Genomic DNA, 82,064 nt, shown 5'->3' with positions numbered 1-82,064 from the left:
CTGCGGCGGGGCGAGGGCGCGCCCGTGCGCGCCCGCGACCTCGCGCCCGGGGACATGGAGGCCCCCGTCGTCGTCTCCGAGAAGGTCGTGCGCCGGATCATGCGCGAGGAGGGGCTCGTCCCGGTCCAGGTCAAGGAGCGCCGGCGCCACAGCTCCTACGCGGGCGAGACCGACGAGCGCCCCGCGAACCTGCCGCTTCGAGAGGACGGGACGCACGGCTTCCGCGCCGACGCGCCGGGCAGGCTCGTCGTGACCGACGTGACCGAGTTCGACCTCGGCGGCCTCAAGGTCTACCTCTCCCCGATCATAGACTGCTTCGACGGCTGCCCGGTGGCGTGGCGGACGTCGACGCGCCCGGACGACGAGCTGACGGCGGGCTCGCTGGAGGACGCGCTCGGGCGCCTGGAGGAGGGCTGCGCCGTCCACACCGACGGCGGCGGCAACTACCGCTCCGCCAGATGGAAGGGCGTCTGCGAGGCCAACGGCCTCGTCAGGTCGATGTCGCGCAAGGCCAAGAGCCCCGACAACGCGAGGGCGGAGGGCTTCTTCGGGACGCTCAAGCAGGAGTTCTTCTACGCGAGGGACTGGAAGGGGACGACGAAGGGGAGCTTCGTGCGGGCCCTCGACGAGTACATCGTGTGGTATCGTGACGAGAAGATCAAGAGATCGCTCGGATGGAAGACGATAGCGGCCCATAGGGCGGCGCTCGCCGCAGCCGCGTAGGAGTCCAGAAAAACGTCCGTGCCCCCTGGGAACCGTTTTTCGCCCAACTTCCACGCCGGACGACGATGTTTCCGCGGCTTGTCGGGGCTTGTGGATGTTCTCTGACGGGATGATGGCGGGGGAGGGGCGGCGCGTATAGTGGGAACATGAAGAAATCCGAAGCGCTCAACATCCTGGGGCTCTCAGACGGCGCGACCGACGATGCGGTCAAACAGGCCCACCGCAAGCTGGTGATCGAGCACCATCCTGACAAGTTCGCGCTAGGATCGAAGGAGCGCGAGGAGGCGGAAGAGTTCACGAAGCGCATCAACGAAGCGCGTGACGTGCTGCTCAACCGTTCATGGACGCCCGAGTTCGATCCGCGCCGCGATCCTCGCCCCTACGCGAACAACCCGTACGCCCACCCCACGCAGAACCCTTACGGCGGCGCGGGTCAGGGTGGCGATCCTTTCGCGGGCTGGCCGTTCGGCCAGGCCCCTGGCCAAGGCCAGGGGCAGACCACCTACGTATGGACGTCGTGGGACGCGCCGCGCTCCGGCGGCTCCGGCGTGGGCAGCCAGCCGTTCGACCCTTTCGACCCGTTCGCGCCCTTCCGCGCAACGGCCGAGCCGCGCAAGACCCCGCAGGAAGCTCTCGACGAAGTCAAGCGCGACCTCGGGCGCGAAGGGCTCGTCATTGCGGGCAAGGTGGCGCTGTTGGCGGTGGCGGCGCTCGCGGGCACCGCGGCCACCGGGCTGTTCCTGTACGTGATGATCTCCATCGTATACGGCCTGTGGAAGCGCTTCGGCTCGTGCCTCATCGGTCTCATCGTGCCGCTCATGCTGCTGGGCGCGCCCTTTGTGTTCATCATCGCGCCCCGGCAGGGGGCCGTCACCGCAGGGCTGGCCGTGGCGTTCTTGTTCGCGGTGCTGTTCGACGTGGTGAACGTGCGCAACCTCCTGCGCGCCCTGCGCGTCGCGCGCCGGGCGACGTCCTAGCGGAGCCTCTGTGGCGGGACCGCCGCGTCCCGCTTGCAGCGCGCACCCTCATGCTATACTGAATCATTCCGTCATGGTTCGTCGAAAGGGGACGCTGGTTGAAGAAAGCGCTGCTGCTCGTCATCGGCATCGTCGCAGTGTGCTTTCTCATCGCGAACGCCGATTACCTGGCGAGCTTCCTCGCGACGCTCAAGACCGGCGCGCTCGTGCCGCTGGTCGTGGCTTGCGTGCTCATGCTGGCGCGCCACCTCGTGCAGGCGGCGTCCTACGACGCGGCCTTCGAGGCGGTCGGCCATAAGACGGGCTTCTGGCACAACGTCGTGCTCATCTTCTCGCTGGTGTTCATCAACACGTTCTGCCTGTTCTCGGGGGCGACGGGCGTGGCGTTCATCATCGACGACGCGCACCGCACGGGCGCGGACGCGGGCACGTCCACCAGCGGCGCTATCCTCTCGCAGATCGGCTACTTCGCCGCCATCCTCGTGATCTCCGTCATCGGCTTTCTCACCATGCTGCTGTCCGGCAGCATGAACACGCTGTTCCTCGTCGGGGGGCTGGCGTTGGCTGCGGTGCTGGCGGCGCTGTCCAGCATGTTCGTGGTGGGCTACCGCAAACCGCGCGTGCTGTTCCGCCTGTTCATCGGCATCGAGTCGCTCATCAACAAGGCGCTGGGGCTGCTGAAGAAGCATCTCAAGCCGGCCTGGGGGCGCAAGATGGCCAGCTCCTTCATCTCGTCGGCGGGCATCCTCGCGAAGAACCCGCAGGGCACCATGGTCACCGTGTCCTACGCGTCGTTCTCGGCCATCCTCAACATGGCGTGCCTCGTGGCCATCGGCTACGCGTTCGGCTTCGAGAACGTAGCCGCGCTCGTGGCGGCGTTCGCGGTGGCGGCCATCTCGGTCATCCTGAGCCCCACGCCTCAGGGCGTGGGCGTGGTGGAGGCGGCCATCGCCGCCATCCTCACGGCGCACGGATGCTCGCTGGCCACAGCCACGGCCATCGCGCTGGTGTACCGCGGTATCATGTTCTGGATCCCTTTCTGCATCGGCGCGCTGCTGCTGTCGCAGTCGGGGTTCTTCGCCGACAAGAAGAGCCCTACCGAGGAGAAGCGCGCGAAGGACACGGCTTGGGTTTCGGGCACCATCGTGCTCATCGTGGGACTCGTGAACATCGGCATGGCGTTGATTCCGCAGACGTTCAGGCCGTTCACCGCGCTCACGGATTGGATCAACATGGGCGGCCTGCTCATCGGTCCGTTCCTTATCGTGGGGAGCATCGTGCTCGTGGTGCTGGCCGTGGGACTCATCCTGCGCTTCCGTACGGCGTGGGCGCTCACGTTGGGCGTGCTCGTGCTGGTGGCTGGCGCGGAGTTCCTCTACGTGAACACCGTGCAGGTTGCCGTGGCGGCTCTGCTGCTGGTGATGTGGCTGTTCTGGAAGCGCGACGCGTTCGACCGTCCTATCGCTCCGCAAGACGACGCGCCGCGCCTCGTGCGCGAGTTCCGCGAGAACGTCGAGCGGTTCCGCGCTTGGCGCGCCAGGCGGGCTGCGGCGAAGGCAGCGGGTGAGCAGCCGCTCGCCGGCATCGGCAGCGCCATAGCCTCGCGCCGAGAAGAGGGCGGCGCGCGCTCACCTGCGAAAAGGAAAACGGGTTGGGAACAACGTGCCGAAAAAGGCGCGGAGATCATCCGCGAGGCTGGACATGAGGGTATACTGCCCTTTGGCGATGATGCCGAGCCAGCGCCCGCGGGGGCGGCAACGGCAGGCGTCGCCGATTCTGCAGCAATGAAGGAGGAGTCAAACCATGATCGTGCTCGATGAGCCCTACGTGTCCGAACCTCTGATCGCCTGGCTCGAGGAGTCCCAGCATCCCGTGCTGGACAACGCTTTCGCGCGTTCGATCGCCGACGGACGCGCTCTGAACCTCGTATCGTCCGACGAGGCGGTTCGCCGTATCGACGCAGGGGAGCGCGTGTACACGAACTCCGAGAACGCCCTGGCCTGGATCGTCGAGAGCGCCCACAACGAAAGCCTATCGCGCGCCATCGGCCTGTTCAAGGACAAGGCCGCCATGCGAGCTGCGCTGGCCGGCCTCGACCCCGACCTGTTCTTCAAATCCTGTTCGGTGGACGAGTTGTTCAAGCTCGATTTCTCCCAGCTTCCGGCACCTTTCGTGCTGAAGCCGTCGGTGGGTTTCTGCAGCATGGGCGTCTACGCCATCCAGAACCGCGAGGACTGGGAGCGCGCTCTGGCCGACATCCAGCAGAACGCCTCGTCGTGGCACGACATGTACCCCGAAAGCGTCATCGGCGCCGGGTCGTTCATTCTCGAAGGCTATCTTGAGGGCACCGAGTACGCGCTGGACGCGTACTTCGACGAGACGGGTCGCGCGCACATCCTCAATGTGCTGCGCCACGACTTCACCTCGCCTGAAGATACCTCCGATCGCATGTACGTGACCAGCGCCTCCATCGTGCGCGACACCTCCACGATGTTCGCCTCTTGGCTCGACCGCGTGAACGCGCTCATCGGCGCGCGGAACTTCCCCGTGCACGTGGAGGTGCGCGTGTCGGACGGGCATGTGAGCCCCATCGAGTTCAATCCGCTGCGGTTTGCGGGCCTTGGCGGCACCGACGTCAGCTGGTACGGCTACGGCTACCGCACCTACCAGGCGTTCCTCGAAGACGACGAGCCCGACTTCGATGCGGCGTTCGACGGCAAGACCGACAAGGTGTACTCCATGTCGCTGCTGAACGCGCCGGCCGATGCCTCGGGCGACGAAGACTTCGACTACGACGCGTTCCTCGGTCGATTCTCCCACGTGTTGGAGATGCGCCCCTTCGACGTGAAGCGCGTGGGCAACTACGGCTTCCTGTTCTTGGAGACGGATCCGTCCACGTCCGACGAGCTGGATTTCCTCATGCGCTCCGATCTTAAGGAGTTCCTCCGCTAAGGCGGAGGAGCGCACGGCGCACGGGCTGATCGGTGAAGAAACTCAACATTCGAAACCTGCTCATCGGACTGGTCATCGTCATCGTGCTGGCCGTGGTGCTGCTGCGCGGCGACCAGCTGGTCGAGCTCGTCGAGACCATCAAAAAAGGTGCCGTCATTCCGCTTATCGCGGCGGTGTGCACCCAGTTGGGCAAGTACTTCGCGCAAAGCTTCTCGTACTCGTACGCCTTCGAGGCCGTCGACGAGCACATGAATCCGCGCGAGACGCTGCCGCTCGTGTTCGGTACGTTCTTCGTGAACACTATCGCGCCCTCTCTCAACCTGGCAGGCACCACGCTCGTGGTGGACGATGCGCGCCGTCGCGGCATCGCGCCCGGCAAGGCTACGAGCGCTGCGTTGCTCATGCAGATCACCGTGGACTCGGGCTTCGCCACCATCATGCTCATCGCGTTCGGCATCTTGGCGGCCACGGTGGGTTTGTCGCCCTTGTGGTTTCTGTTGGGGCTGCTGGTTATAGCGCTGGTCAGCGCGATGGTGCTTATCCTCGTGCTGGGACGCAAGCGTCCGGCTCTCGTCCTGCGCGCCCTGCGTCCCATCGAACGGCTTGTCGACCGCGTCCTCGTGCGCTTCAAGAAAAAGCCCCTCGACCCCTGGGTCGAGCGCATCGTGGGCTCGTTTTCCGACGCTGCCGGCCTTATCGCGCATAACCCCAAGACAACGGCGAAGGCGTTCGGCTGCTCCATTGCGGCCAGCGCTTGCGAGCTGGCCTGTTTCAGCTTGGTGGGCGTGGCGTTCGGCGTGCATCAGCCCGAACCTCTCATCTGCGGCTACGTAGTCGCCACGTTGTTCGCCATGATCTCTATCACGCCGCAGGGCGTAGGCGTGGTGGAGGCTGCCGTGGTGGTGGCGTTCACGTCGTTCGGCGTGTCGGGCGCGGCGGGCCTGTCTATCGCGCTCGTGTACCGCGGCATCGTGTTCTGGATGCCGTTCCTCATCGGCGCCATCCTCATTCAAACCACCAAGACGTTCAAGCACGATGCGAAGCGGGCCGTGCGCGACCAGAAAGGCAAGGGCTTGCGCCGTTAAGCCCGAAGCCCGTCATCCGTTCGGCGCATTCAGCCTTCCTCCGCGGCCTCAATGGTAAATTGACGACGTTTCGGTGTGCTCCATGTTCTAGAATGGCAGGATGCATGCAGCGCGGCTCCGGCTGCCGTACGGAACGAGGGGACTATGAAAAAGAATGTCATAGGGCGCGCGGGCACGGCTTTCGCGCTTGTCGGCGCTTTGGCGCTTGCGGGTTGCTCGGGTTCTTCGGCGCCCTCGGAGGATGCGGTTTCGTCCGTGCTCGACCCGTCCGATCCGGTGCAGGTGGAGCTGTGGACCTATTACAACGGCACGCAGCAGCAGGCTTTCGAAGACCTCGTCAAGGACTTCAATGCGACGAAAGGCAAGGATCTCGGCATCGTGGTGACCAGCTCCAGCCAAGGCGGCGTCAACGACCTGGCCTCCGCCGTCACCGATTCCGCGCAGGAGCTTGTGGGTTCGGAGGCGATGCCCGACGCGTTCCTGTCGTATTCCGATACGGCGTCGGTCATAGACGGGTTCGGCATGGTGGCCGATCTGTCGGGCTACCTTACTGAAGAGGAGAAGGCCGGATTCGTGGAGGGCTTTCTGGAAGAGGGCGATCTGAACGGCAACGGCAGCCTCAAAGTGTTCCCGGTGGGCAAGTCCACCGAGACGCTGCAGATCAACATGACCGATTTCCAGACGTTCGCCGATGCCACCGGCACTTCGCTCGACGAGATGAGCACCATTGAGGGCATCGTGAGAGTCGCGGAGCGCTACTACGAGTGGACCGACGCGCAGACGCCGGGCGTCATGGGTGACGGCCGTCCGTTCTTCGGACGCGATGCTATGGCGAACTACCTGATCACAGGTTCAAAACAGCTGGGTCACGAGATTTTTGAAATTGAGAACGGCGTGTGCGCGCTGAACTTCGACCGCGCTACGATGAAGACGCTCTGGGACAACTACTACGTGCCCATGGTGCAGGGCTGGTTCTCGGCGGAGGGCAAGTTCCGTTCGGATGCGGTGAAGACGGGCGATCTCATCTGCTATGTGGGCTCATCGTCCTCGGTGGTGTACTTCCCGCAAACAGTGACGGTGGACGATGCCACGAGCTATCCTATCCAGTTGGACGCGTTGCCCAACCCGTCTTTCGAGCACGGCAAGCCGTGCTCGCCGCAGCAGGGCGCCGGGTTCGTGGTGACGAAGTCCGACGAGAAAAAGGAAACTGCGTGCGTCGAGTTCCTCAAGTGGTTCACCGCTAAAGAGCAGAACACCGACTTCTCGGTGAGCGCCGGCTACGTGCCGGTCACCAAGGATGCGCTGACGCTTGAGAACCTCCAGGCGGCGGCCGAGTCGATCGACGGCGCTTCGGGCAACTATCTGGTGAACCTGCCTGCCACGCTGGATACCATCGAGGCCGGTGTGTACGCGAACCCGCCGTTCAAAGGCGGCGTTGAGGCGCGCGCCGTCCTTGACCGCGCGCTGTCGGACAGGGCGGTGGCCGATCGTGCGGCGGTGGTCGAAGCAATGGCGGCGGGAGCATCGTCCGAAGAGGCTGTGGCTTCGTATCTCGACGACGCAGGGTTCGACGCTTGGCTCGCCGACCTGGAGACCCAGCTCAGGGAAGCGATCGCTTAATATTGAGGATGCGTTCCGGACAGAAGCGCACGGCTAGACGGCGAGGAGTGACGTTTCGAGCTCTCGTCGTTTTGCCGTTCTGCGTCGCGTTGGGAATCCAGGGCGTCGTCTGCGCTACCGTGCTCGCGCGCAGCGAGATACTCAAACAGATGGAGATCGACGCGTACGATCTGTTCTCGGAGCGCGTGGCGAGCCGTGCGGGTTATCTGGAAAACGATATGATATTCCGCTGGTCGGACTTCGATCCCGTGGTGGAAAGCGCGACCGCCAGCATTGACAAGGCGCTGGCCGCGGCTCAGGCAACGTCGGCGGATATCGAAACCGGGTCCGATCTGGCCATCTCCATAATCGAGGCGACTTCCCAAGACCTTCTGGCCTATTCTCATCGCGCCGAAGTCGACGGCGTGTTCCTCGTGCTGGCTGACGGCGCAGAAGGACAATCGGACAATCGGACGGCGCTGTACATCCGCGACTCGAACCCCAAGGTGGAGGTTGCCAACGGTTCCGATCTCATGTTGGCCGCCTGCCCCATCAGCATCGGGCGACAGCTGGGCGTCACCCTCGACAGCATGTGGTCCGCCACGTTCCCCTTGGCAGCCGAGGGTGAAAGCCGGAGCGCATTCTATTACGAGCCCGTGCGCGCTGCCGAGCGCTACCCTGAGGCCAGCACGAACGATCTGGGTTACTGGGGCCGTCCGGTCGACTTCGGATGGGCGGGAACCCCTTCCATTACGTACAGCAAGCCTATCAGGGATGCGCAGGGGGGCATCGTGGGCGTCATAGGCGTGGAAGTGCGCCTCGACCGCGTTGCATCCTTCTTCCCGTATCGCGATCTCGCCAGCAGCGGCAACGGTTCGTACGTGCTGGCCATCACGAACGAGGACGGCGGCTTCGTCCGAGACGGCGGCGTGGCGCCGCTGCCGGACAAGGAGCGGGTGTACGAGGCGCTTACCACCACCGGCGCATCGCAGAGCCTGTACCTGAAGGAGTCTGCGTTCTCCGCGTCGATCGACGGCGCCGGACGCATGGTGGTAGATCCGGCGGACGACGCTTCCTCCGACGCGCGAGCCGTCGCCAGTGCAGCCGAGATCCAGCTCTACGACAGCACGTCCCCGTTCGCGTACGAGCATTGGGCGCTCGTCGGGCTTGAGCGCGAAGGCGAGATGTTCTCCGCATCGAAGACGCTGTCCGACAACCTCACCGCCGTGTTCGCCGCATCGCTCGTGGTGGGCTTGCTGATTGCCGTCGTCGCTGCGTGGCTGTCGTCCTCACGTTTGCGGCATCTCATGTCCGAGGTGCGCGCGGCGCAGCCCGAGCAGCCTATTGCGTTCACTCCCACGGGCATCGTGGAGGTCGACGAGCTGTCCGAGGCCATCGAGTCGATGGGCGAGGAAGTGGCCATGACCGCATCGCGCCTATCGCGCATCCTGCGCCTGTCCGACCGCGGCATCGGCGCCTTCGAGTACAGCTACGAAACAGATGTCATCACCTTTACCGACGGGTTCTTCGCCACGTTGTCGACGCTGGAACCTCCTGATCCCTCGTACTTCGATCCGCAGCGCATTGCGACGGGGTCGTTGAGCGCGAGCGAGTTCGAGAGCCTTATGAAATGGTACGTTCCCTACATCGAGGTGGAGGAAGAGGGCCGCTACCTCTTCACGGGCCCGCATCGAACCTCGTGGGTTCGTCTCGTGGTGGTGGAAAGCGGCGAGCACAACCGCGTGCTCGGCCTCGTGGAGGACGTGACGCATGAGATCGAGACGCGTCGCCGCATCGAGCATGAGCGCGACCATGACATCCTCACCGGGCTGTTCAACCGCCGCGCATTCGAGCAGGAGGTTACCGACCTGCTCGCGCAACGCCCGCCTGCGCTGGGAGCGATGCTGATGCTCGACCTCGACAACCTCAAGTTCATCAACGATATCTACGGGCACGATTGGGGCGATCAGTACATCAAGGCGGCGGGTTGCGTGGTGGACGAGGCGTTCAGGGACAAGGGATTCTACTCGCGCATCTCCGGTGACGAGTTCCTCGTGTTCGTCGACGTATGCCCCGATCGCGCATCGGTGGAAGACCTTTTCGCCACGTTCCGCGCCATGCTCGATGCCAGCTCCATCGTGGCGCCCGACGGAAAGACGCTCAAGGTGCGCGCGTCCATGGGCGCAGCGTTCTATCCCGAGGATGCGACGGACTTCGCTCACCTGCGCGAATACGCCGACTTCGCCATGTACCTGGCGAAGAGCAGCCGCAAGGGGGATCTGTTCTCGTTCGATCGGCAAAGCTACGAGGAGAAGTCGTTCATCGTCAACAACAAGGAGGACTTGAACCGCTTGCTGGAGGAGGGTCTCGTCGAGTATCACTTCCAACCCATCGTCGACCTGCGTGCGGGCGAGCCGGTGGCGTACGAAGCGCTCATGCGCTCGCAGTTGGACACCATTCCGACGCCCGACCAGGTTCTGGCGCTGGCGCGCTCGCAGTCGAAGCTCTACCGTGTGGAACACCTCACGTTCTTCGGCGCGCTCGAGGCGTTCTCCCGTTATCCCGAGGCGCATGGAGCCACTCTGTTCGTGAACAGCATCGCTACGCAGCGCTTGTCCTCCGACGACGAGCTCGTACTGAACGAGCGCTATCCGGACCTGCTCAAGCGCCTCGTCATCGAGATCACCGAGAGCGACTACAGCCGCGAGATGGCGTTGTACAAAGAGGCGCTGGCGCGGCGCTTCGGCGCGCGTCTCGCCATCGACGACTTCGGCAGCGGCAACAACGGCGAGACGTCGCTTTTGGACTACCACGTGGACTTCGTGAAGATCGACATGGAGATCGTTCGCGACATCGACGTGGCGAAAGATCACCAAGACATCGCCCGCAACCTGATCGGGTACGCGCATGATCGCGGCATCCGCGTGATCGCGGAAGGAGTGGAGACCGAGGCCGAGCTGCGAGCGTTGCGCGAATTGGGCGCCGATTACGTGCAGGGCTACCTCACCGGGCGGCCTGCTCCTGAGCCGCGCGATGTCGACGACGAGGTCAAGCGCCTCATCCGCAGCCTGAACGACGCGCGGTAGGGGAGGGACGGCAGCGCGGGTCTGTCCGGTGCCGCGATGGCGCGCTGCGGGTATACTTGACGAAAAACCGCACGGAGGCCGCGACGATGCGGCCTCGTTAACGAAGGAGGCTTCCATGGCGTTGACCGATACGCTGCACATCGAGACCGTTTCCGCCGACAAGCGCCACGTCGAGGCGACGATGCCCATCGTGCCCGAGGTTTTCCAGCCGCACGGCTACCTGCACGGCGGCGCCACCATCGCGCTGCTGGAAACGGTGGCAAGCATCGGCACCGAGCAGAACACGGATTTCGACAAGGAGCGTCCCTTCGGAATCGACGTGCAGGTTCGCCATCGTAAAAGCGGCAAGGAGGGCACGCTGCGCGGCGTGGCCGACCTCGACCGCGAGGAGGTGTCGGAGCGCACGGGGGCCGTCAAGCAGTACTGGAACGTGGCGGCGTACGACGATGCGGGCGACGTGGTGTCGGACGGCGTGATCATGACGAAGATCGTATCGCTCGCCCGCCTCGCCCAGAAGGAGCAGGAGCGGACGTCTTAGAGCGAATCGACTCTTTTAGACGCGTTTGCGGGCAGCGTGACGACGACGACCGTGCCGCGCGGTTCGTTGGGTTCGAGGGCGATGGAGCCGCCGTGCGCTTCCACGATGTGTTGCGCGAGCGAGAGCCCCAGCCCGTAGCCGCCCGTCTCGCGCGAGCGGGCCTTGTCGGCGCGATAGAACCGCTCGAATACGTGCGCGCGGTCTTCGGGGTCTATGCCGCAGCCCGTGTCGGCCACCTCGACGACGCACTGTTTCGGTCCCGATGCGCGCGTGCGCACGGTTATCTCGTCGCCGGGCGCGGTGTACTTGAGCGCGTTGTCCAGCACGATGCCCAGCAGCTGCCGCAACTTGTCGGCATCGGCCTCTATCGTTTCGCGCGAGCCCGTTTCCACTTCGAGGCGCTTATCTTGGAGCGTGGCGAAGTCTTCGTAAGCTGCGCACGCTTCGCGTACGAGCGCGTCGAGGTTCACCGCGCTCGCATCGAGCGACGAGCGCCCGGCATCACCCAGCGACAGCTCCATGAGGTCGTCCACCAGCCGCGCGAGACGCTTCGTCTCCGAGGTGATGGCGTTCACGTCCTCGAAGCGGTCGACGATGCGGCTATTGGGGCTGTCCAGCAGCAGCTCGCCGGTGGTCTGGATCACGGCGAGCGGCGTGCGCAGCTCGTGCGAGGCGTTCTGCACGAATTCCGTCTGCGCGCGCATGTTCGCCACGATGGGCTTGAGCGTGCGCCGCGAAAGCAAGTAGCTTGCGCCCGCTGCCACGACGACGGCTGCCGCCAAGTAGACAATCAACGTGCGCGTGAAGCCGTCTAGAATGGCGATCTCCGAGTCGACGTTCACCAGCGTCTGAAGATACGTGGTCTCGCCTTCGTCGTTTGCCGCATACGTGATGCCGCGGTACTCGTGACCCCCCGCGGCAATCTGGTAGACGCGTTCGAGGTCGTTCTTGTCGAAGGGGATATGGCGCAGGAAGGAAGGATAGGAGGCGTACAGCCCCACGGTCTCGAGAAGGTCGCCCTGCTCGTTTCGTATGAGCGTGATGAACTGCGGATCGGCGTCCACGATGCTCTGCTGAAGCGTGAGGGAGAGGTCGTCGATCGCCGTGGCGTCGGAGGGGGCGGCGCCGTCGGGCTCTTCTACCACGACGTCGTCGACGATCGCGGATCCGCTGCCGGCGGCATCGAGGGTTATGTAATCCGATTCCATGCCAATGGCCTGCAGGTTTTCGTCGGCGTTTCGGTAGATATTCGAGCTCACCATGGAGTAGACGCCTGCGCCCAGCAGCGCGAACAGCAAAGCGAACACGAAGAACAGCAGCGCCGTCTGCCGAACCAGCTCTCGACGGATCAGCGCGCGCTCAGTCATGATCGTCCTCCGTGAACAGGTAGCCTGCTCCGCGGATGGTCTTGATGTAGCGATCGTAGCCGGTCGGAGCCAGCGCTTTGCGCAGCGCGCTCACGTACACCTCCACGACGTTCGAGGACGTGTCCGACATGAATCCCCATATCTTGTCGAACAACCGCTCTTTCGAGATGAGACTGCCCTGGTGGCTGACCAGGTATTCGAGAATGTCGTACTGCTTGCCTTTCAGAGCAAGGGGCTCGTCTGCGATGAAGGCCTGCTGGGTTCGCGTGTGCAGCGCAAGCTCCTTGAACGCAACGATGCCCACGTCGCGCCGGCCCGTCGTGCGGCGCAGGATGGCCTCGATGCGGGCGAGCAGCTCGTCCCGGTCGAAGGGCTTTGCGAGATAGTCGTCGGCTCCCGAGCGCAGGCCGCGAAGCTTGTCGGCGGTCGCGCTCCGAGCCGTCAGCATGAGCACGGGCGTGTCCACGCCTTGTGCGCGCAAGGCTTCCAGCACCGAGAAGCCGTCGCGTTCGGGCAGCATCACGTCGAGCACGACGAGGTCGTACACGTCCTGAGCGGCGTAGAACAGGCCTTCTTCGCCGTCGAACGCCTGGTCGACGGCGTAAGCGTCCCGCAGGCTGCGGGCTAGGGCGTTTGAGAGGAGTCGGTCGTCCTCCACGATCAGCAGTTTCATGCGGTCATTCTAGCACGCGCAACCTGAAACGATCCTGAAACCGACCCCCTCGGCAAGCTTCGGCGGGGAGACGCGAAAAACATCGCCGCGGTTCAGGAAGTTTTAAGGCGGCTTTCGTTAGACTGGCCGCCGGAAGATATCGAGACGACGCGCAGAAGTGCGCAGTGAGGAGTCGACGATGGGGTCGAAAGGGTTCAAGGTGCTCGTCGGAGTGCTGGTTGCGGTTATCGTCGTGCTGGGAGGTTTGCTGGTTGCCAAGAACCTGCTTCCCGAAGCGGGAGGAACCGATGCGCCGGAGACTGCGAAAACCCGAAACGAAGCCACGGCTCAGGACGTCATAGCGGAGCCGACGCCCTCGGTCGAGGGCGAGACGTACGTTCCCTGATCGACATCGGCAATCTTGGCATCGTGAACTATAGAAAGGAACGCAATTGTGAAAAGCATAGTAGGCAAGTCCGTGACCGTCGTGCTTCTGCTGGCCGTTGCGGGCGGGCTGGCCGCTTGGCTCGTGTTCGGCGACAAGATATCGGCGGCGCTTTCCGGTGAGCCTCAGACCGTTTCGCCGCTGACCGCTCCCGTGGAGCGAGGATCCGTGCAGCAGACCGTCACCGGCGTTGGCGAGGTGAAGCCGCTGGAAACCGTGAAGCTCAGGCCTGCGGACAGCTGGCATTGGCTGCAATCGTTCGACGCGCCGCTTAACAAGCGCGTTGCTGCAGGCGAGACGCTGGTGACCTACGCCAACGGCGAGAAGTGGGCGGCTCCGTACGACCTCGTGGTCACCTCGCGCGAGCTTCCGGAGAAAAACAAAGGCGCCGTGACGAAGGACGACCACTACATCGAGGTGCAGCGCATCGACACGGTGTCGGTCACCATGGAGGTTTCCGAGAAGGATCTGGGGCTTTTGTCCGAAGGGCAAAGCGTGAAGGTGAAGCTGGGATCCGATAACGGCCGCGAGTGCGACGGAACCATCTCCAACATCAACGAGGTGGGTACGTACGGCGCGACGGGCTCCAAGTTCACGGTCACGGTCAAAGTGCCCAACGACGGCAGCATCAAGCTGGGGATGTCGGCCAACCTGTCCATCACCGTTGCGGAAGCCTCCGACGTGCTCACGGTGCCGGTGAGCGCCGTGATCGGCGCGGGCGACGACAAGTTCGTCCAGGTGTACGATCTCGCATCCGGCGAGCAGCGTGCGGAGCCGGTGACCACGGGCATATCCAACGGCACCATGGTCGAGGTGTCGGGCGAGGGTCTGAAGGAAGGCGATCTCGTGGTTCTCAACGAGGCAGAGCCTGCGGGCGGCGGCTTCTCGGAAGGCGATGCCGAAGAGGGGCCTATAACCGTGACTCCGGTGTTAGAGTAGGCGGTCGGCGATGATCCTCTTGGAGAGCGTTTCCAAAACCTACGAGATGGGCGAAGGGGTCGTTCGCGCCCTCGATCATGTGGATCTTCAAGTCGACCAAGGCGATTTCCTCGCTATCGTGGGGCCGTCCGGATCTGGCAAGTCGACGCTGATGAACATCCTCGGGCTGCTCGACGTGCCCGACGAGGGTCGCTACCTGCTCGACGGCATGGATGTCGGGGCTTTGTCCGACAATCGGCTAGCCTCCATCCGCAACGAAAAGATAGGGTTCGTGTTCCAAAGCTTTAATCTGTTGGGCAAGCTCACGGCGCTCGAGAACGTGAAGCTGCCGCTGAGCTATGCCGGGGTACGCCTGAAAGAAGCCGACGCCCGTGCCCGCAAGCAGCTCTCGCTCGTGGGTCTCGAAGGGCGCGAGCACCACCTGCCGAACCAGCTGTCCGGAGGCCAGCAGCAGCGCGTGGCCATCGCCCGTGCGTTGGTGTGCGAGCCGGAGATCATCCTGGCCGACGAGCCCACCGGCGCGCTCGATTCGCGCACCGGCGTGGAGATCATGGAGCTGTTCAAGAGCCTGCACGCCGAGGGCCAGACGGTTATCCTCATCACGCACAACCAGGAGCTCGCCGACGAGGCGCAGCGTGTCGTGCGTATTGCTGACGGCTTGATACAGGAAATGGAAAGGGGTTCGCATGCGGTATAGTCAATTGGCGCGAACTGCCGTTCAGGCTGTGTTCGGCAACGGGTTGCGCTCGGCTCTGACCATGCTGGGTCTCGTCATCGGCATTTCGTCGGTCATCATCCTCGTGGGCATCGGCGACGGGACGAACCGGCAGGTGAGCGAAAAGATGAAAGCTCTCGGCGGAGACGCGCTGTCGGCTTACCTGTTCGACGGCGACATGGGCTACAACGACCTTTCGGGCATGAACGACCTCGGTGCCGTGGATGGCGTGGCGCCCTCGAAGTCCCTGATGAAGAAGCTTTCGGTGGGCACGACGGTTGCTAACAAGGCGTTCGTGGAGGCCACCGACGAGCACTACCTGCACGTGCGCAACCTCAAATTGCAAGAAGGCCGCAACTTGAGCGCTGTCGACCGGGAGAATCGTAGCAAGGTCATCGTGCTGGGCTCCGATGTGGCGAAGACGCTGCTTGGCTCGGCCGACGGCGCGGTCGGCCGCACCGTCAAGCTCGACGGCGATGAGTTCACCGTGGTCGGCGTGCTGCAGAACCAGGGCCAGTCGATGGGCCTCAACACGGGCAACGTGGCGCTCGTTCCCTTCTCCACTGCCGTGAGCATGGGGGAGAGCGGCACGATCACCTCTTTCTACGCGAAAGCGCGCGGCGAGGACGCCATCGAGGCGGCGAAAGGGGAGATAGGCTCGTACCTCACGGGCACGGTGCATATTCCCCCCGGACGTTTCGACATCATCTCCCAGGACGAGATGCTGCGGGCCGGCAACGAGATCGACGGCACCATGACTTTGCTGTTGGCGGGCATCGCGGGCATATCGCTTGTGGTTGCGGGCATCGGCGTGATGAACGTGATGCTGGTGTCGGTGACCGAGCGCACCCGCGAAATCGGCATCAAGAAAGCTCTGGGCGCGCGCCGCTTCGACATCCTCGTGCAGTTTCTGCTCGAAGCCCTCGTGCTCAGCATTATCGGAGGCGTTCTGGGCATCGCGGCGGGCATCGCGCTGGGACTGCTCATGGGCACCGTGGGGCTGGCGTTCGTGGTGTCGTGGGGCGTGGTGGCGGTTGCCGTTGCAGCAGCTACGGCCATCGGCCTGGTGTTCGGCATCTTCCCCGCCTACCGGGCGTCCCGCGAGAACCCCATCGAGGCTTTGCGCACCGAATAAGCTGCGCCGCCCGATCGCTTACAAGTCGCCGCGCCTCGCAAGAACGGTCAGTTTCCCAATGCATGCAAATACTTCCTACAGCACCGGTGAAGAAGGCGTGGAAAAAGAAATATTGTCGCAATTTCTTTTACCTTCGATTACATTGTGCTATCATATCCGTCGCTGCTTGAAGCAGTACATCGGGTTGTGGCTCAGCTTGGTAGAGCGCTGCGTTCGGGACGCAGAGGCCGCAGGTTCAAATCCTGTCAACCCGACCAGAAATTGCAGGTCAGCCGTTCGCGGCTGACCTTTTTCTTTTCCCGTGAGGGTTCAATCGGAACATAAACGGCTCCGGGCAGAAAACCCTCACTTCGCATCGCGCGGTCAGCACGCCTTCGGCGCTTCGCTTGAGCTCTTCTGACCAGCGTTGTCTTTGGCTCCCGTCGATACCCAAACATACAGGTTTTGTTCTCGGCTCGTGTTATTCTTAGGGTCGATCATTCATCCGATCGGGTTTTTCGGGTCTCCAGAAGTTGCCCTGATGCCTGCGATCAAAGGATTGACTATGAAACGAGTTTCGGTACCCTTTCTAATCGGCGCGATGCTCTTCACGGTGATCGGCTTGTATGGTTGCGCTTCGGATGGCGAGCGGGTTGCGCCCGTCGACGCCTCTATCGGCATCATCGAAACGCGAGGGACGGATGAAACGAGCAGGATCGTCTTCTACGATGGGGAGTTGAACGAGGTGGCGCAGCTTCCGCTGCGCTATGCGAACTTGGGTGACGTTTTTCACAATCCCCTGGTTTACCAGGGCAGTCTTTTTGTTATTCCCCAAGGAAGGTCTAAGGTTAGAGACGGCGAGGCCGTCCTTCAGGTCGATGTAGCTTCCCTTGCATCCAAAACACACGCTATCGGTCGATCGGGCATGAATGATGTGGCCGTGAACGATGAGTACGTCTTCACCTGCGATTCGTCTTATATAAACCGCTGCCGAATCGACAACGGGGACGTGTCGAAGATAGCTATCGAGGGGGTTTGTGTATCGAAAATCGTTTGGTGCGAAGACAGTCTGTATGCTTTCGCATTGTCTCTCGATGACGACTCTTCGATGATTTATTGCTACGACGAAGACTTGGCCCTCAAAGAATCAATCGATTGCAGCACCTATGATTCGAACGCCTATAGGGTTGCGGACGCCTACCGGGCGGTTGTGCATGAAGGCAAAATCTATTTCTGCAGCGTTGGCCTTGTGGAAAGACAGATTGGCGTACTCGACACCGAAGGCAACACGTTGAGCTTCATTCCATTGAGCAAGGGCGGTCCTTCAAGCGTGGCTATCGCGGACGGCAAGCTTTACATTGCCCACTACAATGTCGTTCAAGGTCAAGACGATAGCGCGCTGAGCATCGTGGATCTAGAGACGGGGGCTATCGAAGAGCATGCTTTCGAGCACGAAGCGATGCAAATGGTTGTGACTGAAGGGTCGATATACGTGCTCGGAGATTGGGCGATATACCAATACAATGCCGAAAGCGTAGAGCTCATCGGAAGCAAGCCGATTGATAAAATGCCCGGTAGTTATAGCTATCTTTCGGGGCTGTTCTCTGCGAAGTAGGGCCTCGATACTCAAGATTTCTGCATAGGGTCGGTGGTCTCCGACCGAATAGCGGTTTCAAAACGGGGTTCAAAATGGATTCAATTGGTTGATGACCGCGTCTCGTCCGGTTGGCTGTGCTCTACGGCAAAGGCTTCTCGCCATGGCGAAGGCGGGGCGGGGCATATCAGTGGAGAAGGCGTGGAAAGGGGATTATCGCTGCATTTTCTTTTACCTTCTGTAACATTGTGCTATCATAACCGTCGCTGCGAAAGCAGTTATTTGGTTGCTAAAGGGGATGGGGAACATCCCTTTTTTGCATAGGCATGTGACCCTGGCTGCGTCAGGGGGAGCGAGGTCGCAGAAGCGCTTCGCACGAGCAATTTGGAGGAACGTATGAAAATCCTGGGAATGGGAATGCCTGAGCTTCTCATCATTCTCGCGGTAATCCTGCTCATCTTCGGGCCGAAGAACCTCCCGAAGCTCGGCGGCGCCATCGGCAAGACCGTCAAGAACCTGCGCGAAGGCATGGGCGGCGGCGATAAGAACATCGTCGAGGCCGATGACGAGGAAGAAGTGATCGAAGAGGTCGAGGAGCCCGTCAAGAAGACGACCGCGGCCAAGAAGACCACCACCGCGGCTAAGAAGAAAGCCGAGTAGTTTTACATTCGTCTGGTTCGCGGTATGTGCAGTCGCTCGGCGCTCTGCACATACCGCTTTTTTCATATCAGGTACCGGTAGCACGCTTGCGGACGAGCGTGCATGTTTTTGTAAATGGACAGGTGAGCATTCATGGCAGACGGCAATTTCATTCTCACGCAAGAAGGCAAGGACAAGCTCGAGGAAGAACTCCACTTCCTGGAAACCGAGAAACGCGCCGAGATCGGCGAGCGCATCAAGGTGGCGCGCGAGTTCGGCGACATCTCGGAGAACTCCGAGTACGACGACGCCAAGAACGAGCAGGGCATGATGGAGGCGCGTATTGCCGAGATCAGCCGCATCCTTTCCGAGGCGACGGTGGTCAACACCCCGAAGCGCTCGAACAGCGTGCACATCGGCTCGACGGTGACGGTCGACATGGGTGGGCGCGAGCGCGTGTTCACTATCGTGGGCGGCGCCGAGAGCGATGCCGCCGCCGGCAAGATCTCCAACGAGTCCCCGGTGGGTTCGGTGCTGCTGGGCCACAAGAAGGGCGACGTGGTGGAGACCACGGGTCCCACCGGCCGCAAGATCACCATGACCATTCTCAAGCTGGAACACTAGTGAGTTGCGCCGTTCTGCGAACGGCGCAACTTGCCGACGCTGCGAGACGCCCTTGCACCCGATCTCGCGGCGAGGCCGAGGGACTCGCGTACCGAAGTACGCTTCGCCCTCGCCCTCCCCACGATCTCGGGCACCAGGGCGCCTCTCGCTGACTTACTACGCCAACCCGTGATTTCGAGGACAATCAATGAGCGATACCATCGACACCACCGAGCAGATCATCGAAGACGACCCCATCGCCGTGCGCCGCGCTAAGCGCGAGGCGCTGATGGCAGCGGGCAAGGACCCGTACGGCCATGCGTTCGCGTACTCGCACCACCTGGCCGACCTGGCCGAACAGTACGCCGACCTCGAGGACGGCGCGTCCACCGAGGACGAGGTGAAGGTCGCCGGCCGCGTCATGGCGAAGCGCGATCAGGGCAAGCTGGCTTTCCTCGAGCTGCGCGACTCCACGGGCGACATGCAGCTGTTCTGCCGCATCAACGCGCTGGGCGAGGACGCGTTCGCCGAGCTCAAGGACCTGGACGTGGGCGACTGGATCGGCGTCGAGGGCACGATGATGCGCACGAAGCGCGGGCAGCTGTCCGTGTCCGTGGCATCGTTCGAGCTGCTCAGCAAGTCGCTGCGCCCCCTGCCGGAGAAGTTCCACGGCTTGGCCGACAAGGAGACGCGCTATCGCCAGCGCTATGTCGACCTCGTCATGAACCGCGAGGTGCGCGACACGTTCGAGAAGCGCTTCAAGGTGGTTTCCGCCATCCGCCGCTACATGGAGGATCACGGCTACTACGAGGTGGAGACGCCCATCCTGCACCCCATCCTCGGCGGCGCGAACGCGCGTCCCTTCGTCACGCACCACAACGCGCTGGACAAGGACTTCTACCTGCGCATCGCCACCGAGCTGCATCTCAAGCGCTTGCTGGTGGGCGGCTTCGAGAAGGTCTTCGAGATCGGGCGCCAGTTCCGCAACGAGGGCATGGATCCGTATCATAACCCCGAGTTCACCACCATGGAGTTCTACCAGGCGTTCAGCGACCTCGAAGGCATGATGGAGCTCACGCAGGGCGTCATCCAGGCGGCGGCGCTTGCCTCGTGCGGCACGCTGCAGGTGGAGTATCAGGGCCATCAGGTGGATCTCAGCGGATCGTGGCGCCGCGCCACCATGATCGAGCTGGCCAGCGAAGGAGCCGGCGAGGATGTCAGCTTCCAGCGCACGCGCGACGAGCTGGTGGATATCCTCGAGCGCAACGGCGGCCACGCCGAAGCCGCATGGGGCAAGGGCAAGCTCATCGCCGAGATCTTCGAGGCGGTGGCCGAGGAGAAGCTCATCCAGCCCACCTTCGTCACCGAGCATCCCATCGAGGTGTCGCCGCTTGCCAAGAAGCTGGCGGGCGATCCGAACCTGACCGAGCGCTTCGAGCTGTTCATCTGCGGCCACGAGTACGCCAACGCCTTCGGCGAGCTGAACGATCCGGTCGACCAGGCCGAGCGCTTCCGCGCGCAGGTGGAGGCGAAGGACCTCGGCGACGACGAGGCCATGGGCTACGACGACGACTACGTGCGCGCCCTCGAGTACGGCATGCCCCCGGCGGGCGGCTGCGGCATCGGCATCGACCGTCTGGTCATGCTGCTCACCGACGCCCCGTCCATCCGCGACGTGCTGCTGTTCCCCCACATGAGGGACGAGGCTCCGGCCGGCGGGCGTCCGCGCGCTGCCGCGCCTGCCGCTGCGGCTCCCGCAGTTGCCGAGGCGCCCATCGACTTCTCGAAGGTGGTCGTCGAGCCCCTGTTCCAGGACGAGGTCGACTTCGACACGTTCAGCAAGTCCGATTTTCGTGCCGTGAAGGTGAAGGAGTGCGTTGCCGTTCCCAAGAGCAAGAAGCTGCTGCAGTTCACGCTCGACGACGGCACGGGCTCCGATCGCGTCATCCTGTCCGGCATCCACGCCTATTACGAGCCGGAAGAGCTGGTGGGCCGCACGCTCATCGCCATCACGAACCTGCCGCCGCGCAAGATGATGGGCGTGGAATCGTGCGGCATGCTGCTGTCGGCCATCCATGAGGAGGAGGGCGAAGAGCGCCTGAACCTCCTGATGGTTGACGACCACATCCCCGCCGGCGCCAAGCTGTACTAAAGCGCCGCCGCATAATCGCTTCCGAAAGGCCGCTTGCGCATATGCCGCGCAAGCGGCCTTTCCGCGGTTCGGAGGCCTGCGCTGCGCCGCACGTCGTCGCGCTTGCACGCGTCTCCGAGCTTTCAATCGCCCACGCACGTTTCGGGTCTTTGTCAGAAGCGAGCACGTTTGGAGGCATAGTGGGGCAGGGGCTCATGCGGGCGGCGGACATGGTAGGATGGATAGCGGGCCGTCCGTCGGCGCTTGTGGAGCAGCCGTGTGCGGTCATATGCGGTATTGGCACTCTCAATACAAGAGTGCTAAGATGGCACGGAACCATACGATAGACTCTGCGAGAATAGAGGCTAGCATGTCATTCGAGAAATTCACCGACAAAGCGCGCAAGGTGCTCGTCCTGGCTCAGGACGAGGCTCGCTCGCTTCATCAGCCCTACGTGGGCACCGAGCACATCCTGCTCGGCCTCATACAGGAGAAGGACGGTCTGGCCGCCCAGGCCCTCGATCGTCTCAACGTGAAGTACGATGCCGTCGTGCAGGCCATCCGCCAGGTGGTGGCCATCGACGAGGACACCGACGTGTCGGGGCATCTGTCCTTCACGCCCCGCGTCAAGCGCGTGCTGGAGAACAGCCTGCGCGAGGCCATGCAGATGGGGCAATCGTACATCTCCACCGAGCATCTGCTGCTGGGCATCGTCCGCGAGGGCGACGGCACCGCGCTCGAAGTGCTCACGCGTCTCGGCGTGTCGGGCGACGACGTGCGCAGCGCGCTGAACGACCTGGTGGGGCAGAGCCCCGTCTACGCCGGGCGCAACCCGTTCGATCCGAACGGCAACACGTCCGACAGCGTGCTGAAGGAGTTCGGCACCGACCTCACGCAGAAGGCGCGCGACGGCAAGCTGGACCCGGTTATCGGCCGCGCCGGCGAGATCGAGCGCGTCATGCAGGTGCTCAGCCGACGCCAGAAGAACAACCCGCTGCTCATCGGCGAGCCGGGCGTGGGCAAGACCGCCGTGGCCGAGGGCCTGGCGCAGCTCATCGTGTCGAACCAGGTGCCCGACATCCTGCGCGGCAAGCGCCTGTTCACGCTCGACGTGAGCGCGCTCGTGGCCGGGTCGAAGTACCGCGGCGAGTTCGAGGAGCGCCTGAAGAAGTGCATCAAGGAGGTGATGGACGCGGGCGATATCATCCTGTTCATCGACGAGATGCACACGCTCATCGGCGCGGGTTCGGCCGAGGGTTCCATTGACGCCGCCGCCATCTTGAAGCCTCCGCTGTCCCGCGGCGAGATCCAGGTGATCGGCGCCACCACCATCGACGAGTACCGCAAGCATCTCGAGAAAGATTCCGCGCTCGAGCGGCGCTTCCAGCCCATCACCGTGGGCGAGCCGAACGAGGAGCAGGCCATGCGCATCATGGAGGGTCTGCGCGACCGCTACGAGGCGCATCATCAGGTGCACTTCACCGACGAGGCGCTGCAGGCGGCCGTGAACCTATCGAACCGCTACATCCAGGATCGCTTTCTGCCCGACAAGGCCATCGACGTGCTGGACGAGGCGGGAGCGCGCATGCGCATCCGCAACATGACGCTGCCGAAGGAGCTGCGCGAGCTCGACGACGAGCTGCGCACTATTCGCGGCGAAAAGGATTCGGCCATCGCTTCCCAAGATTTCGAGCGCGCCGCTCAGCTGCGCGACCAGGAGTCCGAGCTCAAGGCCAAGCGCATCGAAGCCGAGAAGAAGTGGGAAGAGGACGCCCAGAAGTCCGTGCATCAGGTGACGGTGGAGGACATCGCCGACGTGGTGTCCATGACCACGGGCGTGCCCGTTTCGAACCTCACCGAGGCCGAGACCGAGAAGCTGCTGCGCATGGAAGCCGTGCTGCACGAGCGCGTCGTCGGTCAGGAAGAGGCCGTCACGGCGCTGTCGAAGGCCATCCGCCGCTCGCGCAGCGGCCTGAAAGACCCGAAGCGTCCCGCCGGCTCGTTCATCTTCCTGGGCCCCTCGGGCGTGGGCAAGACCGAGCTTTCGAAGGCGCTTGCCGAGTTCCTGTTCAACTCCGAGGACGCGCTTCTGTCCTTCGACATGTCTGAGTACATGGAGAAGCACAGCGTGAGCCGTCTCGTGGGCTCGCCTCCGGGCTACGTGGGCTTCGACGAGGGCGGCCAGCTGACGAAGGCCGTGCGCCAGCGCCCCTACTCGGTGGTGCTGTTCGATGAGATCGAGAAGGCGCACCCCGACGTGTTCAACATCCTGCTCCAGATCTTGGAGGAGGGCCGCTTGACCGACGCGCAGGGCCGCACCGTGGACTTCCGCAACGCCGTCATCATCATGACGTCGAACGTGGGTGCCCGCGAGATCGCGCAGCCCACCACGCTGGGCTTCTCCACCGAGGAGCACGCGGGGCTGTCCGACAAGGAGATCAAGAGCCGCGTCATGGCCGAGATGAAGAAGCTGTTCAGGCCCGAGTTCCTGAACCGCATCGACGAGATCATCGTGTTCAAGTCCCTGAACGACGAGCAGATCTCCGAGATCGTCAAGCTCATGGTGGCCGATTTGCGCGAGCGCATGATCGAGCAGAACATGTCCATCAACCTCACCGAGGCGGCGTGCAAGCTCATCGCCAAGGAAGGCACCGACGCCACGTTCGGCGCGCGTCCGCTGCGCCGCGCCATCCAGCGCTTGCTGGAGGATCCGCTGTCCGAGCAGATCCTCGAAGGCACGTGGACGAGCGGCTCGGTCATCGACGTGGACGCGGTGGACGGCGAGCTGGTGTTCACCGCCGGATCGGGCTCCATCCCGGCGCCCCGCAAGCGCGACAGCATCGCGCGGGAAGCGGAGCTGTTGCTGACGAACTACGATCTGGGCCATGCCGGCGTCAGTTCCGGCGGCTCGTTCTCGGGCGGCGCGGCCGACTAAGCTTCGCCTCTTAAGCGCCCCTGCTCCTCGGCTTGAAATTCGAAGCCCGAGGAGCAGGGGTTTCTTGTGTTCTGCGCTTGCATTTGTCGTATACTAGGCACGTCGCAAGCCGACCGCGGAGCGGCCGCTTTCACGTGCAAGGCGGCCGAGGTGCACTGCGGGAAGTGCAGCGGATCAACTCGATTCCAGGAGGTTCCATGTTCGGAGACAACCTCGATCGCATCGTGAAAAGCATCGAGAAGAACTACGAGGCCGACGAGATATTCTTCACGAAGCCCGGCCGGCGGTTTCCCAGCCGCCTGGCCGTGAAAAGCGTGATCAAGGACTTGCGTCGGGTGCTGTTCCCGGGCTATTTCGGCGACGAGATGCTGACGCCGTTCACCAGTCCGGAGTACTTCATCGGCGAGACGCTCATACAGATCGAACGCGTGCTGCGCGAGCAGATCGTGCTCGCCATGACGTACACCTCGGACGATCGCGATGCTGCGGAGGTCGACCCGGCGCGCTACCTGTGCGGCGGCACCACGCCCGAGCATATCTGCGAGCGCGCCTCGGAAGTGTGCACGGTGTTCTTCGACGAGCTTCCCAGCATACAGCGGGTGCTGCTCACCGACGTGCAGGCGCTGTATGACGGCGATCCGGCGGCCGGGTCGAAGGAGGAGGTCATCTTCTCGTATCCGGGTCTGTACGCGATCTACGTGTACCGCATCGCGCACGTGCTGTACGAGCAGAACGTGCCCATCATCCCGCGCATCATGACCGAGCTGGCGCACAGCGGCACGGGCATCGACATCGGCGCCGGCGCCCAGATCGGCGAGTACTTCTTCATCGACCACGGCACGGGCGTGGTCATCGGCGAGACCACCGTCATCGGCGACCATGTGAAGCTGTACCAGGGCGTCACGCTGGGCGCGCTGTCCACGCGCGGCGGGCAGCGGCTTGCCGGGGTGAAGCGCCATCCCACGATCGAGGACAACGTGACGATCTATTCCAACGCTTCGGTTCTGGGCGGGGAAACCGTGGTGGGCGCCGGTTCGGTCGTCGCAGGATCCACGTTCGTCACCTCTTCGGTTCCCCCCAATTCCCGCGTGTCGCTGAAGGCGCAGGAGATCACCGTGCGCCAGCCGGGCGAGCGTGACTAGGCTCTTCGATCGGCAAGCGAGGGAAATGGAGCGGTGGCAAGAACGATGCAAGGCGGAGAGGAAAACCTTATGACGCAGACAATCGACCCGGTGTTCTCGTCCGCGGTGCTCAGCGCCCCTGAGCTCGCGCTGAACGACCTCGACTTCGACGCGCTGTCGCAGGCGATGGGAGGGCTCAAGGGCGAGGTCGACAAGAACCCGCAGACGGCCGCCATCATCCTGGCGGGCGGCACGGGGGAGCGGTTCGGCAAGGAAGGCGGCAAGCAGCTCGTGGAGATCGCGGGCAAGCCCATCCTCACCTGGTCGGCCGAGGCGTTCGACGCCGTGGGCGACATCGGGCTCATCGTCATCGTGTGCCCCGAGGACCGCTGCAGCGAGTATCTCAAGCGCGCCATCGACCCGTTCCCGTTCGTCACGCCCATCGTGGTGGCGCCTTCGGGCCCCAGCCGTCAGGAATCGGCGTTCTCGGGGCTGGAGTTCGTGCCGGACGACTACGAGTACGTCATCCTGCACGACGGCGCCCGCCCGCTCATCAGCCCCGACCTCATCGCGCATACCATCGCCACGTTGAAGGGCAACATCGACTGCGACGGCGCCGTGGTGGCGCATCCGGCCGTCGACACCCTGAAAGTGGTGGAGAACGGCGTGATCGTGGGCACGCCCGACCGCCGCGTGTTCTGGAACGCGCAGACGCCCCAGGTGTTCCGCGCCGGCATCTACCGCCGCGCGCACGCCTCGGCGCTGTCGGACGGCTTCATGGGCACCGACGATTCGTCGCTCATCGAGAGGTTGGGCGGGCGCGTGCTGGTAGTGGAAGGGAAGCGCGACAACATCAAGCTGACCGTCCCCGAAGACTACCTCATGCTGGCCGCTGCGGTGCGTACCATGTACATGAAAGGGGCGGAAGAATGATCATCCGCGGAGGCCTTGGCGACAGTGCCCAGTCGCTCAGACAGTCCTGCTCGCGCGAAACGCCCGCTGGGCGTTTCGGCTCGTGCGGAACTCGCTTGGTGGGCACCGTCGCCAAGGCCGCGCATGTCGTTATCGGAGGAACCGAATGATGCAACCTGTTGTTTTCGATCCTGCCGGGTTGCGCGTGGGGCAGGGATACGATGTGCATGCGTTCGCCGAGGGGCGCAAGCTTATCCTGGGCGGGGTGGACGTTCCTCATGTGCGCGGCCTCTTGGGGCATTCCGATGCCGACGTGTTGGCGCATGCTATCTCCGATGCGCTGCTGGGAGGCATTCGCGGCGGGGATATCGGCAAGCTGTTCCCCGACACCGACCCAGCCTTCAAGGACGCCGACTCGCTGAAGCTGCTGGCCGCCGTGGCCGACAAGGTGCGCGCGGAGGGCTACGTCATCCTCGACGTCGACTCCGTCATCGCCGCGCAGGCGCCGAAGCTGTCGCCGTACCGCGAGGCCATGCGCGAGAACCTGGCCGCCGCCATGGGCATCGCGGTGGAGAATGTGGGCGTGAAGGCCACCACCACTGAGCACCTGGGATTCGAAGGCCGCGAGGAGGGCATCTCCGCGACCGCCGTCTGCCTGCTGTGCCGCCGTCCTGACGAGCAACGGGACTAGCCGACGCTGCGGGCTTCCGTAGCGCCTCGGCTTGGCGCTCCAAGCCCTCCTCACGTGCATGAGCACGCTTCGTCGGTCTTTCACGCCAATCCGAAGCACTGCGAAAGCCCTCGCTGACTTTGGTGGACAGGCGGGCTCCGTAACCTTCCTGTGCTACAATCTACGGTCGAAACGCACCGTCGCGGGAGCGCGGCGCCAGGGCTATGCAGGATGCGAGGACGCCATGATCAGACTCTACAATACGAAGACCCGCACGAAGGTCGACTTCGAGACGCTCGAGCGCGGCAAGGTGGGCATGTACGTGTGCGGACCTACCGTGTACAACTACATTCACATCGGCAACGCCCGCACGTTCATCAGCTTCGACGTGATCCGCCGTTACCTTATGTGGCGCGGCTTCGACGTGACGTTCGTGCAGAACGTCACCGACGTGGACGACAAGATCATCGGCAAGTCGCTTGAGGAAGGCCGCAGCGCTGCCGAGGTGGCCGCCGAGTACACCGAGGCGTTTATCGAGGACATGCGCGCGGCCGGCGTGCTGGATCCCGATATCCGTCCGAAGGCCACCGAGGAGATCCCCGCAATGATAGAGCTCATCCAAGAGCTCATCGACGGAGGCCACGCTTACGATGCCGACGGCGACGTGTACTTCAACGTGCGTTCGTTCCCGGCTTACGGCGAGCTGTCGGGCCGCAACGTAGACGAGATGGAGAGCGGCCACCGCGAGCTGCGCGCCGACGGCAAGGGCGTGGAGGATCGCAAGCGCGACCCGCTGGACTTCGCGCTGTGGAAGGCCGCCAAGCCCGGCGAGCCGGCGTGGGAGTCGCCCTGGGGCATGGGCCGTCCCGGCTGGCACATCGAGTGCTCGGCCATGTCGCGCAAGTACCTGGGGCTTCCCTTCGACATCCACGGCGGCGGCGCCGACCTCGTGTTCCCGCACCACGAGAACGAGCGCGCGCAGAGCGAGGCCGCGTGCGGCTGCACGTTCGCGAACTACTGGATGCACGGCGGCATGCTGCAGATCAACTCCGAGAAGATGAGCAAGTCGCTGGGCAACTTCAAGCTGCTGCGCGACGTGCTGAAGGTCACCGATCCGAAGGTGCTGCGCTTCCTTATGCTGCAGACGCACTACCGCAGCCCGCTCGACTTCTCCGACGAGCGCCTGGCCGAGGCGGGCGCGGCGCTGTGCCGTATCGAGAACGCGGTGAAGAACCTCGATTGGCAGCTGCAGAACGCCCAGGACATCCCCTCGCCGCTGGACACGCGCGAGCTGATGAAGCGTACGAAGGAGGCGAAGCTGGCGTTCATCCTGGCCATGGACGACGACTTCAACACCTGCAAGGCGCTGGGCGAGGTGTTCGACTTCGTGGCCGCGGTGAACGCGCAGACGGCCGACAGGACTATCTCGCTGTCCGACGTGCCGCCCGTGCGCGATGCCCGCGGCGTCATCGTGGAGCTCATGGGCGTGTTCGGCATCGACGTGGAGGCCGCATCCGCCTCGTGCGCCGCAGGAGGGTACCCGCCCGAGGTCGTGGGGTTGGCGGCCGATATCGCGGGCTACGAAGGCGCGGATGCCGCCGAGGCCGTGGACGCCCTGCTGGCGGCCCGTGCCGACGCCCGCGCCGCGAAGGATTGGAGCCGTGCCGACGCCGTCCGCGACGGCCTGTGCGGTTTGGGCTTCGTGATCGAGGACACCCCGCAGGGTGCGCGCGTGACCTACGAGGGGTAAGGCGAGCGTTATCCCGAGTGGAACATTCTCGAAGGGCGGCCGCGTTGGCCGCCCTTCGTCGTCGTGCACGGATTCTCTTCCTTATGTGCGGCAAAATCGAGTTTTTGGCAGGAGAAGCGTCTTTCTCCGAATCGTTTCGAGGTGAAACCCCAGATCGCGTTTTTTCGGCATTTGCAAATCAACAGTGCGAAGCGGGCTCGCACTGCCAAAAGCCCGATTCTGCCGCACATAGCGCCTGCGGAACGTGCAATCGCTCGCCGTCGGGGTTCCCTTGCGCGCTCGTGTCCAGGATGGGAATGCGATAGGGTGCGAAAGACCCGGGAATGTGCCGCAGGGCTCGGAGATGCGGAGGATTGCCGGGTAGGGGGCGTTGTCCCGCCCGAAGCGAGGGGTTTCGGTGGTCGCCGGCTCGCGGGTTCGTCGATGCGCTACAATACGGCGCATGCGAACTCAATCGACAAGGACTCCCGAGCTCCTCGCGCCCGCGGGCGGGCTTGCGCAGCTGGAGGCCGCGCTGCGCTTCGGTGCGGACGCCGTGTACCTGGCCGCCGATCGTTTCGGGCTGCGGCAGCGCGCGGCGAACTTCGCGCTGGACGACGTTCCCGCTGCGGCAGCTCGCGCGCACGATGCGGGCGCGAAGGCGTACGCGACGCTGAACGCCCTCATGGACGCCGACGACCTCAAGGCGCTTCCCGCGTACCTCGAAGCGCTGGCCGCGGCCGGCGTCGACGCGTTCATCGTGAGCGACCTGGGCGCGCTGCGCCTGGCACAGCGGCACGCGCCGAACGTCGAGCTGCACGTGAGCACCCAGGCCTCGGTATGCAACGCCGAGGCGGCGCGCGTATGGCACGAGCTGGGCGCGAGCCGCGTGGTGTGCGCGCGAGAGATGAGCGTGGAGGACATCGCGCGACTGCGCGCCGGCGCCCCGCGCGAGCTGGAGCTGGAGGCGTTCGTGCACGGCGCCATGTGCATGGCCGTGTCGGGCCGCTGCCTGATCAGCGCCGCGCTCACCGGCCGCTCCGGCAACAAGGGCCATTGCACCCAGCCGTGCCGGTGGAGCTACGCGCTGGTGGAGGAGCAGCGTCCCGGCGAGTTCTTTCCCGTGGAGGAGGACGTGCGCGGAACCTATGTCATGAACGCGCAGGACCTCAACATGCTGGCGCACCTCGACGACTTGGCCGCGGCCGGCATCGACTCGTTCAAGATCGAAGGCCGCAACAAGAAGGCGTTCTACGTGGCTTCGGTGGTGCGCGCTTACCGGCTGGCCCTGGACGGCGTTCCCTCCTCCGAGCTGGCCGACGAGCTGCTGGCCGTGTCGCATCGCCCGTACGGCACGGGCTTCTACTACGGCGACGCCAGGCAATCGCCCGACGTGGACGGCTACACCGCCGAATGCCGGCATGCCGCCACGGTGGAAGCGTGCGAACCGGCCGGCGAAGGCGCGTTCCGCGTGATCGCGCGGTGCTACAACCGCTTCTGCGAAGGCGACGAGCTGGAGGCGCTGTCGCCGGGTCCGCACGTCCCTCGCGTGCGCGTGCGTAACCTCGCCTGGCTCCCCGAGCCCGACGGGGACGACGCGCAGCCAAAGCGGGTGCCGGTTGCCGTGGCGAACCGCTCGGCCGAGCGCTATGCGTTCGAAACGGGGGAGGAGCTGGCTCCCGGCGACTTTCTGCGCATGCGTATCAACGTTGAGCGATAGGCTTCTGATCTGCGCTAAAGCGATAAAGTACTGCTAAGTAGCCGTCAAGGCGCGTGCATGCGCCGGCGCTACACTGGGTTGCACCCTGACGAAAAGGAACGGAATCATCCTTCTTTCAGAAAGCGAGGTGCATCATGCCCAATCATGCGTATCGCGCCGCATCGGCGCCCAGCGTCGTGCAGCGTGCCCGCAACACGCGCACCGGCCGCAAGCTCGAGCGCGGCGGTTACCTGACCGTCGAGACCGTCACCATGTGGATCGTGTACGCTCTGACCCTCATCGGCAATGCCGTCATCGAAGGAGGCCGGGTGGGAGGCACCACGTCGGCGGATATCGCGTACGGCGTGTTCACGTGGTTCACGCCTGCCGGCTACGTGTTCGCCATCTGGTCGCTCATCTACGTGGCGATGGTCGTGTGGCTCGTCGCGTACACGCGCACGGCGCCTGTCCGCGCCGACCGCTTCACCATGACGTCCATCCTGTTCATCGCAAGCTGCGCCCTCAACGTGCTGTGGCTTGCCCTGTGGCACTTCGAGCTGGTGGCCGTGTCGTTCATCGTCATCCTGGCCGAGTGGCTGGTGCTGGCGGCGCTGTACCTGAACGTGCGCCGCACGATGAAGACCGCCTCGGGACGGGTGCCCGTGTCCATCTACACCGCGTGGGTCACGGTGGCCACGCTGGCCAACATGGCCATCCTCGTCACGCGCGCGCTGGACGGCGGCATCCCGTTCTTCAACGGGTTGTTCACCATCCTCTTGACGGCGGGCGTGCTGGCGTTCGGCTACGTGATGCGCAAGGCCTACGACGACATGGCGTTCCAGCTCGTGTTCCTGTGGGCGCTCATCGGCGTGGGCGTGAACGTGTCGGGCGCGTCGGCGTTCACGGCGGCTGTCGTGTTCTTGCTGTGCGTGGTCGGAGCTATCTTGACGTTCGCCCCCATCGGCTCGATGCGGAAGCTCGTGCGGCAGAACTAGCGATCCTGCAGCATGCTCGTGGTGAAAAGGTGCGGCTTGGCGGGGCGGTGCGTCCGCAGAAGGCTTCTTCTCCGGCAAAACCGGCTGACCGATTCTTCCATTTCCGATGAAACCGCTGACAGTTCTTGCTATGATAGCGCCAAGGTGTTTTTCGGACGAAAGGGGCCGTTATGGGAACGAAAGCAGCGGAGGCGCTCGACGTATCCTTCGACGAGCTGCCGAACTACCTGCACGCGAAGCACTCCGTGTACATGGAGTTCGGCAGCGAGACGTACTACCTGACCGACGTCAACGATCGATACTGGCGCGCGCAGGACACCGCGAAGCTCAACGAAAAGGGACATTACGTCGACGCGAGCGAGCTGGTGCCGACGGTGAGCGAGTTCTTGACGCTCCCCTTCATCGACGGCAAGTCGGTGACCGACGTGTTCGACCAAGCGGTATTCTACGCATCTGAAAAAGCGTAACGACGACGGGGGCGGCCGCGTGAACGGCCGCCCCCGTTTCTCGTTCCGGCAACCGCGTGGCCGCTACGGGCGTTCGTTCGGCTCGATGAAGCCGACGGCGAACTGCGCGTCCGAGACGTCCCGAGGGACGGGGCGCGAGTAGAGGAACCCCTGCGCGATGATGCGATCGTCCATGCGCACGAGCATGGACGCCTGATCGCGCGTTTCCACGCCTTCCACCACCACGTTCACGGCCAGCTTGTCGGCGATGGACACCACGCCGTCCAGGATGGCCTTGCAGCGCTCGCCGCTCTCGCTGCTCATGAGGAAGCTGCGGTCGAGCTTCAGCACGTCGATCGGCAGGTTCTGCAGCGTGCCCAGCGACGAGTACCCGCTGCCGAAGTCGTCAATGGCGATGCGGAAGCCCAGATCCTTTAAACGGCGGCACAGTCGTTCGGCGCGTTCGAGGTCTTCCATGACGATGTTCTCGGTCAGTTCGAGCTCCAGCAGCTCGATGGGCACGCCGAATCCGTCGACGATGCTCTTCACCGTTTCAGGGAACGCGTCGTTTCGCATGTGCAAGCGCGAGAAGTTGCAGGCGATGACGAGCGGGTGTTCTCCCGCGTCCAGCTGCTCCCGGATACGGGCGCAGACGAGGCGAAATACCTGCAAGTCCAAGTCGACGACCAGGCCGGTGCGCTCGAACAGGGGAATGAACTCGTCGGGCGGCACGAGGCCGCGTTCAGGCGATTCCCAACGAACGAGCGCTTCGAAGCCCACGAGGCGGTTCGTCGCTATTTCCACCTTCGGCTGGTAATAGGCCGTGAACTCCCCGCGCTCGAGCGCGTCGTGCGCGGCGGCCACCAGCGCGCGTTCGGCGATGTCGCGATCCTTCATGCTCGCCGAGTACAATGCTGCGGTGCTGCGCGAGGCCTCCCCGATGCTGTCCCGGGCGTAGCGTGCGGCGTCCACGAACTCGATGATGGTTTGCACGTCGATGCGCGGCGTTTCGGCGCTGCGCTCGATGATGCAGACGCCGGCCTGCAGCATGAGCCGGTGCGATAGCTCGGTAAGCGTTTCGGTGCTGTTGAAGCGACGATCCAGTTCATCGAAGCGCTCCAGCAGCGCGTCCCAGCCTCTCCAGCGAACCAACAGCACGAATTCGTCTGCGATGACGTGCGCGTATCGTTCGTCGGGTGCTTTCATGCCGGCCAGCGTGCCGTTGAGGTCGAGCAGCACGCGATCGCCCGTGGCGTAGCCGAATGCTGCGTTGAAGCCTTTGAAGCTTTTTACGTCGAGGTACACGATGGCGTAAGCGCCATCGCGGGCGTTCGCCATCTGAGCGCCCACCTCGGAGCGGAAGCGGGCGAGACTCCAGCCTTCGGTCAGCGGATCGGTGAACGAGAAGTCCTCCACTCGCCGCGCCGCGCGAAGCTTCACATGGCTGACGTACAGGGCAACGCCGAGCACGGAGCCGAGCAGTGCGACGATGCCGGCCATGAATTGCACCGGATACTGGCGCAAGAAGTCGAAAGGGCTGATGGGATGTACGGCGAGGCTGCTTTGCGAAAGCCAGGTGGTCATCTTGCTTTCGGCGGTGTACTGCACGCAGCGGTCGAGGATGCTCACCAGTCGTCGGTCGGCGTTGCGGCTCACGCCGATGCTCATGCTGTTGAAGAAGGAGGTGATGGTGGTGACGCTCAGGCTCTCGTATTGGGGTTCCGCCAGCAAGTAGTTCGCCACGTGGGTATCGGCAAAGGCGATATCGGCTTTGCCTTCAAGCACTGCATCGAAGCAATCTTTCGGGGTGTCGCAGTACACGATGTCGTATTCGGCGTACGAAGAGTACGCCGTGCTCGCGGCGAGCGAGAAGCCGCTTGGCAGCGCGACGCGCGAACCGGAAGGATTCGGTCCTGCGACAAGGGCCATGGGGTCGCGCAGATAGGGGCCGGTGGTGTCGAGGCTTTTGATCGCCTGGGGGTCGGATTCTCGATCGACGTCGTACACGATGTCGGCGTCGCCGCGTTCGACGAGGCGGACGGCCTCGTCGTGGCAGTCCGCAGCCACGAATTCGAACTTCAGCCCGGTGATCTGCGCGATGTCTTCGAACAGCAATGCGACCGCGCCGGCGAACGCGCCGGTTTCGGGGTCGGTGTAGGAAAGCGGCGCGCGATACGAATCGTAGGCCACGCGCAGGGTGGGAGCCGACGCCAGATAGGCGTACTCGTCTTCGGTGAAGACGGGATCCTGGTCGGTGTTGATGCCGAAGTAGCGGTCGTACAGCAACGTGGCGAAGTCGGGGTCGCGCAGTTTGAGGCGGCTCATCGCGCTGTCGAGCTCATCGGCTATGTCGGTGCGTTCGGGCGAGAGGGCGATGTACAAAGGCTCGGGGGCGAACTGAGCTACGGTTCGGAAGCGCGAATTCGTCCCGAGATATGTGATGGCAATGGCATCCACCGCTCCTTCGTCGAGCGCTCTCAGCAGGTCTCCGGTAGCGCTGTAGGCCACGATATCCGCCGAAAAGCCGTTCTTCTCGCTGTATTGTGCGAACGCTTCGGCGTCCTGGCTGTTCGCGATTACCCCCACGCGCATGCCGGAAAACGTTTTGAAGTCTTCGTAGGCGTAACGCGTGTCGTCGAGCCTCACGTTGAGCGTGGTGGAAATCTCGCAGAGCGATGATGCCGAGAAGATCATCCGCCTCTCTCGGTCTTCGGTGTAGTACACCATGGGAAGCAGATCCACCTTGCTCGCTTCAAGCGCGGCACAGGCCTCTTCCCAACTAGGGTACTTGACGTATTCATATGTCCAGTCGGCGTAGCGTGCGATTTCGTTGAGATACTCGATGTTGTACCCAACGTAGCGCCCCTCTTCGTCGGTGGACATATAGTCGCCGTCTTCGAAGTAGGTGACGGTCACGACGCGCTTGCCGAACGTGGCGAACTCGTCGGCGAAAGCCCGCGAGGATCCGGGATACGTGGTCGTTGCGACCGTACAGGTGAACGCGATGACGAACGCCCAGGCAAACATCATCGGTTGAAGCCGCGAAGGGATGAATGTTCTTGCCGGTGCTATGCTTCGCTCCGATCGATGTGACGGTGTCTAAGAATGGTTGATACCAACTTACCTTACCATATGCATGGCCTTCTCAGAAAGACTTGTCGGGGGATGTGCGCGCCTTTTTTTGCGTATGACGTGGTGCGATAAGGTCAAGGTTCAGCGCGGCTCCCATCGATCGATTTTCCTCTTTGAGCGGTTGCATAATTTTTTTCGAAAAAAGTGCTTGACCGGATTTCCTCTTCCGGTATACTAGGCTTCGCACTTTTACGGGGCCTTAGCTCAGCTGGGAGAGCGCATGGCTGGCAGCCATGAGGTCAGGGGTTCGATCCCCCTAGGCTCCACCATATTTGCTACGACGGATGCGATGCATCCGTCGTTTTTTTATTGTGCACGCATTGCGTCCGATGACGGCAAGCGGGGTGAAGGATATGGTCGAGGCGGCAGATAGCCGTGCGGAACCTCAGTCGGTGGGCGAAAACGGCGCTCCTATGACGATTTGGCAGGTGTGGCTTCGACGTCTCTGCCTGTTCGTGATCGTGTGGGCTATCGCGGAAGTGCTGTTGGGCGCTGCGTTGTGGGGTGCTTACCTGTTCGCGCGCATGGTGCTTGACGTCGAGCCCTCGGTGCTGGCCGAGCCCGTTGTGGGCGCGATGGCGATGGCGGGAGCGTGCCTCAACCTGGCCATCGGATTTCTCGGCCTTCGCGGAGCGCGGAATCCGCGCAAGATCACCCTGTTCTTCTGGATCACGTTCGTCGATGCGATGTTGACGGCGTGGGCGCTGGCCAGCAGCGTGTCCGCGGGCACGTGCGACCTCACCTCGCTTGTGAGCGGCCTGTTCGTCATCGCGCTAGCCGTGTGCGCTTGGCAAGTGCGCGGTCAGACGGGTTACTTCGACGCGCATCCGTAAGGCCTCCCGGCGTGAAAAAGCCTCTCCGGGGTTCCGGAGAGGCTTTCAACTGCGGGCGGTTTGCTTGACGGCTGCACCCGATGCGGCGCTAGTCCTGCTTCGCGGCCTCGATTTGCGCGATGATGGGGTCAAGCGCGCCGGCTACGTCGTAGTCCTCCACCTTTCCGGCGTCGCACAGGCGCGCGAAGCTGGGGTCGATGGGCAGCGTGGCGTAGGCGGGGATGTCGTAGCGCTCGGCCACGGCCGCACCTTGCGGATCGCCGAAGATGTGATGGCGCTTGCCGCAGTCGGGGCACTCGAAGTAGGCCATGTTCTCCACGAGGCCCAGCAGCTCGACGTTCATGTCGTGCGCGAGGTTCACGGCCTTGCCCACGATCATAGCCACCAGCTCCTGCGGAGCGGATACCGTGACAATGCCGTCAACCGGCAGCGACTGGAACACGGTGAGCAGCACGTCGGAGGTTCCCGGAGGCATGTCGACGAACAGGTAGTCGATCTCGCCCCAGTTCGTCTCGCTGTAGAACTGACGGATGGCGTTCGAGACGACCGGGCCGCGCCAGGCCACCGGGATGTCGTCTTTCGGCAGCATGAGGTTGGTGGACATCACCTTGATGCCGCTTTGCGTCTGGCCGGGCAGGATGCCGTCGGCGTCGGCGGTCAGCGGGTTCGTGATGCCGAAGGTCTTCGGGATGGACGGTCCGGTGACGTCGGCGTCCAGGATGCCCACGTTCTTCCCGCGCTTCTGCATTTCGCTGGCAAGTAGGCTGGTGACCAGCGACTTGCCCACGCCGCCCTTGCCGGACACGACGCCGATGACGTGTTTGATGTTGGAGCGGGAGTTCGTCTCGATGGTGCTGGGGCCCTGGGCGGTGCGGTCGCTGCATCCGGACTCGCCGCAGCTGCTGCACTCGTGCGTGCATTCTTCTGCCATGATTCCTTCTTTCTGGGTTTTCAGCGCCCCCGTGCGGCGGGAGCGCCACTCGTCTCACCTGGATGATAGCATAAGCTTTATACTTAGGTGGAAGGAATCGACCCGCGCGCCGGGCGCGCGCGGAGACGGAGGAGCGCGCATGCTGTTCGCTGATATCGACCTGTTGGATGAGAACCTTGATTTCCGCTCCCATTGCTGGGTGGGCGTGCGCGACGGGCGCGTCGCCTACGTGGGGGATGCGGCTCCGGCGGGCGAGGAAGCGGCGAGGTACGGAGAGGTGTACGACGGACGTGGCAAGCTCTTGTGTCCTGCGTTCTACAACGCCCACGCGCACGCGCCCATGACGCTGTTGCGCGGCTACGCCGAGAACCTGCCTTTGCAGGCGTGGCTGAACGACATGGTGTTTCCGTTCGAGGCGAAGATCACGCCCGAAGACTGCTACTGGGGCACGCTTCTGTCCTGCGCCGAGATGGCGCGGTACGGCTGCGTGAGCTTCTCGGACATGTACTATCACATGGAGGAGGGCGCCCGCGCAGCGCTCGACGCCGGCATCAAGATGAACCTGTCCGACTCGCTTCTTGCCTTCAACGGCGAAGGGTTGGACGACCTGCCGGTGAAGGGGAACCTCGACCGTCTCATCCGCGACCTCCAGGGCGCAGGCGATGGCCGCATCGTGGTGGACTGCAACATCCATGCCGAGTACACGTCGAACCCGCGCGCCGTGGCCGATTTGGCGGCGTACGCGAAGGAGCACGGGCTTCGGTTGCAGGTGCACGTCTCCGAGACGCGCCTCGAGCACGAGGAGTGCAAGCAGCGCCACGACGGTTTGACGCCGGTGCGCTACTTCGAGAGCCTGGGCGTGCTCGACGTGCCCGTGACGGCGGCGCACTGCGTGTGGGTGGACGACGGCGACATCGACGTGCTGGCGGAGCGCGGGGTGTTCGTGGCGGCGAACCCGGCGTCGAACATGAAGCTGGGCAGCGGTTTCGCCCCTGTGGCAAAGATGCTCGCGCGCGGCGTGAACGTGTGCCTGGGCACCGACGGCATGGCGTCGAACAACAACCACGACATGATGCAGGATATGCACCTGCTGGCGCTGACGGCGAAGGGATCGACGAACGATCCGGCCGTGGTCACGCCGAAGCAGGCGCTTACGGCCGCTACGCGCGTGGGCGCGCTTTCGCAGGGGCGCGACGACTGCGGGTACGTGGCCGTGGGGGCGAAGGCTGACTTGTGCGTGCTGGACACGTCGGGGCCGTCGTGGGCGCCGATGACGAACCCGCTGGTGAACGTCGTGTACGCGGGGCATGGCGCCGACGTGTGCCTGACGATGTGCGACGGGGTCGTGGTGTATCGCGAGGGCGAGTGGCCCACGCTGGACATCGAGCGAGCGAAGGCCGAGGTCGAGGCCCGCACGAAGCGCATCATCGGCGAGCTGTAGGGCGAGTGCTGCCGGGTGGGCGGCTTGCTTGACGGAGGGCCTTTGCGTATACTGGCAGGCGAGCCGCAGGGAGCGGGTACTCCCCACGGCTCTCGGACTCGCTTCGGCGGTTCGGATGTTTATTTTGGTCCCGGTTCGTCCTTTTGGGACGACCGGGGCGTATCTTTCAGCCGCGCTTGAAGTGCGAGCGAGGCTACCCCGACCGTCAGGCTGCCGAAGGCAGCGATGAGGCCGAGAACCTGCAAGATCACCCCGATAAGATCCAGCAATATGCCATCCATAGAGGACACCCCCTTCCGTTTATCTAGAATTCGGAAATGGATGTAAAGAGGGTGCTATCCTCCTCGCCTGGCGAGTTCGTGCCTCCTATTATAGCGAGCTCGTCTTACGTGCAGATGGCGTGCATCTAGCGCAGATCTTTCTCGATCTGCTGCGAATCTCACGCATTTCCCACGTGGGTTCCATGCCGTTTGCCCCTGTTTCCAACGTCGTTTCCACACGCCTTGCCGCCGTTTCCGACATGGTTCGCACGTTCTCGGCGCTTCGGTGCGCATGTTTCACGTGAAACATCGGTTCGTTTTGTTTCGGGTGAAAGCATTTTCGCGCGGTGTTGTGCGCAAAGTGCGGCTAGGCATGGCGGGCGCGTTGGTCTATTCTGAAATGGATACAATCGTGAAGAGGGAAGGGACGGCATGCTGAGGATTTCCGATACGCGCATCGACGGGTTCATCGCGGAGGACGTGCCGTACGTCGATCTGACGTGCGCGGTGCTGGGCATCGGCGACGAGCCGGGCGAGATGGAGTACTTCACGCGCGAAGACTGCGTGCTGGCCGGCGCGAACGTGGTCGCGCGTATCATGGGGAAGCTGGGCTGCGACGTGGTGGAGGCGCGTCGCGACGGCGAGCGCGCGACTGCGGGCGAGGCGTTCTTCCGCGTGCGCGGCACCGCGGGCGACCTGCATGCGGCGTGGAAGGTGTGCCTCAACGTGTTCGACCATATGTCGGCCGTGGCCACGAAAACCCGCGCGATGGTGGACGCGGCCCACGCGGAGAACCCGCGCTGCGAGGTGCTGACCACGCGCAAGAGCATGCCGGGCGCGAAAGACCTGCTGACCGAGGCCGTCATGGCGGGAGGGGCGTTCCCGCACCGGCTGGGGCTGTCCGAGACGGTGCTGGTGTTCGACCATCACCTCACGTTCTTCGGCGGCTTCGAGGCGTTCGTGGAGCAGCTGCCGGATATCAAGGGCCGCTGCGTTGAGAAGAAGCTGTTTGTGGAGGCTGATGCCGAGCGTGCCCGCGTGCTGGCGCGCGCTGGCGTTGACGGCATCCAGGTGGACAAGGTCCCCGTTGACGAGCTGGAGCCGCTTGTGCGCGAGCTGCGCGCCATCGACCCGCACGTCACGCTCATCGCGGCCGGCGGCGTGAACCCGCAGAACGCGGGCGCGTACGCGGCAACCGGCGTGGACGGCCTGGCCACTACGGCGCCCTTCTCCGCCAAGCCCCTCGACATGAGCGTGCGCATGCGCCCGCTGTAGCGGCTTGCGCCGTGGATGTGCGGTCTTTGGGCTCGGCGGATGCGCTGTCACCCCAAAGCCGCGGTTTCGGGCAATATTCCGAGGCTTTGGGGCGACAACGCATCCGCCGCTGCCGGTCTTCTTCGCATGGTCGTGGGCATCGGGCGAATTTTCTTGAACCGGGTGTTACCTTTTCGCGTCGGGGCGCGTCTAATAGGTAACCGACCTTGAAAGGGGCACCCGCGTGGACGATCTGATACAGCGAGCGCGAAACGGCGACGGCGAGGCGTTCGCCACGCTGTTCGAGCACAGCAAGCAGCCGTTGTGGCGCGCTGCGATGGCGGTGCTCGGCAACGTGGACGATGCGTCCGATGCGCTGCAGGAGACGGCGGTCAAAGCGTGGCGCGCCATGCCGCGTTTCGGCGGCCGCAGCGCAGTGAACACGTGGTTCATGCGCATCCTGCTGCGCGTCTGCTACGACATGCGTCGTCAGCGCAACCGCGAGACGCCGTGCGCCATGGGGCTGTTCGCCGCGGACGTGGACGGCTCGGGCGTATGGTGGGAGCCGTCGGCGGGCCAGATGCTGGCGGGCGCGGGTGTGCGGCGCGATCCCGACCGCGACGAGGCGCTCGATGTGCGCGACGCCATCGCCTCGCTGTCGGCCGACGATCGGCTGGTGCTGGTGCTGTTCTACGTGAACGATTTTCCTGTGCGACAGATCTCCCAGATCATGAACGTGTCGGAAGGTGCCGTGCGCACCCGTCTGTCGAGGGCGCGGGACCGCTTCAAGGTTGCCTATTCGCAAGGCTCGAACGAGGAAGTTGAGGTGGCGCGATGAGCCATGAGAGGTTCGACAACGAAGACGAGCTGCGCCGGGCGGTGATCCGGGATTTGGACGCGGGCCCGATTCCCCCGCAGGTGCAGGTCAAGCTCGACGGCGTGTACGCGTCGCTGGGCTCCATTCCTCAGGATCGTCCCACGCCGTCGGGCGCGGGCGCTCCGCAGCGTCGGCAGCCGGTCAAGCGGCGGTCTGCCGAGCCTGCGCATGGCAAGCGCAAGGGCGCCAGCGTGGCGCGCCGCGGTGCGATGGTGGCGGTTGCGGCCGTGCTCGTCGTGCTGTTGAGCGGTGTCGCCTTCGCCGCGTCGCGCCTGGTGCAGATGCAGCCGGGCGATGTCGGATTTTTCGGGGGCGGTAACAACCTGCCCATATACAACAGCTTGCAGCCCGGGGTTTCCAGCCTGAACGCCGAGGTGGGCGATACCGTTGAAGTCGACGGCGTGCAGGTGACGCTCGATTCGGTGTCGTGCGATCGCAACATCGTCAACCTGTTCTTCACGTTGGAGAAGGAGGGCGGCTTCGACCTGACCGAGCAGTCGAACTACGAGGGCTCCCAGGAAAACGAATGGGCGCGCTTGCAGCGGCTTGCTCCGCGCTTCTCGTACAGTCTTTCGAGCAACGGCGAGGCGATCGGCAAAGATTCCGTCTACGTGCTCGATGCGTACCAAGAAGACGGCAAGGTGAAGATCATGGAGCGCATCGTGCCGGAAGCGACGCTTCCCGACCAGGTGGACATCGCGCTGGAAGGCTATGCGATGTGGAAGCAGTTCGAAGAAGGAGACGAGCCCTTCACGTTCGATGTCGGCCTCGACCTGAGCACGGTGGCCAGTCCGCGCGAGCTGGGCGCGCACGACCTCGTGTTCAACACGAGCGACGGCGACAAGACGATGGGCATCCAGCGTTTCACGGCATCCGAGCTGGGCACCGTGATGGTCGTGCGCAACGACAACGAGTGGACGGGAGAGCAAGGCGAATACGGTTCTTCCTACGGCCCGCCCGAGAACGTGCTGAGTCCTCATTTGCTTAAGGTAACCGATGACCAGGGCAACGTTTTGACTCCGGTCGAAGCTGGCGATGGTTCGGGCGTCAATCCGGAGGGTTCGCAGATTATCGAGTTCTCCAATCTCTCGCCCGAAGCGCATAGCGTCACGTTCACGCCGATGTTGAACGCGCTCGACTGGGACTCGATGACGGTCGAGGAGCGTAAAGCGAGGAATGAGGAAAACGTACAACATGTGGACGTCTCTCGAATCGGCACCACATTGGAGACGAGCGAGTTCGGCGGCTACGAGCTGACCGGCTGGGACGTGACCGATGGAACGGTGAGCATATCGCTCAAGCCCTACGGATGGCAGGCTATGGGACCGTACATGGAGCTCATTTCCGAAGACGATGTGACGCTCTTGGAGAGCACATGGACGGATCCCGAGACGGGCGAGACGGGAACCGGCTACCATTCGGGCATCATGTATCGCAAGCACGACTATATGACCGGCGAGTTCGTCCAGATGGTGTCGTACTACGCCGCAGACGATGATGAGCTGCGCGGGCTCACGAACTACAGTTACCGCTCTGCGTTCGGTGAGTATCGGGAAGAGCCAGACGCGGCGCAGACGCTCTCGTTCTAAGCTGTTCCGAAATGAAGAAGCGGGCCCATCGCGATGATGGGCCCGCTTCGTTTCTGCTGCGGCCGGTTTACTTCCCCAGCACCTTCTTGATGCCGTTGCCCGCTATGACGGCGCCGCCGCCGATGGCCAGCAAGCCGGGACCGGGCAGGATGAGCATGGGCACGCCTACCAGCATGATGGCGCCGCCGATGGCCGTCTGCACGGCGCCGCCGATGCGGTTGGGCTTCTTCTTCGAGACGCGCCCTTCGTCGATGATAGTGGCGTTAACGGCGGCCTGCGCGGCGTCCTTCCCGTACGATGGCGCGCGGAACGTGTCGCTGCCCGACGGGCTTGCGCTTTTCGCGGCGTCGCTGGTGCTTGCGACGGGGTTGACGTCGATGATGGGGCTTGGGTCGCTCATGGTCTCCTCGCTTACGGTGGGGTGCGGTTTCGTGCCGCGTGTCTGCTTCGATTATACGGGCTGCGCGAACCGCATGTCGTGCGGCGCGCCCGCGGCTACGAGTTCGTCACCGTTCGGTAACGTGTTGCTCGCGGCTTCTTCAAAGATGGATGCGAGGGGCATCGGGAGCGTGATCCGAGCCCGCCTAATTCCGTCGTTGTGGACGCCGAAAGCGGCTGTTTTGCGATACACTATGGGTCAAGGTTTCAAGATCGCGTTTGAAGTTCGTAGGTTAGGCTCGACTGTGGTTCGCGCCTTGGCAGAAACGACAACGGCGTGGGCCACGCAACAGGAAAGTTGGTGGTCAACATGGCAGCTCCTGCTACCGAACACGTGCGAAACATTGTGCTGGTGGGCCAAGACGGCGCCGGCAAGACATCGCTCGCCGAAGCGATGCTGCACGTCTCCGGCCGTACGCCCCGCATGGGCACGACGCACGACGGGAAATCCTACCTCGACTACGACGATGAGGAGATCCGGCGCAAATTCACCATCGGCACCTCCATTGCCCCCATTCCGTACAAGGACTACAAGATCAACCTGCTTGATACGTCCGGACACCCCGACTTCATCGGCGACACGCTGGCCACCATGCAAGCGGCCGAGATGGCACTGTTCGTGGTGGACGCCGTGGCAGGCCCGCAGGTCATGACCACCAAGCTGTGGCGCGAGGCGGAGGACATGCGTCTGTCGCGCGCCGTGTTCATCAACCATATCGACCGCGAGAACGCCGACTTCGACACGGCCATGGCGCTGCTGCATGCGCGCTTCGGTTCGCGTCTGGGGCCGGTGACCATTCCTATCGGCGTCGACAAGGACTTCGAGGGCGTCATCGACATCATCCGCATGAAGGCGCGCTATTTCGATGCCGGCAGCGAGAAGGAGCGCATCGAGGAGATTCCGCCCGAGTACGCCGATGCCGCCCAAGCCGCGCGCGACAAGCTGTGCGACCTCGTGGTCGAGGCCGACGACGATCTCATGATGAAGTACCTGGACGGCGAGGAGCAGCTCACCCAAGACGAGCTCGAGCAGCTGTTGGACAAGGCCATCGCGCAGGAGCTGTTCATTCCCGTGTTCGTGGGCTCCACGATCATCGAGCAGGGCATCCAGGGCGTCATGGAGGACATCGCCACCTACTTCCCGCATCCTCGCCATCACGGGCGCTTCCGTCTGGCCAACGGCGAGGAGACGTTCGTCGACGAGACGGGCGAGCCCGCCGCGTTCATCTTCAAGACGGTGTCCGACCCGTTCGTAGGCCGCTTGAGCTTCCTCAAGGTCATCTCGGGCGTGCTGGAACCGGGCATGGAGCTGATCAACGCGCGCACAGGCAAGAAGGACCGGCTGGGCCACCTCTACGTGATGATGGGCAAGGAGGCCACCGACGTGAAGAGCGCGAAGGCCGGCGACATCATCGTGGTGCCGAAGCTCACCGATACGCGTGCCGGCGACACGATGTCGAAGTCGGGCGACGTGGCCATCGACCCCTTGCCGCTGCCCGTCCCCCAGTACCCGGTGGCCATCGAGGCGGCGAACAAGAAGGACGAGGACAAGCTGGGAACGTTTCTGGCTCGCGCGGCCGAGAACGACCCCACGCTGATCATCAACCGTAGCGAAGAGACGCACCAGACGGTGATCACGGCCATGGGCGAGGCGCAGATCGAGACGCTGATCGCCCGACTCAAGGAGCAGACGGGCGTGGAGGCGAAGCTCATCCCCGTGCGCATTCCGTATCGCGAGACCATCCGCAAGACGGCCGAGGCGCAGGGTCGTCACAAGAAGCAGACGGGCGGCGCGGGGCAGTTCGGCGATTGCTGGCTGCGCATCGAGCCGAATCCGGGAGCGGGCTACGAGTTCGTCGACGAGATAGTGGGCGGCAAGATTCCCCGCGGCTACCTGCCGGCCATCGACAAGGGCGTGCAGGATGCCATGCGCGAGGGTTTCTTGGCCGGATATCCTATGGAAGACATCAAGTGTGCGGTGTACGACGGCTCGTACCACTCCGTCGACTCCAACGAGATGGCGTTCAAGACAGCCGCGCGCATCGGCTTCCGTGCCGCGTGCGAGAAGGCCGACCCCATTTTGCTGGAGCCCATGGCGAACCTCGACGTGACGGTGGGCGAGGAGTACGCCGGCGCGGTGATGGGCGACATCTCCACGCGCCGCGGCCGCATCGTGGGCACCGACTCGAACGACGCGGGCGAGACGGTCATCATGGTGCGCGTGCCTTACGCCGAGGTGGTCACGTACACGAAGGACCTGCGGGCCATCACGCGCGGCTCGGGGTCGTACTCCATCGAGCTGGAAGGCTACGAGCCGGCACCGGCCGACGTGACGAAGAAGCTGGTGGAAGCCTACCAGGCTGCGCGCGCTGCGGGGAACTAGCGCGCTTGCGACATGATCCGTCGAGGGTTTGAGAGTGGAGGAGGGAGCCGCGGTGCGGCTCCCTCCTCGGTTTCGGGGGTGGGGTGCGAGGGACGGGCCGGCTAGGCTTCGAGCGCCTGCGGCCGGTCTTCCGCGCTGGCGGCGGGCTTGCGCTTCGGACGGCCTGCGCGAGGGCGCTCGCGCAGGCGGGCCTCCACGCTGTAGCCCGTCACCCAGGTGTTGTGCCCGTACTTGAACGACTCGAGGAGGCCGTCGCGGATCATGTGGCTGACGCGCGAGGGGGACACGCCCAAGGCGCGCGCGGCTTCGGCAGCCGTCATGCGGGGGATGGTTTCCAGGCCGGCGTCGATGGCGACGGTGATGATCCGTCCGCCGTAGCGCGGCTCGTTGTCGAAGGTGGGCTCGGGAGTTGCCTCGTCGTGCATCGCGTAATCCTCAACGACGGTTTTCAGCCAATCGACCGCCATCTCGCACGCTTCGCGAAACGTGGCGCCCGACGTGCCGCCGCACTCGAAATCGAAGGGCCAGACGGTGTAGCGGCCCTCATCGAGGAACACTTCAAACTCGTACACGTGCTTCATGTTCGTCTCCTTCGGAGGGGGTGGGCTATTTGAGTCCGGCCTGTTTTTTCATGACTTCAAATTGCTGGTTTGAAATCTCGCTATGTCGCTCGATAACGGTTCTTCTGCCGTCGGGATGCCTGAACTTGTCGTGATTCGTGCCGCCTTCGTTCTTGAAGCCGTTGTGCTGGAAAAATCTGACGACCTCTCTTCGCTTGACCATCCTATCCCCGATCCCTTTTATTGTCAATACTATTTATATTTTAGCAAGCTCGTGCGGTGCGTAAGGGTTTCATGCGACGGGCGGCCGAGTTGGATGCTTTCCGCCCGTCGCGTTTCGTACGGTTTGCAGCGGCGCCGAACCATGGCCGTTCCCTGTCTCGCCGATGGCGGCGCCGCTGCAATTTACCGTGCTTCCATGATAACGACCTGGTCTTACGTTTTGATGGCGTGCGTCCAGCGCGGAGCATCTTCGAATCCAGCGCAACTGCCACGCGTTTCCAGCGCGGTTTCCACGTTTCGTGCAACCGTTTCCAACGCGGTTTACCCGTGCGTTGCCGAATATTCCAACGCGTTTCAAAAGTGCGGGCGGCACCCGCCTTGCGCGGATGCCGCCCGTTGTCATGAGGATTGTGGGGAATGGGGAGGCTGGATGCCTCGATGTTGCGAGAAGGGTGCGGGAGGCTACTCCGCGCGATCTGCTGGGAGGATTTCCAGCCAGCAGCCGTCGGGATCCTCGATGAAGTAGATGCCCATGCGCTCGTTCACGAAGCACACGCAGCCCATCTCCTCGTGTAAGGCGCGCGCGGCGTCCATGTCGTCCACCTCGAAGGCCAGGTGCGTGTCGCGTCCGCCGTTGTCGTAGGGCTCGGTGCGGCCGCGGTTCCACGTGAGCTCCACCTGGAAATCGGTCTTTTCGTTGCCGAGGAACACGTTTTCCCACGATCCGTCGTCGGGTCCCATGCGCCTCTGAACGGCCAGGCCCAGCGCGCGTTCGTAGAACGCGAGCGACGCGTCCAGGTCGAGGACGTGGATGCAGCGATGGATCATCTTCGCTTTCATGGCAGCTCCGTTTCTGCGCGAAATTGCGCGCATCCGCGCGCGGTTCGTTCGCTGGAAGTATACCCGAGATAACGGTTGCGGATCGACTTCGCGACGAAACCCCGGAGGGGGGCGGCGCTGCCCGGATGTTTCACGTGAAACATTTGTACGCATGGTTTGCGTCGAAGCGTTGACTCGTTGGGGACGGGGAATAGGGATGGGGATGGGGGTGAAGTGGAGATGGAGCCGAGCCGTTTTCGCGCGCGCTCGGGAAAAGCGGCGTCGTCGCGCTCCGGTCGCCACGACAGGTCGGTTCGTGTCGCGCTCCGGTCGTCGCAGCGGACCGGTCGTAGTCGCATGCCGGTTGTTATCGCGCGCCGGCTGTCGCGGCGGGTTGTCGGGGGGGGGGCAATGAAGGTCCCGGGATGTTTCACGTGAAACATTTGTTCTTGTATAAGTAGGGCCGTCGATCGGTCGTGCGTCGTTCGCGTTTCCGCACACGCTGGGTCGCGGCGGCGGCAGCCGCGACCGTGCGGGACGCGTGGACTGCCGACGAGGCGCGGCAAGGGTGCGTGCCTCGATAAGAAGCGCGCTAGAAATGCGTTTCTCGCGAAACGCTTGCGCCTTCCGGCGCAGGTGCTATACTTTGATACAAAACTGACTAGTCAGTCAAAAAATGAAGGCTGACGAACGACGCGAAGGACGTGATGGGCATGCAGGAGAAGCCGGCTACCATCGAGCCGTGGGTGGATGGAGCGAAGCCGCCGTCGAAGGGGGCGGACGCGCTTCAGATGCGTCCGGAATCGGGCACGTTCGTGCGCGAGGGCGCCACATTCGCCGGCGCACCGTACATCAGCGCACGCGGGTTGGGGTTGAAGACGTACGCAGGATACGCGTACCGCGAAGTGGACGTTGACGTGCACAAAGGGGAGCTGGTTGCCGTGCGCGGGCGCAACGGCAGCGGAAAGACGGCGCTTCTGCTCACGCTGGCGGGCCGCATGAAGCAGACGGAGGGAACGTTGAACGTGGGCGAATTCGAGCTGCCGCGCCAGCGCTCGAAGGCGGAGCGGCACGTGGGCCTGGGGTTGTTCAGCGGGTTGAACGACCTCCAGGACAGCTTGACGGCGGCATATGCGTTGGGAGCCGAGTTCGAGCTGTACGGTCGTAAGCCGCGCCGCGAGGCGGTTACGGATTACCTGCGGCAGTGGCAGCTGGGCGACGTGGCGAACGTGCGCGTGAAAGATCTCACATCGCAGAAGCTCGCACAGCTGGGTATCGCGCTTGCGTTTGTGGGCGAACCCGATGCCGTGGTGGTGGACGACGTGGAGAGCCAGCTGACCATGTCGCAGTCGGAGGCTCTCGTCGATCTGCTGCTGGATGCGGCGCGCACGCGCAACGTCGCCGTCGTCGTGGGAGTGGTGGAGCGCGATCTGGCCGCCATGGCCGACGCGACGGTGTATCTGTCGAAGGATGGTGAGTAGCTCATGGCGTTCAAGGGACTCAGGTTCGCCGGCCTCGAATGGAAGAACATCACGGCATCGAAGATCATGTGGGTGGTCATCGCCGCCATAGCCATCATGCCGCTTCTGTACGGCGCGCTGTATCTGGCGGCGTTTCAGGATCCGTACGCGCGCCTGAACACGGTGCCCGTGGCCGTGGTGAACGAGGACAGGGGCGCGGTGATCGCCGCCGAGCAGCGCAACCTCGGTGACGATGTGGTGCAGCAGCTCAAGGATACCGACGACGGCCTGGGCTGGCACTTCGTGTCGGCCGACGAGGCGCGGAAAGGCCTCGAGGACGGCGAGTACTTCATGACGTGTACGATTCCGGTCGACTTCTCTGAGAGCATCGCCTCGGTCGACGGCTCCGCACCCGAGAAGGCCCAGTTGAAGATCGACTACAACCAGAGCGAGAACATGTTGGCGTCCCAGATCGGCGAGACGGTGTGGAAGGAAGTGCGCACGCGGGTGAGCGACACGGTGGCCGCCGAGTACTGGACGACCGTGCTCGGGCGCGTGGCCGATTCGGGCAAGGACATCCAGAAGGCCGCCGACGGTGCGGACGATTTGAAGAACGGCCTGATCACCGCACATGACGGAAGCGTTGCCATCATGTCGAATCTCGGCACGCTCAAGGACGGCGCGCTGACGCTGGACACCGGCCTGGGCAGCCTCGTCTCCGGCGCATCGTCGCTCGACGGCGGCTTGGGCACCTTGTCCGGCGGCACGTTCGCGCTGAAAGACGGAACGCAATCCCTCGTAGCGGGTGCGAACCAGCTGAAGGACGGTGCCGGCCAGGTCGCCTCCGGCGCGAGCGGCGTCGCAGACGGCGCCGGCAGGCTGCAGTCCGACGGCACCAGCAAGGTCGCCGCCGGCGCAAGCGAGCTGGCAAACGAGACTGCAGGACTCGATGTCCAGGCGGGGAAGCTGAACGACGGCGTGCAATCCTTAGTGGGCAGCATGGGCGATCTGGTTTCTTCGCTCGGGTCGGAAAGCGACTCCAAAACGCTCGTAGGGGGGTCGACCGCCCTCGTCGGCGGGCTGGAAAGCTTGGCGAACGAGCAGACGGGCGCGCCCGCATTGGCGGCTGGCATAGAAACACTGTCGGGCTCCCTCGGCAACTTGCAGGCGGGAGCTTCCGCGGCAAGCTCGTCTCTGGCGGGCGTGGATAAAGCAGCGATCATGGCAAGCGATATGAGCCCCGCCGATAAGGAAGCGCTTCTCAAAGCTATCGGGACGGCGCAGGCGTACCTGGACGGAGCTGGGGGGCAAACGGGCGTCGTCGAAGGACTGGGGCAGGCGAAGTACTCGACCGACACCCTGCTTGCGCCCGGCGCTCAGAAGATCGCCGACAACGCGCCGACGCTTCTGGCGGGAGCGCAGGCCGTCAACGGCGGTCTCGTGCAGATGCGCGATTCCCTCGTGTCGAAATCCTCCGACCTCCAGGATCTTTCCGCCGGCGCGAGCCAGCTCGCCCAGGCGGCTCCCGAGCTCGTCGCCGGCATCGGTCGCATCGACGCCGGCGCCAACGAGGTGAACGCCAACATGTCCTCGCTTGTAGCCGGCTCCTCGAAGGTGGCGTCCGGCGCCTCGCAGGTGAACGACGGCGCGTCCTCGGCGGTGTCGGGTGCGAACCAGCTCGACGACGGAGCGGCGCAGCTTGTCGATGGCGTCCAAGCAGCCAAGAACGGTGCGGGTCAGCTGGTTGCCGGCACGCAAAGCGCCAAGGACGGTTCTGCGCAGATCGCTTCCGGCGCCGTGCAGTTGGAGGAGGGCAGCGGTACGCTCGCTTCGGGTCTGACCGACGCAGTGGACGGCTCCGGCGAGTTGTCCACCGCCCTCGCAGACGGCGCGAAGACCGCCGCCGAGCAGACGACGAACATCGACGGCAAGTCCGAGGTGATGAGCGATCCCGTCGAGCTTGCGAACGAGTACTACACCACCGTGAAGAACTACGGAACCGGATTCGCCCCGTACTTCATGGCGTTGGGTCTGTGGGTAGGCGGTCTTGTGGCAGGGTTCGTGTTCAAGCCGCTCAACAGCCGCCTCATCATGTCGGGCGCGAATCCGGTCACGGTGGCGTTCTCGAACTACCTGCCGGTGGCGTTCTTCTCGCTCATCCAGGCCACGCTGCTCATGGTGGTGCTTCAATTCGGCCTGCAGCTGCAAATCGACAACGTTCCCGCGTTCTACGCTATGGGCTACCTCACGGCTCTCGTGTTCGCGGCCATCATGCAGATGCTTATGGCGGCGTTCGGGTTCCCCGGTAAGTTCGTCGCCATCATCCTGCTTATGCTGCAGCTGACGGCTTGCGCGGGCACGTTCCCCATCCAGACGACGCCCGACTTCTTCCAGGTTATCAACCCGTACATGCCCATGACGTACGTGGTGCAGGGCATGCGCCAGATCATGACGGGATTGGATTACGGCATCGTGGGCTTCGACTGCTTCGTGTTGTTCGCAATCGGGGCTGCGTGCTTCGCGCTGACGTGTCTTGTGGCGTATCGCAAGCGCACGGTGCGTATGGAGGACTTGCATCCGGTGCTGCAGCTCGGCTAGTTTCCGACCTGCTACACTGGGGAATGACAGACGAACGGCCCGGCGACGGACGCCGGGCCGCGGGGGTGATGCGATGATGGGAACGAAGCGAACCGAGAAAGCGTGCGCGACGCGCAAGCAGCTGCTCGAAGCGGCGTTGGCGGTGATCGGCGAGAAGGGGTACTCGGCGGCCACGGTCAACGAGATAGTCGATGCGGCCGGCGTATCGAAGGGCGTGGCGTATTATCACTTCAAAAGCAAGGCCGTCATGGCCGAGAGCATCCTGGAAGAGGGGATCGGCGGGCTCATCGAGGGCTTCGAGCGCATCGCTGCGGAGGCTCCCACCGCGCCCGAGGCGCTTACCGGCATGGTGGAGCTGTTCGCCACGAGCATTTTCGAGAACAAGGCGTTCGGGCGCTTCTTCGTGTCCGAGCTGTGGCGCGAGGGTCGCGTGTGGTCAAGGTCCATGCGCGACTACGAGGGGCGCTTGTTGGACGTGTTGGAGGGTCAGCTGGCGCGCGGTCAGAGGGAGGGCTTCATCCGGTCCGAGATCGATCCAGCGTTCGAGGCAGTGGCGCTGATCGGCATGGTGCTGACCACCACGCTGTACTACATCGGCGACGAGAGCCCGCTGCTGGGCGCGCCGTCTCACCAGCGCGCAGGGGCACAGGCGATCGGAGGCAAAAACGGTTTCATCGCGCGTATCGTCGATTTCGTCCGACACGCCAACGCCTCCCCGGGGGTGTTGGGGTAGGCGTGGCGAGAGCGTAAGCGGTTCGGAATTCGGCATCGTTCGCGATGTCGAATTTTTTGTTGCCCTGTACTTCGTGTCGATTCATATCGTAGAATGTGAACATGGATCAGAATAGTCAACATTTGAAAGGAGAAATGAATATGTTGTTCTACAGCGAAGGGTCTACGTTGGGTACTTGCGCGCTGATCGGCTTTGGCAGTCTCTGCTTCAATCTTGGATTTAGCTCCATGCCTCAGGAAAAACCAAACCTGGCTGCAGTTTAAGCAGTGTGGAAGGTGCAGCGTAGGCGGTACTTCGATAGTGGGTTGACTACTTATTCGGCAATTATTAGAGATCGGCAAGTAGCGTGACGAAAAGCATTCGGAAGATAGAGAAAGCTCTCGCTAAGCTCGAAGTGCTTGGTTCAAGGCTTAGTTGCTTGTTCTTGGTTGCTTTTGTCTTCGTTTGCGTTTTCGTAGCGCTGTTTTTAGTGGCCAAGGTAAGTGATTTCGCAGGTTCGGGCGAAGCTCTCGATGTGTCTTACCTCATGCAGCTGACGTTGAGCCTTCTCGATTTTGCGATCTACGGAGTGATTCTTTTGGTCATGAGAAGCATCGCGAAAGATGTAGCACAAGGTCGTTCGCCCTTCACCATTGCCCATGCTAATCAAATTAGAATCATCGCTTGGCTGTTTTTGACGGGATTTGTTCTCGGCATTTTGATATCGTCCGGTTTTGTGTCAGTTGCGAATGCTGGTGGGTTTCATATAGGACTTGCTTCGGATGAATCGGCCAACTATTCGGTTATTTCCATCGACGTCAAATCCGTCGTTGGGGCTGTCGTTTGCTTCTCGCTCTCTTCCGTTTGGAAGTACGGGGCTTTGCTGCAGGCCGATTCGGATGATTACCTGTAGGGGCTTGAATATGGCGAAGCACCTGATAGTCGAATTGGAAGCGGTGCTGCTCGAGAAGGGCAAAAGCAGCAAGGACCTCGTGCGCGCCACCGGGCACACGACCGTGAACGTGTCCAGGATACGCCAGGCGAAGATGCGCGGCATCAGGATGGACACCCTCATGGAAATCTGTCTCGAGCTGGATTGCCAGCCGGGCGATATCCTGAAGATCGTCACCGATGAGGAGTTCGATCGTCTCGTCGAAGAGCGTCGTAAAACGGGGGAGGCCCGCGTCAAGGCAGGCTTGAGGCGGACCGCCCCCGAGCGCGTGTACGAGATTGATTTGGATCTCGGGGGAGAGTAAGGGTTCCGTTCGCCGGAAGTGCCGGCTTCTTATCATCAAACGATAAAAATACTGATACCATTCCAGGCTGTCATTCTTGAATGAAGGAGGAATCACGGCTCGTCTCTCACTGTTTTTTCGCATGGTCGACGAAGGGGTCGTGTCCTTCTCGGTGGCGGCGAGCTTCTTGGCCGCCGTGCCCCTGTGCGCCATCCAGGGAAGCTGGCTTGCCGAGTGGTCTTTCGACCTGTTCTTCGCTACATGGATCTTGGCGTTCCTGGCGGCTTACCCTTTCGTTTGCGCACTGCTGAACGCTTACTTCCTGGCGGCTCTGCCTGTCGATCGCGAGCGGATGGCGGCCAGCGGGCGCATGGAGACGGCAACGATCGTCGCTGGGGCGTTCGGGCTGCTGTGCGCGGCGTGTCTGACGGATTCGTCTCGCATGGAAACGGTGTCGACGGCTGGGCGCACGTTCGTGGGCGCCGGCATGCTCGCGTGCCTGTTCTGGTATGCGACGGCTCGCTTCCGATCGAAATCGGCCGCGTCGCCGGGTTCGGAGGCTATGGCGGCGCTTTCGGCTTTGATCGTATCGTCGACGACGTTCGGGCTGGTCTGCACGGTTGGGACCGGGCTTGTTTGGAAGGTCCTCGTTCTGATGTATCCGCTCAATCTCCTGCTCGTCCTTGCGAAACTGGCCAAGGGGTCGAAGGACGCGGAGGCCGGCTTGTCGAACATGCGCCGCCGATTCCGTCGTTGACGAGAAAGATGCGTTTATTGAGCGGATGCGCGACTTCGGCCGACATGCGTTCGCGCATGCGGAATCGGTGCGCTACACTATCGGCGAACCCGAGCACAAAGGAGCTAATCATGTGCGGAATCGTCGGATACACCGGAACGCGCCCCGTCAAGGACATCCTGATCGAAGGTCTGTCGCGACTCGAATACCGCGGCTATGACTCTGCCGGCATCGCCGTCGAGCAGGACGGCAAGCTGGAAGTCGTGCACTGCAAGGGGAAGGTGAGCGGCCTCGCGCAGCTCGTCGAGCCCCTCGAGCTGACCGGCACCTGCGGCATCGGCCACACGCGCTGGGCCACGCATGGCCGCCCCAGCGAGGCGAACGCGCATCCGCATACCTCCTGCGACGGCAGCGTAGCCGTCGTGCATAACGGCATCATCGAGAACTTCGCCGAGCTGCGCGAAGAGCTGGAAGGCCGCGGCCATACGTTCACGAGCCAGACCGACACCGAGGTCATCGCGCACCTCGTGGAGGAGAACCTGCGCGAAAGCAACGACCTCTTGCAGGCCGTGCGCGAGGCTGCCGACCGCCTGATCGGCGCCTATGCCATTGCGGCTATCAGCGACCAGGAGCCCGGCACCCTCGTGGCCGCGCGCAAGGACTCGCCGCTCGTGGTGGGGCTGGCCGAGGACGGCGCGCACGTGGCCTCCGATATCATCGCCATGATCGACGACACGCGCGACGTGGTGGTGCTCGCCGACGGCGATATGGCGAAGCTCACGCCGAATGCCGTCACGTTCTACAACGTGCGCGGCGAGGCGTACGAGCCCGAGGTGACGCACGTCGACTGGGATCTCGACGTGGCCGAGAAGGGCGGCTACCCCGACTTCATGTTGAAGGAGATCCACGAGCAGCCGCGCGTGATCCGCGACACGCTGGCGGGGCGCCTGGTGAACGGCGCGCTGTCCATCGACGAGCTGGACCTCACGCTGGAGGAGCTCAACCTTATCGACCGCGTGTACGTCATCGCCTGCGGCACGTCGTATCATGCGGGCCTCATCGCGAAGAACCTCATCGAGGGTTGGGCGCGCATCCCCACGGAAGTGGAGGTGGCCAGCGAATTCCGCTACCGCAACCCCATCATCACGCCGTCCACCCTGGTGGTGGCCGTGTCTCAGTCGGGCGAGACGGCCGACACGCTGGCCGCCATCCGCGACGCGCGCGTGAAGGGCGCGAAGGTGTTCGGCATCACGAACGTGGTGGGCTCGCCCGTGGCGCGCGAGAGCGACGGCGTCATCTACACGAAGGCCAACAAGGAGATCGCGGTGGCCTCCACCAAGTCGTTCCTGGGCCAGGTGGTGTCGCTCACGCTGCTCGCCATGCTGCTTGCCCAGGTGAAGGGCAAGCTCAAGACGAACCAGGTGCGCCTGCTGTTCCACGAGCTGGCCGACACGGCCGAGCAGGTGGAGCGCATCCTGGCCGATTCCTCGTCCATCGATGAGGCGGCGCGCGCGTGCAAGGACGCGTCGAGCGCGCTGTTCGTGGGCCGCGGCATGGGCGCCGCCATCAGCTACGAGGGCGCGCTCAAGCTCAAGGAGATCAGCTACCTGCACGCCGAGGCTTATCCGGCCGGCGAGATGAAGCACGGCCCCATCGCGCTCATCGACGAGGGCTTCCCGGTCATCGCGGTGGCCACGAAGAGCCCCGTGTACGACAAGCTGGTGTCGAACCTGCAGGAGGCGAAGGCGCGCGGCGCCATGGTGGTGGCCATCGCCACCGAGGGGGATGAAGACATTCGACACCATGCCGACCATGTCATCTACATCCCGAAGGTGCGCGACGCGTTCAGCGCCATTACGGCCAGCGTGCCGCTGCAGCTGTTCGCGCGCGCCATCGCCGTCGAGCGCGGCTGCGACGTGGACCAGCCCCGCAACCTGGCGAAATCGGTGACGGTGGAGTAACGGGGGGACCTGTGGGACCGCGAATCCGCACGGCGACGTCCAGTCGCTCGGACAGTCCTCGCTGCGCTGCGGAACTCGCTTGGTGGACGCCGCCGTGCGGATTCGCTCCGCAGGGGCCGGTACTCTGTCGGTGAATCGCCAGGTTGGATGCTGAGTCTTTAAACCGGTTTTTGGAATATGGGTGATTGGGGATTGTTGTGAGTGAGAGCGAGAAGAGCGTGACGGAGGCGGCTTCGGCGGCGTTCGAGGGCGTCGAGGGCGCGGTGGGGCTTGGCGTGGACATCGTGGAGATTGCCCGCATGCGCCGCATCTTGGAGCGCACGCCCAGCTTTCGCGAGAAGGTGTTCTCCGAGGAGGAACGCTCCTACTGCGAGTCCACGGCGAACCCCGAGGTGCATTACGCTACGCGCTTCGCCGCGAAGGAGGCCGTGCTGAAGGCGCTGGGCACCGGGTTCTCGCGCGGCATCGCCAACCACGACGTGGAAGTGCGCCGCAACGCGAAGGGTCGCCCCTTCGTGGTGCTGCATGGGCGCGCTAAGGAGGTAGCCGACGAGCAGGGCGTGCGCGAGCTGCCGCTGTCGCTTTCGTACACGCACACCGACGCCGTGGCCTGCGCGCTCGCCATCACGGAGGAGTCGGTCCGCGCCCAAGAGGAGCGCGTGAACCCTATGGAGGAGCTGGCGAAGCAGTTCAAGGAAGCTCGTAGCCTGCTGGACGAGATGGACGCGCCGAAGAAGGCCTCCGAGGATCCAGCAAACTGATCGTCCCGCGCGAGGCGCGCCGTTTCGAGAGTTCGCACGGCGCGCCTGCATTCGCGGGTCGCACGGGCGAGCCCTCCTCGTCGAGGTGCCTCGTCCTTCCCCTGCATGGAAGAGATTCAATGCTATGCACGATTTTTCGCCAGCGCCATGTACTTCGACCTGGGCTTTCCCTTTTTGTCTCTGACAACAAGCTTCTAGAATCGTGCATAGCGCGCGATCTCTGCCATCCCGCCTCGCGTTCGCTGCTAGAGCATACGGACAAGCTTGTCCAGCCGCACGGCGGCCGACGCTAGGTGAAAAAGCGCACATGTCGCTCTCGGTCTCGTCTCGCCGCTCCCTTCGTCGAGCGTCTGAACCGATTCTTTATTTTGTTGAGTGAAAGGATTGAATTCCATCGGCGAACCTTCTAGTTTGGTTCGAACGAGCCATTGGCAAGCGAGGAGGCGCACGTTGACGCCAGAACACGAAACGCGCGGCAAGCATGAAGCGCAGCAACCGGCGCCGCAGCCAGCGCCGCGCCCGGCACCGCAGCGAACGCGGCGCATCGACTCGATCGACCCTCCCTTCGCCGACGGCGCGCCGGAAAGCTACGCGTCGTTCGTGCCCGCGTCGCGGGGCGGCCGACCGGGGCCGGTTCACGGCGGGCGCCCGGAGTCGCCGGGCGGCGGCCGACAAGGGTCGTCGAACCGGAAGCCTCCGTTCGCGAAGAAGACCGGGCTCATTGCGGGCGGCGCGCTCGTCGCCGTGATCGCGATCGTCTACCTGGCGGGCGCGCTCGTGTTCATGGACCGCTTCATGCCCAACACCACGATCATGGGCAAGGACGTGTCGTTGAAAACCACCGCCGAGGTTCAGGATCTGTTGACCGACGTGGCGAAAAGCTACCAGCTGAGCGTGTCGGGCGAGGGATTCTCGCTGACGCTCACCTCTTCTGACATGGGCACGGCTGTCAACAGCAGCAGCGTGACGGATGCCATGCACGCCGATGCCAGCCCGTGGGCCTGGCCGGTCGAGGTATTCGCCGTGCACGACGAAACCGACAAGCTGGTCACTTCGAACGGCAAGCTGGACGAAGCCGTGCGGAAAGCCGTCGAGACGTTCAACGAGCAGGCCGAAGCGCCGCGCAACGCAGGGCTCGACTACGATAACGGCGGTTCGCAGTTCGTCGTGCGCGCCGAGACCGCCGGCACTGCGCTCGATGCCGACAAGGTGGTCGAGACGGTGAACGCGGCCGTCGCTGCGATGGAGTCGAGCGCGACGCTGTCCGAGGATGCGTTGCAGCAGCCCACGCTGCTGTCCGACGATAAGCGTCTGGCGAAGGCGGCCGATGAGGCGAACTCCCTGTTGAAAGCCGATTTCTCGCTGAAGTTGGGCGATACGCCCGTGGCGCAGGTGAATGCCGATGCCATCGCCGGTTGGGTGCGCTTGCACGACGACGTGACGGTGGGCGTCGATGAGGGGCTGGTGGCAGCCTGGGTGCAGGATCTGGCTTCGGCGTGCAACACCTACCAGGCGCGTCGCACGTTCACGCGCGCCGACGGCAAGGAGGTGACCGTGTCGGGCGGCGTATACGGTTGGATCATCGACAAGGACAAGTTGCAAGAAGCGTTGATGAACGGCGTGGATTCCGCGCAGACCGGCGACATGGCCATCCCTTGCGAACAGGAGGCGGGTGCTTACGACGGGCTGCACGGACGCGACTGGGGCAAGCGCTACGTCGACGTCGATCTGACGGAGCAGCACGCGCGCTTCTACGACGACGAAGGCTCGCTCGCGTGGGAGTCCGACGTGGTCACCGGCACGCCGGACGGAGAGCACGACACTCCTGAGGGCGTCTACGTAATCAACGGCAAGGAGAGCCCGTCGAAGTTGATCGGCCAGATGAAGCCCGAGACGGGCGAGCCGGAATACCAGACCGAAGTGAAGGCCTGGATGCCGTTCGTAGACAACTACATCGGGTTTCATGACGCCGATTGGCAGCCCGCGTTCGGCGACTCGCGGTACAAGTCGGGCTACGGCAGCCACGGCTGCGTGAACCTGCCGCCGGAGAAGGCGGTGGAGCTGTACGACCTTATCAAAGTGGGCGACGTCGTGGTCAGCCACTGGTAGGATCGGCCGCCGCGGGTCTCGCCGTCCTGACCGTGTCAAAGGGACGGGTGGTTCGACACGTTTTGAACCCTCGCTCGCTCAGGACGATGCGCCCACGAGCTCGGCGATGGCGTCGGGGATGCAGGCGACGACGTCTTCCGCCGTCGCGGCGATGGTCGACCAGCGCGCCGCGGCGGCCAGCCCGGCGCGGGCGTGCAGCTCGGCGCCCAGCACGGACGCCTCGAAGGGGTCGAGCCCCTGCGCCAGCAGCGCGGCCGTCATGCCGGCCAGCACATCTCCCGTGCCCGCCTTCGCCAACGCCGGCGTGCCGTGCGCCATGCGCACCGTCTGCTCGCCGTCGGAGAGGTACGTGACGGGCCCTTTCACCACGGCGATCGCGCCGTAGGCGAGCGACAGCGTCTCGGCGAGCGCGCAGGGATCGTCGACAGGCAGGTCGAAGGGGCGTGCGAGGCGCGCCGCCTCTCCGGCGTGCGGCGTGACCACGGTGGGGTTCCCGTTGAGGAAGCGCCGCCTCAGCAAGCGCCGCCCTTTTGCGGAGACGAGTGCGTCCAGGCCGGTGCCATCCACCAGCACGGGCGCGTCGGCGTGCTTCAACACGAAGTGAACGAGCTTCTCGGCTTCGACGTCTTCTGCGTCGAAGCCGCAGCCGACGAGGTAGGCGCGCGGTTTGCCGGGCTTCGCTGCCGGAAGGTTCGCCTTGAGAGCCGCGTGCGGGCGCACCACGAGCGAGGGCCGAAAGCCTTGCACGAGCGGGACGGCCGACGGGCTGGTGAACACCTCGGTGTAGCCGGCGCCCATGCGCTGGCCGGCGTAGGCCGCCAGGCACGCCGCGCCCGGATAGCGCTCGCTGCCCACGATGGCGGCCAGCGTGCCGCGCGAGTACTTGTTCGCGTCGTCGGCCGGCAGCGGCACGAGGGCCACCAGCTCGTCGTTGCTGTATTCTCGAACGTTCTGCATGGTCGCACCGCCTTGTCTTCCGAGGAACCGCGTGCTCGCATTCTACCGCGTATCGCGCCTGAGCGCGACTGCGGGCCGAATCGGCGACAACGCGTCGAATTCGCCCGTAACCGTACGTAAACGGTTGCGCGAACTGGGGGTTCGGACGTGCCGCTGCGCTAGAATGGCGGTAAACAACCAAGGCGCCGCACCGGTTTTCGGACGCGTTGCGCGGCGCGGTCGCTGCGACCAAGGAGCAATCTCATGGATACGACCAACAAGCACGACTGGGGCCTCGTCATCGCGGGCGTCCTGCTCGTCATCTGCAGCATGTTCTTCCTTTTCGCGCCGGGCTTGGCGCTGGTCACCATCACGGTGATCGCCGGCGCGGCGTTTCTGGTGTCGGGCATCTTCGACATCGTCAACTACTTCCGCTTCCGCCGGGCCATGGACCTGTCGGGGTGGGCGCTGGCCTACGGCGCGCTCGACATCGTGCTGGGCATCCTGTTTTTGGTGAACCCGCTGGTGTCGGCCGGCGCGCTGGCGTGGTTCATCGGTGCGTTCTTCATCGTGTTCGGCGTGTTCGAGGTCGTCGGCGCGTTCAAAGTGCGCAACATGGGCGCGTCGATGTGGGGCTGGATGCTGTTCTCGGGCATCGTCGGGGCGCTGTGCGGCCTGACGTTCTTCATCGCTCCGGCCATGCTGGGCGTGTTCCTGTCGGTGTTCATCCTGATGCGCGGCGCGTCGCTCATCTTCTACGGCTGGAACGCCGGCAAAGCCATGGTGGCGTAGCGCAAGCGCGCTACCGTGGAGCGTTTGCTGAAACCCCGAGGCGAGCGCGCAGCGTTTCGCGGCTCGTGGTAGAATTCCGAAGAAAACAGGCGAAGGCCCCGATCGTTTCGGGGCCTTCTTCCCGATTGCACGAAACGGTGGCGAATATGGCAGACGAACAGCAGACTTTGCTCGACGAGCAGGCGCTTGCGGAAGCGACCAGCGATCCGGCGGCGCGCATCGACGCGCTTCGGCGCGAGATCGAGCATCACAGCTACCTGTACTACGCCAACGACGCGCCCGAGATATCCGATGCCGCGTTCGACTCGCTCATGCGCGAGCTGCGCGAGCTGGAGGCCGCGCATCCCGAGCTGATCGACCCATCCAGCCCCACGCAGCGCGTGGGCGGCTACGTGGGCGAGCAGTTCGCTCCCGTGCGCCATGCCCGGCGCATGTACTCGCTGGACAACGCCATGGACTTGGACGAGCTGGACGCGTGGATCGAGCGCGTGACGGAGGCGTTCGGGCGCATGGTGCCCGTGGTGTGCGAGCTCAAGATCGACGGCTCGTCCATCGCGCTGACGTACGAGGGCGGCCGCCTGATGCGCGCCGCCACGCGCGGCGACGGCACCACGGGCGAGGACGTCACCGCAAACATGCGCACGGTGAAGGACGTGCCGCTGCGCCTGCGCGAGGGCGCGCTGGGCGGATTGCGCGACGCGGACGCGCCGGTGGAGCTGCGCGGCGAGGTGTACATGCCGAAGTCCAGCTTCGACGCGCTGAACGCCGCAGCCGTCGAGAACGGCAAGCAGGCGTTCGCGAACCCGCGCAACGCCGCCGCCGGCAGTCTGCGCCAGAAGGACCCGTCTATCACGGCGAACCGCGACCTGTCCACCTTCATCTACGCGGTGGCCGACGAGCGCGCCCTGAACGCAGAGGGCCAGTGGGAGCTTTTGGCGTGGCTGCGCGAGGCTGGCTTCCACGTGAACCCCGACGTCGAGCTGTGCCAGACTCGCGAGGAGGTGCACGCGTTCTGCGAGCGCGCCGTGGCGCGGCGCGAGGACCTGCCCTACGAGATCGACGGCGTGGTGGTGAAGGTGAACTCGTTCGCTCAGCAGGAGTCGATGGGCTACACGGCCCGGGCGCCGCGCTGGGCCGTCGCGTTCAAGTTCCCGCCCGAGGAGAAGACCACGCTGTTGCGCGATATCACCGTGCAGGTGGGACGCACCGGCAAGCTGACGCCCGTGGCCGAGCTCGATCCCGTGGTGGTCGCCGGCTCCACCGTGGCGCGCGCGACGCTGCACAACGAGGACGAGGTGCAGCGCAAGGACGTGCGCGTGGGCGACACCGTCATCGTGCGCAAGGCCGGCGACGTGATCCCCGAGGTGCTGGGGCCGGTGCTGGCGCTGCGCCCCGCCGACGCCGAGGCGTGGCAGATGCCGCGCACGTGCCCGTCGTGCGGCTCGCCCGTCATCCGCGAGGAGGGCGAGGTGGACTTCCGCTGCATCTCCATCGACTGCCCGGCGCAAGCGCTGGAGCGTTTGCTGCATTGGGCCAGCCGCGGCGCCATGGACATCGACGGCATGGGCGAGGAGATCGTGTCGCGTCTGGTGGAGAGCGGCCGTTTGAGCGACGTGGCCGACTACTACACGTTGGACGAGGTGGAGCTGTCGCTTCTGGACATGGGCCGCGTGAACAAGGACGGCGAGCCCATCCGCCTGGGTTCCACCGTGGCGAAGAAGCTGGTGGCCGCCATCGACGAGAGCCGCACGCGTCCGTTTGCCCGCGCGCTGTTCGGGCTGGGCATCCGCCACGTGGGCAAGACCATCGCCGAGCTGCTGGCGGCGGCGTACCCGTCCATCGAGGCGCTGATGGAGGCCTCGGAGGAGGACCTGGCCGCCATCGACGGCGTGGGCCCGAAGATCGCGCGCAGCGCGTATTTGTTCCTGCGCACGCCCGACAACGCCGCCGTCATCGAGCGCTTACGCTCGCACGGCGTGGCGCTTGCGGACAAGGCCGCAGACGAGGGCGAGCAGCTGCCGCAGACGCTGGCGGGGCTTACGTTCGTGCTGACGGGCTCGCTTGTGGAAAGCGGGATGACCCGCGACGAGGCGGGCGCTGCGCTCAAGGCGCGCGGCGCGAAGGTCAGCGGCAGCGTGTCGAAGAAGACGAGCTTCGTCGTGGCCGGCGAGGCCGCCGGAAGCAAATACGACAAGGCCGTCGCCCTCGGCGTCCCCGTGCTGGACGAAGCCGCCCTGCTGCGCATCCTCGAAACCGGCGAGGCTCCGGAGTAGGATGCCCGGGCTCCGTCGCGTCCCGATGTTTCACGGGGAGCATTGCTCGGATGCTCCGCTTGATACATGAGGCTCGACGAGGATCCGTCTCCGACGGATCCGATGTCCTGCGGATGACCCCCATGCATCCTTTTGCTTTCGAAAAGGCAAAAAGTCATCGAATTCGGAAGAAAGAGCGCTTACCGCAAGGTCTCGGATCGTTCTGGCAGGAGGAGGCGTTGTTGCGATCGGGCATTATGCGGAAAAGCGTTCCACGTCGCGATAGCGGGCTGCGCCCCGTCTTCCGAATTCGATGCTTTCTTGCCATTGGCTCCCTTGTCGGATGTCGGCAGAAGGAATCCGTCGATGTTTCACGTGAAGCATTCGTACGTTTGGCTTGCGTTCGCCCTTCTTCGTCTGCCGTTCGCCCGGGGGAGTTACGGAAATGAAATTCGTAACATTCGAAAGGAGCCCTCTCTGGTATAGTGTGTTACGCAATTCGAATACGTAACACCTATGGCGGATTCAAGGCGCCGAGGCGTTGAGGGAAGGGAACGGAAGCATGGCAACACTCACGCGACGCGATTTCGCGAAACTGACGGGTGCGACGGCGGCGACGCTGTCGTTGGGCGGGCTGCTGGCAAGCTGCGCGAGCGGCGAGGCCGAGAAGCCGGCCGAAGGCGCGACGGAAGGTGCGGCCGACAAGGCCTCTTCGCAGGTTATCGTCTCGATGACCACCGGATCCGAGCCGGCCGCCGGCTTCGACCCGATGGTGTCGTGGGGCTGCGGCGAGCACGTTCACGAGCCGTTGATCCAGTCAACGCTGATCACTACCGATGCGGACCTCAACTTCAAGAACGACCTCGCCACGTCCTACGAAGCGTCCGAAGACGGCATGACCTGGACGTTCGCCGTCCGCGACGACGTGAAGTTCACCGACGGCACCCCGCTCACGGCGCGCGACGTGGCCTTCACCATCAACGGCATCTTGAACTCGGAAGCATCCGAGTGCGACATGTCCATGGTGAAAGAGGCCGTGGCCACCGACGACGCCACCGTCGTCGTGCACATGGAGAAGCCGTTCAACGCGCTGCTGTACACGCTGGCCGTGGTGGGCATCGTGCCCGAGCACGCCTACGGCGACACGTACGGCGACAACCCCATCGGCTCGGGGCGCTACATGCTGGAGCAGTGGGACAAAGGCCAGCAGGTCATCCTCAAGGCGAACCCCGACTACTACGGCGAGGCGCCGAACATCCAGCGCGTCGTGGTGGTGTTCATGGAAGAGGACGCCTCGCTTGCGGCGGCGAAGTCCGGACAGGTCGACGTCGCATACACCTCGGCGACGTTCGCGGCTCAGCAGCCGAGCGGCTACGACTTGCTGAACTGCGCGTCGGTCGACTCTCGCGGCATCTCGCTGCCGGTGATTCCGGCGGGCGCTACGAAAACCGACGAGAAGGGCGAAGCGGCGGCCGGCAACAACGTCACGTGCGACCTGGCCATTCGTCAAGCCATCAACTACGGCGTCGACCGCGACAAGATGATCGACAACGTGCTGAACGGCTACGGCACCGTGGCCTACAGCGTGGGCGACGGCATGCCGTGGTCCTCGCCTGATATGAAGTGCTCCACCGATGTCGAGAAGGCGAAGAAGCTGCTCGACGACGGCGGCTGGACGGCCGGTGCGGACGGCATCCGCGAGAAGGACGGCACGCGCGCTTCGTTCAACCTGTACTATTCGGCCGGCGACACCGTGCGCCAAGGCATCGCCGAGGAGTTCACCAACCAGATGAAAGAGCTGGGCATCGAAGTATCCATCAAGGGCGCCAGCTGGGACGATCTGTACCCGCATCAGTTCACCGATCCGGTGGTGTGGGGCTGGGGCACGAACGCGCCCACCGAGATTTACAACCTGTTCTACTCCAAGGGCACGGGCAACTACGCCTGCTACACGAGCGAAACCACCGACAAGTACCTCGACGAGGCGCTGGCCCAGCCTACCGTGGAAGAGTCGTTCGATCTGTGGAAGAAGGCCCAGTGGGACGGCCAGTCCGGCATCGCGCCGCAGGGGGACGCGCCGTGGGTGTGGTTCGCGAACATCGACCACTTGTACTTTGCGAAGGACAACCTCAAGATCGCGAAGCAGAAGCCTCATCCGCACGGACACGGCTGGTCGCTGGTGAATAACGTCGACCAGTGGTCTTGGGCGTAAGGCTTCTGTGCTCGACGCGCGAGGGGCGGGCAACATCCAGTCGCTCGGCAGTCCTGCTCGCGCGAAACGCCCACTGGGCGTTTCGGCTCGATGGGTGCGGCGCCGCGGAGCGAAGCGGAGCAAGTCCCCGAAGGGGAAACTCGCTTGGTGGGCACCGCGGCGCCCCTCCCGCTGACCGTAACGAGCTTGCGCGTTGGGGGACTGGGCGCCGTTTGCGCTTGTTGAGGGGATTGTTGTGAGGTTTTTTTACTAGTGAGGGTATAGTAGGCGCATGCCGCGATTTGTTGTTCGGAATATCTTGAAATTTCTGCTGCTCATGCTTGCGGTGAGTTTGGTTACGTTTGTGCTGGTCAGCGTTTCTCCTATCGATCCGGTGCAGGCGAACGTGGGGCAGACGGCCTATATCAACATGAGCGAGGCGAAGCGGGCGCAACTGGCCGAATATTGGGGTGTGAACACGCCTTTGTGGGAGCGCTACGCCAACTGGTTCGTCGACCTTCTGCACGGCGATCTGGGGACATCGCTGCGCTTCAATGCGCCGGTGATCGACGTCATCGCCACGCGGGCGGTGAACTCGCTGGCGCTCATGGCCACGGCTTGGGCGGTCAGCGGCGTGCTGGGCTTCGCGTTGGGCATCCTCGCGGGCGCGAACCGCGGCCGTCTGATCGACCGCATCGTGAAGGGGTACTGCTTCCTGTTGGCTTCGGTGCCCACGTTCTGGCTGGGGCTGCTGTTTCTCATCGTGTTCTCGGTGCAGCTGGGGTGGTTCCCGTTCGGCTTCTCGGTGCCCATCGGGGTGTCGGCGGCCGATGTGACCTTTGCCGACGCGCTGCATCATCTGGCGCTGCCAGCGCTCACGCTGTCGGTGATCGGCGTGGCGAACATCGCGCTGCACACGCGCGAGAAGACTATCGACGTGCTGGAAAGCGATTACGTGCGGTTCGCCCGTGCGCGCGGGTTGAGCACCTGGGGCGCCCTGCGCCACCACGGCCTGCGCAACCTCGCGCTGCCCGCGCTCACGTTGCAATTCGCGTCCATATCCGAGATATTCGGCGGATCGGTGCTGGTGGAGCAGGTATTCTCGTATCCGGGTCTGGGGCAGGCGGCCGTCACGGCCGGCCTCGGCGGCGACGCGGCGCTGTTGGTGGGCATCGCGCTATTCTCCGCCGCCTTCGTGTTCACCGGCAACCTGATAGCCAGCACGCTGTACGGCGTGGTGGATCCCCGCATGCGCAAGGGGGCTGCTCATGGCTGACGAGCGCGTTGAAACCTGCTTAACCTGCGAGTCCGCCGTCGGGTTCGGCAGTTCCCAGTCGCTCGGCAGTCCTGGCTCGCACGAAACGCCCACAGGGCGTTTCGGCTCGATGGGTGCGGCGCCGCGGAGCGAAGCGCAGCAAGTCCCCGAAGGGGAAACTCGCTTGGTGGGAACTGCCGAGCCCAACGGCTCCAAGGATGCCGCGCCGCCCCTTCTGCATGCTCCTCGCGCGGCTCGGGTGGGGAATAGGAGGTTGACGCTGGCGGCGTTTTTGGGTGCTTTGGCGGCGCTGGCGGCTGTGGTGGTCGCGGGGCTCGTCGTCGCGGATGCGGCTACGGCAACCGACTTCTCGATGAAGAACCTCGCTCCCAGCTTCGCCCATCCTTTCGGCACCGACTGGATGGGGCGCGACATGCTGCTGCGCACGCTGGCGGGGCTGTCCACCAGCGTGCTGGTGGGTCTTCTGGCCGCGGGCGTGTCGTCCATCATCGCGCTGGTCATGGGCGCGGTGGCGGCGCTGGGCGGGAAGAAGGCCGATGCCGCGGTCACCTGGCTCATCGACCTCATGCTGGGCATCCCCCATATCGTGCTGCTCATCCTCATCTCGTTCGCGTTGGGGAAGGGCTTCTGGGGCGTCACCATCGGCGTGGCCGTGACGCACTGGCCCAGCCTCGCGCGCGTCGTGCGCGCCGAGATCCTGCAGTGCAAGCAGTCGACGTTCGTGGCTGCGGCGCGGCGGCTGGGGCAGACTCCTCTGCGCATCGCGGCGAAGCACATGGTTCCTTACGTGCTGCCCCAGTTCATCGTGGGGTTGATTCTGCTGTTCCCGCACGCCATCCTGCACGAGGCCGCCGTGACGTTCCTCGGCTTCGGTCTGCCGCCCGAGCAACCCGCCATCGGCGTGATCCTCAGCGAGTCGATGGCGTACCTGTCGGCCGGCATGTGGTGGCTCGCCGTGTTCCCGGGTCTCGCGCTCATCGCGACCGTGCTGCTGTTCGACCTGGCGGGATCCAGCCTGCGCAAGCTCGTCGACCCGCACAGCGCGCAGGAATAGGAGGCCGTCATGGACGAAGCGAACCGCAAGAACCCGCTTGAAACGGACGGCAGGAACCCGCTGCCGGAGCATCTGGCCGCTCGCGAGCGGGCGCTGTACGAGGCCGCTGCCGAGCTGGAGCGCCTGACCGACCAGCTGTTCGGTGCGGAAGGCGCCGGCCGCGACTGCGCGATAGCGTCCGAGGATCCGATCGACGGCCTCGCGCCCGACGTCGTGCCGCACGAGGCTCTTTCGCACAAAGACGCGCAGGTGCACCACCATCATACGCACGCGCCCGTTTCCCGCCACGAGCACGGCCACCACCTGCTGCAGGTGGAGGACCTCAGCGTGGGGTTCCGCATGTACGACGAGGACGCCCCCTTCTTTCGCGCGAAGCAGCGCGAGGTCGAGGTCATCCATTCTTTAAGCATCTCCGTGCATGCAGGCGAGATCGTGGCCGTGGTAGGCGCGTCGGGTTCCGGCAAGACGCTTTTGGCCGATGCCGTGTTGGGGCTGTTCGAGCCGAACGCCACGGTGCGCGGCCGCGTCTGGTTCGACGGCGCGCAGCAGGATGCGGCGTCGCTTTCCGCGCTGCGCGGCCACGGCATCTCGCTGGTGCCGCAGAGCGTGAACAACCTCGACCCGCTCATGAAGGTGGGCCGCCAGGTGGAGGGCTTCGCGCACGCGCACGAGTCGCGCGCCGAGCGTCGTCGTCGGCGCGCGCAACTGTTCGAGCGCTACGGACTGCCCGAGGACACGGCGGGGAAGTATCCGCACGAGCTGTCGGGCGGCATGGCGCGCCGCGTTCTTTTGTGCTGCGCGCTCATGGACGACCCGCGCGTCATCGTGGCCGACGAGCCCACGCCCGGCCTCGACCTGGATCTGGCCGTGCGCGCGCTCGACGACTTCCGCGCTTTCGCCGACGCGGGCGGCGGCGTGATGCTCATCACGCACGACATCGAGCTGGCCCTGCGCGTGGCCGATCGCGTGGCGGTGTTCCGCGACGGCACGGTGGTGGAGGAGACGGCGGTTGCGAACTTCGCGTCTCCCGACCTGCTGCAGCACCCGTTCAGCCGCGAGTTGTGGCATGCGCTTCCCGAGCACGGCTTCGAGGCGCCGGGCGGGTCGACGGAAGGGGGCTCCCATGCTTGAGGCGCGCGGCGTAACCTATGCGTACCCCGGCGCGCGCACGCCGCTGTACCGCGACTTCGACTTGGCCGTCGGCCCTGACGAGCGCGTCGCCATCAGCGCGCCGTCCGGCTTCGGCAAGACCACGCTGTGCCGTATGCTGGCCGGATACGATCGTCCGCAGAAAGGCGAGATCCTCGTGGACGGCGCCCCGCTGCCGAAGCGCGGCATGTGTCCCGTGCAGCTGATCCTGCAGCATCCCGAAACCGCCGTCGACCCGCGCATGCGCATGAGCCAGACGCTGGCCGAAGCAGGAGAGGTGCCTCAGCGCTTGCTGGACGACCTGGGCATCCAGAAACGGTGGCTCGCGCGTTTCCCGCACGAGCTGTCGGGCGGCGAGCTGCAGCGCTTCTGCATCGCCCGCGCGCTGGCGGCGAACCCGCGCTACCTTGTGGCTGACGAGGTGTCCACCATGCTGGACGCTGTCACTCAGGCGCAGATCTGGCGTTTTCTCGTGGCGGAAACGCAGGCTCGCGGCATCGGCCTCGTGTTCGTGTCCCATTCGCACGCGCTCACCGAGCGCATCGCCACCCGCGTGGTGGATTTGGTGGCTCGCTAACGTTCTGTTCGGATAAAAGGTTATTTCTATCCGAAAACATGCTTGCCGAGATATATTCGAGTTTGACTATAATCGTTGAAAAGAATAGTATGGGTGCAGTTCGGATACGAGGGGGCTGTGCGTCTCGTCATGGGTTCGAACGTCGAAGATCGAGAGAACGAGGGAAGGTACTCAATGAAGAAGCACATTCGCATCATGCTCGCGTCCGTGTGCGCGTTTGCCATGGTAGGGGCGTTCGCCCTGATCGGCTGCTCGTCGAATACCGAGCAACAAGCCGGCGAGACGCAGAAGCCCGCCGAAGAGCAGGCCAAGTCGGAGAGCCATGAGGCCGTGGAGCTGCAGCTGTTCGCCGCGAACTCGCTGTCGAAGGCCATGGACGCTGTACAGGAGCTGTACACGCAGGATCATACCTGGGTGACGTTCAAGGACACGCAGTATCTGTCTTCGGGCGAGCTGAACGAGCAGCTTGCCGGCGGCGCGTACGCCGACGTGCTGATCTCCGCCTCCAAGGGCAAGATGGACGATGCCGTGGAGAAGGGCTATGTCGACGAGGCGACTCGCTTCGACATGTTCAAGAACGACCTCGTGATGGTTGCCGGTGAGGATTCCGAGCTTGCCGCCAAGTACGCTGATCAGAGCTTCACGCTGGACGACCTTGCCACCGGCGATTACACAGTGGCTGTGGGCGATGCCTCTGTGCCGGCCGGCAACTACACCAATCAGGCGCTTTCCACCGTCGGTTGCTTCATCGACGCCGACGGCAAGACCGGCAAGGACAGCGCCGGCACCGACGGCTCCTACGATGGAACGCCGCTCGAGGGCAAGGTGAACTTGCAGAGTTCCGTGGGCAACGTGTGCAAGCAGGCGCAGTCCGGAGCCGTGGACGTGGCGTTCGTGTACAGCTCCGACGTGTACCGCTTCGGCGGCGTGAAGGTTATCGGCGTCGTCCCGGACGACACGCACAAGAACATCATCTACCCGGCTGCCATCTGCAAGGACTCCACGCAGGCCGAGGCTGCAAACGAGTTCATCGAGTGGGCTACCACCAACGCCGATGCCAAGAAGCTTTGGCAGGAGTGGGGCTTCGAGCTGGTTTCCTAGACTAGGCGCACATACGGTATAGTGACAAGGAAAGGATGGGATCGTACACGCCCATCCTTTCCGTGCGACAAGGACGATCTTATGGACAACACTCTAATCGACCGCATCGTTGGCGTCTTCTCTCGCGCTGCGATGCCGATCGTCTCATGCGCTTTGGCAATGGCGATCGCTTTCATCCCCGGCACCGCCCTTGCTGGCGCCGATGACGAAGGCGATCTCGACGCGCCGAATGCGGCAGCGGGTGGCACATCGGCGCAATCGGCGCAGGAGGACACGGCGATCGACGATGCCGTGAACATCGCCGCCGATGGGAAATCGGCTTCGGTCGAAGGCAGCCCCTTCGCGCTCGAGGATTTCTCGCGTTCCCAGGTGGGCAGCAACAGCGACGTGAACGGCGTCTATGCAGGTTACCGCTATTTCGTCTCGGACGAGTCGGGTAGTCTCGCGGTTGTCGCCACCGACGAGCTCACCGTGGTCCACGTGCCGTCCGAGACTGCGCAGGCCGTGGGATTCGACGCCGAATCGTCCGAGAGCCGAGGTTTCCTCAAGCAGTTGCTCGTGGCTCTCGACGCGCAGAATTCGAAGGGCGGCGCGACGCTGTCCGCCGAGGGAGAGTGGGCGTTCACCGGAGAGCCTGAGTTCGAGCGGGACGGCGTGGTCTACAAGTTCGACCAGGAGCTCAAGCCCGGCGAGTTCTACGTCTGCGTCGTCGGTGCAGACGGCTCCGACGTGACGCAAGCGTCGAATCCCTCCTATGTGCGGCTCACCCATGCCGACTTCGCCACGCTCGCGTCTGCCGACCAGGTGAGCGTGGTCGGGGCTCCCGAGGGCTTCGAGGCGTTGGCGTCGTTCTTGAAGGGCATCGACTACAGTCCGTTGTGGGTGACGCTGAAGACGACGCTCACGGCTATCGTGTTCATCTTCGTCCTGGGGCTTTTGGCCGCGTACTTCAGTCTGCGCATCCCCGCGCGGGCGCAGGATATCGCCGATTCCATCTTCACCATCCCCATGGTACTGCCGCCCACGGTGTGCGGCTTTCTGCTGCTGCTGGCGTTCGGCAAGAACACCGCGGTGGGGCAGTGGTTCATCGACATCGGCTTCCCGCTGATATTCAGCTGGCAGGCCACCGTGCTGGCGGCCGTGGTGGTGGCGTTCCCGCTGATGTACCGCAGCGCGCGCGGCGCGTTCGAGAACCTCGATCCGAATATGCTGGACGCGGCCCGCACGTTGGGCTGGAGCAACGCGAAGATATTCTTCAAGCTGATGCTGCCGCTGTCGTGGTCGTCCATCGCGGCGGGCACCGTGTTGTCGTTCGCGCGCGCCCTCGGCGAGTTCGGTGCGACGCTGTTTCTAGCCGGCAACTACCTGGGAATCACGCGTACCATCCCCATCGCCATCTACTTCGAGTGGATGAACGGCAACACCGACGTGGCCATTTTCTGGACGGTTGTCATCATGGCGTTCAGCTTCGTGGTCATCCTGTTCATCAATCTGTGGAGCAGGCGCACCACGAGCTATCGCAGGGGGATGGAAGCGTAATGGGCCCTGTCATCCTGAGCGCAGCGCGCAGCGCGAACCCCCTTGTCATCCTGAGCGCAGCGCGCAGCGCGGAGTCGAAGGATCCCGCGCTGCGCAAGCCGAGTGTCTTTGGGAAGGAATTGCCGAAATGAGTCTCGAAGTCAACATACGCAAGTCGTTCTCGTCGTTCACGTTGGACGTGGCGTTCGAGGCAGGGGACGAGACGCTGGGGTTTTTGGGCGCATCGGGATGCGGGAAGAGCCTTACCATGCGATGCATCGCCGGCATCGAGACGCCTGACGAGGGACGCATCGTGGTGAACGATCGGGTGTTCTTCGATTCCGAGCGGAAGATCAACCTCACGCCGCAGCAGCGCAAGACGGCGCTGCTGTTCCAGAGCTACATGCTGTTCCCGAATCTGACGGTGGCCGAGAACGTGGCCGCGGGCATCGGGCGCGAGGCGTCGAAGGCCGATCGCGACGCGCTGGTGGCCGCCGAGCTCAAGCGGTTCGGCCTGGAAGGGTTCGACCGGCGCTATCCGGCTCAGTTGTCGGGCGGCCAGCAGCAGCGCGTGGCGCTGGCCCGCATGCTGGCGGCGCGTCCGGGCATTCTCATGCTGGACGAGCCGTTCTCGGCGCTCGACGCGCACTTGAAGAGCGTGCTGGAGCAGAACCTCGTCAGCCTGTTCGACGCGTTCCACGGCACGGTGCTGTACGTCAGCCACGACATCGACGAGGCGCTGCGCTTCTGCGACCGCATCGCGGTGGTGGAGACCGGGCGCATCACCGAGATGGGCACGGGCGACGACCTGGTGAACCGTCCGCAGTCGCTGGCGGGCGTGAAGCTGTCGGGCTGCAAGAACGCCACGGCGGCTGTTCGCGTGGACGAGCGTAGCGTGCGTTTGCCGAAGTGGGGCATCGAGGCCGCGACGAGCGCGGCGGTGCCCGAGGACGTGAAGGCGCTCGGCGTGCGCGCGTTCTTCCTGCAACGCGTCGACGGCCCCGGCGAGAACTGCTACCGCGTGCGCGTGGACCGCGTCAGCGACTCGCGCTTCGAGCGCACGGTGCTGCTGGGCTTTCTCGACCGCGACGAGAGCGAGGCTCCCACGGTGTCGCGCACGGACGACGAGATGAAGTATCTGCACCAGCACCTGTTCTGGCGCGTCGACAAGTTGGCCGTGCCCGCCGACGAGCTGCCGCACGAGGGCGAGGAGCTGTGGATCCGCATTCCTCCCAACAAGGTGTACCTGGTATCGCGCTAGAGACGCCCTCGCGCGCAGGTAACGGTGGCGAGGAGCGGCTCGGTGACCCACGCTCTAACGCGCTTCGCCCGTGTATTCAGCGCGCGCCGATCCTTTCGCGATATTGCGCCATGCGGTGATCCGAGGATGCCCTATACTGTATCCTCAGACGAGAAGGGAGTGCGTCCTGTGAAAGACAGCCATGGTCGTACCATCGACTATTTACGCATATCGCTCACCGACCGCTGCAATTTCCGCTGCATCTACTGCATGCCCGAGGAAGGCGTGCAATCGCTCGCGCACGAGGATATCCTGCGCATCGAGGAGATCGAGGAGGCGGTGCGCGTGGCGGCGGGCATGGGCATCCGCAGCATCCGCCTGACGGGCGGCGAGCCTCTCGTGCGCCTCGGCGTGGTGGATCTCGTGCGCGCTATCGCGCATACGCCCGGCATCGAGAACGTGTCGATGACCACGAACGGCGTGCTGTTGCCGAAGATGGCGGCCGACCTCAAGGAAGCGGGCTTGTCGCGCGTGAACATCTCGCTCGACACGCTCGATCCCGCGCAGTTCAGGCAGATCACGCGCCGCGGCGAGCTGCAGCAGACGCTCGACGGCATCGATGCGGCGCTTGCGGCCGGGTTCAACCCCGTGAAGATCAACGCGGTGGCCGTGCGCAGCCTCGACCAGGACTACCTCGCGTTCGCGAAGCTGTCCATCGATCGCCCGCTGCACGTGCGGTTCATCGAGTACATGCCCGTGGGCGAGAGCTCCGGCAGCCATGGCTGCGGCTGGGGCAAGGACGACGTCGTGCCCAGCGAGGAGCTGTTCGAGATCATCAACGAGCGCGCCCGCGCCGCAGGGATGGACGAGCTGGTGCCGGCCGGCAACGACCGCCCGCTCGGGTGGGGGCCCGCGCGCTACTTCGAGTTCCCGAACGCGCAGGGCACGGTGGGCTTCATCAGCCCGCTGTCGCGTCACTTCTGCAGCGAATGCAACCGCCTGCGGCTGACGGCCGACGGCAAGCTGCGCCCGTGCCTGTTCTCGGACGACGAGTACGACGTGCGCACTGCGTTGCGCGCCGGAGACGACCAGGCGGTGCGCGCCGTGTTCGCCGAGGCTTTGGGTGCGAAGCCCGACGAGCACCACGACAAAGTAGGCACCGAGCGCAGCATGTCGCAAATCGGCGGCTAAGAGGTTCCGCTTGCCTACGGCAAGCGGAACCTGCCGACGCTGCGCCGAGGAGCAAGTCCCCGAAGGGGGCGAAGGGACGAGGCGTGCCGCCTTCGCGCGATCCCAAGGGCTCGCGTACCGAAGTACGCTTCGCCCTTGCGGTCCCCCGAATTCGACGCACCTCGACCCTTCTCGCCGACTCACTGCGCCAACCTGCGATCTTTCAACCTGCGAGATACCGAACCAAGGAGATACCCATGACCGAGCAACAGCTGACCCATATCGACGAGCAGGGCGACGTGCGCATGGTGGACGTGTCGCAGAAAGCCGACACCGAGCGCGTCGCCGTGGCCGAGGGCTTCATCGCCATGCATCCCGAGACGCTCGCGCTTATCGTGGAGGGCAAGGCGGCGAAAGGCGACGTGCTGGCGTGCGCACGCGTTGCCGGTGTCATGGCCGCCAAGCAGACGAGCACGCTCATTCCCATGTGCCACCCGCTCAACATCACGAAGGCGAAGGTGGAGTGCGCGCCCGTGGCGGAAGGCGAGCGCACGGACGGCCGCGTCGGCATCCATGTAACTTGCACCTGCGGCGTCACCGGCAAGACCGGCATCGAGATGGAGGCCCTCACCGCCGCCAGCGTGGCGTGCCTCACCGTCTACGACATGTGCAAGGCCGTCGACCGCGGCATGGAGATCATGGACGTGCGCCTGCTCAAGAAAGAAGGCGGCAAGTCCGGCCTCTGGGAACGCGCTTTCTGATTCTCTCTGGCGTTGCGTGCCCAGCATCGGCTGGGACGGTGCGGTTTCCCTCTCTCGCCCGTGACGACGAAAGCCGGTACCCGTGGCAGAAACGGGGCGGTTTGGTAAACATGATTCATGTGAACAAGTTTGCAGGTTTTCGCCGACCAGGCGTTTTCGGGTCGTTTTTACCTGTGAAGGGCGAACCATGGCTCCGACCGGGCGGGATCGGAGCCTATGGGATTACCAAACCGCTTCGTTTCTGCCATGCGGGGCGGTTTTCTGCGTCGCGGGCTCGTGTGTACTCCCTACCTCGTGGAACGCTGCGCGTTTGACGAGTCGACTCGCGGGGCCGGACGAAGCGCAAGCCGGACTCGCGTCGAATCGCAAAACGCGCTGCATATGATCGGTGCGGCGAGAGACGCACGAGCCTGCGATGTCTGCGTGCCTGCGAGCCCGTGCGCTGTCGCCGCACCATGGGGGAGGCTACTCCTCCCCGGTCAGTTCGCCTTTGATGAGGCTGCGGGCCACGCAGATGGCGGCTCCGGCGGTGGCGGCGACGCCGACGACGATGCCACCGATGGCGACGGGGTCGCCCGTCCGGGCCAGCTTCTTCGCTTGCGGCGTTGGCGTAGACGTGACGACTTCGGGCGCGAAGGCGTCGGGAGCGGGGGAGGGCTCCGGCGCAGGATCGGGCGTCGGCTCGGGTTCGGGATCGGGTTCCGGCTCCGGGTCGGGCGTCGGCTCCGGGTCGGGCGAGGGATCGGGTTCCGGGTCGGGATCGGGCTTCGCGACGGCGGCGGCCACGGCCAGCTCGAACGCGGGCCGCTGCGCGTAGCCGGCGGCGTACGTCACCGTGTGCGCGCCTTCGACGACGGGCGTGAAGCGGTAGGCGGCGACCCCCTCGGCCTCCGTCCTGACGACGTCCACCGCCGACCCGTCGGGACCGACGACCGACGGGATGCCCTGCAGCTCCCGTCCGTTCGCGTCGGCGAACGGCAGCGGGGGGATGGCGTAGACCTCGCCTGCGGTCGCCGTCCCGATGGCGTCGGCGCTCGGGGGCGCGACCGCCGCCGCAACGGGCGCAGCCGCCACGTAGAGTTCGGCTGCCTGCGCTGCCGTCGCCACGCCGGGCGTCAGCTTCGCGAACGCCACCTTGCCCGTCATGGGCTTCTCCATCTCGCCGTTCGAATTGACGTCGGCTCCTACGAACCAACGGGTCGCCGAAGCGGTGGGCGCAGGGATCGATCCCGGATTGTCCAGCGTCGATACGAGCTCCCCGTTCAGGTAGTAGCTCATGGTGACGCCGTCGTAGGTGGCTAGCACGTGCGTCCAGGCGTTCAGCGGCACAGTGGCTTCGGTGCAGCGGTAGCCCGATCCCGTGTTGACGTAGTGCTGCAGCTGGGGCGCATAGTAGCTGAGGTCCTGGCCGGCGCCTTGCGCGCTGGAGAACAAGTCGAAGTAGCCGCTCGTCGGGTTCGCCGTGAATTGGAACAGCACTTCGATCGTTTCGGCTTGCGCGATGGCCGCGTAATCGTCGGCGGTGAAATCGTATCCTACGGCAGATGAGCCGTCGAACACGGCTACGGGCACGCCGAACGAATCGCTCTCGTAGGTCAGCGTGCCGGTGGGCACGGCGTTGTGCGGCGCCAACGCGGCATCTGCGTGGCTTCCTGTGGAGAAGTCCACGGACAGCAGCGGGTTGCCCAGAGCCGGCGTTACCCGGGCCGCCGTGCGGAACGCCGCCTCCCCGACGAGCGTTTCCTTCCCGAACGGGTTCGCGGCGAACACGCGCAGCACGTGCGACGTGTCCTCGGCAAGCCCCGCGCCGAACAGCGGACGCTCGAACACCTCGGCGCGGTTCACCTCGGCCTTGTAGTAGTCGGACATGAAGCGCGCATCGTACACCGCCGCGTCAGGCGCTTCGGCCAAGGCGACTACCGCGCGATACGAAATGACGATGTCGTCTTCGAGCCCGCTTGCGTCGGGCGCCACCCGGGCGGCCTTTACGCTGAACGAGGCACCGTTCGCCGTGACGGACTCCTCGATCACCGCTACTTCGGCGCCGTCCAGCACGAGGGGCGGCTTGCTGCGCGCGGCCATGCCTGCGTGCGTGTAGCGAAAGGCGGTCGTTCCCTTCGACGGCTCGATGACCCACGGTGCGCCGAGGGCGCATCCGCTGCGGAAGTCGAGTCGGTATACGGACACGGAGTTGGTCGCCGGGTCGATTTCCACGAGTTCGCATTGATTCGCGTCCCAGCCGGCGTTCGGGTGGCCGCCTGCGCTGCCGGTTTCGTCGTGCCCGTCGTTTTCCATCCAGAAGTTATTGGCGAACGTGGCGGTTTGGATGAGCGTGAACCCGTCGTCCTGATAAATGGAGCGCGGGTCCGCCATAGGGATGTGGGTGTGGCCGGAGAAGTGGATGATCTGCGGATACTTCTCGCACAGCTCCTGGTAGAACGCGCCGGACTGCGCCGTGTTGGCATTCTCGTCGAACTGGCCGTTCCAGCTGTTCGAACCCGAGTACCATACGGTGTTCGGGAAAGGGTGATGCGTGAGCAGGAATATGGGCTTGGCCGGATCCTCCGCCGCCGCGGCCGCGCAGCGTTCGAGGATCCAATCGCGCTTCGCTCCGTACCAGCTGTTGTCGTAGCCGCCCGGTTCGGGCGCGACCGCCAGCACGTGGTAGCCTCCTACGGCGAAGTCGGCATCCACCTGGCCTTCGTTCGCACCGCCTGGCATTTGGAACGAACCGGGCACGTTCAGCTCCGAGGCGAGGAACGTCTTGAACGCGTCCTGGGCGTTCTGCTTGCTGCCGCTCCAGTTGTAGTACTCGTGGTTGCCCATGACGATGCCGACCGGCTTGCGCGCGTTAGCGTTCAGCAGTTGCGCGAGCTCGACGTACTGGTCCGGGTGGCCAGTGTCGGCCGAGTCGCCCACGAAGAAATGCGCGTCCACGTCGGGTGCCATGGCGTAGATGGCCGAGAACGCTTCAGGGATCTTGTCGCGGTAGTTGTTGTTCGGGCTTGCGCCGACATGGGTGTCGCTGTGCACGGTGAAGCGGATCTTGTCGCCGGACAAAGGCGGCCAGTTCGGGGCTGCGGGCTGCGTGAACGCGGCTGCGGCCTGCTGCTCCGGAAAGACGAGCATCCCTGCGGCGGCTGACACGCCGGCGACGGCGGCCAACTTGAGGAACGCGCGTCGCGACACGCCGAATGTGCCGCGGTCGTAGGCTGACGCGAGCTGTTGGGGATCCATGGTTTCCTTTCGATCGACGGTATGACGCGCTCAATCGTAGGCGAGCCACGTAAGACCCGCGCAAGAAGCACGTCGTGCGAGGGAAAGGATCTGGTAAGAATTTCGCGAAGCCTTCGAGGCGCGGCGAACCGCGCGAACCACGCGCCCCGCCGCGCTGAAAAAGGTCTACCCGTTCACCACGGTGCCGCCGTTCACGTGGATCACCTGGCCGGAGACGTAGCTGGAATCGTCGCTGGCCAGAAAGACGTAGGCGGGCGCCAGCTCGTAGGGCTGGCCGGGGCGCCCCATGGGCGTCGACTCGCCGAAGTGCTTCACCTTGTCGCTGTCGAGCCCGTACGAGGCGGGGTTCAGCGGCGTCCAGATAGGCCCGGGCGCCACGCCGTTCACGCGGATGCGGCGGCTCACGAGGTCTTCGTTCTCGGAGAGCGAGCGGGTGAACGCGGTGATGGCCCCCTTCGTGGCCGAGTAGTCCAGCAGGTTCGGCGAGCCCTGATAGGCGGTCACCGACGTGGTGTTCACGATGGCGCCTCCCTCGGGCAGGTGGGGGAGTGCGGCTTTCACCAGGTAGAACATGCTGAAGATGTTGGTCTGGAACGTGCGGACCAGCTGCTCTTGGGTCAAGTCGAGGATGCTCTCGGCCGGTGTCTGCTCTCCGGCGTTGTTCACGAGCACGTCGAGGCGACCCCATTCGGCCGCGATCCCCTCGACCATATCGCGGCAGAACGCCTCGTCGCCTACGTCGCCCTTGAACACGAGCGCGCGCCGTCCCAGTTCGCGGATGCGCTCGGCCACCGCCTGCGCGTCGTCGTCGGACGAGTAGTAGGCGATCGCCACGTCGGCGCCCTCTTTGGCGAACGCGATGGCCACGGCCGCGCCGATGCCGCTGTCGCCGCCGGTGACGAGGGCCGCCTTGCCGTCCAGCTTGCCTGCTGCCCGGTAGAGGTCGCTTTCCAACTGCGGCTTGGGATCGACGTTCGCGCGCGTGTCATCCATGGCATAGCCCGCTTTCGGGGCTTGGGTTTCCAATGCTACGAGTTCCGACATCGAAGTGCTCCTTTCGGATCGGTTGCTTCGACCGCATCGTAGCCGCAGCGGCCTCGTTCGCCTCCGGGCGGTCGTCAGGCGTTGCCGGAGGTTTTTCAGCCGGTTTCCTTCGCCTATAATAGACGCGTCGCGAAGCGCCCGGCGCGCTTCGTCGCTTCAACGACGAAAGGGCGCCCATGCTGTCATCCGAGGGATCCATCCTGCTCATCGCGAACCCTGCCGCTCAGAACGGCAACGGGGCGGCTGCGGCGCAGCGCGCCGTCGGGTTGCTGCGTGCCCAGCTGGGGGAGGACGCGGTCGTGCTCGCTCGCACGGCGGGGCCGCGGCACGCCTCCGAGATCGCCGAGCGCGCCGAAGGCTGCTCGACGGTGATCGCGCTGGGCGGCGACGGCGTCATCCACGAGGTGGCGGGCGGGCTCATGAGGCGCCCGGCTGCGCGGCGGCCGGCGCTCGGCGTGATACCCGTAGGATCGGGCAACGACTACGCGCGCACGCTCGGCGTTTCGACCAAAGTGGACGAAGCGTGCGCCCAGCTGTTGGGGGCCGAGGCGCGTCTTGCGGACGTAGGGCGCGTGAACGGCCATTGGTTCGTGGAGACGCTCTCGTTCGGTCTGGACGCCGCCATCGCGCTCGACACGATGGAGCGGCGCGTGCGCACGGGCCGCACGGGAACCGTGCTGTACATGGAGAGCGGCATCGATCAGCTGCTGCATCATCTCGACTTGCGGCGCTACCGTGTGTCGTTCGACGGGGGCGAGACGGTGGAGGCGGAATCCGTCACGTTCGCCGTGCAGATCGGGCCCTATTACGGCGGTGGGTTCAAGATCTGCCCCGACGCGCGCATCGACGACGGCCTCTTGGACGTGTGCGTCGCCCATCCGCCCGTCGGCGCAGCGCGCGCCCTCTACATCTTCCTGCGTGCCAAAGGCGGCAAGCACGTTCGTTTCAAGCAGATCGAGCTGCGCCGATGCCGTACGCTGCACCTCGAGTTCGACGAGGCCCCTCCCGCCCAGATGGACGGCGAGCTCATCGAGGGCACCTCGTTCGACATCGCCGTGGAGCCCGCCGCGCTGAACGTGCTCGTGCCCTTCTGAGAAAACGTGCGCTCCACGATAGGGCTTCGCGCAATATGATACGAGGGCATCGCTATGAACCGCCTCCCGTTTCTTGGACAAGGAAGCAAAGTTCGAGAGGCGGGAGGCTCCTTTACGTCGCCGGAGCATGACGGGAAGATGCGCGGATCCGCGGTCGAGCTGTTCGCGAGGGGCGCAAAGGGGGCTGGCCTCCTTGAAGATGGTTTGCCTAGGAGGCAATCTGCTGCTTGTATCTTTCAAGCGATGCGTTCCATCGGTCAAAGGCGCTGTCCGAACGATGGTCGGGAAGTCCGTACTTTTCCGATAAGAGCTTTCCCATATAAGCCGAAACTTTGGTTGCTCCGTCGAAGTTCAGATGGTCTCCTTTGTCGTGCGTATCGGTGCTCCAGTCGATCGGAACCTTGTCGGGCCCCTCGTTCAGGTCGTAATAGTCGACGCCGAGTTCCCGGGCCAGCTCGCTCATGCCGTTGTGTTTGGCCGTGTTCCAATTGACCGTGCTCGGCGTGCTGACGAACACGGGAGTAGCGCCGTTCGCTCTGCAAGCTTCGACCATGGCGGTTATGTACTGGCGGTTCGCAACGTCTACCGGCAGCGCCTCGCTGCTCGGCGTCATGTGATTGACGGCGTCGGCCGGATTCACCCCGCGGTTGACGACGAACCCCTTCAGCGGGTCGCTCCATGTGGCCGAAGGCTTCCCTAAGAAGTCTTGCGCATCCAGGCTCTTCCATCGATCGTGGTATTCGAAGACGGGCAGCTTGTTCTGGAAAAGGCTCAGAACTGCGTCATCCGGCTTGATCGGCGAGTAGATGGAGTTCGTTTCGAATACGACGACCTTGGGCTTTTGGGAACGAAGCGCTTTTTCCAGCAATCGGTACCCGTACGTCAATCGCTGACCCGACGTAGCGCTCACGTACGAGGTGAAGCCATGCTCTTCCCACATCTGCAACGGGGAGAACGAGCTGTACGCCTCGCTGTCGCCGATGAATATCGCATCGAGGGAGCGGCCCGGCTCGCCGAAGATCCCGTTGGCGGCTTCTGAAACCTGGCCGAATTCCTTCTGGTTGTTTTTCGGCTGGACGACGCTCGATACCGCCCAAAGAAGGCCGAGCGTTGCAGCCGCCACGAAAACCGCGGTCGCAAGCACCTTGAAGGCGCTGCGTAGTTTCACTGCTCTCATGCATGCTCCTAAAACTGCGCGTACATCGGGTCGACCGGCGTGTAGCCAAGGCCGTAAGCTCCGAACGTCACGGTTCCCACGAACAGAAGAATCACGAGGCTCCATCTCAGGAGCGCGCTTTGCGCAGTCGCCCACTCCCACAAATTGCAGCCCCGCTCCTTCGCTACGCCTACTGCGAGAACCAGCATCATGAACAAGGTTACGATGAGGCCGTCGCCAACGCCGAATCCGATTTGCAACGCCGATCCCGTCGTAAAGGCTTCGATAGTGAAATCGCCCGCAATCCGTCCCATCATGGCAAGCCCCGCCTCAAGCGAGTTGGAGCGAAAGAACAGCTCGCCGACGAAGATGATCGCCAGCGTCCGGACGGTCTGGAACGTTCGATAAGGCCAGCTATTGCGGTCGATGCCGAAGTGCTGCGCCGCACGCGCGCATGGAGGCTCGATCAAGCCGCCCGCCATGATCAGGACGAAGTAGTACAAACCGAAGAAGAGGTACTGGCTGCCGGCGCCATGCCACAAGCCGTTGCCGATCCACACGCAGAACAGCGCAACGGAGCTTGCCAGAAGCGGACCGTATCTGTTTCCGAAACGCTTGCGCGCCTTGGTCGTCAGCATCTTGCATGGCTTGGACAACGAGATAGGGTAGTACACGTAGTCTTTGAACCACAGGCCCAGCGTGATATGCCAACGTTGCCAGAATTCGGAGGCGGTGCGGGAGAAGAACGGCTGCCTGAAGTTTTCGGGCAGCGTTACGTTGAACACGCGGCCCATGCCCAGGGCGACGTCCATCGTTCCTGAGAAATCGCAGTACAGCTGAATGGTGTACAGGATCGCAGCTAAGGCTATGACGCCTCCGTCGTACGAACCGTAATTGTCGAACACCGGCTTCACGAACGCGTTCAGCCGGTCCGCGACGATGATCTTCTTCGCCATGCCCCACATAATGCGCAAGGTTCCTGCGTACAGGTTCTTTCGATTAAGCGGTTCGCCCGCGATAAGGCTGGGCGCAACGTCGTTGTATCTGCTGAGCGGTCCTTCCATGATTCCTGGGAAAAACGCCAGGAACAGCGCCACGTGCCCAAGGTTCTTGTCGGCCTTCGTGCGTTCGCGATACACATCCACAACGTATGAAACGGCCATCAACGTGTAAAACGATATCCCGATGGGCAATGCGAAGCTGGGGATGGAAAGGTCGATCGAAATGCCGAACGCCGCCAGCGTGGAAGCCAGCGACAGCCCGAAGAACCCCGAGTATTTCAGGACGGCCAGAATGCCGATATTGGCGACGACGGCCGCGAAGACGATACGGCGGTTCTTCCGCTTGCAGGCCTCGCGTATCTCGCGTTTGCCCGAGCTGGCTGTCGCCAGTTGCCGGTTCTTCTCTGCAAGGTTGGCGCCCATCATGCGGGCGCACGCGTACACGACTGCCGTCGACAGGGCGACGAACGCGATAAGCGCGCCGCTGAGCGCGAAGAAGAAGCCGTAGCTGGCCAGCAGGAGCACCGCCCACCTAAAG

General features: G+C 64.1%; 66 protein-coding genes and 2 tRNA genes (1 of these 68 cut by a window edge). 54 read left to right on the top strand and 14 right to left on the bottom strand.

Going from position 1 to position 82,064, the window contains the following annotated elements; genetic code table 11:
- The 8 genes from HMPREF1023_RS11215 to HMPREF1023_RS11180 form a co-directional block, all read left to right on the top strand.
- Nucleotides 1-723 (top strand): IS3 family transposase (locus HMPREF1023_RS11215; RefSeq protein WP_035578963.1); only part of this gene is annotated, 723 nt, incomplete at its 5' end.
- Between the two features lie 146 nt (nt 724-869).
- The gene (locus HMPREF1023_RS11210) at nt 870-1,700 is read left to right on the top strand and encodes a J domain-containing protein (RefSeq protein WP_009306436.1); all 831 of its coding nucleotides are present in this window, start codon (nt 870-872) and stop codon (nt 1,698-1,700) included.
- Between the two features lie 98 nt (nt 1,701-1,798).
- A complete protein-coding gene (locus HMPREF1023_RS11205) occupies nt 1,799-3,520 on the top strand; it encodes a lysylphosphatidylglycerol synthase transmembrane domain-containing protein (RefSeq protein WP_009607832.1) in 1,722 nt (573 codons plus the stop codon).
- The gene (locus tag HMPREF1023_RS11200; protein ID WP_009306434.1) at nt 3,504-4,652 is read left to right on the top strand and encodes an ATP-grasp domain-containing protein; all 1,149 of its coding nucleotides are present in this window, start codon (nt 3,504-3,506) and stop codon (nt 4,650-4,652) included. Before HMPREF1023_RS11205 ends, HMPREF1023_RS11200 begins: the two co-directional genes overlap by 17 nt.
- Nucleotides 4,653-4,684: 32 nt before the next feature.
- Nucleotides 4,685-5,737, top strand: a complete 1,053-nt coding sequence (locus HMPREF1023_RS11195) for a lysylphosphatidylglycerol synthase transmembrane domain-containing protein (protein ID WP_009306433.1) — start codon at nt 4,685-4,687, stop codon at nt 5,735-5,737.
- A 144-nt stretch (nt 5,738-5,881) separates the two neighbouring features.
- A complete protein-coding gene (locus HMPREF1023_RS11190) occupies nt 5,882-7,357 on the top strand; it encodes an extracellular solute-binding protein (protein ID WP_009306432.1) in 1,476 nt (491 codons plus the stop codon).
- Between the two features lie 47 nt (nt 7,358-7,404).
- The gene (locus HMPREF1023_RS11185) at nt 7,405-10,422 is read left to right on the top strand and encodes an EAL domain-containing protein (RefSeq protein WP_227101083.1); all 3,018 of its coding nucleotides are present in this window, start codon (nt 7,405-7,407) and stop codon (nt 10,420-10,422) included.
- A 115-nt stretch (nt 10,423-10,537) separates the two neighbouring features.
- The gene (locus HMPREF1023_RS11180) at nt 10,538-10,960 is read left to right on the top strand and encodes a PaaI family thioesterase (RefSeq protein ID WP_009306430.1); all 423 of its coding nucleotides are present in this window, start codon (nt 10,538-10,540) and stop codon (nt 10,958-10,960) included.
- Here the strand turns inward: HMPREF1023_RS11180 and HMPREF1023_RS11175 are convergent.
- Together HMPREF1023_RS11175 and HMPREF1023_RS11170 are read right to left on the bottom strand one after the other, a co-directional pair.
- Nucleotides 10,957-12,327 carry a cell wall metabolism sensor histidine kinase WalK gene (locus HMPREF1023_RS11175; protein WP_009306429.1) on the bottom strand — a complete coding sequence of 457 codons (1,371 nt, stop codon included), beginning with the start codon at nt 12,325-12,327 and terminating at the stop codon, nt 10,957-10,959. The two genes, HMPREF1023_RS11180 and HMPREF1023_RS11175, sit on opposite strands and share 4 nt — an antisense overlap.
- A complete protein-coding gene (locus HMPREF1023_RS11170) occupies nt 12,320-13,000 on the bottom strand; it encodes a response regulator transcription factor (protein WP_009306428.1) in 681 nt (226 codons plus the stop codon). Before HMPREF1023_RS11170 ends, HMPREF1023_RS11175 begins: the two co-directional genes overlap by 8 nt.
- Before the next feature lie 178 nt (nt 13,001-13,178).
- Between HMPREF1023_RS11170 and HMPREF1023_RS11165 the strand changes: the two genes are divergently transcribed.
- From HMPREF1023_RS11165 to HMPREF1023_RS11085, 17 genes are all read left to right on the top strand, one after another.
- Entirely contained in the window at nt 13,179-13,385 is a 207-nt protein-coding gene (locus HMPREF1023_RS11165; RefSeq protein ID WP_009306427.1) for a hypothetical protein, read from the top strand.
- A gap of 48 nt (nt 13,386-13,433) precedes the next feature.
- The gene (locus HMPREF1023_RS11160; RefSeq protein WP_009306426.1) at nt 13,434-14,363 is read left to right on the top strand and encodes an efflux RND transporter periplasmic adaptor subunit; all 930 of its coding nucleotides are present in this window, start codon (nt 13,434-13,436) and stop codon (nt 14,361-14,363) included.
- 10 nt (nt 14,364-14,373) lie between these two features.
- Nucleotides 14,374-15,060, top strand: a complete 687-nt coding sequence (locus HMPREF1023_RS11155; RefSeq protein WP_009306425.1) for an ABC transporter ATP-binding protein — start codon at nt 14,374-14,376, stop codon at nt 15,058-15,060.
- Nucleotides 15,050-16,213, top strand: coding sequence for an ABC transporter permease (locus HMPREF1023_RS11150; RefSeq protein WP_009306424.1), 1,164 nt, complete (start codon nt 15,050-15,052; stop codon nt 16,211-16,213). The genes HMPREF1023_RS11155 and HMPREF1023_RS11150 overlap by 11 nt, the downstream gene beginning before the upstream one ends.
- A gap of 180 nt (nt 16,214-16,393) precedes the next feature.
- Nucleotides 16,394-16,470 (top strand) — tRNA-Pro (locus tag HMPREF1023_RS11145).
- A 287-nt stretch (nt 16,471-16,757) separates the two neighbouring features.
- The gene (locus HMPREF1023_RS11140) at nt 16,758-17,807 is read left to right on the top strand and encodes a hypothetical protein (RefSeq protein WP_009306423.1); all 1,050 of its coding nucleotides are present in this window, start codon (nt 16,758-16,760) and stop codon (nt 17,805-17,807) included.
- Nucleotides 17,808-18,182: 375 nt separating this feature from the next.
- Nucleotides 18,183-18,446, top strand: coding sequence for a twin-arginine translocase TatA/TatE family subunit (gene tatA / locus HMPREF1023_RS11135; protein WP_009306422.1), 264 nt, complete (start codon nt 18,183-18,185; stop codon nt 18,444-18,446).
- 132 nt (nt 18,447-18,578) lie between these two features.
- The gene (gene greA / locus HMPREF1023_RS11130; protein ID WP_009306421.1) at nt 18,579-19,049 is read left to right on the top strand and encodes a transcription elongation factor GreA; all 471 of its coding nucleotides are present in this window, start codon (nt 18,579-18,581) and stop codon (nt 19,047-19,049) included.
- A 187-nt stretch (nt 19,050-19,236) separates the two neighbouring features.
- Nucleotides 19,237-21,180, top strand: a complete 1,944-nt coding sequence (gene lysS / locus HMPREF1023_RS11125; RefSeq protein WP_009306420.1) for a lysine--tRNA ligase — start codon at nt 19,237-19,239, stop codon at nt 21,178-21,180.
- Between the two features lie 349 nt (nt 21,181-21,529).
- Nucleotides 21,530-24,094, top strand: a complete 2,565-nt coding sequence (locus HMPREF1023_RS11120) for an ATP-dependent Clp protease ATP-binding subunit (RefSeq protein ID WP_009306419.1) — start codon at nt 21,530-21,532, stop codon at nt 24,092-24,094.
- A gap of 197 nt (nt 24,095-24,291) precedes the next feature.
- The gene (locus HMPREF1023_RS11115; RefSeq protein WP_009306418.1) at nt 24,292-25,236 is read left to right on the top strand and encodes a serine O-acetyltransferase; all 945 of its coding nucleotides are present in this window, start codon (nt 24,292-24,294) and stop codon (nt 25,234-25,236) included.
- Between the two features lie 69 nt (nt 25,237-25,305).
- Entirely contained in the window at nt 25,306-26,148 is an 843-nt protein-coding gene (gene ispD / locus HMPREF1023_RS11110) for a 2-C-methyl-D-erythritol 4-phosphate cytidylyltransferase (RefSeq protein WP_009306417.1), read from the top strand.
- Nucleotides 26,149-26,293: 145 nt separating this feature from the next.
- On the top strand, nt 26,294-26,818 hold the full coding sequence (gene ispF, locus HMPREF1023_RS11105) for a 2-C-methyl-D-erythritol 2,4-cyclodiphosphate synthase (RefSeq protein WP_009306416.1): 525 nt from the start codon (nt 26,294-26,296) through the stop codon (nt 26,816-26,818).
- 223 nt (nt 26,819-27,041) lie between these two features.
- Nucleotides 27,042-28,547, top strand: a complete 1,506-nt coding sequence (gene cysS / locus HMPREF1023_RS11100; protein ID WP_009306414.1) for a cysteine--tRNA ligase — start codon at nt 27,042-27,044, stop codon at nt 28,545-28,547.
- Between the two features lie 442 nt (nt 28,548-28,989).
- Nucleotides 28,990-30,246, top strand: coding sequence for a U32 family peptidase (locus HMPREF1023_RS11095; RefSeq protein ID WP_156996998.1), 1,257 nt, complete (start codon nt 28,990-28,992; stop codon nt 30,244-30,246).
- A gap of 134 nt (nt 30,247-30,380) precedes the next feature.
- Nucleotides 30,381-31,220 (top strand): TspO/MBR family protein, encoded by an 840-nt coding sequence (locus HMPREF1023_RS11090; protein ID WP_009306410.1) that lies wholly within the window; start codon nt 30,381-30,383, stop codon nt 31,218-31,220.
- Between the two features lie 170 nt (nt 31,221-31,390).
- Entirely contained in the window at nt 31,391-31,687 is a 297-nt protein-coding gene (locus HMPREF1023_RS11085) for a hypothetical protein (protein WP_009306409.1), read from the top strand.
- Nucleotides 31,688-31,750: 63 nt separating this feature from the next.
- Here the strand turns inward: HMPREF1023_RS11085 and HMPREF1023_RS11080 are convergent, their stop codons facing one another.
- Nucleotides 31,751-34,696: an EAL domain-containing protein gene (locus HMPREF1023_RS11080; protein WP_009306408.1), complete on the bottom strand. Its 2,946-nt coding sequence runs from the start codon at nt 34,694-34,696 to the stop codon at nt 31,751-31,753.
- Between the two features lie 295 nt (nt 34,697-34,991).
- On the opposite strand from HMPREF1023_RS11080, the gene HMPREF1023_RS11075 reads away from it, so the two are divergent.
- Both HMPREF1023_RS11075 and HMPREF1023_RS11070 read left to right on the top strand, forming a co-directional pair.
- Nucleotides 34,992-35,067, top strand: a tRNA-Ala gene (locus HMPREF1023_RS11075).
- Between the two features lie 144 nt (nt 35,068-35,211).
- Nucleotides 35,212-35,631 carry a hypothetical protein gene (locus HMPREF1023_RS11070; protein WP_226844446.1) on the top strand — a complete coding sequence of 140 codons (420 nt, stop codon included), beginning with the start codon at nt 35,212-35,214 and terminating at the stop codon, nt 35,629-35,631.
- An 88-nt stretch (nt 35,632-35,719) separates the two neighbouring features.
- Here the strand turns inward: HMPREF1023_RS11070 and HMPREF1023_RS11065 are convergent, their stop codons facing one another.
- Entirely contained in the window at nt 35,720-36,562 is an 843-nt protein-coding gene (locus tag HMPREF1023_RS11065; RefSeq protein WP_009306406.1) for an Mrp/NBP35 family ATP-binding protein, read from the bottom strand.
- A gap of 139 nt (nt 36,563-36,701) precedes the next feature.
- On the opposite strand from HMPREF1023_RS11065, the gene HMPREF1023_RS11060 reads away from it, so the two are divergent.
- Nucleotides 36,702-38,003: an amidohydrolase family protein gene (locus tag HMPREF1023_RS11060; protein ID WP_009306405.1), complete on the top strand. Its 1,302-nt coding sequence runs from the start codon at nt 36,702-36,704 to the stop codon at nt 38,001-38,003.
- A 119-nt stretch (nt 38,004-38,122) separates the two neighbouring features.
- Here HMPREF1023_RS11060 and HMPREF1023_RS15760 read toward each other — a convergent pair whose 3' ends face one another.
- On the bottom strand, nt 38,123-38,284 hold the full coding sequence (locus HMPREF1023_RS15760; RefSeq protein WP_015761018.1) for a hypothetical protein: 162 nt from the start codon (nt 38,282-38,284) through the stop codon (nt 38,123-38,125).
- Nucleotides 38,285-38,695: 411 nt separating this feature from the next.
- Between HMPREF1023_RS15760 and modD the strand changes: the two genes are divergently transcribed.
- The 3 genes from modD (at nt 38,696) to HMPREF1023_RS11045 (ending at nt 41,983) form a co-directional block, all read left to right on the top strand.
- Nucleotides 38,696-39,538 carry a ModD protein gene (gene modD, locus HMPREF1023_RS11055; RefSeq protein WP_009306404.1) on the top strand — a complete coding sequence of 281 codons (843 nt, stop codon included), beginning with the start codon at nt 38,696-38,698 and terminating at the stop codon, nt 39,536-39,538.
- 223 nt (nt 39,539-39,761) lie between these two features.
- A complete protein-coding gene (locus HMPREF1023_RS11050; protein WP_009306403.1) occupies nt 39,762-40,355 on the top strand; it encodes an RNA polymerase sigma factor in 594 nt (197 codons plus the stop codon).
- Entirely contained in the window at nt 40,352-41,983 is a 1,632-nt protein-coding gene (locus HMPREF1023_RS11045) for a DUF4179 domain-containing protein (RefSeq protein WP_009306402.1), read from the top strand. Before HMPREF1023_RS11050 ends, HMPREF1023_RS11045 begins: the two co-directional genes overlap by 4 nt.
- A 67-nt stretch (nt 41,984-42,050) precedes the next feature.
- Here the strand turns inward: HMPREF1023_RS11045 and HMPREF1023_RS11040 are convergent, their stop codons facing one another.
- The gene (locus HMPREF1023_RS11040) at nt 42,051-42,383 is read right to left on the bottom strand and encodes a hypothetical protein (protein WP_009306401.1); all 333 of its coding nucleotides are present in this window, start codon (nt 42,381-42,383) and stop codon (nt 42,051-42,053) included.
- A 348-nt stretch (nt 42,384-42,731) separates the two neighbouring features.
- Here HMPREF1023_RS11040 and HMPREF1023_RS11035 point away from each other — a divergent pair, with 348 nt between their 5' ends.
- Nucleotides 42,732-44,804: a translation factor GTPase family protein gene (locus HMPREF1023_RS11035; RefSeq protein WP_009306400.1), complete on the top strand. Its 2,073-nt coding sequence runs from the start codon at nt 42,732-42,734 to the stop codon at nt 44,802-44,804.
- A gap of 101 nt (nt 44,805-44,905) precedes the next feature.
- On the opposite strand, the gene HMPREF1023_RS11030 is transcribed toward HMPREF1023_RS11035, so the two are convergent.
- The 3 genes from HMPREF1023_RS11030 to HMPREF1023_RS11025 all read right to left on the bottom strand — a co-directional run bounded on the left by HMPREF1023_RS11030 (nt 44,906) and on the right by HMPREF1023_RS11025 (nt 46,426).
- Nucleotides 44,906-45,385, bottom strand: coding sequence for a helix-turn-helix domain-containing protein (locus HMPREF1023_RS11030; protein ID WP_009306399.1), 480 nt, complete (start codon nt 45,383-45,385; stop codon nt 44,906-44,908).
- Nucleotides 45,386-45,410: 25 nt separating this feature from the next.
- Entirely contained in the window at nt 45,411-45,587 is a 177-nt protein-coding gene (locus HMPREF1023_RS15275) for a type II toxin-antitoxin system HicA family toxin (protein WP_009306398.1), read from the bottom strand.
- Nucleotides 45,588-46,048: 461 nt separating this feature from the next.
- On the bottom strand, nt 46,049-46,426 hold the full coding sequence (locus HMPREF1023_RS11025; protein ID WP_015761014.1) for a VOC family protein: 378 nt from the start codon (nt 46,424-46,426) through the stop codon (nt 46,049-46,051).
- Nucleotides 46,427-47,118: 692 nt separating this feature from the next.
- Here HMPREF1023_RS11025 and HMPREF1023_RS11020 point away from each other — a divergent pair.
- The 9 genes from HMPREF1023_RS11020 (at nt 47,119) to HMPREF1023_RS10980 (ending at nt 57,977) form a co-directional block, all read left to right on the top strand.
- Complete coding sequence (locus HMPREF1023_RS11020) at nt 47,119-47,886, top strand: ATP-binding cassette domain-containing protein (protein ID WP_015761013.1); 768 nt, start codon at nt 47,119-47,121, stop codon at nt 47,884-47,886.
- A 3-nt stretch (nt 47,887-47,889) separates the two neighbouring features.
- The gene (locus HMPREF1023_RS11015) at nt 47,890-50,463 is read left to right on the top strand and encodes a YhgE/Pip domain-containing protein (protein ID WP_009306395.1); all 2,574 of its coding nucleotides are present in this window, start codon (nt 47,890-47,892) and stop codon (nt 50,461-50,463) included.
- 73 nt (nt 50,464-50,536) lie between these two features.
- The gene (locus HMPREF1023_RS11010) at nt 50,537-51,196 is read left to right on the top strand and encodes a TetR/AcrR family transcriptional regulator (protein WP_009306394.1); all 660 of its coding nucleotides are present in this window, start codon (nt 50,537-50,539) and stop codon (nt 51,194-51,196) included.
- 418 nt (nt 51,197-51,614) lie between these two features.
- Nucleotides 51,615-52,088, top strand: a complete 474-nt coding sequence (locus tag HMPREF1023_RS11005) for a hypothetical protein (RefSeq protein WP_009306393.1) — start codon at nt 51,615-51,617, stop codon at nt 52,086-52,088.
- 10 nt (nt 52,089-52,098) lie between these two features.
- Nucleotides 52,099-52,431: a helix-turn-helix transcriptional regulator gene (locus tag HMPREF1023_RS11000; RefSeq protein WP_009306392.1), complete on the top strand. Its 333-nt coding sequence runs from the start codon at nt 52,099-52,101 to the stop codon at nt 52,429-52,431.
- A 121-nt stretch (nt 52,432-52,552) separates the two neighbouring features.
- The gene (locus tag HMPREF1023_RS10995) at nt 52,553-53,167 is read left to right on the top strand and encodes a hypothetical protein (protein ID WP_009306391.1); all 615 of its coding nucleotides are present in this window, start codon (nt 52,553-52,555) and stop codon (nt 53,165-53,167) included.
- Between the two features lie 110 nt (nt 53,168-53,277).
- On the top strand, nt 53,278-55,107 hold the full coding sequence (gene glmS, locus HMPREF1023_RS10990) for a glutamine--fructose-6-phosphate transaminase (isomerizing) (RefSeq protein ID WP_009306390.1): 1,830 nt from the start codon (nt 53,278-53,280) through the stop codon (nt 55,105-55,107).
- 197 nt (nt 55,108-55,304) lie between these two features.
- Entirely contained in the window at nt 55,305-55,868 is a 564-nt protein-coding gene (gene acpS, locus HMPREF1023_RS10985; protein ID WP_009306389.1) for a holo-ACP synthase, read from the top strand.
- A gap of 450 nt (nt 55,869-56,318) precedes the next feature.
- Complete coding sequence (locus HMPREF1023_RS10980) at nt 56,319-57,977, top strand: L,D-transpeptidase family protein (protein WP_009306388.1); 1,659 nt, start codon at nt 56,319-56,321, stop codon at nt 57,975-57,977.
- 78 nt (nt 57,978-58,055) lie between these two features.
- Here HMPREF1023_RS10980 and HMPREF1023_RS10975 read toward each other — a convergent pair whose 3' ends face one another.
- Nucleotides 58,056-58,934 carry an NAD(P)H-hydrate dehydratase gene (locus HMPREF1023_RS10975; protein WP_009306387.1) on the bottom strand — a complete coding sequence of 293 codons (879 nt, stop codon included), beginning with the start codon at nt 58,932-58,934 and terminating at the stop codon, nt 58,056-58,058.
- A gap of 243 nt (nt 58,935-59,177) precedes the next feature.
- Between HMPREF1023_RS10975 and HMPREF1023_RS10970 the strand changes: the two genes are divergently transcribed.
- The 12 genes from HMPREF1023_RS10970 to moaC all read left to right on the top strand — a co-directional run bounded on the left by HMPREF1023_RS10970 (nt 59,178) and on the right by moaC (nt 73,994).
- Nucleotides 59,178-59,705: an HdeD family acid-resistance protein gene (locus tag HMPREF1023_RS10970; RefSeq protein ID WP_009306386.1), complete on the top strand. Its 528-nt coding sequence runs from the start codon at nt 59,178-59,180 to the stop codon at nt 59,703-59,705.
- A gap of 146 nt (nt 59,706-59,851) precedes the next feature.
- On the top strand, nt 59,852-61,978 hold the full coding sequence (ligA, locus tag HMPREF1023_RS10965; protein ID WP_009306385.1) for an NAD-dependent DNA ligase LigA: 2,127 nt from the start codon (nt 59,852-59,854) through the stop codon (nt 61,976-61,978).
- 541 nt (nt 61,979-62,519) lie between these two features.
- Nucleotides 62,520-64,169: an ABC transporter substrate-binding protein gene (locus HMPREF1023_RS10960; RefSeq protein WP_009306384.1), complete on the top strand. Its 1,650-nt coding sequence runs from the start codon at nt 62,520-62,522 to the stop codon at nt 64,167-64,169.
- 271 nt (nt 64,170-64,440) lie between these two features.
- The gene (locus tag HMPREF1023_RS10955; RefSeq protein WP_009306383.1) at nt 64,441-65,424 is read left to right on the top strand and encodes an ABC transporter permease; all 984 of its coding nucleotides are present in this window, start codon (nt 64,441-64,443) and stop codon (nt 65,422-65,424) included.
- Nucleotides 65,425-65,590: 166 nt separating this feature from the next.
- Complete coding sequence (locus tag HMPREF1023_RS10950) at nt 65,591-66,478, top strand: ABC transporter permease (protein ID WP_226844453.1); 888 nt, start codon at nt 65,591-65,593, stop codon at nt 66,476-66,478.
- Between the two features lie 9 nt (nt 66,479-66,487).
- Nucleotides 66,488-67,609, top strand: a complete 1,122-nt coding sequence (locus HMPREF1023_RS10945; RefSeq protein WP_009306381.1) for an ATP-binding cassette domain-containing protein — start codon at nt 66,488-66,490, stop codon at nt 67,607-67,609.
- A complete protein-coding gene (locus HMPREF1023_RS10940; RefSeq protein ID WP_009306380.1) occupies nt 67,602-68,204 on the top strand; it encodes an ABC transporter ATP-binding protein in 603 nt (200 codons plus the stop codon). The genes HMPREF1023_RS10945 and HMPREF1023_RS10940 overlap by 8 nt, the downstream gene beginning before the upstream one ends.
- Before the next feature lie 174 nt (nt 68,205-68,378).
- A complete protein-coding gene (locus HMPREF1023_RS10935) occupies nt 68,379-69,305 on the top strand; it encodes an extracellular solute-binding protein (protein ID WP_009306379.1) in 927 nt (308 codons plus the stop codon).
- 81 nt (nt 69,306-69,386) lie between these two features.
- Nucleotides 69,387-70,844 (top strand): molybdate ABC transporter permease subunit, encoded by a 1,458-nt coding sequence (modB, locus tag HMPREF1023_RS10930; protein WP_009306378.1) that lies wholly within the window; start codon nt 69,387-69,389, stop codon nt 70,842-70,844.
- Between the two features lie 127 nt (nt 70,845-70,971).
- On the top strand, nt 70,972-72,084 hold the full coding sequence (locus HMPREF1023_RS10925) for a sulfate/molybdate ABC transporter ATP-binding protein (RefSeq protein ID WP_009306377.1): 1,113 nt from the start codon (nt 70,972-70,974) through the stop codon (nt 72,082-72,084).
- Between the two features lie 168 nt (nt 72,085-72,252).
- Nucleotides 72,253-73,254, top strand: coding sequence for a GTP 3',8-cyclase MoaA (gene moaA, locus HMPREF1023_RS10920; protein WP_009306376.1), 1,002 nt, complete (start codon nt 72,253-72,255; stop codon nt 73,252-73,254).
- A gap of 236 nt (nt 73,255-73,490) precedes the next feature.
- Nucleotides 73,491-73,994 (top strand): cyclic pyranopterin monophosphate synthase MoaC, encoded by a 504-nt coding sequence (gene moaC, locus HMPREF1023_RS10915; protein WP_009306375.1) that lies wholly within the window; start codon nt 73,491-73,493, stop codon nt 73,992-73,994.
- 465 nt (nt 73,995-74,459) lie between these two features.
- Here moaC and HMPREF1023_RS10910 read toward each other — a convergent pair whose 3' ends face one another.
- On the bottom strand, nt 74,460-77,231 hold the full coding sequence (locus HMPREF1023_RS10910) for a metallophosphoesterase (RefSeq protein ID WP_009306374.1): 2,772 nt from the start codon (nt 77,229-77,231) through the stop codon (nt 74,460-74,462).
- Between the two features lie 165 nt (nt 77,232-77,396).
- A complete protein-coding gene (locus HMPREF1023_RS10905) occupies nt 77,397-78,275 on the bottom strand; it encodes a glucose 1-dehydrogenase (protein ID WP_009306373.1) in 879 nt (292 codons plus the stop codon).
- Between the two features lie 176 nt (nt 78,276-78,451).
- On the opposite strand from HMPREF1023_RS10905, the gene HMPREF1023_RS10900 reads away from it, so the two are divergent.
- Nucleotides 78,452-79,369 carry a diacylglycerol kinase family protein gene (locus HMPREF1023_RS10900; RefSeq protein WP_009306372.1) on the top strand — a complete coding sequence of 306 codons (918 nt, stop codon included), beginning with the start codon at nt 78,452-78,454 and terminating at the stop codon, nt 79,367-79,369.
- Nucleotides 79,370-79,577: 208 nt separating this feature from the next.
- Here the strand turns inward: HMPREF1023_RS10900 and HMPREF1023_RS10895 are convergent, their stop codons facing one another.
- Both HMPREF1023_RS10895 and HMPREF1023_RS10890 read right to left on the bottom strand, forming a co-directional pair.
- The gene (locus HMPREF1023_RS10895) at nt 79,578-80,546 is read right to left on the bottom strand and encodes a DUF362 domain-containing protein (protein ID WP_009306371.1); all 969 of its coding nucleotides are present in this window, start codon (nt 80,544-80,546) and stop codon (nt 79,578-79,580) included.
- Between the two features lie 8 nt (nt 80,547-80,554).
- On the bottom strand, nt 80,555-82,064 hold the 3' portion of the coding sequence (locus tag HMPREF1023_RS10890) for an MBOAT family protein (RefSeq protein WP_009306370.1). The gene runs 80 nt beyond the window's last position; only the last 1,510 of its 1,590 coding nucleotides appear in the window; its start codon lies off the right edge, out of view — the gene reads right to left on this strand; its stop codon occupies nt 80,555-80,557.

The organism is Eggerthella sp. 1_3_56FAA (assembly GCF_000185625.1).
In the GTDB taxonomy this organism is placed as follows: domain Bacteria; phylum Actinomycetota; class Coriobacteriia; order Coriobacteriales; family Eggerthellaceae; genus Eggerthella; species Eggerthella lenta.
This window is presented reverse-complemented; position numbering and strand designations above follow the sequence as displayed.

What these genes read in the sequence shown, in the direction of transcription:
- HMPREF1023_RS11210 (WP_009306436.1), top strand. Translation starts at nt 870, where the DNA reads ATGAAGAAATCCGAAGCGCTCAACATCCTGGGGCTCTCAGACGGCGCG.
- HMPREF1023_RS11200 (WP_009306434.1), top strand. Translation starts at nt 3,504, where the DNA reads ATGATCGTGCTCGATGAGCCCTACGTGTCCGAACCTCTGATCGCCTGG.
- HMPREF1023_RS11190 (WP_009306432.1), top strand. Translation starts at nt 5,882, where the DNA reads ATGAAAAAGAATGTCATAGGGCGCGCGGGCACGGCTTTCGCGCTTGTC.
- HMPREF1023_RS11180 (WP_009306430.1), top strand. Translation starts at nt 10,538, where the DNA reads ATGGCGTTGACCGATACGCTGCACATCGAGACCGTTTCCGCCGACAAG.
- HMPREF1023_RS11175 (WP_009306429.1), bottom strand. Translation starts at nt 12,327, where the DNA reads ATGACTGAGCGCGCGCTGATCCGTCGAGAGCTGGTTCGGCAGACGGCG.
- HMPREF1023_RS11170 (WP_009306428.1), bottom strand. Translation starts at nt 13,000, where the DNA reads ATGAAACTGCTGATCGTGGAGGACGACCGACTCCTCTCAAACGCCCTA.
- HMPREF1023_RS11165 (WP_009306427.1), top strand. Translation starts at nt 13,179, where the DNA reads ATGGGGTCGAAAGGGTTCAAGGTGCTCGTCGGAGTGCTGGTTGCGGTT.
- HMPREF1023_RS11155 (WP_009306425.1), top strand. Translation starts at nt 14,374, where the DNA reads ATGATCCTCTTGGAGAGCGTTTCCAAAACCTACGAGATGGGCGAAGGG.
- HMPREF1023_RS11150 (WP_009306424.1), top strand. Translation starts at nt 15,050, where the DNA reads ATGCGGTATAGTCAATTGGCGCGAACTGCCGTTCAGGCTGTGTTCGGC.
- HMPREF1023_RS11140 (WP_009306423.1), top strand. Translation starts at nt 16,758, where the DNA reads ATGAAACGAGTTTCGGTACCCTTTCTAATCGGCGCGATGCTCTTCACG.
- tatA (WP_009306422.1), top strand. Translation starts at nt 18,183, where the DNA reads ATGAAAATCCTGGGAATGGGAATGCCTGAGCTTCTCATCATTCTCGCG.
- greA (WP_009306421.1), top strand. Translation starts at nt 18,579, where the DNA reads ATGGCAGACGGCAATTTCATTCTCACGCAAGAAGGCAAGGACAAGCTC.
- lysS (WP_009306420.1), top strand. Translation starts at nt 19,237, where the DNA reads ATGAGCGATACCATCGACACCACCGAGCAGATCATCGAAGACGACCCC.
- HMPREF1023_RS11120 (WP_009306419.1), top strand. Translation starts at nt 21,530, where the DNA reads ATGTCATTCGAGAAATTCACCGACAAAGCGCGCAAGGTGCTCGTCCTG.
- HMPREF1023_RS11115 (WP_009306418.1), top strand. Translation starts at nt 24,292, where the DNA reads ATGTTCGGAGACAACCTCGATCGCATCGTGAAAAGCATCGAGAAGAAC.
- ispD (WP_009306417.1), top strand. Translation starts at nt 25,306, where the DNA reads ATGACGCAGACAATCGACCCGGTGTTCTCGTCCGCGGTGCTCAGCGCC.
- ispF (WP_009306416.1), top strand. Translation starts at nt 26,294, where the DNA reads ATGATGCAACCTGTTGTTTTCGATCCTGCCGGGTTGCGCGTGGGGCAG.
- cysS (WP_009306414.1), top strand. Translation starts at nt 27,042, where the DNA reads ATGATCAGACTCTACAATACGAAGACCCGCACGAAGGTCGACTTCGAG.
- HMPREF1023_RS11095 (WP_156996998.1), top strand. Translation starts at nt 28,990, where the DNA reads ATGCGAACTCAATCGACAAGGACTCCCGAGCTCCTCGCGCCCGCGGGC.
- HMPREF1023_RS11090 (WP_009306410.1), top strand. Translation starts at nt 30,381, where the DNA reads ATGCCCAATCATGCGTATCGCGCCGCATCGGCGCCCAGCGTCGTGCAG.
- HMPREF1023_RS11085 (WP_009306409.1), top strand. Translation starts at nt 31,391, where the DNA reads ATGGGAACGAAAGCAGCGGAGGCGCTCGACGTATCCTTCGACGAGCTG.
- HMPREF1023_RS11080 (WP_009306408.1), bottom strand. Translation starts at nt 34,696, where the DNA reads ATGATGTTTGCCTGGGCGTTCGTCATCGCGTTCACCTGTACGGTCGCA.
- HMPREF1023_RS11070 (WP_226844446.1), top strand. Translation starts at nt 35,212, where the DNA reads ATGACGATTTGGCAGGTGTGGCTTCGACGTCTCTGCCTGTTCGTGATC.
- HMPREF1023_RS11065 (WP_009306406.1), bottom strand. Translation starts at nt 36,562, where the DNA reads ATGGCAGAAGAATGCACGCACGAGTGCAGCAGCTGCGGCGAGTCCGGA.
- HMPREF1023_RS11060 (WP_009306405.1), top strand. Translation starts at nt 36,702, where the DNA reads ATGCTGTTCGCTGATATCGACCTGTTGGATGAGAACCTTGATTTCCGC.
- HMPREF1023_RS15760 (WP_015761018.1), bottom strand. Translation starts at nt 38,284, where the DNA reads ATGGATGGCATATTGCTGGATCTTATCGGGGTGATCTTGCAGGTTCTC.
- modD (WP_009306404.1), top strand. Translation starts at nt 38,696, where the DNA reads ATGCTGAGGATTTCCGATACGCGCATCGACGGGTTCATCGCGGAGGAC.
- HMPREF1023_RS11045 (WP_009306402.1), top strand. Translation starts at nt 40,352, where the DNA reads ATGAGCCATGAGAGGTTCGACAACGAAGACGAGCTGCGCCGGGCGGTG.
- HMPREF1023_RS11040 (WP_009306401.1), bottom strand. Translation starts at nt 42,383, where the DNA reads ATGAGCGACCCAAGCCCCATCATCGACGTCAACCCCGTCGCAAGCACC.
- HMPREF1023_RS11035 (WP_009306400.1), top strand. Translation starts at nt 42,732, where the DNA reads ATGGCAGCTCCTGCTACCGAACACGTGCGAAACATTGTGCTGGTGGGC.
- HMPREF1023_RS11030 (WP_009306399.1), bottom strand. Translation starts at nt 45,385, where the DNA reads ATGAAGCACGTGTACGAGTTTGAAGTGTTCCTCGATGAGGGCCGCTAC.
- HMPREF1023_RS15275 (WP_009306398.1), bottom strand. Translation starts at nt 45,587, where the DNA reads ATGGTCAAGCGAAGAGAGGTCGTCAGATTTTTCCAGCACAACGGCTTC.
- HMPREF1023_RS11025 (WP_015761014.1), bottom strand. Translation starts at nt 46,426, where the DNA reads ATGAAAGCGAAGATGATCCATCGCTGCATCCACGTCCTCGACCTGGAC.
- HMPREF1023_RS11020 (WP_015761013.1), top strand. Translation starts at nt 47,119, where the DNA reads ATGCAGGAGAAGCCGGCTACCATCGAGCCGTGGGTGGATGGAGCGAAG.
- HMPREF1023_RS11015 (WP_009306395.1), top strand. Translation starts at nt 47,890, where the DNA reads ATGGCGTTCAAGGGACTCAGGTTCGCCGGCCTCGAATGGAAGAACATC.
- HMPREF1023_RS11010 (WP_009306394.1), top strand. Translation starts at nt 50,537, where the DNA reads ATGATGGGAACGAAGCGAACCGAGAAAGCGTGCGCGACGCGCAAGCAG.
- HMPREF1023_RS11000 (WP_009306392.1), top strand. Translation starts at nt 52,099, where the DNA reads ATGGCGAAGCACCTGATAGTCGAATTGGAAGCGGTGCTGCTCGAGAAG.
- HMPREF1023_RS10995 (WP_009306391.1), top strand. Translation starts at nt 52,553, where the DNA reads ATGGTCGACGAAGGGGTCGTGTCCTTCTCGGTGGCGGCGAGCTTCTTG.
- glmS (WP_009306390.1), top strand. Translation starts at nt 53,278, where the DNA reads ATGTGCGGAATCGTCGGATACACCGGAACGCGCCCCGTCAAGGACATC.
- HMPREF1023_RS10975 (WP_009306387.1), bottom strand. Translation starts at nt 58,934, where the DNA reads ATGCAGAACGTTCGAGAATACAGCAACGACGAGCTGGTGGCCCTCGTG.
- HMPREF1023_RS10970 (WP_009306386.1), top strand. Translation starts at nt 59,178, where the DNA reads ATGGATACGACCAACAAGCACGACTGGGGCCTCGTCATCGCGGGCGTC.
- ligA (WP_009306385.1), top strand. Translation starts at nt 59,852, where the DNA reads ATGGCAGACGAACAGCAGACTTTGCTCGACGAGCAGGCGCTTGCGGAA.
- HMPREF1023_RS10960 (WP_009306384.1), top strand. Translation starts at nt 62,520, where the DNA reads ATGGCAACACTCACGCGACGCGATTTCGCGAAACTGACGGGTGCGACG.
- HMPREF1023_RS10955 (WP_009306383.1), top strand. Translation starts at nt 64,441, where the DNA reads ATGCCGCGATTTGTTGTTCGGAATATCTTGAAATTTCTGCTGCTCATG.
- HMPREF1023_RS10945 (WP_009306381.1), top strand. Translation starts at nt 66,488, where the DNA reads ATGGACGAAGCGAACCGCAAGAACCCGCTTGAAACGGACGGCAGGAAC.
- HMPREF1023_RS10940 (WP_009306380.1), top strand. Translation starts at nt 67,602, where the DNA reads ATGCTTGAGGCGCGCGGCGTAACCTATGCGTACCCCGGCGCGCGCACG.
- HMPREF1023_RS10935 (WP_009306379.1), top strand. Translation starts at nt 68,379, where the DNA reads ATGAAGAAGCACATTCGCATCATGCTCGCGTCCGTGTGCGCGTTTGCC.
- modB (WP_009306378.1), top strand. Translation starts at nt 69,387, where the DNA reads ATGGACAACACTCTAATCGACCGCATCGTTGGCGTCTTCTCTCGCGCT.
- HMPREF1023_RS10925 (WP_009306377.1), top strand. Translation starts at nt 70,972, where the DNA reads ATGAGTCTCGAAGTCAACATACGCAAGTCGTTCTCGTCGTTCACGTTG.
- moaC (WP_009306375.1), top strand. Translation starts at nt 73,491, where the DNA reads ATGACCGAGCAACAGCTGACCCATATCGACGAGCAGGGCGACGTGCGC.
- HMPREF1023_RS10910 (WP_009306374.1), bottom strand. Translation starts at nt 77,231, where the DNA reads ATGGATCCCCAACAGCTCGCGTCAGCCTACGACCGCGGCACATTCGGC.
- HMPREF1023_RS10905 (WP_009306373.1), bottom strand. Translation starts at nt 78,275, where the DNA reads ATGTCGGAACTCGTAGCATTGGAAACCCAAGCCCCGAAAGCGGGCTAT.
- HMPREF1023_RS10900 (WP_009306372.1), top strand. Translation starts at nt 78,452, where the DNA reads ATGCTGTCATCCGAGGGATCCATCCTGCTCATCGCGAACCCTGCCGCT.
- HMPREF1023_RS10895 (WP_009306371.1), bottom strand. Translation starts at nt 80,546, where the DNA reads ATGAGAGCAGTGAAACTACGCAGCGCCTTCAAGGTGCTTGCGACCGCG.